This is a genomic window from Nodosilinea sp. AN01ver1, assembly GCF_050565655.1.
Lineage (GTDB): Bacteria > Cyanobacteriota > Cyanobacteriia > Phormidesmidales > Phormidesmidaceae > Nodosilinea.
The window spans coordinates 57,672-171,847 of sequence record NZ_JBNXVS010000005.1 but is presented as its reverse complement, the minus strand read 5'-3'; the positions used below and the strand labels follow the sequence as shown (position 1 = coordinate 171,847).

Genomic DNA, 114,176 nt, shown 5'->3' with positions numbered 1-114,176 from the left:
TTCGCAGCGGTTCCCCATACCCAGCCCGCAGCCACTTGTTCGTCACAATGTACGACAACACCCCATTGGGCCGCAAAATCTTCAGCCCCTTCTCATAGAAATACACATACAAATCGGCCACGCCATCGTAGGCCGCATAGTGCGCTTGCAGGTAGGGCTTAAACGGTGTCAGCAGCTCTTGCCGCACATAGGGCGGGTTGCCAATCACCACATCAAACCCACCATCGGCAAACACCTCCGCAAACTCCGTTTCCCAATCAAACGCACGCGGGGCGATCGCCGGGTCAGCCACAATCGAGTTGCCCACCTTAATGTTGTCATCCAGGTAGGTGAGCTGCCTGCCCCGCTCTGCGGTCTTTAGCCACAGCGACAGCTTGGTAATCTCCACCGACTCCGGCGACAGGTCTACCCCATACAGGTTTTGGTTCAAAATCGTTTTCGTCAAGTCAAACAGGCTGCGCTGGCCCACAAACTCCCCCGTATCGTCGGCGGTTTTGAGGGCGGCAAGCTGCTCATTCACCCGCTCATACTCACTATTCAAATAGTCAAAGGCGGCAATCAAAAACGCCCCTGACCCGCAAGCCGGGTCAATCACGCGGGTTTTGACCAGCACCTCGTCGCGGTAGCGCTCCCAAAACTGTATTTCGGCGGCGCGGCGCTGGCGTACCGCATTGGCGCGAATCTGGTCGATGCCAATTTCCTGCCAGAGGGCTTTTTCCTTACGCTCCAGATAGCCCCCCAATGCCACCGCCACAATGTATTGGGTAATAAACGCCGGGGTGTAGTAAACCCCCTGGGTTTTGCGTTGCCCACGCCTTTGGTCATAGGCTTCCCCCGCCGACAGTGCCCGCAGTTCTTCTAGGTCGCTGACCGACTGCTCAAAGATGTGGCCCAAAATGTTGACCGACACCTCCGAGTCAAAGTCGTAGCGGGCCAGTTTTTTAAGCTGAGTGCAGAGAATGTCTGACACCTGAAGCTGGTCGTCGAGTAGCGAGTCGTGCTTAAACAATCCGCCGTTGTAGCCCGGTATAGACAGCGCCGGGTTGCCCTGATCCACGGCGCGAAACACGGCCTTGTAGTTTTCCCAGATGGGGCGAGGGTTGTACGGGTCTTGGTGGTCGTGGGCCTGCTGAATGGTTTCCTTGGGCAGCAGGTCTTTGTCTTCGCAAAAGGCGATAAACAGCACCCGATCCAGCGTTTTCTGAGCTTTTTCGATCAGGGCAACGTCGCGATCGGGGAAATCGGCGGGGCCAGTGGCGCGAAAGTGGGTGGCCAGGTTGATCCGCACCTGCTTGTACTCGGCATAGAGGATTTTAGTGATTTCGACCTCGGCCTTATCAGACTCGACCAAGAGTTGGTCGATGACGGATCGCGCCTTCGGGTCAGCGCTGGGGGGCAAAAAGTTTTGCCGACACAGCACAAAGTAAAACAGCCGAAACTGCGCCAGGTCTTCAAGATCCTTCAGCCTAAAGACTTCGTAATAGGCCGGGGTTTTGCTGGTCTGGTATAGCCGAATCTCGCGATAGTTTGACACCAGCACCCAGCGGCAGTCGGCGGTGTAGTTGGCGTAGCGCCAGCCCTGGTCAACGGCAGACTCTTTGCGGCCTGGGGCAGCGCGATCCAAATCATTCTTGGCTCCCTTTAGCTCAATGGGGGCAATCACCCGGCCCTCTAGCTTTTTGCCGCCCTTGGCGTTGGTGACGGCGTTAAAAAAGCCCAGCGCCCCGTCGGCAGAGCCGCCGCCATCAGAAATTGTTTGCTCGGCGTGCAGCTCCCACTGCTGGCCTGCGCCGCCAATTACCGAGCGATAGCCCAGCGCATCTTGAAACACATCTCGCAGAAAGTCGCCGTGCAGCGAGGTTTCTTTTACCGCGTCAAGGGTGCCGCTCTCTAGCGCCTGCACCCACTGCAAAAGCTTTTGGTGGCGATCGCCAATGTCAGTGGGGAACAAAAAACCTTTAAGTGCCTGATTTAAGCTCTTTTCCTGAAATAGGCGGTGGTGGCTGGGCTGAGGCATGCCAAGAGACCAGGGGAGACAGCCTAAGGGTAGCGCTTATATTGCCTCAGCAGGCAGGCTATTCTGTTCTTTTAGCCTATGTTTACAGTCGCTGAGCGCTACCCTCTACCTCTTTAGTTTTGAACCTGGTCGCCAATGGTCAAGCACCAGAAGCAACTATCGAAGACTATCCCTACTTAGAGCCTGACGACATTCAGCGATCGCTTCAGTATGCTGTCTGGCTGGCCTCCGATCGCATCTATTGGGCTGCGGGTGCCTAGAATTAGGGAAAACTTGATAGACATCTCAGCAGGTATCGATTTTGACTTGATTTGAGAGTCTGAATGCGGTACGTTACTGAGCTATGGCTGCGTGCGTGCAGTCTGATCTTCCCAAAAATTTGGTCAAACGCCGCTGGAAGGTGCTTGCAACACCAACCAGCAGCTAACCCCGTCGACTGTCTTACCCAGTCTTGGAGGCTAAGGTTGATCATACCTGGCCGCCCTGAACTGCACATGTCTGGGGCGGCCAAGTTTTTGGGTTTCTTCCCCGTCGTTTCACCGGAAAGGAACCCGATTATGTTGTGTCTTACCCGCCAAGATCCCCCAGTTCTTCAAGAACTCGGGGATTCAAATCCCCTGCGCCTTACCACTCCCAGCGCCCAGCCGGGGCGCGAGCGATTGCGCCATCTGGTGATCGGCTCACCCGAGGGCGTGCGAGGGGCGATTCACCACCTGCACCTGCTGAACTACGCCGAACAGCGCGAGTGGAGCCGACTGGTAACCATCCCCAACTCCGGGATTTTGATTACCCCAGACCAGGGCGAGGTGTTGAGCTACCTGCTGCGCTACCGCCAGCTAAATTAGCCGCCAGTTAAATCCCTAGCTCCTGTAGGTTGGGTGAAACAATGTGGAACCCAATAGCAATCAGCTTTGTTGGGTTCTGCTGTCGCGCCACCCAACCTACAAATTTGGGATTGACAGACCACCGATGAGATCAACTCCGCGATTGGGCTGCGCCTTCGGCTCCCTTTTGGGCCGGAGTATTGCGATCGTCGGCCTTGGTGCCTGCCCCCGAGAGGCCGCTGTCGTCACCGCTGTAGTACTGCCAGACCCAGTCTTCGACTTCGGGCATGTCTTTGCCGTGGGTGGTGACAAAGTGCTTGTGCTCGATCAGCTTGTCGCGAATGGTTTGTTTGACGTAGGCCCCCAATTTTTTCAGCTTGGGCACGCGGTTAATCACATCCTGGGCCAGGTTAAAGCGGTCTAGCTCGTTGAGCACCACCATGTCGAAGGGGGTAGTGGTGGTGCCCTCTTCTTTGTAGCCGCGCACGTGGAAGTTGGCGTGGTTGGTGCGCCGGTAGGTGAGCCGGTGAATCAGCCAGGGATAGCCGTGAAAGGCGAAGATAACGGGTTTGTCGGCAGTGAAAATTGAGTCAAAATCCCAGTCGGAGAGGCCGTGGGGGTGCTCGCTCTCGGGTTGTAGGGTCATCAGGTCGACCACATTCACCACCCGAATTTTGAGGTCAGCAAACTGCGATCGCAGAAAGTCCACCGCCGCCAGGGTCTCCAGGGTGGGCACATCGCCCGCGCAGGCCATCACCACATCGGGTTCACCGCCCTTGTCGTTGCTGGCCCACTCCCAAATGCCGACCCCGGCGGTGCAGTGCTTGATGGCGCTCTCCATGTCGAGCCACTGTAACTCGGGCTGTTTGCCCGCAATAATTACATTCACGTACTGACGGCTGCGCAGGCAGTGGTCGGCCACCGAGAGCAGCGTGTTGGCATCGGGCGGCAGGTACACCCGCACCACCTTGGCCTTTTTGTTGGTCACCACGTCGATAAAGCCGGGATCCTGGTGGCTAAAGCCGTTGTGGTCTTGCCGCCACACGTGGGAGGTGAGCAGGTAGTTGAGCGAGGCGATGGGCCGCCGCCAGGGAATGTCGATGCAGGTTTCTAGCCACTTGGCGTGCTGGTTAAACATCGAATCGACGATGTGAATAAACGCCTCGTAGCAGGAGAAAAAGCCGTGGCGACCCGTGAGCAAATAGCCCTCCAGCCAGCCCTGACACATGTGCTCGCTCAGCACCTCCATCACCCGCCCGGTGGGGGCAACGTGGTCGTCGGTGGGCAAAATTTCGGCGGTGGAGACGCGATCGGTGACCTCCAGCAGCGCGTTCAGCCGGTTGGAGTTGTTCTCGTCGGGGCTCATCACCCGAAAGTTGCGGCTCTCTAAGTTGCGCTGCATCACGTCGCGCAAAAACTGGCCCAGCACGCGGGTCGACTCGGCCATTTCGGTGCCGGGGTGGCTCACCTCCACGGCATAGTCGCGAAAGTTGGGCAGGTGCAGGTCGCGCAGCAGCCGTCCGCCGTTGGTGTGGGGGTTTGCGCCCATGCGTCTGTCGCCCGTGGGGGCCAGCGCCGCCAGCTCGGGCACCAGCCGCCCGGCGTCGTCAAAGCGCTCTTCGGGCTGGTAGCTCTTCATCCAGCGCTCTAGCAGCCCAATGTGGTCGGGGTTGCTGGCCATTTCTGAGAAGGGCACCTGGTGCGATCGCCAGTAGTCCTCGGTCTTTTTGCCGTCTACCGACTCTGGCCCAGTCCAGCCCTTGGGCGATCGCAGAATGATCATCGGGTACAGGGGCCGCTGCTGAAACCCGTGCACCTGGGCCTCGCGCTGAATTTGCTTGATGTCGGCGATCGCTCTATCCATCGTGCTCGCCATCAGCTGATGCATCGCCTCTGGATCAGACCCCTCCACAAAGTAGGGCTGGTAGCCGTAGCCAATAAACAGGCTTTCGAGCTGCTCGTGGGGCAGCCGGGCCAGCACCGTGGGGTTGGCAATCTTGTAGCCATTCAGATGCAAAATCGGCAGCACCACCCCATCGCGGGCCGGGTTGAGAAACTTATTCGAGTGCCAGCTGGTGGCCAGAGGTCCGGTTTCGGCCTCGCCATCGCCCACCACGCAGGCCACAATCAGGTCGGGGTTGTCGAAGGCGGCCCCGTAGGCGTGCACCAGGGCATAGCCCAGTTCGCCCCCCTCGTGAATTGAGCCAGGTGTTTCGGGGGCGGCGTGGCTGGGAATGCCGCCCGGAAACGAAAACTGCTTGAACAGTTGTTTCATCCCCTCGGCGTCTTGAGCAATGTTGGGGTAAAGCTCGCTATAGGTGCCTTCTAAGTAGGTGTTGGCCACCATGCCCGGCCCGCCGTGCCCCGGCCCGGCGATGTAAATCATGTTCAAATCCTGAGCTTTGATCACCCGGTTCAGGTGAGCGTAGATGAAGTTTAGCCCCGGCGTGGTGCCCCAGTGGCCCAGCAGTCGGGGCTTAATGTGCTCTAGCTTCAGCGGTTCGCGCAGCAGCGGGTTGTCGAGCAGGTAGATCTGGCCCACCGAGAGGTAGTTCGCCGCGCACCAGTAGGCGTGCAGGTTTTGAAGCTGTTCGGCACTCAGGGGCTGTTGCTTGCTGGGCGTGGCTGCGATCATGGTCGGTATCCTCGGTTAGCTACAGGGGGACGGCTAGTTTTGGCTGGCGGGCAGATGGCTCCACCGCTGCGATCGGCCAGGGCGGTTGCTCACAAGGTACAAAGCTAAATGCCTGCCTTCCTCCTACCAATGGCAGTGTTGTGAGCCAAAGGTCTCTGTTACTCGATAGAGTTATGCCGGGGTTTGCCCGATTTTCGGGTCAGTGCTACATCGAATAAACGCTATCTTGCCGCGACTCCGCTATGAAAATGCTGGCCCCAGACTATGAGATACGCTCGGCTCGGCTCGAAGAGTTGCCCCAGCTGGCGGCGATCGAGCAGGCTGCCGCCAGTTTGTTTACGGGCACCCCCTACGCGTTTCTGGTCGAGGCCGCGCCCCTGCCCTACGCGGTGGTGCTAGAGCGGTTTCGGGCCGGACAGGTATGGGTGGCGATCGCCAGTCCGTCTGCCGTTGTCGGCTATGTGGTCACTAAACCCGTTGAGCACACCCTGTACCTACAGCAAATTGATGTTGACCCCGCCCACGGACGCAGAGGTATTGGCTCTGCGCTGATCGGCGCGGTCAGCGAATGGGCAAACCAGCAGGGCTATTCGGCACTGTCGCTATCGACCTTCCGCTCCATTCCCTGGAACGCACCTTTTTACGCCAGACTGGGGTTTCAGCCCCTCGATGAGGCCGAGCTGTCGGCAGGCTTTCAGCAGATTCGCTGTCAGGAGGCCGAAGCAGGCCTACCGATCGCCGAGCGAGTCATTATGCTGTGCCATAAGCTGCCGATTGAAGTTAGAAATCGCAACAATACGTAAATACCTGCACCGGAATTATTCGCCAGCCCAACGACAAGAACCCAATGATAAAATCAGGGCAGAAAGTCACGCTAAAACGCTCAAATTAGACCCGTTGAGCGCTTTATTCTAAAGGTTGTGTTAAGGTTCTTGAGCTGGGTTTGTGGTAACTCTTCTTGGGGCTTTTGAGCGGGCGATCGCATTTTCTACCCATGGATAGATACTTTAATTGTTTTGAAAAAAGCAGCGACTAGCTACACCCTTCAGCGGCTCATTCATGAGGGGGCACACACCAGGGTTTACGCTGGCGTGCTGCTAAATCAGCAGCCCGTTATCGTGAAGCAGCTCAGAGCCGACTACCCATCGCTCGAAGACATTACTCGGCTCAGGCACGAGTTTAAGATTTTAGCCAGCTTAGATCATCCCGGTATTATCAAGCCGATCGGGCTTGAGGCCCATCAAAATGGACTGGCGCTGGTTTTAGAAGACTTTGGCGGTATCGCCCTCAAAGACTATTTAGGCCAACAACCTCTGGCGATCGCTGAGTTTCTGGAGATTGCGCTTCAGCTGGTCGATGCTCTGATTAGCCTGCACCAAAACCGAATTGTTCATAAAGATATCAATCCTCAAAATATTGTGATTCGGCCTCAGAGCAGGCGGGTCAAAATCATCGATTTCAGCATTGCCTCTCGCCTGTCCCAAGAAAGCTCAGCGGCCAGTAACCCCACCCTGCTCGAAGGCACGCTGGCCTATCTGTCGCCCGAGCAAACCGGCCGCATGAATCGCGCGATCGACTACCGCAGCGACTTCTACTCCCTGGGCGTCACCTTTTACGAAATGCTGACCGGGCAGCTGCCCTTTCAATCCACTGACCCGCTGGAGCTGGTGCACAGCCATATGGCCAAAACGCCCGTGGCTCCCGATCAAGTCAAGGCCGACCTGCCGCTGCCCCTAGCCGATGTGGTGATGAAACTATTGGCCAAAACCGCTGAAGATCGCTACCAGAGCGCGTCTGGCCTCAGAGCCGACCTGAGCATTTGCCAAACCCAGCTTGAGGAAACCGGAACTATCACTGGCTTTCCCGTCGGTCAGCTCGACTGCTTTAGCCAGTTTCTAATTCCGCAGACGCTCTACGGGCGAGAAATCGAAGTCGCCACGCTGCTGACGGCCTTTGAGCAGGTGAGCGCTGGGGCTACCGAACTCATGCTGGTCAGCGGCTACTCTGGCATTGGCAAAACCTCGCTGGTGAATGAGGTTCACAAGCCCATTTCGCGGCAGCGGGGGTACTTTATTAGCGGCAAGTTTGACCAGTTCAAGCGCAACGTGCCCTACGCCTCGCTGGCCCAGGCTTTTCAAGACTTGATGCGGCAGCTGCTGACCGAAAGCAATGACCGGATTGCGAGCTGGAAGGCGAAACTGCTGCAGGCGCTAGGCCCAAACGGCAAAATCATTGTCGATGTGGTCCCCGAGCTGGAGCGGATTATTGGCCCGCAGCCCGACGTTGCTGAGCTGGGGCCATCGGAGTCGCAAAACCGCTTCAACCGCGTCTTTCAGCAGTTTATTCGGGTGTTTAGCCAGCCTGAGCACCCCCTGGTTATTTTTCTCGATGACCTGCAGTGGGCCGATTTGCCGTCGCTGAAGCTGATTGAGCGGCTGGTGACTAACCCCGAAAGCGCCTACCTGCTGCTGCTGGGCGCTTACCGCGACAACGAGGTCAGCCTCACCCACCCGCTGATGCACAGCCTGGAGCAAATTCAGGCGGCCGGGGCGATCGCCCGCAAGCTGGTGCTGCAACCGCTTGATCTGCCCCAGGTCAACCAGCTGGTGGCCGACACGCTGCACACCAGCCAGGCCCAGCCCCTGGCCGAGCTGGTCTTTCGCAAAACCCAGGGCAACCCGTTCTTTCTCACCCAGCTGCTGAAGTCGCTGCACCAGGATCAGCGGCTCTGGTTCGATTTTGACCAGGGCCAGTGGCGGTGGGATATGGCGGTTTTGCAGGGCATCGCCATCACCGAAAACGTGGTTGACCTGATGGTGAGCCAGATTCAAAAGCTGTCGGCCCAGACCCAGCGGGTCTTAAAGCTGGCGGCCTGCATTGGCGACAAGTTTGCCCTCGACGTGCTGGCCATTGTCAGCGAGGCCTCCCAAGCCGAAACCGCTGCCGATCTCTGGGAGGCCCTGCAGGCCGACTTTGTGGTGCCCCTCAACCAGCGCTACAAAATTCCGCTGGCGCTCGATGCCGAGGCTCGGGCGATTGAACCCTTAGAGGCGCTGTTGCCCGCTGGCCCAGAGCTGCCGATCGCCTACCGATTTTTGCACGACCGGGTGCAGCAGGCGGCCTACTCGCTGATTCCTGAGTCGCAGCGGCAGCAAACCCACCTCAAAATTGGCCAGCTGCTGCTGCAAAATACCTCGCCCGAGGAGCGCCAAGACAATGTTTTTGCCATTGTCAACCAGCTCAACTACGGGGCCGATTTGCTCACTACAGAAGCCGAGATCTACCAGCTGGCCGAACTCAACCGCGTGGCGGGCCAAAAAGCTAAAGCCGCCGCCGCCTACGACTCGGCCCTGCGCTACCTGCGCGCAGGCCTAGATCTGCTGCCCGCCGCCAGCTGGCAGCAGCAGTACAACCTCACCCTAGCCCTGCACGAAGCCGCCGCCGAGGCGGCCTACCTGAACGGCGACTTTGAGCAAATGGAGGCCTGGACGGCGCTGGCCCTGGAGCGGGTGCGATCGCCCATTCACACCATGAAGGTCTACGAGGTCAAAATTCAGGCCTGTATGGCCCAGGTGAAACAGCTCGAAGCGGTCAAGATTGGGCTAGAGGCCCTGGCGCGGCTGGGGGTGACGATCCCCGAGTCGCCCAGTGGAGCCGACATTCAGCAGGCCCTGGCCCAAACCGCCGCGGCCCTGGCGGGTCAGAGCCCCGCCGACCTGCTGAATCTGCCGCCGATGACCGACTCTGAGAAGCTGGCCGCCGTGCGCATGCTTACCAGCCTGGGGTCGCCCTGCTACCAGGCGGCCCCGCACCTGTTTCCGCTGGTGATCGGCAAGCAGGTCAACCTCACGGTCGCCTACGGCAGCTCGCCCTTTGCCGCCTACGGCTACGTGTGCTACGGCGTCATTCTCAACGGCATTTTGCAGGATAGCGAGGCGGCCTACCAGTTTGGCAACCTGGCGCTTCAGGTGGTGGAGCGGTTTAACGCGGTAGAACTGAAGGCCAGCGTGTGCTTCGTGGGCGGAGCCTGTACGCTGCACGGCAAGGTGCACGTGCGCGAAACGCTGCCCCGGCTGTGGGATGGCTACCAGAGCGGCCTCGAAAACGGTCAGTTTGAATACGGCGGCTACGCAGCAATTCAGCACTGCCACCACGCCTACCTGATGGGGCAAGACCTGACCCAGCTGGCCTCTGAGATGGCCGCCATCAGCGAGACCCTGGCCCAGCTCAAGCAGGACAACACCCTGGGCTGGAATCAGATTGTGCAGCAGGCGGTGCTGAACCTGATCGGCTCACCTGAAAATGCCAGCGAATACCCCTACCGCCTCCAGGGCGAGGCCTACCGGGAAACCGAGGCCCTGCCCCTGCTCCAGGCCGGCAACGATCGCACCGGGCTGCACTACCTCTACCTCAACAAGCTGATCCTCAGCTACCTGTTTGGCCAGTACGAGCAGGCCCTGGCCGATGCCGCCGAGGCCGAGCAGTATTTAGACGGGGTGAAGGCGTTTTTGGTGGTGCCCGTCTTCTATTTCTACGATTCCCTGGCCCAGCTGGCTCAGCCGCCCGATCGGCTAGAAGCGGCGCTCAGCAAAGTCGAGCACAACCAGACCCAGCTGCGGCGGTGGGCCGACCACGCCCCGATGAACTTTCAGCATAAATATCTGCTGGTGGAGGCCGAGAAAGCGCGGCGGCTGAGCCAGCCCTGGCAGGCGATGGAGCACTACGATCGCGCTATTGCCGCCGCCCGCGAGCAGGGCTACAGCCACGAGGCTGCCCTGGCCAACGAGCGCGCCGCCGAGTTTTATCTGGGGCAGGGGCGCGATCGGGTGGCGCAGGTGTATCTCACCGAGGCCTACTACGGCTACCTGCGCTGGGGGGCGATCGCCAAAGCCAACCAGCTGATGGGCCGCTATCCGCAGCTACTGAGCCAGACTGCGGAACGGGAGGCGATCGCACCAGAGCCCGCGCGGATTACCAACACCAGCACGACCAGCGGCTTGCAGGGCTTTGATCTCGCCACCGTGATGAAGGCGTCGCAGGCACTTTCCAAAGAAATTGTGCTGAGCGACCTGCTCACCACGCTGATGCAGATCGTGCTTGAAAACGCCGGGGCCGAAACTGGTCTGCTGCTGCTAGAGACAGCCGGGCAGCTGGTGATTAAAGCCTCGGGCCAGGTGGGCGAGGGGGCGATCGCCGTTCACCAGAGCGATCCCGATGACAGCGCCGATTCCACGACCCCGGCCCTGCCCCTGTCGGTGGTCAACTACGTGGCCCGCACCCGAGCCGCCCTGGTGCTCAACGACGCCCACGAAGAAGACCTGTTTGCCAGCGACCCCTACGTGCGGGCGCGGCAGCCTAAGTCGGTGCTGTGTGCCCCCATTTTGCACCAGGGCAAGCTGACCGGCATGCTCTATCTGGAGAACAACCTCACCACCGGAGCCTTTACGCCAGACCGGCTGGAAATTTTGCAGCTGCTGGCGGGCCAGGCCGCGATTTCGATCGAAAACGCCCGCCTCTATGCCGATTTAGAAGAGGCCAACCGCACCCTGGAGGCCAACGTCGCCGCCCGCACCCTGGAGCTGCAGCAAAACAACATTCACCTCCAGCAGGAAATTCAGGAGCGGCAGCGGGCCGAAGCGGCGGCCACGGTAGCCAGCCGGGCCAAGAGCGAGTTTTTGGCCAACATGAGCCACGAGCTGCGCACGCCGCTGAACGGCATTTTGGGCTACAGCCAGCTGCTCAAGCGACAGCAGAGCCTCACCGAGCAGCAGCAGACCGGGCTGAATGTGATTCACCAGTGCGGCGAGTACCTGCTGACGCTGATCAACGACGTGCTCGATCTCTCTAAAATCGAAGCGCGCAAAATGGAGCTGCACCCCAACCGATTTCACCTGCCCCATTTTCTTGGCAGCGTGCTGGAGATCTGCCGCATTCGGGCCAGCCAAAAGCACATTCTGCTCAACTACGAGGTGCTCTCGGTTCTGCCCCAGTACGTCGAGGCCGATGAAAAGCGGCTGCAGCAGGTGCTGCTCAACCTGCTGGGCAACGCGATCAAGTTTACCGAGGCGGGCGGCGTGACGCTGACGGTGGGGGCGGCCCACCGCTGGCCGACCGAGGGCGATGCTGGCGACTTGAAGGGGCAAAACCAGCCGGGCGATCGCGCGATCGCAGGCTCCCCTGATGTTCAACGGCTGCGCTTTCAAATTGAAGACACGGGTATTGGCATCGCCCCTGAGCAGCTGGAGCAGATCTTTGACCCGTTTCACTGCGCCCTTGAGCCTCAACGCCGCAGCGAGGGCACCGGGCTGGGGTTATCTATCAGCCGCCAGCTCGTTCAGCTGATGGGCAGCGACATTCACGTTGTCAGCCGGGTGGGCCAGGGCAGCCGGTTCTGGTTTGACCTCTCCCTGCGGGTGTCTCAGCCGAGTGATCGGCTGGGGGCGGAGGTGCCGCGAGCGATCGCAGGCTACCGGGGCGACCCGCGCACCATTCTGGTCGTGGACGACAAAGACTACAACCGGGCCGTGCTAATTAATATCTTGATGCCCCTGGGCTTTAAAGTTCTGGAAGCGGCCGACGGCCAGGCCGGGCTAGAGCAGGCCCGGCAACACCAGCCCGACGCGGTGCTGGTCGATCTGGTCATGCCGCGAATGGATGGCTTTGAGATGACCCGCCGCCTGCGGCAGAGCCCCGAGCTACAGGCGATGGTGGTTATTGCGGTGTCGGCCAGCGTGCGATCGCTAGACCAGCGCCTGAGCCAGCTCGCCCAGTGCGACGCATTTTTGCCCAAGCCCGTGCAGGAGACGGCTCTGCTCCAGATGCTTCAGACCCACCTGAAGCTAGATTGGCTCTACGCCCCCGCTGGCTTGGATACCCCGCCTATCCCCGAGCCCGCCTCTGCTGCTGCCGCCCTGCCGATCGCGGCCATTCCGCCTGCCTCAGACCTCACTGCCCTGCTCGATCTGGCCCAGCGGGGCGACCTCAAGGGCGTGGTCGCCTACACCCAGCAGCTGGAGGCGCTCAACCCGCAGTGGACTCCCTTTGCCGCTCAGCTGAGGCAGCTGGCCGTAGGCTATAAGGGAAGACAGGCGATCGCATTGATCAAACGCTATCAGTCACCGACATGAGCGAGGATACCGCTAGCACCGCGACAATTCTGGTCGTCGACGACACCCCCACCAACCTGGAGGTGCTGTTCGACTTTTTGAGCAACGCCGGGTTCAAGGTGCTGTTTGCCGAGGATGGGGAAAGCGCCCTTGAAAAGGCGCACTATGCCGCGCCCGATCTGATTCTGCTCGACATTTTGATGCCGGGGATGGACGGGTTTGAAACCTGTCGTCGCCTTAAGGCCAGCCCGTTGACCGCCGCGATTCCGGTGATTTTTCTGACCGCCCTCACCGATACGTCCGATAAGGTCAAGGGGTTTGCCCTGGGGGCGGTCGATTTTATTACCAAACCGCTGCAGTACGAGGAAGTGCTGGCCCGAGTCAAGACCCACCTGCGTCTGCAGGCGCTGACCCAGCAGCTGCAAGACCAAAACGCCCGCCTGGAGCGCGAAGTGCAGGAGCGCACCCAGGCCGAAGCCGCCCTGCGGCAGCAAAATCAGCGATCGCAGCTGCTGGCGGGCGTCTCCCTCAAAATTCGCCAGTCTTTGCAGATCAGCGACATTTTGCAAACCTCAGTCACCGAGGTCAAAGCCATTCTCCAGGCCGATCGGGTGCTGATCTACCGCCTCTGGCCCGACGGTACCGGCAGCGGCGTGGCCGAAGCGGTGCAGCCTGGGCTGCCAGAGGTGATGGGGGTCGTCTTCCCCCAGGAGGTGTTCCCGCCCGAGTCTAGGGAGCAGTACCGCCAGGGCCGCATTCGCCTGCTGGCCGACGTCAACCAGGATGAGCAGGTAGCCGACTGCCTGGTCGATTTTCTGCGGCAGTTTTGGGTACAGGCCAAGCTGGTGGTGCCAATTATCACCCAGGGCGACCTGTGGGGATTGCTGATTGCCCACCAGTGCTCAGCCCCGCGCCAGTGGACCACCTTTGAGCGGGATCTGCTCCAGCAGCTCGCCAACCAAGTGGCGATCGCGCTCACCCAGGCCCAGCTGCTCGAACAAGAGGTGCTCCAGCGCCAGGAGCTGGCTCGCTCCAACGACGAACTGCAAAAATTTGCCTACGTCGCCTCCCACGACCTCCAGGAGCCGCTGCGCATGGTCACCAGCTACCTGCAGCTCATAGAGCGCCGCTACAAGGGTCAGCTCGATGCCGACGCCGACGATTTTATTCAGTTTGCCGTCGACGGTGCCCTGCGCATGCGAACGCTAATCAACGACCTGCTCACCTACTCCCGCGTGGGCACCCAGGGGAGGGCCTTTGAGCTGACTAGCAGCACCCAGGCGGTCGAGCGGGCGATCGCCAATCTCAAAGTCGCGATCGACGAAAGCGAGGCCACCGTTACCTATGGCGAGCTGCCCCCGGTGGAGGCCGACCCCACCCAGCTCACCCAGCTCTTTCAAAACCTGATCAGCAACGGCATCAAGTTTCGCCGCGCAGCACCGGCCCGCGTTGCCATCGAAGCCAGTCAAAAGGAGGATGCATGGCTGTTTTCTGTCCAAGATAATGGCATCGGCATTGCCCCCCAATATGCTGACCAAATCTTCGTGATTTTTCAACGGTTAAACAACCGAACCATCTACCCAGGGACAGGAATAGGGCTGGCCGTTTGCAAAAAAATTGTTGAGCGCCACGGTGGTAAGATCTGGGTGCAGTCTAAACCAAATCAGGGATCAACCTTCTACTTCACAATTCCAGCGGGGGGCATGAGCTGATGGTGATGGTTAATTCCGTTCTTGAGTCCCTGAATCCAATCGAAATTTTGCTGGTCGAAGACAATCCTGGCGACATTCGGCTCACCCAGGAAGTGCTAAAAGAAGGTCAAATTTCCAATCACCTAAATGTGGTAGACGACGGCGAAAAGGCGATCGCCTTTTTGACCCATTCTGCCCCCTACAGTCAGGCACCCAACCCACAGCTGGTCTTGCTAGACCTCAATCTGCCGCGCCGCAGCGGATTGGACGTGCTCAAAACGATTAAAACCAATGAGACGCTCAAGCACATTCCGGTGATTGTGTTTACCAGCTCCCGTGCCGAAGAAGATATCATGAGCGCCTACAGCCTCCACGCCAACTGCTATATCACCAAACCAATTGACCTAGAGCACTTTACCAGAAGCATCAAATCGATTGAAGATTTTTGGCTATCTATGGTCGAGTTACCCTCGGAGTAAGCCATGGATTCCCAAGCTCCCATCCGCGTGCTGCTAATTGAAGATAATCCCGGCGACAGGCGTCTGCTACAGGAACTGCTGCGAGAGACTATCTCGGTTCACATTCAGCTTCACCACGCCGACAGCCTGAGCCAGGGGATACAGCAGCTCAAAGAAACCCCCTTCGACATCGTGTTGTTGGACCTGTTTTTGCCCGACAGTCAGGGGTTTGCCACCTTTGAGCAGCTGCATCAGCAGGAGCGCAACGTGCCCATTGTGGTGACTACCGGGTTAAACGACGAAACGCTGGCGCTCAACGCGGTTCAGGCCGGAGCTCAAGACTACCTGGTCAAAGGCCAAATTACCGGCGAGCTGCTGGTGCGTTCGATTCGCTATGCGATCGAACGCAAGCGGGCTGAGCAAAAAATTCGGGAACAGGCAGCGCTGCTCGACATCGCTACAGACGCTATTCTCGTTCGCGATGTGCAAAATCAAATTTTGTTTTGGAACAAGGGCGCAGAGCGGCTGTACGGATGGACGAGTGCAGAAGCTTTAGGCCAAAAAACGACCGATTTGCTGTACACCCTAGACGATTTAGATCGTGTTCAGCCAGCTCAGCAGCAGCTCATGCTGGAAAACGAGTGGCAGGGCGAACTCAATCAGGTGACTAAAACCGGCCAAAAAATTATGGTCGAAAGCCGCTGGTCTCTAGTGCGTGACGACGACGACCAGCCCCAGTTTATTCTGATTGTCAGCACCGATATCACGGCCAAAAAACAGCTCGAAGCCCAATTTTTTCGCGCCCAGCGGATGGAGAGTATTGGCACCTTGGCTAGCGGCATTGCCCACGATCTGAACAATATTTTGACTCCGGTGCTCACCACCGCTCAGCTTTTGCAGATGAAGCCCAGCAATTTAGATGAACGCAGTTTGCACATGCTGCAGGTGCTAGAGACAAACGCCAGGCGGGGAGCTGAAATTATCAAACAGGTGCTGTCCTTTGCCCGTGGCGCGGAGGGCAACGACACCGTTCTTCAGGTCGGGCATTTAATTCGAGAAATTCAGCAAATTATTCGAGAAACTTTTCCCAAGTCGATCGAGTTAGAGGTAGATGTTCCTGGCGAACTGTGGACTATTTCGGGCAACCCAACCCAAATTCACCAGGTGCTAATGAATTTGTGCGTCAACGCCCGCGATGCCATGCCCCAGGGTGGAAAGCTCGAAATCACAGCGGAAAATTTGACCCTAGACGAAAACTACGTGCGCACCAATCTAGATGCCAGGGTGGGCAAATATATTGCCATTACCGTAGCCGATACCGGCTGCGGCATTGCGCCCGAACTGCTCGATCGCATTTTTGAGCCTTTTTTTACCAGCAAAGACATTGGCAGCGGCACCGGGCTGGGGCTATCAACTGCTTTAGGTATTATTAAAAGCCATCGCGGGTTTATCACCGTGATGAGTTCGCCAGAATCTAGCGCAGCAGCATCTGGCGTGTCAGAAAGGGGAACCCAATTCAAAATTTTTCTGCCCGCCGTGGTGGCCACCCATCGCTCCGACATCGGCCCTTCAGAAGCCCTGGTTGGCAATCAAGAGCTGATTTTGGTCGTGGATGATGAAGCCCCCGTTTGCGAGGTCACCAAAGCGTCTCTAGAAGCCTACAACTACCGTGTTTTAACCGCCTGCGATGGCCTCGATGCGATCGCCCTCTACGCCCAGCACCAAAACGACATTCAGCTGGTCATTCTGGACATGATGATGCCGTCCTTAGACGGGGCGACCACGTTTCGAGTGCTGCAAAAGATCAATCCTCAGGTGCAGGCGATCGCCGTCAGCGGGCTGCCCTATCACAACGCCAAACTGACCTCCGTGGCCTCCCTTAAAATTCAAGGCTTTTTGGCCAAGCCCTACACCATCGAAGAACTGGTTAAAGTCGTGCACACCGCCCTGCAAACGGAGTCCTAACGACCCGCCGACCCGCTCCCTTCGACTCCGCTCAGGGAGCGGACCACTACTCACCTACCCGTCCACGCACCCGCTCCCCTACCCCGGCACCGTCAGCGCCCGCCCATTATCCCTCGGCTGAATGCTTAAGATATACGGCACTGCCGCCTTGACCCAGGCTGCGATCGGGGTATAGGCAGCGGCATCGTCGCCGTAGCAGGTTTCCAGCATAGCGGTGTGAATGATGCCAGGGTTGAGGGCCACCGCCGCCATCCCCGGCGGCAGGTCCTGCGATAGGGCCTGGGTCAGCCCTTCAACGCCCCACTTAGTCGCGCAGTAGGGGGCCACCCCTGGCGAGGTCGATCGCCCCCAGCCCGAGCTAAAGTTGACAAAAATTCCCGATCGCTGCTCGACCATAGGCGGGGCAAAGTGACGAATCACATTGCAGGTGCCGCTGAGGTTGACGGCAATAACGGCGTCGCACTCGGCGGCGGGCACGGCCCACAGGGGGGCGGGGTGGTTGACCAGTCCGGCATTGTTGAGCACCAGGTCGGGCAGGCCGTTGGCGGCAATAGCGGCCTTAGCCCAGGCCGCCACCGCCGCGTCGTCGCGAACATCGACAGCGCTGAACTGGTGAGGACTGGGGTACTGGGCCGCTAGCTCAGCCACCGCCTCGGCGCGGCGGGCGCAGCCTGAGACCCGATGGCCCTCGGCCACAAAGCCGTCGACCATCGCCCGGCCCAGCCCCTGGCTCACCCCAGTAATAACGATGTGTTTGCCCATAGCGATCCAAAATTAGCAAAGCGATTGCGTTCAGCCCTGGTGAACTGGCCCAGCGGCCAGACGCTAGGCTGAGCATGCCTTAATCTGGCCGGGGGCGCAAGGGGTGGCCGGGCATCCCTGTAGCCAGGCATCCATGGCAGGATAGGATGAACCATTGGTCTGGGCAGGTTAGCCGCTATGACAACCAAAACCGTCAATCCCTGGACTCTCAGGCTGCGGCGAGTGCCGGTAGTGCTGCTGCTCTGTACGGCCCTGCTGGGGCTGTGGGGCCGGAGTTTGCCCGGTCCTAGCAGTGTTCTGTGCGATCGCGCCGCCCCTGGACAGGTTTACTGTCAGGCGATTCGGTCTCAGCCCTGGGCCTGGCTGCCCCGTGACCAGGGGTTCGCCCTGCAAGATTTTGCCATGGCCTCAGAGCTATGCGACAACACGCCGCGCGGCGGGGTGCGCTTTTGCCACCGCCTGACGCTGCTGGGGACGGGGCGGCAGCTTACCCTGCCTGAGGTGCGCACGCCCCTGTCTGCCACCGCCCTGAGCGAGCAGCTGCATCGGTTTATGGCCGGTGAGGGCAGCCCCCAGCTGGTTTGGTCGGGCGATCGCCCCATGTTTCCGTGGCGAACCCTGGCGATCGCCCTGCTGCTGGTAGCCGCCACCTGGGCCCTGTGGGACGTGCGCTGGCCCCCTCTGCCGCCTTCGCCCCTGGCCCTAGACGGAGCCAAGGGTGAAACCATGACTACCAAAGATTAACCCGGTCTCGCCAGCGCAGCCCCGTCACGATGGGCTAGAGCAGTGCTTTGACTATGTGTCAATATTATATTGACAAAAACGTTACAAAACAAAATTTTCTCGCTCTGTTTCCCCCAGGTTTTCCCCAGGTCTGCCTAGGTTTTCCCCAGGCTTTCCCCAGGCTTTGACGGTGCACTGGGGCTGGGCCGCGCTCTGTGGAAAACGATACTACGGCCCCAGGCGATCGCACGATGTCAGGCGATCGCGCCCCGCGCCCTAACGGAACCGCCAAAACTCCCATGCCGTCGTGGGCACCCTCAGCGACTAGCCTAAACGCGCCCCTAAAGCAAGATTGACAGCATCCGGAGAGTTCGGCAGAATGATGCGACTGGCACAGCCAAGACCCCTGCTCTACGGCTTCTAAGACCTAACCTCAGGTCAGTTGTTGGCATAGATTTTAGGGGGCTGGCTGGGCCGCTGGCAATGGTCGGCCCCAGGGTTTTGGCCCTCAAGTTTCGGTTCTAACGTTTCTACAAATTTACTCTGCACAAGCATCGCGCCGTGGTGGGCAGGAGCAGCTGGCTCCCCCGCCGGTTTTCTGCGGGCCGTGGCGACTCAAGCCGTTCACAACGCTTGCTCCGGCGACCTTAGCCCGCTTCACAGGTGCATTTATACTACCCCGTTTCAGCCTCCAGGCTCCCCGGTCCGCATCCCCTCAAAACAAGGCAGCGCCCTATGACTCTCGACGTGACCACCCCCAAAGTTTGCCTCATGGCCGAAGTGCCCGAAGAACTTTACGAAGCGCTACAGGTTTATCTAGACAGCAACCCCGCCTGGAGCCAGCACCGAGTCTTCTGCGCGGCCCTGTCGCTGTTTTTAATGCAAAATGTCAGCGGGCCGCGATCGGCTGCTAAGGGCCATCGCGACGTCAACCGCATATACCTCGACGCTCTGTTCGACTACACACCCTAGCCGCTGGTTTAATCAACCCAGCCAATGTCGGCATCGGTCAACATGGGGTTGGGTTGACCCTTCTGAATGGCATAGTCAGGCACGCCCCGGTGGTAGGCAGGTTTGTTGGCCTTAGGCTCCACCGGGCGACGGGGCAAAACATCGACCCCAGAAATGCGGTGGGGTGCTGGGGCTGCCGCTTCGGTCAGCTTCAAAATCGTTTTTTTCGCTTCGTCTAGCTCAGCCTGGGTTTTGGCCAGAGCGTCGGCCTTTGCCTTCGCGGTCGTTTCGGCCTGATCGAGGCTGTCTTTAAGCTCAAACAGTCTGCCCTGCTGGGTTTCCAGGTCTTTTTGCAGCCCGGCAACGGTTTTTTCCAGCTGGGCTTTGTCTTTTTGGGCCGCCGCCAGATCTTTTTGGCTGGCCGCGAGGTCTTTCTCTAGAGCGCTCAGGCGATCGGTCATATTGTCTGGGGCCGAGGGCTGAGGTGCGATCGCCGCTGCGGGCTGGTCTGGGGCTACCTCAGCTTCAGCGATCGGCTCGGGCTTTGGCTCAGATTTTGGCTCAGATTTTGATGCGGACTTCGACTTAGCCTCTGGTTTGGCCGTCGCCTTAGTGCGGCGACTGGTGGCCGTACGCCGGGCCGAAGAGGCGCGGCGGCTGGGCTTGGCAGCGGCCTCAGCCTCCGGAACGGCGGCATCTGAGACATCAGCCTTATTCACTTCTTCTTTGAGGAGGTCGGAGAGGCGTTTTTTAGTCATGGCTGGTTCCAGTCTCGCTGTAGTTCTTCGGCAACTCGGCAGTAGTCAGAACGCGCCTCCTGGTTGTTTTTACCGCGCCACTTGAGAATGGGCAGACCTTCTAGGGCCGCCCGCTCGTGAGCTTTATAGGCGCGAATAAACGCGTTACAGGCCGGAATTTTCAGCTCCAGCAGGGTGTTCTGAGCTTCAATGGCTTCGCCGACGCTGCGGGAATCCACCTTCGTCAACAATACTCGATGCGATACCCCGCTGGGCGCTACCGCTTCATTCACTGTAGTAATCAAAACGGCTAAATCCATCGGTGCGGGAGGCGTTGGCAGCAGCAAATAGTTAGCCGATGGAATCACCGCAGCCAAAATTGCCGAACCCAAGGCTGGCGGCGTGTCAACAATAATCAAACTGTGGTCATGCTCCTGGCCGAGTCGGGCCAGTCGGGCCGGGTTCGTTTGAGCCTTGACCTCAAAGCCCAAATCGGTCGGGCTGCGCCCCGTCCACCACAGAGCCGACCCCTGGGGATCAGCATCGACCAGCAGCACCGAGTGGGTTTCAGCAAACACCGCCGCCAGGTTAACAGCGGTGGTGGTTTTGCCCACGCCGCCCTTGCCGTTAAACACCGCTAGCACAATCGGGCGAGCCAAAGTCACATCTCCCAGAAACGGTTAGCAGGGCTAGACAGCCGCGCCATTCTCACTTGAACGGCTCTCGCCAACGCCCCAACCTACGGAATAGTACTCCAAGGCCGCGCCAATGACATCATTAAAATCCCCCCAGTTTTTTCTCCCCTCATCCCCTCAGCCCTGCCCCTTGCCCCCTACCCCCCTGATAAAATACAAGCCATGGCAAACCCTACCCCATCCGACGCATCAAAACCGTCCGCCCAGCATCCCAAGGGGTGGTTTCGCCGATCTGCCCAGCGGCGCATTTTAACCGCGCCCTTGCCTGACCCGATCGCCGAAAATATCGACGCCATTATTGCCATTCACCGCCAGGAGTCTGAGGATGTCGCGGCGGCGGAGCGGGTGCTAGAGGTAGTGGCATCGTGGTTTAGTCGGCCCACGTTTTTGTATCTGCTGCTGGGGGGCCTGGGGCTCTGGCTGGCTGGCGACTGGCTCAACCACACCGGCCTGCTGCCGATCGCTCTGCCCACGTTCACCTGGGCCGAGCAGGGGCTAGACGCCGCTGCGCTGCTGATTTCGACCGGGGTGCTGATTCGCCAAAACCGGCAGGAGAGCTTTGCTGAACAGCGCACCCAGCTGATGCTACAGCTCAGCCTGCTGTCTGAGAAAAAAATTGCCAAAATTATTGCGCTGCTAGAAGAACTGCGCGAAGACCTGCCGAATATGGAGCAGCGCTACGACCCCGAGGCCGCGATTATGCAGCAGTCAGCCGACCCCCTGACCGTACTGGAGGCGCTGAAAGAAACGTTGGAAACCGAAATAACGGCGGAAACTGACTAGGGGCTGCGGTCAGTCCGGTTAGCGCAGCAGCTGCTTGACGGTGCTGATCATGTCGGCGGGGCGGAAGGGCTTGGTAATGTAGGCATCGGCCCCCTGCTTCATGCCCCAGTAGCGGTCAAACTCTTCGGCCTTGCTGGAGCAAATAATGACGGGAATATTCTGAGTGGCGGCACTGTTTTTGATCCAGCGGCAGAGCTCGTAGCCGTTCATGTTGGGCATGACAATGTCGAGTACCACCAGGTCGGGCGGGGTAGCCTGGATCATTTCCTGGGCTTCGACGCCGTCTTTGGCTTCTACTACCGTTAGGCCAGCTTTGAGCAACAGCCCGGCAATCATTTCTCGCAGGGTTGAGCTGTCATCGACAATTAGCACTGTACTCATTCTGATGCCTCGCTGACGGTAAGCAGACCGCCCATTGCTCCGTAGCTATTATGGCCAATTTGCGCAGACTCTAACACTTTTTAAAAACTATAGTGTGGGTCGGGTCTCTGTAGCAGTAGTGAACCAGCAACTCGACCACAGGGAAGGCTGTTTCGGCTGCGTTTTTAATTGCGTTTTCAATCGCGATCGCTGTGCCTAAAGCGCTATTTTGGCGCAGCTCAACTAAGGCGGCGCTGGCTCTGGGCTATCGCAGCGAGAATTTGCGTACGGCCAGTAGACTGCCCATCAGCCCTACGAGGGTACCTAACCCCAGCAGCGCCGCCGGCAGCAAAATCAGCTGCTGGGGAGTCAGCCTCAGCCCCTGCACCACAAACTGAATAAAATCGGCCTGCTGGGTCGCCAGCTCGGTCAAAAAGCGCTGCACGGCAAACAATAGCCCCCAGGCTACCGCTGCCCCCGCCAGACCAAAGGCGGCCCCCTGCAAAATAAACGGCAGGTAAATCCAGATGCGGGTGGCTCCCACCAGCTGCATCACCTCAATTTCGCGGCGGCGGGCCAGCACAATCAGGCGAATGGTGGTGGTAATGACGGCGGTAGCGGTGAGCGTCAAAATGGTAATCACAAACAGACTCGCCCACTTGAGACCGTCGTTGAGCTGGGCCAGGCGGGTGACGGCTTCATCGACGTAGCGCACTTCGTCAATGCCGTCGAGGGCCTGAAGCTGAGACGCGATCGCCGGTACCGATTCCGAATTTTTGGCCTTGACCTTGAGCTCATCGACCAGGGGATTGCCCTTCAGCTGGTCCGTGGCCCCAGCAATATCTGACAGACCCAGGTCGGCGACCAGATCGGCCCAGGCCGATTCTTTTGTCACCGGGGTAACCGCTACCACATCGGGAAACGCTTCGACCACAGGCTTGAGGTCGCTGGCCTGAAAACCGCTTTGCAGGTAGGCCGACACCTCTAGCTGGCTGCCAAACTGGTTGAGCAGCCGCTCCAGCTGCCAGGTTGACTGTAGGCTGATGCCAAACAAAAACAGCAGCACGGTAATGGTGCTAATCGCCGCCCAATTCATCCAGCCGCCGCGCCGCAGCCCCAGCAGGGTTTCGCGCAGCAGGTAGTCAAACTTGGTCAACAGCTTAAACATAGACACCCTTGCCTGGGTAAGTTGAGCCGATAGTAGCAGATATGGGGGTTAGTGCTGATCCGAAACGCTAACCCTGGCGCTTAAGGAATGCTAACCCTGGCGCTAACCGCAGCATGGTACAAACTATGCTCAGATCAGGTCAATGTCAAGGGGATGTTTTGTTTCGCAACTTTTGCTTTGCGACTTTTGTTTCGTAACTTACAGAGCTTCTGTAAGCTAGCCTAGAGCTGACCTTGGCCTGCCCTGGATTGCTGTGGGGGCGACGGGATAGCTGTCCTGGTTATCCACAGTCAGGCATTCTGCCCATACCCCAGGCGCTAGATTTAATTGAACCCTCGACCAGTCAGGTTCCCAGGGTCAAAACAGCTGACCAGGACCAGGAAACGTTACCGATGGCAGAATTCGCTGGTTCACCCGATCGCCAGGCCGTGATTGACTACGCCCTCAAGCTGGGGTTCGATCTAGTCGGCATTGTCGCCCTAGACGAGTCGCCCAGCGACATGGAAACAACGGCGGTGGAGCGCCTGCAGCGCTGGCTAGACCAGGGCTACCAGGCCGATATGGGCTGGATGGATAACCCCAAGCGCCAGGACATTCGCCAGGTGCTGCCGGGGGCGCGATCGCTCGTCTGCGTCGCCCTCAACTACTACACGCCCCATCGCCACTCCCCCGACCCCGACCACGGCAAAATTTCCCGCTACGCCTGGGGGCGCGACTACCACCGCATTCTGCAAAAGCGGCTTAAGCCCCTGGCTGACTGGATTACCGCCACTGGCCACGGCGCTCGCTACTACGCCGATACTGGCCCCGTGCAGGACAAGGCCTGGGCGCAGCAGGCGGGCCTGGGCTGGGTGGCCAAAAACGGCAACCTGATCACCCGCCAGTACGGCTCCTGGGTATTTTTGGGTGAGCTAGTCACCACCCTGAACCTGACTCCAGATTCGCCTCACACCGCCCACTGCGGCACCTGCACCCGCTGCCTGGAGGCCTGCCCCACCGGGGCTATTACCCGGCCCTACGTGGTCGATGCCAACCGCTGCATTGCCTACCACACCATCGAAAACCGGGCCGAAACGCTGCCGGAAAGCGTGGCCCCCCACCTGAATAACTGGGTGGCAGGCTGCGACATCTGCCAGGATGTCTGCCCCTGGAACCAGAGGTTTGCCCAGCCCACCAGCATCGATGACTTTCAGCCCTATCCCGAGAATTTGGCCCCAAAACTAGCTGATTTAGCTACCCTATCAGAAGCCGAGTGGGATCAGCGGTTTCGGGCTTCGGCCCTGCGACGCATCAAACCGGCCATGTGGCGGCGCAATGCCCAGGCCGTTCAGCAGAACCACCGCTGCTGACGGTCTCGGTCCGCAATCGACGTACACTCTATATATTTGCTGTCCAACCTACCGATTCTGCTGTGCTAAAACGCCTCTTTCTTCTGCCGCTGCTGACCCTTTGTGGACTGCTGGGCACCACCCTGCCCGGCCGTACCCAGGCGCTCACGCCCTACGTGCTGCCCCTCGACTACGACTTGATGACTGAGCAGGGGCTGTTTTTAGCCAACGAAGCCCAACAGCTGGCCGAGTTTCAGCAGTATGGGCGGGCTTTGGCCCTGGCTCAGCTGGCGGCCCAGCTGGCCCCCAACGACGGTCAGGTGTTAGCGCTGCTGGGCGGTCTCTACCTGCAAAACAACGAGGTCGACAAGGCGCTGCCGCTGCTCGATCGCGCCCAGAGGCTGCTGCCCGACAACCCACGGGTGCTGTTTGCCCTGGGCTCGGCCTACCTACAGCAAGATGACCCCCAGCGCGCCGCCAGCTATCTAGAACAGGGGCTAGCGCTCGAACCCGACAACCCCAGCGCCCTATTTGACCTGGGCAATGCCTACTTTAAGCTCGACCAGTACCCCCAGGCGATCGCGACCTTTGAGCGATCGGTAGCCGCTGAGCCTGAGTTTTGGCCCTCGGTCAACAACATTGGCCTGGTGCTCTACGAGCAGGGCGACGCGCAAAAGGCGGTGGAGTACTGGCAGTCGAGCCTAGAGCTAGCCGCCAACGAGCCCGAACCCAAGCTGGCGATCGCCGTTGCCCTGCACGCCCAAGAAAACTGCGGCGTGCCCGTAATCAGAGCCGCCAATGCCGCCTGTCAAGAAGCCCTGCGCCTGGGCACCGAAGCCCTGGAGCAGGACAGTCGCTACGCCGACATCGAGTTTTTGCGGACCAACCTCTGGGGCGACAAGCTGCTCGATTCGACCACCGCGTTCTTTGAGATTCCCGATATTAAGACTCTGTTGAGTGAGCTGTAGCTTCGGCTCCGCTCAGCTACCGGTGGCTGAGCGCAGTCGAAGCCCGGTGGCTGAGCGCAGTCGAAGCCCCAACAATCAATAGCGCTGGGGCACAAAAAATTGCTCATTTATGGGCGATCGCACGTAGTCGTCTGGGGCACTGCGGCGCGGCGGCAGCTCTAGCGGCTCGGGCGTCATATCGATATAGTCGATCTTGCTGAGAATGTGGCTGATGCAGTTGAGCCGGGCTCGCTTTTTGTCGTCGGCTTCGACTGTAAACCAGGGCGCTTCGGGAATGTTGGTGTGGATGAACATGGCGTCTTTGGCCTGGGAATACTCGACCCAGCGATCGCGCGATTCCAGATCCATCGGGCTGAGCTTCCAGCGCCGGGCCGGGTCAGTAATCCGCGACTGAAACCGCCGCTCCTGCTCCTCGTCGCTGACCGAAAACCAGTACTTCAGCAAAAGTATCCCAGAGCGCACCAGCATGCGCTCAAATTCAGGGCAGGTCTGCATAAACTCGCCGTACTGCTCGTCGGTGCAAAAGCCCATCACCCGCTCCACGCCCGCTCGGTTGTACCAGCTGCGGTCGAAGCAGACAATCTCGCCAGCGGCGGGCAGGTGGGCCACGTAGCGCTGAAAGTACCACTCGGTTTTTTCGCGATCGCTCGGTGTCCCTAGCGCCACCACCCGGCAGCCCCGCGGATTGAGCGGCTCGGTAATGCGCTTAATGGTGCCGCCCTTACCCGCCGCGTCGCGCCCCTCAAACAAAATGACGATGCGGGTGCCGGTGTGCTTAACCCAGTACTGCATTTTGACCAGCTCTACCTGTAGGCGCGCCAGCTCCTTTTCATAAAATTTACTGGTCAGTTTAGAGCTGCCTTCGGCCTCAGACAGGTAGTGAAAAACAGGCGGCTCCAAAGGCTTAGACCGCACTTTTTTGAGCGGCTTTGTTTTGGTCTTCTTTTTGGCGCTTTTTTTCCCTGACTTTTGCGGCAGTTCTAAAGAATCGCCATTCGCCCCAGAATTAGCCTTGCCACTGCGTTTGCCCATAGCCACATGCTTAAAGTTGACGCTGCTGCCCTAGACCGCCGTTCTAAGCCCACTGGGACAGTTGTAACGCATGGTAGCTGTCGAAGCGGTATGGCAACTGGATCAGCATCAAATATTCAGACCTCGCTCACGCTAGCCATCCCCCTAGAGCTGAACCACCTCCAGCCGAGAGGTGGCCAGGCGATCCATCCACGCGGCCAAAAATTCGTGGTTGGCGGCCTGTTCTGCGGCCTGGGTCGTATCGGCGGGGTGAGGCAGCAGCCCCTGTAGCGAAGCGCTGGTGACGCAGAACATCGATTTTTGGAAGCTCTGGCAGATCTTGACCCGCACATCGTCGAGGCCGCGCCCCTGCGACTCGTAGAAAGCGGTCAGGTAGTCGGGCAGAAAGTGGCGCATGTCCTGCATCAGCAGGGTGGGGGGAATACCGGCCCCGCCAATCGGTAAGGGGTCGGCGTAGAGGGCACCGTAGTCAAAGCGGCCCTGGTCAACCGAAATCTGGTTGGCCTGGGCGTTGTAGGAAACCGTACCTAAAAACGGCGTGCCCCGAAAGAAGACGGCCTCCACGTAGGGCACAGCCACATCCATTAAGAAGGTTAGCCCCGCCGACTTGGGCAGCAGGTCGTAGGGCTTACCGCCAATCTCGACGGCGTAGGTGATGGGGTTAGCGGCGGCGGCGACCAGTCCGGCCTTGATAAAAGCCACCACTTCAGGAATCGTTGTCACCCGGCCCGCGTCGTAGGCATCCGACAGGTCGATAAACAGGTCGCTCATCACCCGCCAAAACTGGCCCAGGGCGCTGTAGTAGGCGAGCTGGCGCACCTGCTCGGGCAAAAAGTCAGGAAAGAGGCCGTGCAGCCCTCGCATAGCCGGGTTGGATTTGATTTTGGCCGCGATCGCCGCCCCGCACCGCTGCAAAAAATCGTCGCTGTCGAGGTAGGTATCCATCTGGCCACCGCCGTGCCAGAGCATGGTTTTCATGCAGTACTCGGCATACTCAAAGTTGATGCGATCGTGCCACCAGTGGCGCAGCAGCCTGGGCAGCGTAACCTGGCCGTTAAAGTACTTAAAGAACGGAAACAGCACCAAAAACTGATGGTCGGCAATGTAAATCAGGTTTTTAGAGTAGGCGTCGAGCACGACCCCGTAGCTTTTGAGAATGCCGACCACCTCCAGCACGTTGGTTTCAGAGTCGGGCAGCAGGGCCTCGGCCCCAAGCAGCTTTTGAATGAAGGGCTCTAGGGGGTGGGCAGCGGTAGCCAGAGGTAGGGTTTTGGTCATGGCAGGGAGACCTGGGCGTTAGGGAGCAACGGGGACAGAGGCCGTCGGCAGAGGCATAGTCAGGGCCGGGGCGACCAAGGCAGGATTGGGCAGAGTGTCCGCCAAGGTGGCGGGCGGTTGAGCCGGGGCCGACCGGGTTCTAGCCTGCACAAACTCCTGGTAGGGCTGGTGCAGTACCAGGGTGATGTGTTCGCTCCAGCGGGAGAGCCAGCTGGGCTGCAGGCCAAAGGCCACAATCAGAGCGGCCAGGCCCAGGGCGGGAACGCGATCGCGCCAGCTGACCTGGGGCAGCACCAGATCGATCTGGGGCATATCGGTCGGGGGGGCGATCGCCAGGCGGCCAAAGAAGGCCCGGTTGACCAGCAGCAAAAAGTACACCGCCGTCAGGCCTGAGCCCACCATACAGAGCAGCGTCTGCACCGGAAAGATCAAAAAGCTGCCCCGAAACACCAAAAATTCTGAAATAAAGCCCACCATACCGGGAATCCCAGCGCTGGCCATCACCCCCAGGATCATCATCGATCCGACAAAGGGCAGACCCCGCTCGGGGTTGAGCAGGCCGCGCAGTACCGTCAGGTCGCGGGTGCCGGTGGTTTTGTACACGACCCCCACCAGCAAAAACAGCAGCGCCGAAATCAGCCCGTGGCTAATCATTTGAAACACGGTCGCCACAATGCTCAGCGGGGTTGAGGCGGCGGCCGCCAGCAGCACGTAGCCCATGTGGCCAATCGAGCTGTAGGCCACCATTTTTTTCATGTCGGTTTGGGCGATCGCCGCCAGCGACCCGTAGAGCACGCTGACGACGGCCCAGGTCGCCATCCAGGGGGCCAGGGCCATCCAGGCATCGGGCAGCAGCCCCAGGCCAAACCGCACGACGCCGTAGGTGCCCAGCTTTAGCAGCACCCCCGCCAGCAGGACCGAAACCGGGGTCGAGGCCTCTACGTGGGCGTCGGGCAGCCAGGTGTGAAACGGAAACAGCGGCACCTTAATGCCAAAACCCACCAGCAGCGCGACCAGCAGCGTCACCTGCTGAGCCAGGGGCAGGGCGGCGGCCAGGCCGCTGTCGTAGTCAAAGCTGGTGTTGCCCGACAGCCACACCAGGCCCAAAAACGCGCCCAAAATCAGCACCCCCGACAGGGCGGTGTAGATCAAAAACTTGGTGGCCGCATAGCCGCGTCGCGCCCCGCCCCAGATCGCAATCAGCAGGTACAGCGGAATCAGCTCTAGCTCATAGAAAATAAAGAACAGCAGCAGGTTAGCGGCCAAAAATGCCCCCGCTACAGCGCTGTTAATCACCAGCAGCAGAATGTAATAGAGCCGCACCCGGTGCAGCTTCGGATCGCTGATGTAGATGGCCACCAGGCCCAGCAGGCTGTTTACCACCAGCAGCGGCAGCGACAGGCCGTCGAGACCGAGGCGGTAGCTTAACCCCAGCGGCTCTACCCAGGGCAGCAGTTCCTCAAACTGAAAGCCCGGTGTTGCCAGCTCAAACCGGGTTGCTAGCAGCCCCACCCAGCCCAGGGTAAACGCCAGGGAAGCGCCGCTGATCAGCTTGGCGGTCTTCGACTCCAGCGGGCCGGGCCACAGGCACAGCACCAGGGCACCCACCAGCGGAATTAAAATTAGCATGCTTAGCATGGCCAACGGTTACCAAAGCGTCCAGGTCATAAAAATTCCGAGCAGTCCTACCCCCGTAATAATGGTCAGCAGGTAGAGCTGCGACTGTCCAGAGGCGCTGTATTTAAGCCCCTCACCGCCAAACAAAGAGGCCAGACCGACGCCGTTTACCAGTCCATCAACGACGTACTGGTCAAACCAGTTGCTCAACCGGGCCAGACTTGCCACCGCGGCCACTACCGTTTTTTCGTACAGCCGCTCGGTGTAGAAATCGTAGGCCAGCAGGTCTTGGGCAATGCGCAGGGGGCGATTCAGCGATCGCGCCAGCGACTTCGACAGCGACACCCTGGTTCCGGCGGCTACCCCTACCCACCCCGATACCAGCATCAGGGCTGTAACCGGCGGGTTGATATATTCCCAGGGGGGCAGCAGCGCCAGCTTACCCATGATCACGGGCACCAAGAGCGTTACCACGGTCAGCGCCACCATGGGCACCGCCATCGGCCAGGGCACCTCCGGGGCGCGCCGAGTCTTGGGTTGGGCATGGCCCAAAAACACCAGGCGAAAGACCCGAGTCAGATTGAGGGCGGTGAGACCATTGACGACAAAAAATACGCCCGCCAGCAGCGGGTAGTCGCCGCTGAGAAAGTCGGCCCCCATCCGCAGGCCCCAAAAGCAGCCCAGGGGCAGCACCCCCACCATCCCCAGTGCACCGGTCACGTAGGCGAGTGTTGTCGCGGGCATTTTGCGCCCCAGACCGCCCAGCTCGGTCAGATTCTGGCAGTTGGTCGTGGTAATGATGGACCCCACCGCCATGAAGATCAGCGCCTTGGCCACGGCATGGGTGAGCAGCAGCGTAAACGCCACCCCAGGCCACTCGGTCCCCACTGCGATAAACACCAGCCCCAGGTAGGCGCTGGTGGAGTAAGAGAAGGTGCGCTTGAGGTCAATCTGAGCCAGCGCCACCAGGGAGGCCCCGATCGCGGTTATCGTACCGAGCACAACCAGGGTGCCTAGGGCCACGGGCGACAGAACCACAATCGGCTGCAGCCGAATCAGCACGTAGGCCCCGCAGGTGACCACCACTGAGTTTCTCAAAATAGAGGCAGGGTTGGGGCCTTCCATGGCCTCATCGAGCCACAGGTGCAGCGGAAACTGAGCACATTTGCCAATCGGGCCAGCAATTAACGCCAGCCCCAGCAGAGTCGCCATTGCCGGCGAAAGCCCCTCCACCTTGACCCATTCGTACAGGTCGTTGAAGTTGAGGCTGCCCGCCAGCGAGGCCAAAACCACCACCCCCATCAGCAGCAGCACGTCGCCAATGCGCTTGGTCAAAAACGCGTCGCGGGCGGCGGTGACAACCAGGGGCTGGGCATACCAAAAGCCCACCAGCAGGTAGGTAGACAGCGTTAGCATCTCCAGCAGCGAGTAGGAGACAAACAGCGACCCACTCAGCACCAGCCCGCTCATGGCCGCCTCAAAAAAGCCCATCAGGCCGTAGAACCGGGCCAGGGCCCAGTCTTTTTCCAGGTAGCCCAGCGCAAAGACCTGGGCCAGCAGGCTCAGCCCTGTAATTAACTCCAGGGCACCCAGGTTGAGCACCGAAATATCGAGAGCCAGGGTGAGGTGTAAATCGGCGAAATCAAACCACGGAAACAGCAGCTCCTGAGGCCCCTGATTCCAAATACCTCGAAAGGCCAACAGCCCGTGGCTAAAAGCCAGCAGGGTCATGGCGATGTTCAGGTAGACCGCTGGGCGGGGACCCGTACGGCGAACCAAACCCGTCGACCAGGGCAGCGACAGCAAAGCTCCCATCAGGCCGTAGACGGGCAGCAGCCAGCTGGTTTCTACAAAAAACTGGGCCATTCCAACGCTCTCTGACAACACCTCACCCTTTGCACCAGCGGCGCTATTGACCTGCTCTACCTCGGGGGTTACTCCAAGCTGAGACCAGCCCTTTGACCCAATCAAGCTGCAGAAACAACGTGAGGGCGATCGCCCCCCAGCCGCACTACCGCAACCGTTCCCTGCCGTTGTCGCAAAATTTTCTCACCAGAACCGTCTGCGACAACGACCCCATGACTGGGCTGAGTTTTCTAGCTTGGCAGCGGCGAAAACACCGCCGATTGAGCCTCCAGGCCGCTATGGCAACACTTTGTTTGATATTCTACCTGATTCCCAATCGGCCTCTTTGTCCAAAATCGGCGAGTTCTGAACCAATCTATAAAAAATGCTTAACGTCAGCGATCGCTGATCAAAACCCAACTTTAGAGGCCAACGAGTCGAATAAGCCAGCCCGACGAGCCCGAGCGAGAGTGAGTAAGCACTCTCTTCTTGTTGTGGATTGATTGCATTAGAAAAAGCTTTGCGTCATAAGTTTTAATAATACTCAACATTAGCAACAATCATTGAGGCTTATATTGCAAAAGTGACTACGGACACCTATGCTTAATCTGTCATCAAGAATTTTTGGGCAATCCAGCGTTTTTGCTTTCCAGAGGCGATTCCCGGTTTTTTATTTTTCGGGAGCTGTTTTTCCATGCCCGGATAACGGGTGAGACGTGCTAGGTAAACCCAGGGTTGTCTAAAAATATATAAGGAGATCTCGACTATGCCAATTGCTGTTGGAATGATTGAAACGCTCGGTTTTCCGGCGGTAGTAGAAGCGGCTGACGCCATGGTAAAAGCGGCCCGGGTCACTCTGGTGGGCTATGAGAAAATCGGCAGCGGTCGCGTCACGGTAATCGTGCGGGGCGATGTGTCTGAGGTGCAGGCCTCGGTATCGGCAGGAATTGAGTCTGCCAAACGCGTCAACGGTGGCGAAGTGCTGTCTACCCACATCATTGCTCGTCCCCACGAAAACCTCGAATTTGTGCTGCCCATTCGCTACACCGAAGCAGTCGAGCAGTTTAGAACCTAGGCTCCAAAGCACTTCTTCTGGGTTTCAGGTTCGCGGTCTAAACGATATTTAGGTGTGCCCCAGTCCCTGTAGCTACAGCTGTAGCTGTAAGCGGCAGGTCTGTCTCGGCATGCCACTAGGCGTCTCTAATCTCTAAAAAAAGGATACAAAAAGAATGGCAATTGCTGTTGGCATGGTTGAAACGCTGGGCTTTCCCGCTGTGGTAGAAGCAGCTGACGCGATGGTAAAAGCGGCCCGCGTTACCCTGGTAGGCTACGAAAAAATCGGCAGCGGTCGCGTTACCGTCATTATTCGCGGCGACGTGTCTGAGGTTCAGGCCTCGGTTGCGGCTGGCATTGAGAACGTCAAGCGGGTTAACGGTGGTCAGGTGCTTTCCACCCACATCATCGCCCGTCCCCACGAAAACCTTGAGTTTGTGCTGCCCATTCGCTACACCGAAGCGGTAGAGCAATTTAGAGAGAGCGTCAGCGGTATCCGCCCCTACGGCAGATAGGTCGCTATGCTCTTGGCTAAGGTTCGCGGCACGGTAGTCAGCACCTGTAAAGAGCCCAGCTTGAGTGGCGCTAAGTTTTTGCTAGTGCAGCTCATTAGCGAAACGGGCGATTTGCTGCCCGACTATACCGTTGCCGCCGATGTGGTGGGGGCCGGGCCTGGCGAATGGGTACTGATTACCCAGGGTAGCGGGGCCCGCCAGCATCACGGCTACGAAAATCGTCCGGTGGATGCGGCGGTAATTGCCATTGTTGATACCGTTAGTCTCGACAGCGGTAACCTCTACAACAAGCGGGATGATTTTAGCTAAACGCACGTGGGGCATTACTTAGGGCACAACTCAAGGCGCTCTCTGTAGTCCAGGCCAGGTTGGTCTGTCGGGATGGTGGTTAGACTAGCTCTTTGACGGCTTCGATCGCGCCTTCGGGGCTCGGTCGTTCAAGGGTTCTTTTGGAGGATGTGTAGCAATGGCGATCCGCACACCAGCGGCATCTCCGACCCAGACAGCGCGGGCATCTCGGATTCACCCCTTGGCCCAGGTACATGGGCAGGTGATGGTAGATCCAGGGGCTATGCTGGCGGCAGGGGTAACGGTGCAGGCCGACCCCAACGCCACGGTGCGCCTCGGCTCGGCCAGCGTTTTGCAGGAGGGCACCACAGTCTACGGTCGTACCCAGGGGCGAGTGCTGGGCGACGATCGCGTGTCTTACGCAGTCTGGGTGGGCGATCGCGCCTTTCTGGCCTACAAAGTCCTGGTGCAGAGCCCGGTCTACATCGGCCCCGACTGCTTCATTGGCTTTCGCTCAACGCTATACAACGCCCGCCTGGGGGCTGGCTGCGTCGTGATGATGCACGCCCTGGTGCAGGATGTGGCCGTGCCGCCGGGTAAACTGGTGCCCTCCGGGTCGGTGATTACTCAGCAGCATCAAGCCGATAGCTTACCCGATGTTGGCCCTGCCGATCGGGCTCTGGTTAACGAGCTTTCAGAGACGTCGGGCTTTGCACCCCCGACCGAATGGCGTGAGTCCACTGACTCCGCTTCCTCCTACCGCACAGCAGACTCAAACGAACGTGATGGATTTGGCACTATGACTTCTCAACTGCTACCCCCCGACGTTGTCCAGCGGGCCCGTCAATATCTGGCCCAGGGCTTGACCATTGGTACCGAGCACGCCGACTCTCGCCGCTACCGCAGCGGCGTTTGGCAGACCTGCAGCCCCATTCAATCCAACCGAGAGTCTGAGGTGATGGCTGCCCTAGAAGCCTGCCTGTCTCAGCACTCCGGTGAGTACGTGCGCATGTTTGGTATCGATCCCAGGGCCAAGCAGCGGGTTGCCCCCATCACCATCCAGCGGGCCGACGGTAAGCCCGTGGCGGTTAGCGGCAGTAGTTCGGTAGCAGCGCCCTCCAGTCATGGAGCCTATCGTCCGGCTCCGGCTGCATCATCGTCGTCCAGCGGTCCTCTGTCGGCAGAGGTGGTGCAGCAGGTGCGCCAGTACCTCAGCCAGGGATACCGCATCGGCACCGAGCACGCCGATGCGCGCCGCTACAGCAGCAACGTGTGGCAAACCTGCTCCCCCATTCAGTCTTCCCGCGAAGGCGAAGTGTTTGGGGCGCTGGAGCGCTGCCTGGCCGAGCACTCTGGCGAGTACGTGCGTCTGTTTGGCATCGATCCCCAGGCCAAGCGCCGCATTGCTCCCATCACCATTCAGCGCCCCGATGGCAGGCCGGTCAGCGGAGGTGCGCCGTCCGCCAGTTCCTCTAGCGTCGGCTATGCTTCGTCTAGCTCTAACGGCAGTTCTGGCAAAGCCTCAGGCGATGTGGCGCAGCAGGTGCGCCAGTGGCTCAACCAGGGGTTTCACGTGGGGGCCGAGCACGCCGATGCCCGCCGCTACAAGAGCAACGTGTGGCAGTCTTGCACCCCCATTGGCAGCACCCGCGAGGGTGACGTCATGGCCGCGATCAATACCTGTATCGCTGAGCACCCCAATGAGTACGTGCGAGTCTTTGGCATTGATCCCAAAGCTAAGCGCCGCGTGTCTGCCGTGACCGTCCAGCGTCCGGGCTCTAAGGCTTCGTCTGGTGGGGCTTCTGGGGCGTCCTATTCGGCTCCGGCATCTAGCCCGACAGCGAGCAATGGCTCAGCCCCAATGGGCGGCCTCTCCCAAGATTTGGTGCAGCAGGTCAACCAGCTGGTTGACCAGGGCTATCGGCTCAGCCTAGAGCACGCTGACGTGCGCCGCTACCGCAGTGGAGCCTGGCAAACCGCCGGTGCCCTAGAGGGCAACCGAACCTCAGATGTGCTAGCCGCCTTAGAGTCTCAGCTGCGCAATCACTCGGGTCAGTATGTGCGCTTGATTGGCATTGACCCCAAGGTGAAAAAGCGCGTGCTTGAGGCGACTATCCAGCGCCCTTGACGTTAGCGCGTCTAGTACCCCACAACGCCCATAAGGTAAAGATCGTTGACCGTGGTAGTACCCGCCCAGGCCAGTAACCCGTCTACCAACGGCCATATCCAAGGGAATGTGGATTTGGCACCGGGGGTAGCTGTGGCCCCCGGTGTACTGCTGGGGGCAGCACCGGGTTGTCGTTTGGTCGTTTCGGCGGGGGTCTGCCTGGGGGCCGATGTAGTGGTGCAGGCCCGCCAGGGAGATTTGGTTCTGGAACCTGGAGTGAGCCTGGGCAGCGGTGTGCTAATTGTTGGCCACGGCTCCGTTGGCCAGCACACTTGCATTGGCTCCAACAGCACAGTCATTAACCCTAACCTGGGAGCTTCTCAGGTGGTGGCACCCGGCTCGCTAGTGGGTGATCCAAGTCAACCCGTTCCGAATCAGGCCCAGTCTTCCAGTGGTGGGTTCGTCGTTGGCGCGGCTTCTTCAGCAGAAAATCGCGCCCCTGTCGCCGCTGGAAGGGCTGAATACAATTCAAGCAGCGGTAGTCAGCCTGCCATCACCCAGGATGAGAGTACTCAATACGGTGGCTCCAACGGCAACACCGCTAACGGCAATACCGCCAACGGCAACATCGCCAACGGCAGCCGCCTAAACGGGTCCTCGGTCTACGGCAAAGCCCAGGTTAATCATCTCCTATCCACCCTATTTCCCCATCGTCAGGCGCTTAATGGCGCTACCTCAGAAGACAAGCCGTAGAATGGAGAAGCAGACACCCCTGTGCAGAGGCACCCTATGCAACCCGACGGCAAACTAGCCTTGCCCCTTGACCTCAAGTCTGGTGCGCCCAAACGGCTGACCCTGGCAACGCCCGCTCCCAGGCCGACGGAAGCTCAGCGGCGCGACAAGTATCGTGGGGCCGCCTTGGGGATGGTGTCGACGGAGAGTTTTCCGGCGGTGGTGGGCACTGCCGACGCCATGCTCAAAGCTGCCGATGTGCTGCTGGTGGGCTATGAGAAAACCGGCGGCGGACACTGTACCGCCATTGTGAGAGGCGGCGTTGCCGACGTGCGCATGGCTGTCGAGGCTGGCGTCGAAACGGCTCAGGAGTTTGGCCAGTTTGTCTCGTCTTCCCTAATCCCGCGCCCCTTGCCGAACCTGGAGGCGGTGCTGCCCATTTGCGCTCGCTGGGATGAGCTGCGCAGTGAGGCCGGAGGCAAACTGGGCAGTCAGGCTATTGGTCTGCTCGAAACGCGGGGCTTCCCGGCCATGGTGGGAGCCGCCGACGCAATGACCAAGAGCGCCGACGTACAGCTGATGTCCCATGAGGCGATTGGCGAGGGGCTCTGCACGATCTTAATTCGGGGGTCGCTGCCCAACGTGGCGATCGCGATCGAGGCCGGCATGCACGAGGCCGAGCGCATTGGTGAACTCCATGCCGTCATGGTCATTCCTCGCCCCCTCGACGACCTGGTCGAGTCGCTGCCCGTCATGGAGATGGAGCAGGAGCAGCCCGAGCCCCTGCGCATCCCTCTCAACCTGGAAGTCAAGCAGGAAGAGGTCGAAGCCGAGCCGGTGTTGATCGAAGCAGCGGCAGAAGAGGCCGAACCCCTATCTCTAGAACTAACGTTGGAAGATCGCGAGCTAGCCGACGAGGAACTTTAGGCAATCAAGGGAGGGTTAGCTTTAGGAACATATCGCCATTGGCTTTTCCGGACATTATGATCAGCCTTGATCGATTCTTGATTTGAGCAGAAATTCTATGTCTTGGACATCTGCACCCAGCGACGTTTTAAATAGGGCTTGCCGAAAAAATATCCAAAGCTAAGCCGACAGGGTGATTCAGCGTGGTTGAGAGCTGGTAAAGTGCAAGGAAAATGGTGCATTGCCGCTGAAATTCTTGGACGCAGAGCCCGATGTACCGCCAATCGAGCCCAGGACAACTGAGTTTTGAGAACTTCTACTTGCCGTTTGGGGGACAGCTGTCGGGGACGAATCGCTGGGTGAACCTGAGTTCGACAGTTAAAAAGCGGCTTGTGGCAGGACTCTAAGCTCATTATCTGGGATACCCAACGAGGGTTTATCGGGGTGGTAGGCGTAGGCGATCAGGCCCGAGACCAGGTTGACGAATAAGTTGAAGGGACTGTGCGGTGGCGCGAATGCTCGATCTGGCAGAGGTTTTTGAGCTGGTCATTGACCGTCTCGATAATCGGACGCTTGCGCAGCAGAATTTTGTCGAGCAGCGGCATCAGGGCGTTTTTCATGTTCTTGCGCCGTTTGGTCATCAGCTCTAGGCCACGCTCAAAAAGCGACTCAAAGAGGGCTTGCGAAATATACCCTCGATCTCCAAACAGTTTTCCAATCAGGTCTTGGGTCATTTCGGGAACCGGCTTGCGGTTGTCGGTATTGCCCGGCGTCAGAGACACCGCCAGCAACTCGCCGTAGTCGTTGATGATGAGGTGCAGCTTGAAGCCGAAGTACCACCCCACCGACGATTTGCCCCAACCGGCCAAGCCCTTAAATGTCTTGTGAGCCTTGGCCCGCTTGAGGTGACAGACGGCTAGCGAGGTGGAAGCGATGAAACTGATGCCGGTGACCTCACCAAAACAGCACGTGTTTAGAAAGCTCACTAAGGCCATAAAGCTCCAAGGCATCAGCTCTACGAACCGTCCGTAGCTGACCAAATTGGGGAAGGCGTCCCGCCAGTCAGCCAGGACTTTTTGCTTGTAAAAATCCTTGAAGGTTCGGTAGCCCGACCCAGGGAAGGCGATGACGATGGTCATCACCTCGCTGATGCTCAACCGGGACTGATAGCCTTTAGGCTGGCCATCACACGGCAATCGGCGGACAGCTCGTTTACAGAGCCGCTCAAACTCGCGGTAGAAGTCGTCGACGTCGCAGAAGATTTGGGTCAGGTCGAGGCGCGCTAGACTCAAAGACATGGCTGAGGTGCTTAGAATTCAACACTTTGAGCGTAACCCTCAGCCTTTCTTTCAGCACTTCGCTCGTTGTCGAACTCAGGTTGGCTCAGAATTCGAGGCTGCAAGCACCTCGCCGACGTGATTGAAGGCGTTCCGTTCAAAGATGGATACCGGGCTGATGACAATACCGATGTGACCCAGATGCAGGATGCCGCCTAGCTGCTAGCCATACACCAGATTTGACAATATCTCCGTAAGACTTTGCCATCCACGGCTAAGGTTTCACCGGCTAATGGTCCTATGCCAAAGAACTGAGCTGAGGCCGCTGAATACTGCTCATAGTCCAGCTTCAGCAGCACCCGGCGAATCGTGCTGTAGGAGGGAAGACGGCTTTTGGGCGGGTTGAAGAGCGCAATTAGGTCACGACGGTAGCACTTGAGCCAGTCATCAATCGCCAGAAACCCTCGCTTGCCCGCCGTCACTGCCAGGGTAAACAGCGCCAGGCAGAGAGCCGTGTGATGCCGCTTTCCAGAGGCTTTACGCACATCCGGCAGGTTAGCGAAGGCTGCCAGGATCTCGATTCTCTCAGGCTGCGCCCCAAAGCTAGGCTGCGGGGCAACAGCAGGGGATTGAGGAGGGAGATCCATAAGCTTTAGGGAAAAGGTGAATTAGCCTGAAACTTTAGCATCTTCAGCCTTCCTTGAGAATGAAATGGCCCTGGCTTAGACAGCGTTCTGACAAACCCCTCAGCACTAGCTGGGGGGGTGTTTTGCGGGGCTATAGCCCGAATGAGCAGCTAATCCTGAATCCGCCTGGGCTACACCCGGTTGGGCTGGGCAAACACCATTTGCCCCTGCGCAAACGGCCTGTTTTGAACCGGGGTTATATAATTCGGATTTGGTAAAGCGGGCTCAGGTATTAGACGCAAGGAAATGGTTTGAGCAAACCTGAGGTTATCCCTTATCCCTATACCCGTCATACACCGTTCATCGGGATAGTTCTCGATGACGTGTTTTACCCCTAAAGACTGAGCAGACATAAAGTCTTTCTTTGGGTAGAGAGACAGAACTGATAAGGAGCCTGAATCTTAGTAGAACAGACTTAAATTCTAAGTCCAAATCCGTTCGCAACCCCTGCAGCCAGGTCCCCAGAGACCTGGCTCTCTCTATGTTAGGCAGTACTATGGCGCTTTTCCTGGTAGAACCTGTTTCTGAAACGCTGCAAGAGCCAATCACAACCTTTGTGCTGCTGCTGGCGATCGTGCTAGTCACGCCGCCCGTGTTTGAGCGCTTTCGGCTGCCGGGCCTGGTTGGGCTGATCATGGCCGGGGTGTTGTTTGGCGGCAGCGGGTTGGGGTGGCTCAACCCCGACTCCGACATCATGTCGCTGTTCTCAGAGATTGGCAAAATCTACCTCATGTTTGTGGCCGGGCTCGAAATCGACATGGCCCTGTTTCAGCGCACCCGCGATCGCTCCCTGGCCTTCGGCCTGATGACGTTTGCCATTCCCCTGGTGGGCGGCATCGCGATCGGGCTGCTGTTTAACTTTGGCTGGCTGGCGGCGGTGCTGATTGGCTCGCTGCTGGCGTCTCACACCCTGCTGGCCTACCCCATCGTGCAGCGGTTGGGCATCGTGGGCAACGAGGCGGTGACGGTCACCGTGGGGGCGACCATCTTTACCGATATTGGGTCGCTGCTGGTGCTGGCTATTTGTCTAGGGGTGAACCAGGGCGATTTTTCGGCGCTCAAGCTGGCGACCCTGCTGGGCTCGCTGGCCCTCTACACGATCGCCGTGCTGGTGGGCCTCAAACAGCTCAGCAAGCTGTTCTTTCGCAAAACCGGCAAAGACGAGGGCAACCAGTTCTTGTTTGTCATGCTGTCTGTGTTTCTCTGCGCGCTGGGGGCCCAGCTGATTGGGGTCGAAAACATCATTGGGGCTTTTTTGGCCGGGCTCGCCATCAACAGCGTGATTGGCGACGGCCCGGTGAAGGAAAAAACAGAATTTTTAGGCAGCGTTCTGTTTATTCCGATGTTTTTTGTCGCTATGGGGCTGCTGCTCGACCTGCAGGCCTTTGGGGATATTTTGCGATCGTTTGAGCTACCGCTGATTGTCGTCGGTATGCTGCTGCTGACCAAGGGGCTGGCCTCCTTTGGGGCTCGATTGCTCTACGGCTACAGCTGGGCCGAAACCCTGACCATGTGGTCGTTATCGATTCCGCAGGTGGCGGCGACGCTGGCGGCGGCGCTGGTGGGCTACGAAGCCGAGATTATTAATTCGGAGGTGTTTAACAGCGTCATTTTGCTGATGCTGGTGACGGCCATTTTGGGGCCGCTGGTCACCGCCCGCTCGGGCAGACAGCTGATCGAAGACGACACTCTGATCGAAACCGAAGTGCTCGACTGGCTGCCCCCGCCGAGCGACATTCCCGAGTCGTTTACGGTGGTGGTGCCGGTCTACAACCCCGACACCGAGCAGCGGCTGATTGAGCTGGCCGCCGCCGTGGCCCGCTACGAAAACGGGCGCGTGATTCCGCTGGCGGTGGCGCTGGCCCAGCCCCAAATGGATTCGCCGCAGCTGGCCCGCGCGATCGCCCACAGCCGCCAGCGACTGGAGGCCGCCCGGTCGATTAGCGCCACCCTGGAGGCGGAGATTGCCCCCCGCCTCAGAATTGAGTACAACGTAGCCCAGGCTATCTCCCACGTCAGTCGCGAGGAGAATGCCAACCTGATTGTGCTGGGTATGAGTACGCGATCGCGCCTGGGGGGTCGGCTGTTCAGCAACATTCAAGACAACATTCTCTGGTCGGCCCACTGCCCAGTAGTGGTCGCCCGCCTGCTGGAGTCGCCTACCAACTGCAAGAATATTTTGCTGCCCATTGAGAACCTATCCCCGGCGGCCCTGCGCACCCTGCGGTTTGCCCAGGTGCTCGCCAGCCGCAGCCAGGCCAAAATTACGCTGCTGCATGTGCACAGTCCGCGAGCCTCAGAGCTACAGCGCAACCGCCTGACCAAACAGCTAGAGCTGCTGGTCAAGCGACTGCCAACCACCGAGGTTGAAATCGAGATTCGCCTCGTGGCCGGAGACAATGTGGTATCTACCATTGTCAAAACGGCGTCGCAGTACGATTTGGTCATGCTGCGCCTGCAGCGTCGTCGAGTTGGCAACGGACTTACCGTTGGGGCCAGCACCACGCCCCTGGTCGATCAGCTGGCTGGCTCGGTCATTCTGGTTGGTGAGCCCCACCCGCAGCGCAGTGATCGCCCCATTCGCCGCGATCGCAACCCCTTTAAGCTGCAACCCAAACCCACCGCTGATTAGGGCGGCTACCCTGAGCGCCGTTCAAACGAGATTATTGTCACGCTAAACCTTTGGCTAATCTCCCCTGAGTCAAAAGCGCGAGGATTTTTTCAGCTGTAGGGTGGGCACTGCCCACCTTATCTTTGCTGCGATATCTCATCCTATTTTCTGCGTGATCCACATCACTTGTGTTGCCGATGCAAAACACTCATTTTTCTTAGGAAAACAAAGGCGCTGGGCTGTTTCTTTTAATAGAGCAGCAGAGAGACAACGACAAAACTTCCTCGCTGCTTTTCTTATTTCACCTACTAATAAACTACCAGGAGCCCCCTATGAAACTTTCTTTTCTCGGCAAAACCTACACCGCTAGCACTCCCGCGATTGCTGCTACCGAAACCCAGGAGGCCGTTACTTTTCTCGGTCGTTCTTCTCAGGTTAAGCAGTTTAATGTTATCCAGCGACAGCAGCCTACCGAAGAACTAAACTTCATGGGTCGTCGCTACACTCGCTAGGTCTTCTAGCTCCGATCAAGTCCACAAGCGGTACGCCCTCGTGCCGCTTGTGGCCGTTTAAGTGAAACGGCGTGTGAACAGGGCGTTGTGGCTTCTGCAAAATTTACCGGCATTGCGCTGAGGTGCTGATGTAGCCATTGATGTTGCTAATGCCGCTATGACCACCGCTTAATTGGGTTGCGGACGAGGCTAATGGCAATTGATTGACTCAATCCATCAGGCAAAAATTGTCGGCTAAAACTCTAGCTGGTCTCGGTACAGCCCCTTGATCAGGTTGTCGAGCTGCTCGTCGGGGCAGCAGTCGATCAGAATGTAGAAGGCCTCTAGCAGTTTGGCAGCGCTGTCGCCCATCAGTGGGCTAAGACCCCACACATCGTGCACCCAGTCTTGTGGATCGGTGGCGTCAAAAATCATTCGCTCTAGCAGCTGCTTGGCCTCGGCTTTAGAAATAGACATGAAGTTGATAGAGAGTAACGAACCTGGCCTATCTTATCGCGCTAGGTCAGTCAGGTGGGGTCAGCGGTGCGATACCCTGTAGGCAACCCTACGGCCACGACCTATGCTGGATCTACAGCAGTTTTACGATGCCTGCGACCCCACCCAGCCGCTGCGGGGCAAGCGCTACTACATTGATTTTTCGACCGTGCGCGGCGGCGACATTGTGCAGGAGCTAGAGCGCAAGATCGCCCGCCTGGCCCGCAATCGCCCCACTACCCAGCTGTTTACCGGCCACATTGGCTGCGGCAAATCGACGGAGCTGTTTCGCCTGCAGGATCGGTTGACCCAGCGCAGCTGCGAGGTGGTTTATTTCGAGTCGGACCGCGATTTAGAGATGGCCGATGTCGAAATTTCGGACATTTTGCTCAGCATCGCCCACAACATCAGTGAGCACCTCGACAAAATTGGTATTGTCACCAAACCGACCTACCTGCAAGGCCTGTTTCAAAACCTGGCCGATACCCTGCGTACGCCGATGGAAATCTCTGACGTGAGCTTTTCAGCAGGAATTGCCAGCATTACCGCCTCGGCTAAGCAAAGCCCCGATATGCGCAGCCAGCTGCGGCAGTACCTGGAGCCACGCACCCGCAGCATCATCACCGCCATTAACGACGAGCTGCTGGTGCCGGCCAACAATCGCCTTCAGCAGCAGGGCAAGAACCGGCTGGTGGTGATTATGGACAACCTCGATCGCATCGACAGCGCCCTGCGCTCCCAGGGGCGGCTGCAGTCGGAGTATATCTTTGTCGATCGCGGCGAACAGCTGAAGCAGCTCGACTGCCACCTGGTCTACACCATTCCGCTGGAGCTAATGTTTTCCAACGACCTGGTGCGGCTGTCGAATCGGTTTGGCACCAACCCGATGGTGCTGCCCATGGTGCCGGTGCGCGATCGCCAGGGCAACTCCGACGAAGCGGGCATGGCCCTGCTGCGGCAGATGGTGCTGATTCGCGCCTTTCCTGAGCTAAACGTGAACCAGCGGATTGATGCGGTGGGCGAAGTCTTTGACGAGATGGCCACCCTCGATCGCCTCTGCCAGGTCAGCGGCGGTCACATGCGCAACCTGATCCGGCTGCTGGACGGCTGTCTGCGGAAGCAAGACCCGCCCTTTTTGCGCACTACTCTAGAGGCGGTAATTCGCAATGAGCGCGACAGCCTGGTGGGCCTAGTCAGCGACCACGAGTGGGATCTGCTGCTGCAGGCAGTCTCGCGCCGAGACGTGCAGGGCGACGAAGACTACAACATTTTGGTGCGCAGCCTGTTTTTGTACGAGTACCGCGACGCCCAGGGCCGCTGGTTTGGCCTCAACCCGCTGCTGGCCGAGACCGATCGCTACCGCAGCTGGCTGGCCCAGCAGCCTCGGCCATGAGCAGTGTCGCCCCCAGCAGCGCCAGCACCGCCGAAATTTTGGCCCACAACCAGGCCTCCCTGGCGGAACTACAGCGAGCCATTACCCTGCGGCCCAACCGCTTTTCGCTGGTGCTGGCCCGGTGCAACTACTCGCGCCTGCAGCGATTGGTGGTTGACTATTTGCAAACCGCTGCCCCGGTAGCTGCCCCCGTAATTGAGCGATCGCTGCCCGCCCAGATGACGACCCTGCTGCAGGCGCTGACTGCCGAGCCCTTGGGCGATCCACCCTTTGCCCTGATGGTGACCGGGCTAGAGCAGGTGCAAAACGTTGCGGCGGTGTTTAAGGCCGCCAACCTGGGCCGCAACGCCTTTCCCAAGGCGCTGCCGTTTCCGGTGGTGCTGTGGGTGAGCGATCGCACCCTGGCCAGCCTCACCCGCCACGCCCCCGACTTTAAGAGCTTTGCGGCCGCCCCTATCCCTTTTGAGTATCCGCCCGGCGAGCTCATTTACGCGCTGCACGCCAACGCCAACGCTCTGTTTGCCACCATGCTCACCCTGGGAGATGACAGCCCCCACCACACCGGGGCCTTTGAGTATCAGCCGGGGTCAGCCCTGCGCACCGAGCTAGAGTTTGCCGTAGCCGACATCGCCCAGACCCAGGCCAGCCTGGGTGACGAACTCAAAGCCAGCCTCGATTTTCTCAAGGGCCGCGACGCCCTGGGCCGCAGCGACCTCGATGTTGCCCGCTACCACTTTGAGCAAAGCCTGACCTACTGGCAAAAAGCGACCCACGCCCCAGCTCTCCCGTTCGACTCCGCTCACGGCAAGCCGTTCGACTCCGCTCACGGCAAGCCCACCGCTTCATCCTCCCATCTCCTCACCCCGCCACCCCCCGCCCCGCGCCAAAAACAAGCCGTTCTGCTCTTCTACCTGGGAGTCACCTGCCGCAGCCAGGCGGTACTGCAGCGGGTCGTGTACGATCGCATGCTGCACAAGGCTGAAGGCTACTTTTCTGCCTGTTTGCGCATTTTTCGCGACTTGCAGCAGCCCGAGCTGGTGGGTAAGTTTATTCACGCCCTGGCTGAGGTGCAGCAAAAGCTGGGGGCCTGGGCCGCCCTGGCCCGCACCGCTGAAGAGGGGCTCACCCTACACCGCCAGGACCCCGTGCGCCTGGCCCGTGACCACGGCTATCTGGCCGAGGTGGCTCTGGCCCAGGGCGATGCGGCCACGGCCCAGGTTCAGGCTGAGCGGGCGTTGCACATTTTGGCGATCGCGGGGGCGATCGAGGCCGGCGTGGTCACGACTGAGGGGCCATCCCCCGATGGTTTACCCGACGAGTTGCCCAACGAGTTGCCCAATGATCTAACCGCCGCCGCCGCCGAGCTGGCGGTGGCCAACCAGTATCAGCGGGGCTGGTATTTCTATTTACTGGGGCGCGTCCACATTGCCCAGGGCCAGCCCCAGACCGCCATTGCCCTGCTCGAAGACGCCTGCAACAACACTGACCCCAAAACCGATCTGACCCTCTACCGCAGCATTCTGCAAACTCTGCAACGGCAGTACTACCAGCAAAAAGACTATCGGGCCGCCTTTGGGGTCACCCTCAAGCAGCGCCGGGTCGATACCCAGTTTCGGCTGCGGGCCTTTATTGGGGCGGGCGAAATTCAGCCCCAGCAGTACCCCCTGGCCACCCCGGAGCGATGGTCAACGACCGGCCTCTGGCCATCGCCCCAGCTCCTCCTGGCCACCGAAATTCAGGCCTCTGGCCGCCAGGTCGATGTCGAAGCCCTCACCTACCGACTAGAGCAGGCCCGCTACCCGCTGATTATCATCCACGGGCCGTCGGGGGTGGGCAAAAGCTCCATTCTCTACGCGGGGCTGATGCCCGCCCTGGCTAAGTCGTTTCCGGAGGGGCGATCGACACTGCCGGTGCTGGTCAAGAGCTACCGCGACTGGCCCGACGAGGTCAACCAGGCCCTGGCCCGCGCCCTGCAGCAGCAGAGCGATAGCGACGGCATTCCCCCCGCTGCTCCCATCGACCCAGACGACCTGATTACGCGCCTGAAAAATTTGACCGAACAAAGCTATCGACAAATTGTGCTGATTTTTGATCAGTTTGAAGAATTTTTTGTCGAAGCCGTGGAGCTGTTTCAGCGGCGCGACTTCTACGCCTTTTTGCGCGACTGTTTGAATACTCCCTACCTGAAGGTGGTGCTGGCCCTGCGGGAAGACTACCTGCACTACCTGCTCGAAATCGAGCGCGGCTTTGACCTCGACATCATCAACAACGACATTCTCAGCCGCGACTACCGCTACTATTTGGGCAACTTTAAGGCCACCGACGCCAAGTTTTTAATTCGTCGCCTCACCGACGACGCCCACTTTTACCTCGAAACCGCCCTGATCGATCGCCTGGTGGCCGACTTGACCAACGCGATCGATGAGGTGCGACCAATTGAGCTGCAGGTGGTGGGGGCGCAGCTACAGCGTCAGGAGATCAACACCCTGGCTGAATACCTGGCCCTGGGCAACCACCCCAAAGAAACGCTGGTGCAAAACTTTTTGGGCACCGTTGTGCGCGACTGCGGCCCCGAAAATGCCGACTTAGCTCGTCTGGTGCTCTACCTGCTGACCGACATCGATCGCGAAGGCCGCCCCTACCGCCCCCAAAAAAGCCGCGAAGACCTGGAAGAAGAACTCGACCTGCGCGGAGCCAGCTACCAAGAAGAGCAGATGAACCTGGTGCTCGATATTTTAGTGGGGTCGGGCCTGGTATTTTTGCTGCCCGATATTCCTATCGATCGCTACCAGCTGGTGCACGACTATCTGGTCAGCTACGCCCGCCAAGAGGCCCCAGCCCACCTGCTAGAGAAACGACCCCGCCGCCGAGGGGCCGAGGGCGATCTTTCTGCCTAGTACGTTGTCAGCTTTAATTGGTAGGTTGGGTGGAGCGCCAGCGTAACCCAACAAAAGCTTGCTGCTGTTGGGTTTTCTCCTCTGGAGACGCTTTGCAAACACTTTGTTGCACCCAACCTACGCGAACTGAACTATTGTTCTAAGCTACCGCCGCGGCGGCCAGGTAACCCATTGCTTCGAGCTTGGCAATCACCTGGGCCACGCTCTCTTCGACGGTTTGCTGGTCGGTGTGGCAGTGTACTTCGGGGTTGAGGGGGGCTTCGTAGGGGTCGTCAATGCCGGTAAAGCCTTTAATTTCGCCCGCCCGAGCTTTCTTGTAGAGGCCTTTAACGTCGCGGTCTTCGCAGACAGTGAGGGGGGCATCGACAAAGACTTCGACAAAGTCATCAATGCGATCGCGCACCTGATCGCGCGCCTCGCGGTAGGGCGAAATGGCCGACACCAGCACGATCACGCCATTGCGGGTCAGCAGGTGCGAGACAAAGCCAATGCGGCGAATGTTTTCATCTCGGTCTTCTTTGCTAAAGCCCAGGCCCTTGGTTAGGTTGGTGCGCACGATGTCGCCGTCGAGCACTTCTAGCTGGCAGCCCCGCTGACGCAGTTCGGCCTCCAGGGCGCGAGCAATAGTCGACTTACCCGACCCGCTCAACCCCGTAAACCAGATCGTTACCCCACGCTGCGCTGTAGCCATTAAACCAACTCCGTAACTGCTCTATAACTGCTCTATAAATTAAACCACTTACTGGTCGCCTACCTTGGCCGTCAGCTTTTTCTGCCCTTTGCGGCTGCCAAACAGGTGGGCATAGATATAGGTGAACTCACCCCCCAAAAAGAAAATTTGGCTGGTGAGGTAAATCCACAGCATCAGCACCATCACCCCGCCGACTACGCCGTAGGAGCGAAACTGGCTGCCCAGACTAATCACGCTATTGCTGATCAGCTGCTGCAAAATGAGCCACAGCACGGCGGTCAGCAGCGACCCCAGCCACACATCTCGCCAGGCAACGCGGGTGCTGGGCAGCGTTTTGTAAAGGACCATCACCACCAGTGTCAGGGTCACGAACGAAATGCCCAGCCGCAGCCACGACAGCAGCTGCACCTGGTCGATACCAATCACCACCACCCACTGATTGACGCCTTCTAAGATCTTGGTGGCGGTATCGATCGCAATGTTGGAGATCAGCGACACAAAAATGAGGCTAGTTGCCCCCATCACCAGCAAAAACGCCAGAAACCGCCGCCACAAAAAGATAAACGCCACTTCTCCCACGCCGTCGAAGCGATGGTGGCGAGGCTTGGTGTGCCAAATTTTGTCAAAGGAGCGGCTGAGCGCCCCAAAAAAACCGCTGGAGGTAAACAGCAGTATGCAAAAACCGACAATGCTGGCGCTGGTGCTGCCGGTATGAAACTGAATTAGCGTCGTCTGTACGATCGGAAAAGCGTCGGGAGGCAGGGTCTCCTGGGCAAAAATGAGCACAGCATTGTAGGCGACGGTGTTGGGGCCAATTAAAAAGCCGACGATACTCAGCGACACCAAAATCATCGGAAACATCGAGAACAAGGCGTAATAGGCAAGGGCAGCCCCCATCTCCAGGCAGTCGTCCTGCTGCCATTTCATCAGGGTGCGACCAATCAGCTTAGTCCACGCCGACTGACCCACTCGATACTTAAAGAAATCGAGCATAGCCGCGTTGTTAATCCATTGGTGTGCCAGTGCCCATGCGCGTCGCCAATGTCCAAACCGCGCCAGTTGTTTCCTCATTCTATCGACCCTGTTCGCTCGTTAGAGTGTCGTGCCAGCTACCTACATTGGCATAAAACACAAAAAGTAGAGCACCAGAGGGAAAATTCACCTTGCCTTAGGGCGATCGCCCCTTTCACCAGGGCTTTACCGTCTAAATTCTCCCTGAGACCCTATACATACCATCTTGCTGACAACCCCACGGTTATCAGCAGACATCTAGGCCAGTTTGTCATCCTGCGCTAGCGGCTAGCTGAGGCGAGTATTCGAGCGCTAAGCGGCTCAATACCAGGGCGCTGTATCGAGCCGCTCTCAGTGCGCAGGTGTCCTAATAATAACGACAGGTCCTATCGCGGTGGTTTTGCCCTCCGGCTCGCTCGATGTCAGCCGCCCCGACCTCGCTGCTATTCGCCCTCAGTTGACCGAAACTCTAACGCCAACCTCTTCCCGCTTGGTGGCGGGGGCAACCAGGTGGGGGGCAATCGGCTGCAGGGGGGCCACCGTCGTTTCGGTCGTGGTGCTCTGGGCTACCTCAGCCGCATCCATTTGATCGCAGAGAGCCTTGGAAAGGGCTAGCGCGCCGTAGATACCCCCCAGGTAGAGCAGCACATCAAACCCACCAAAGTACAGATGGAACATGAGATCAACCCTCCTGGCTGCTTACGGTTATTGCCGATACTACCGCATCCTTTAGCGGCCTCCAAGGAGCAAATGTTCTCCCCCGGCGGGTCACCCGAGCGCTGTTTCAGCTCGCGCTTGGATAGCACTCGACGTTGGCAAGGGCCGCGATCGCCCTCTATGTAACGGTTTGCAAGCAATGGTGGGCAAACCGTTAAAAACTATCGACGCGGATGATCCCCAAGGCTAGGGTTGTGGTTGTTTTATCGGGCCTCTGGCCACATGCGATGACCGTTCAACCTCGATCTTCTCAACCGCGACCTTCTGCCGCCAACATCATTCTCACCAATATCGAAACTGTGCCTGGCAAAACCATTACGCAGCACCTGGGCTTGGTGCAGGGCAGTTCGGTGCGGGCTAAGCACCTGGGCCGCGATATTGCCGCCAGCCTCAAAAATATTGTCGGCGGCGAGCTCAAGGGCTACACCGAACTGCTGCAAGAGGCCCGCGAAGAAGCCACCAGCCGCATGGTGCAGGACGCCCAAAAGCGCGGTGCCAACGCCATTGTCAATGTGCGCTTTGCCACCTCATCGCTGACCCAGGGCGCAGCAGAACTGTTTGCCTACGGGACCGCTGTGCGGGTGGAGTAGCTATGGATGGATTAGTTATTTTTGCGATTCTGCTGGGGGTTGGCTACTTTTTTGGCGCTCGAGCCGAGCAGCAGCACCTGCGCCTTTTGCAGCACCGCGAGCAGGCCATCAAAGGGCTGGTGCTCAGTACGGCGGGGGCCAAGACCACGGTGCCCAATGCTCGGCAGGCAGAGCTATTTGTGGGCAGCGTGGTGATCTCGTCTGACTTTTTTAAGACCTTTGTGGCAGGGCTGCTGAAGCTGTTTGGCGGGCGGATCACGGTCTACGAAAGCCTGCTCGAACGCGGTCGCCGCGAGGCCCTGCTGCGGATGGAAGAGTCTGCCCTGGCCTGGGGAGCCGAACGGGTCGTCAATATCCGCATTCAGACCGCTGAGCTGAGCGGCAACAACGGCAATGGGGTGGTGGCCTTAGAGGTGATTGCCTACGGCACGGGGGTGCGCTAGCCCATCTCCACTGCGGCAACCAGGCCAAAGACGATAAACAGAACCCCGCCGACGATCGTGAGCCAGCGCTCTGAGATGCGCCCGGCGATCAGCTTGCCGCAGGCGACCGCGATCGCCGCACAGATCGCGTGCCCCAGGGTGGCCCCCAGCACCACCCCCACCGGATGGTTGGCCGCCGCCAGGGCAATGGTGGCAAACTGGGTGCGATCGCCCCACTCGGCCACAAAGGTAAGGCTAAAGGCTTCGATCAGCACCGTTTTGACCGTCCATTTTTTCACCCCAACCTCGCGCTCTTCGACCGCCTCCAGGGCCTCGGCCTGCTCGTCGGCCAGATCTCCTGGCCCGGCCATGCGGCTAGCATCGTAGAGCAGCTTGAGCCCAAAGCCTAAAAACAGCGCCACCGTTAGCCCCTGCACGTAGCGCTCAGGAAAAATGGTGACGACCTGACCAATCGCCACCGACAAAACGGTCATCACAAACAGCGCGGCGGTGACCCCCGCAAATACCCAGCGACGGGGGTGACGGGTGGCTAAGATAACGCCAATAAAAAAGGTTTTATCGCCTAGTTCAGACAGGGTAATTAGCAGTAGACCAGCGGTAAAGCCTGTTAGTGGGTTCATGCTCCTCTCCAGTGGTACAGAAACTGAGTGGGCATGATGGATACTTAAAAAGACCCCACCAAGCCCACGTCTGCTGTGGACTTAGTGAAGGTCTCGCTTGCGAATGGCCGCTTTTTTGCCTCAAAAAGCGCGGATTCACCACCTGAACCAGGCTCATCGCCAGTATGTTGACTCAGGTGATCAGGCTCAAAAGCCTAAAGCTACTCCCCTTCAATGGTTAACATAATACCACTGTTTCAGCATCAAACCGTCAGCAGAATTACAGACCTTCTGAATAGAAAGGCTGACGTAAATTCATTTTCTATTCATTTTTGAAACTGCTTTTTGAGAATTGATAAGTATCGAAGTCAGGTGGTTTATAGCGGTTCTCAATGAGGTGGGGTACACCATTGCTGAGTTCTAAATCCCCTTAATGGGGACAGGTTTCGCGTAGGGGCATCGCATGCAATGCCCCTACCAGAGGGTTCCGCCTGTTAACGTGTCCTAACTAAATCGGCTAGCTCCAAATGTCGCCGGGCCAGTCGGCGATCGCGGTGGTTGACTGCACCCGGTGCATGCCCGCCTCGGCAAAGCGCTGGTAGGTTTCCTCGGCCTGGTAAGTAAAATCGACCACCCCAGGCACGACCACCGGGGAGGCGCAGTCGTCGAGCAGGTAGACCTTTTGGGCCAGGGCCGGGTCGGTGGCCTGAATGTCGCTGAGCAGGTCGGCTACCGTCCAGGCGACGCAGTGGCTCTTGGCCTGGCCAGCGATAACGACGGCGTCAAACTCTAGCAGGGTTTGAATCAAGGGGGTGTTTTTCTGGGCGATCGCGCCTCCCCGCCCATCGTCCATTACCTCGGGGCTGAGCACCGAGTAGTTTTCGGTCAGGGGGTTGCTGCCTTTCAGCTCAAAGCGGGTCTGGCTCTGGCGGGCGATGGTGTGAAAGAAGCAGGCTTCTTCGATCGCGGGTACCAGGGCGTGGCCAATGCCGCCCAGCATAGAGTGGTAGGGCCAGATGGTGAGGGGATATTTGCCTCGGTCGTCGAGGGTTTTGGTGTAGTGCAGGGCGTACTCTTGCAGGTCGCGGGGGGCGTCGAGGTTGGCGGCGACGGCTGGGTTGACGCTCCACTTGCCCTGCACCACATCGTCGTAGTGAATCAGGGTCATCGGCGGCGGATTGTTGCCCTCGGCATCGACCCAGAAGTAGGGGTGAAACACCTGCATGGCCTGGTGGGTGTCGAGGGTGGCGGTAATGCTGGTGATCTGCCCCAGGTTGCGGTAGATAAACTCGCCCAGGCGGCGGTTGTCGTCGACGGCCCCCTGGCCCGATCGCCCGCCTACAAATAGCTCAAAGCCCGGCAGGCAGAAGGTGTTTTGCACATCGATCAACAGCAGGCAGAGGCGGCGGCGGTCGTCGCTGGCGGGGGCAATGCCGTGGGTGGCGGCCCAGGCTTTGGCGTCGGTGGCCCGCTGCTGGTAGGGCACGGGCCAGATTTCGCCGACCTTGGCGGGGTCAAAGAAGGATGGAATGGGCAGGGTCTGCGTCATAGCGGTTTGGGGAAAAGAGGGCGATCGCTGTCTGATCCGAAATCGGGTTTGGTAAGCCCTGATTCAGTATCAGGCACCCCGTAGGGGCGTTGCATGCAACGCCCCCACAGGCCCATTTTATTGGCGATCGCCCTACGATCGCATCCCCCGCCTGCGGGTCATCACGGCGACATATTCGCCGCTGCGCCCGGTGGGGATGGGGTCTGACCAGGCGACGCGATCGCTGTAGCCCAGTGCCACGAGTTGGCCTATGGCATCGGTGATTGCGCCGTAGTCGCCCAGCAGAATGTGCCGCAGGGTTTCCTGGCGGTAGGTGGGTAGGGTGAAGGGTACGGGGGACTCATCCCCCGAGGTGGGTTCTAAAAACATACGGGTCTCCGTTTTCGCTAAAGAAAACGGGGAACGAGTCTAGCTGTCCCCATTGCAGGTAATACGACGCTAGAGCCTAGAATGATTCCAGGTTATCGCCAGCTTACCGGGTTAAGTTGGGATGACTCAGGAGAAGAGCGGAGGTGCGAACTCCTCTCTTCTCCGCCTAAAATCATTCCCCGCAGTTTTAATCTGCCAGAAGCAGGGCAAAAGTACAACCGTATGGGCTACTTTGCAGTTCAGGGTTTGCTGACGGCGGGCAAACTCTAGAGAACCTTCGGCCAAGCTCGCATGTGGGAGATGCGTGCTTGTAGAACTGATTACGATTGATGACTCAGCTCTTAACCCTTGGCTTAGCAGACCAATGATGACTTACTGGATATGAGGACTTACCGGATAACACCTCAACCCAAGGACTTCTCCAGCACATTTGATGGGTAATAACCCTCAATGCCCGGAGTTGATTGCCAAAAATGTTGGAGAACACCTAGGCGTTAAGGGCTTATCAAGCAAAAATGATATTTAATTCTTTAAGATCCAGGCATTATCTAGTGAATCTGCCAGATAATTCTGAAGGATAGGGGTCTTATCCAGCGGCTCTAATACTTAATATGTAGTTAGACCGCTAGGCTTTCTGTGGAAGCGCAACCAGGAGATTGTCTGCCAGATATCAGCACCAAGTTTCCGTAGAGTTACGAGTGAGAAATTATTTTGAAATCATCGATGGAGGAATCGTGAAGGGGCATGGGTTGAAGGTTGTTTTTGGCAAAGCCATATATTAAAGAATCATGGGTAAGACAACGCCGGATAAAGATACAAAAGCTCTATTGTTTGCTGCGATTTTTCTGGTTATCAGCATTTTGGTAATTGCTATTCTAAAATACATACTTGTAAATGTTGATGGAGCAACAGTAATAGCGTTTTTGCTCGCTCCAATCATAATATATGCTCTTGTATCAGAACGATTATCAGAATTTACTGGTCCAGGCGGATGGGGAGCCAAATTTCTAAAAGAAGCTACTGAAATAGTAGATCCTAGTCAGACAGAAATAGGTTTATCAATGTTATTAATGGAGGTAATCCCTAAAGGGCTTCCACAGGATTTGAGAGAAAGAATCAGCAGGATAAGAGATGGCCGACCAATAGTTATGACAATGACTTTAGGAAGGGAAGGATTTTATCAAGTTGGTGCTGTTAGACAAGTAATTGAAGCTTTATCCCAGTTCCGCAACTTTAAATTTGTAATCTTTCTGAACAAGGACAACCAATTTGTTGGCTTTATGCCTTCTTGGGCTCTAAATGCAATGCTTAAGAGTGATCGAGGAGATGCTAAAAACTTTATTGAAGACATTAATAATGGCTGTTTTGATAGAGTGAAAGAAAGGCTGGGAGTTATTACTGAACTAGTCTACAAAAATGAAACCAATGCTCAAGCTCTTGAGAAAATGGAAAGACTTAACCTTGAAGCACTTGTAGTTTTGGATGAGCAGACAAATGAAGTAATCGGGGTGGTCGAGCGAGATCGGCTCTTGAGCAGGATGATGTTAGCATTAGCAAACAGTCTCAAACACTAAAATGGTGGCAGTACAAACGGTTTAACAACCCACCTGGAGCGGACTATTAAGTGATCTCATTAATATTGTAAAGTTTACTTTCAGCCGCTCAACCGGAACCGGAACGTTAGACCGTCAGATGCGCCAACCTTTACTTTAAAAGGTGTTAGCTTATGTCACTTGATAGGAGCAAGCCACCAATTTTTGGTGAAATACATTTTGAATTATCAATTGTTCCTGTGTCACAGCAAGCAAATTCTGCTGCAAAAAATGTAGTAACAAATGAAATTCGCTCCATTACTCGGTCGTTGGAATATATTCTGACTGGTGATATCAAGATAGAGATTGAGTGGTTGATTCATGAACGGTTACGCTATGAATCCGACCAAGCACCTGATGTCGATAACATAATTAAACCTTTGTTAGATGGCTTTTGTGGTCCAGAGGGTTTGCTAATAGATGACTGCCAAGTTCAATCTGTTTCCTGCTATTGGATTGATTGGGCAAGGGAAGATCAGCAGATTGTTGTGAGAGTAAGTTATATGCCTGATGATTGGCTCAAGAAGAAGAATCTATTTTTTGTCCAATACCCTAAAGGCTTATGTTTCCCTGTTAATGGAGATTTGCCGCATGAGGCAATAAGCCGAATACTGAATAGAGTTGAGGCAATGCTGGCTGATCGAGAAGAGTTGCAACAGCTTTCAAACGATTACTACTTTTCTAAAAACCTTTTGCCAATTCAAAGATTTTTTCATCGGACTCGCGTAAACGGCTTTTCTGTTGTCAAGATTGACGAGATGCGGGGTCGGTTAAATGATACTGTCTAGTAACCCTGGTGCAGCGGATTTTACAAAGCCTCTTACTGTGTAGAAAAGTCTTGGGAACAGCTGTGCCAGGAACGTTAGGCCTGCAGTCTTGTGAGAGGAAGTTTTTTCTCTCAAACAGTTTTAAGGCGAAGTTTGAAATGAGATTTTCCTTGCGACGACTTGAGAAAGAACACGCACTACCAATTCTTCGTTGGCGTTACCTTCCCCCGTATGACATTTATAACTTTGATATCGATACTATTCAAGAAGACTTGTGTTATCTAATTGACCTCAAAAATGCCTTTTATGCAATCTTAAATGTGTACGAAGAACTTGAGGGCTATTGCTCTTTTGGAGCAGATGGCCAAGTGCCAGGCGGAGACTACAGCACTGAAGCCCTCGACATTGGCATGGGAATGTGACCAGACTTAGTTGGTCAGGGACAGGGCAAGCATTATGCTCAAGCCGTAGTGAAGTACGGAGCCAACCAATATAGGGCACAGAAGTGCCGGGTAACGATCGCAAAATTCAACAAGCGGGCGCAACGAGTTTGGGAGCAAGTAGGATTTGAGCAGATCGGGAAGTTTGTCAAAACCGGTACTGAGAAAGAATTTGTAATTATGATTTATGAAGCCTAGATCAATTTAAGAACCAGTATTAGTCGCCGGATATTGATCAAACCGCTGCATTAAATCGAGTAACTCTGCTTGAGTCGGTTCTCGTCCGTCTTTGGTCAGTTCAGCCAGTCCCTCAAAATACTGCTCCCGTGAATCTGCTGGGCAGAACAGAATTAGCAGTGTTGCTGGTGTTTGTCCAGCATTAGAGAATCCGTGCGGTGTATTTTCCGGTACGAGAATGAAGGCTTTCGGTTCGGCAACAATGCGGCGATCGCCCAAAACAAGTTCAACATTGCCTTCCACCACATAAAACGCTTCGGTCAATTCTTTGTGAATGTGAGGGCTAGCGCCATCCGTTCCAGGTTCCATCACAAACTCAAACAGACCAAAGTGGCCGTGGGTTTCTTGGCCTGTTGCTTTGAAGGTGCAAGTACTGGTGCGGATTTGTACTGTTTGCCCTTCACCCGGTTGCAAAATCAAAGGAAGTGACATAATTGCTCCTAAATGAGTGATTAGGAATTACTCAAGCTGCTGTAGGTTGGGTTAGCGTTAGCGTAACCCAACAAAACCGTTACTGGTGTGGGTTTTCTCCTCTGTAGACGCTAGCCCCAAAGGGGTGGCTTCGCCAACGCGAACGCTTCGCTCAACACCAACTTACCGCAGAACTTTTGTCAGTCAATCAGGTAGCAAAGCTAAAACAAAAGGGGGGCGATCGCGCGATCGCCCCCCTTTCACACATTAACTGGCTAGACCGTTAGCCCAGCAGCGCCTTAGCCTTGCTCACCACGTTCTCCACGGTGAAGCCAAACTTCTCCATCACCAGGCCGCCGGGGGCAGAGGCCCCAAAGCGGTCAACGCCAATCACGTCGCCTTCGGCACCCACGTAGCGGCACCAGCCCATGGTGATACCTGCCTCTACCGCCAGCCGCTTGGTCACCGCCTTGGGCAGCACCGACTCCTGGTAGGCAGCATCCTGGGCGTCAAACAGTTCCCAGGAGGGCATCGAAACCACCCGCACCTGGGTACCCGCAGACCGCAGTTCCTTAGCCGCATCGACGCAGAGGCTAACCTCGCTGCCGGTGCCGATTAAAATCAGGTCGGGGGTGCCATCGCAGTCGTCAACAATGTACGCACCCTTAGCCACCCCTTCGATCGAAGAGCCGGGCAGGTTGGGCAGGTTTTGACGGCTAAAGGCCATCAGCGTCGGGGTCTTGCGGTGCTCGACGGCGATCTTGTAGGCCCCGGAGGTTTCGGTGCCGTCGGCGGGGCGAATCACGATCAGGTTGGGGATGGCCCGCAGGGAGGCGATAGTTTCCACCGGCTGGTGGGTGGGGCCGTCTTCGCCCAGACCAATGGAGTCGTGGGTCATCACGTAGATCACGCCCGCCTGGGAGAGGGCCGACAGGCGAATCGCCGCCCGCATGTAGTCGGCAAACACCAGGAAGGTAGCGCAGTAGGGAATCAGGCCCGAGTTGTGCAGGGCGATGCCGTTGCAGATCGCACCCATGCCGTGCTCGCGGACGCCGAAGCGCAGGTTGCGGTTTTCGTAAGCCCCCTTCTGGAAGCTGCCGGAGATCTTCAGCTCGGTCAGGTTCGAGTGGGTGAGGTCGGCGGAGCCGCCAATCAGCTCGGGGATGGCTGGGGCCAGCGCGTTGAGGGTAACCTCAGAGTTTTTGCGGGTGGCCAGGGCCTTGTCTTCGGGGGTGTAGGTGGGCAGCGCGTCGGCCCAGCCCTCGGGCAGCTTACCCGCCAGCATGCGCTCGAACTCGGCGGCTTCAGCGGCGTACTTGCTGCGGTAGGTAGCCAGGGTTTCTTCCCACTCGGCTTCGAGGCTAGCGCCGCGCTCGATCGCTTTGCGCATGTGGCTGAGGGCGTCTTCGGGTACTTCAAAGTCGCCATGGCTCCAGCCCAGGTTTTCGCGGGTGAGCTTGATCTCGTCGCCGCCCAGGGCCGCACCGTGGACGCCGGCAGTATTTTGCTTGTTGGGCGAACCGTAGCCGATGGTGGTGGTGACTTTGATCATCGAGGGGCGATCGGTGACGGCCTTGGCGGCTTCGATCGCTTTGGCGATCGCGTCCAGATCGGTGTTGCCGTTCTCCACGTGCTGCACGTGCCAGCCGTAGGCCTCAAAGCGCTTGGCCACATCTTCGGTAAACGAGATATCGGTCGAGCCGTCGATGGAGATATGGTTGTCGTCGTACAGGGCAATCAGCTTGCCCAGGCCCAGGTGACCACCCAGGGAGCAGGCCTCGCCTGAGACCCCTTCCATGTTGCAGCCATCGCCCAAAATGACGTAGGTGTAGTGGTCAACCAGGGTGCAGTCGGGCTTGTTGAACTTGGCCGCCAGGTGCGCTTCGGCCATGGCCAGACCCACGGCGTTGGCAATGCCCTGACCCAGGGGCCCGGTGGTGACTTCCACACCGGGGGTTTCAAAGTTCTCGGGGTGGCCGGGGGTGCGAGCGCCCCACTGGCGGAACTGCTTGAGGTCGTCCAGCGTCACACTGTCGTAGCCGGTCAGATACAGCAGAGCGTACTGCAGCATGCAGCCGTGGCCCGCCGACAGCACAAAGCGATCGCGGTTAAACCAGTAGGGGTTTTTGGGGTTAAACCGCATGAACTTATCCCACAGCACGTAGGCCATGGGGGCAGCGCCCATCGGCAGACCGGGGTGGCCAGATTTGGCCTTTTCCACCGCATCAATTGCTAAGAAGCGAATGGAATTAATACAGAGTTCTTCCAGGGATTGGGTTGCAACAGCCATAGGTTCAACAGCTTAACGACGGGTTTTCGGAGCAGCACGCAGCATTAGGGGTAGCCCAGGGGCTAACACGGTCACCGGCCTGAATAAATCAAGACCACACACAAGACACCACACATATTGCCTTGCCTTTCAGCAGACCCCGCAACCAGACGATTGTCAATACCCCCTGGTTAGGCAAGGCACAACGCTCGGGTGCCTAAGGGCAATTTTCTGGGGCAAGCCTTAGGTTATTATACCTATCAACTTGTCTGATTCGTAGCGTTAGCTACGGTATTTCTTGAACACCAGCGTAACGTTGTGGCCGCCAAAACCGAAGGAATTGGAGATGGCCACTTCGATAGGCATAGGGCGGCTCTGGTTGGGAACGTAGTCGAGGTCGCAGCCCACATCGGGGTCGTGCAGGTTGATCGTCGGTGGGGCCACATCGTTGGCGATCGCCAGACAGGTCGCCACCCCTTCAATACCCCCAGAGCCGCCCAGCAGGTGCCCGGTCATCGACTTGGTGGAACTCACCGCCACCTTGTAGGCCGCTTCGCCCAGGGCGGTTTTAATCGCCTGGGTTTCGGTGGGGTCGTTAGCGCCAGTGCTGGTGCCGTGGGCGTTGATATAGCTAATCTTGCTCGGCGACACCCCGGCATCCTTGAGGGCCAGCTGAATGCAGCGGGCCGCCCCTTCGCCACCGGGCACAGGGGCCGTCATGTGGTAGGCGTCGCAGGTCATGCCGTAGCCGACAATCTCAGCGTAGATGGTCGCTCCCCGGCTGAGGGCGTGCTGCAGCTCTTCGAGAATGAGAATGCCGCAGCCCTCGCCAATCACAAAGCCGTCGCGGGTTTTATCAAAGGGGCGGCTGGCGGTGGTGGGGTCGTCGTTGCGGGTGGAGAGGGCGCGGGCCGAGGCAAACCCCGCCAGCGACAGGGGGGTCACCGCCGCCTCGGTGCCGCCGCAGATCATCGCCTGGGCGTAGCCGTTTTGAATCAGCCGAAAAGCGTCGCCGATCGCGTTAGACCCGGCGGCACAGGCGGTGACAGGGCAGGTGCTCGGCCCCTTAGCGCCCGTGTGAATGGCGGTCAGCCCCGCCGCCATATTGGCGATCATCATCGGAATCATGAAGGGGCTACAGCGGCTGGGGCCACGGGTGAGGTAAATTTCCTGCTGGTCTTCGAGCACCTTGAGGCCGCCAATGCCGGAGCCAATGCAGGTGCCAATTTGCTCGGCGTTGAGGTCGGTAATGCTCAGCCCAGAGTGAGCCAGAGCGCGCTGACCCGCAATCACCGCAAACTGGGAGAAGCGATCCATGCGCTTGACTTCTTTTTTGTCCAAAAATTCGCCTGGGTCAAACCCCTTGACTTCGCCAGCAATTTGCGACGCGTGCTGAGACGGGTCGAACAGGGTGATGCGATCGGTGCCGCTACGCCCGGCCACCAGCCCTGCCCAGTACTCGTCTAGACTATTGCCAATGGGGGTAATGGCATCCATGCCAGTTACCACAACGCGCTTTGAGTCAGAGTTTGCCATAGCCAAAAATGGGGTAAAACCAGGGAAATTTTATAAAGGGGTTGGCCGTGGGGTAGATCAGAGTTTGGGGCATCAGATTTAGGGCTGTGAACTGGCCTTGTCCCCTAAACCTGACCCCCTATTCCTCAAAACCTGACCCTATCCGTTGGCTGAGCCTGAGATGGCGACCTAGGCGGCTGCTTTTTCTTCGATGAAATTAACGGCATCCTGCACGGTAGCAATGCCCTCTGCCGCTTCGTCGGGAATTTCAATCCCGAATTCTTCTTCCAGGGCCATAACCAGCTCTACGGTATCGAGAGAATCAGCGCCCAGGTCGTTGGCAAAGCTAGCCTCGGGTTTAACGTCAGCCTCTTCAACCCCTAGCTGCTCGCTGACAATCTTTTTGACCTTTTCAAAAGTCTCTGCGCTCATAGTTCTCCAACGCCTCTTTGTACAGATTAATCGACAACAAAAAACCTTATCATCCTGCGACCCCATCGAGACGAAGATCTGACGTTAAGCCCCAGCATAAGGCCGCCCAATTTTGAGCATTTCTCCATAGTATCGGAAAAAAGTATCCGCAAAGGAACCCTACCAGAACTCTGTTGCCCGGTAGCCCAGTTCTTCTAGCATGACCCGCAGCAGGGGCAGGCTGAGGCCAATGACGTTGGTGTGGCAGCCCTCGATTTTTTCGATGAACATGCCGCCTTTGCCGTCGATTGAGAACGCTCCGGCGCAGGCCAATGGCTCGCCTGAATCGACGTAGGCTGCGATCGCGGCGTTGTCTATATCGGCAAAGTAGACGCGCGTTACGGCACTGCGCACCAGGGTAATGCCGCTGGGGGCGACCAGGGCATGGCCGGTGTGAATTTCGCCGATATTGCCCCGCATCGACTGCCAGCGGGCGATCGCATCTTCCCTATTCTCAGGCTTGCCGTAGATTTTGCCCTGAAAGGCCATCACCGAGTCGCAGCCCAGCACCAGCGCGCTGGGAAACTGAGGCGCGACCGACTCGGCTTTGCAGCGGGCCAGGGTGGCCACGTAGCTGGGCGGAGCCGTAAGCGCGACCTGGTCTTCGTCAAAGTTGCTGGGGCAGACAAAGGGGTGAATGCCCGCTCCCACCAGCAGCAGGCGGCGACCCTTAGAGGCTGAGGCAAGCACGAACTGGGGTCGGGGAGAGGTCGGCATGGCTGAGGTTGACTACGAACAAAGAACGCCCTGTCTAAAAATGCTCGCGGCTAAGGCACCGGGTGCTTTGCGAGGACTATCAGTTGACCTTCAACCAGCCCAAAGCACCCGGTGCCTGAATCACCTGGCTAGGACACCTTAAAGGAAGCCACCGACTGCTTCATCATGTCTTTGACCTTCTCCCAGCGGCCCTCGTCGGTGGAGGCATTGAAGGTGTAGAGTTTGCCCCGTCGCACAATGGCGCTGGCCAGGTTGTGGCGCGGCCCGGCGGGCAGGTCGGCCAGGTATTCGAGAATGTAGTAGGTCTTGTCGTCGGGGGTGCTGATCCGCTGGGCGCTGAGCAGATCAACGGTGCTTTCGTCGCCTGACAGGGCGCTAAAGCTCTTGGAGAGCTTATAGCCGACTTCGGTGGGGGTGCCGAGGTCGTCGAGGTCTTTGCCCTCGGGCACCTCGCTGACCACCACGCTGACGTTTTCGGTCTCGTGGATGATGTCGTGGAACACCACGTCGGCGGCACCGGGCACGTTGACCTCAACCCAGCCGGTAGGGTACATGAACTCGTAGCCCGAGTACTGGTCGGCGTAGGCCTGCAGCCCGCCACCGCCGCTCACGCAGCCCTGGAGGGTAACAGCAAAAACAATTAAAAGCACTGTGGCCAGCCGCTTCAGCATGGGTCGACGTCCTTGGATCACGATCAGCAATAATTGTTAATTGTCTCACACGGCTGCTCAAGCCTGCTTCTGAAAAAACAGCAGATGCTGCTCGGGCAGGCTGTCGTCGGTCTTGAGCCAGTTCAGACCCACGGCGGCCATTTCGCGGCGCACCTGGGCTACGCTCATCTTATGCAGGCGCTTGATCATCACCAGCGGATTTTCGGCCCGGTACTCGGCCAGCACGACCCGTCCGCCGGGCTTGAGCGCCGCTACCACACCCTGCATCATCTCGCGGGGGTAGGCAAACTCGTGGTAGGCATCGACCATCAGCGCCAGATCGATGGAGTTGGGGGCCAGGTTGGGATTGTCGATCTGGCCGAGAATAGGCTCTACGTTTGCGATCCCTTTGGCTTCGAGTTCCTGCTGCAGCAGGGCCAGCATTTCGGGCTGAATATCGACGGCCAGCACCTTGCCCTGGGGCACCAGGGGGGCGATGCGGCGGGCAAAGTAGCCGGTGCCAGCGCCAATATCGGCCACGACATTGGTGGGGGCAAGATCGAGGGATGCGATCGCCACCTGGGGTCGTTCTTGCAGGGCTCGACTGGGGCGATCGAGCCAGCCTGCTCCCTGGTGGCCCATGGTTTGGGCGATTTCGCGGCCCAGATACACGCGGCCAATGCCGTCGGGGCTGGGGGCAACGGTTTGATAGTCAGGCCTTGTATCAGGGCTAGCCTGTAGGGCCGGGGCACCACAGGCAGTTAGACCCCAGAGGACGGCAACTAGGGCCAGGTAGCGTAGAGCAGAGGCGATTCTGGGACGGATACTCGTTCCGAGTCGGTTCCCAAACGCGTCGCGAATCGTAGCCCAGGCTTGGGGCTGGCTATGGGGCAATGCAGTGGGACGAGTCATAGGGCAGTGGCGAAAATCAGGCTTCTACTGGAGCAGGGGTGGCCGGTTCTAGCTGGGTGATCAGGGCCAGGTTGACCTGGTCCTCGGCAGGCTGGCTCAGTTCGGCGCGCACGTTGGGACCAAAGAACGATTCGATTTTGGCTTTTTTCTCTACCCAGGTCGAAAAGGATACCGTGGTCGAATCAAACTCCAGCACCAGGGCATAGCTGCCATCCATTTCTGTCTCGTGGAGACCGCTGAGTTCAGGGCACTCCTGCCCCGACGGGCTCAGGCCCAGCTTTTGCAGGGCGACATCCAGGTGGGCTTCCTGGCCGTAGCGGTAGCGGGTGACATCCTGGCGCACCTGGTTTTGGGTGGGAGTGGCCTGCTCTTCGCGCAGCTTGAGGACATCTGGGGAGGTGGGCTGGGTATAGGGCGCAGGCTCTAGCTCTGCCGCCCGCAGCGCCAGCCCGCCCAGCAGCACGGGAATGCCGTAGAAAAACCCGACCAGGTTAAGCGTGGAGTTGTCCTGAAAGTAGGCGACAAAGCCAATGATGGTCAGGACACCCCCTACCGCCAGCAGCACCAAGCTCAAATTTAATCGCCCCAGCATACGGTCCTCACGTTAGAAAAGCTTACATGTCTAATCATGCCGCCTTGTGGGTGAGAAAGGTAGGGTAGGGCGGAGGATGGGTGAGGTGAGGAGGGTGAGGTAGGTGGAGAGGGTGAGGAGGTGAGAAGGGTGAGGTAGGTGGGGAGGGTGAGGAGGTGAGGAGGATGAGGTAGGTGGGGAGGGTGAGGAGGTGAGGAGGGTAGAGAAGAAAAGAAGTTCAAAGTTCAAAGTTTTTCCGGCGGAGGTAATGCGTTTAGGCCAAGCCAACCCGCAGACACAATTTTGAATTCTCAACTTTGTTCGCGCAGCGTCTCCAGAGAAGAGACTTCGCATCCCCTCATCCCCTCATCCCCTCATCCCCTCATCCCCTCATCCCCTCATCCCCTCATCCCCTCATCCCCTCATCCCCTCATCCCCTCATCCCCTCATCCCCTCACCTTCCCTACTCTGCGGGACGCCGCTATCGCTTGTACAACCCATTCATCCATCCACCCACCTACTCCCATTCCCGGCCCAGCTCAATCTCCCCCGCCCAGCGCTCTAGCGTAATGCCCACGGTTTGCTCTAGCTGAGCGACGGTGTTGAGGAAGGCGATGCGGGCGGCGAGTTCGTTCGTTTGGGCATTCACCAGCGATTCTTCCTGGTTGATCAGCTGAAACAGGTTGACTCCACCGCGCCCGAGGCGAAACTGGGCCTGGTCGGCTTCGAGCTGGCGACGGGCGTTGAGGGTGGCTCGCTCGGCGGCCTCTACCTGAAGCAGGCTAGCTCGGGCCTCGTTGAACCCGGCCACAACATCGTTGCGAATTTGGTCTTGCAGCTGGGCCAGGGTATTGTCCTGCTGCTGCAGAGCAATGTCGCTGGCGACGCGGTTAGTTTCGGGGGCGGGGTCGCCAAAGGTGCGCGTGGCGACTAGCCCAACGGCGCTGCGATCGCTGTCCCCCAGGGTGCCGTCGGCCACAGCATTGAGCTGCCAGCGCAGGTTGTCTTGGGCCAGCAGCAGGTCTAGCTCCTGCTGCTGCCGCTGGAGCTGGGCCTGGCGGTAGTCAGAGCGCTGGGCCAGGGCCTGCGCCACCAATTCTTCCGACTTGTAGGTGCCGACCTGGGCCGCAGCGGCAGTAAAAAGCTGGGCGATCGCATCTACCGAAGCCACAAAGCGCAGGTCGGCATCGGTACCGATCAGGTTGAGCAGGGCGCTGTTGGCCTGGTCGAGCTGGTTGCGGGCATCGACCAGGTTGCGCTGGGCATCGGCGAGCGATCGCTCGGGGTCAAACAGGTCGATGGGGGCACGCCGTCCGGCCTCGACCAGGGCCTGCAAAATTTCTAGCTGCTGCTGGCGGCGCTCCAGGGCCTGGGCCTGAATCTCCACCTGGGCCTGGGCGTTGATCAGGTCGTTGTAGCGAAAAATGGCGGTGGTCAGGGTATCGATCAGGGTGCTGCGCAGGGCCAGCTGGTTGCGGGTTTCGCCCAGGCGGGCCTGGTTGAGCGGGGCCTCGTTGACGGCCCGACCAAAGCCCCGCAGCAGCGGCTGACTGACTCGAAACTGCAGCGCCTGACCGTCCTCGAAGGGTGTCAGGCCTACCTCAAATCGGGTGCCCAAAGGAGTGGTGAGGGTGGTATCGAGACGCACCTCCTGGTCAAGGTCGGTGCGATCGCCCCCCAGCAGCACCGACCCTAAGGTTTCATCGATGATTTCCTCACCACCAAACTGGCTTCGAGCCGCATCGGCCCGAATGGTGGGGGTGAAGCGAGGGCTGAAGGTCTGCTCGGCGGCAGCGAGCTGCTGCCGTTGCACAATTCGCTCTAGCGCCTGGTTGCGCAGCTCGCGATTGCCCTCCAGGGTGAGATTGAGCAGCTCGGGCAGCGTCAGGGTAACAGTGTCTGAATCGGTAGTCACACCACCGTTTGGAACAGCAGGTTCTGCCCCTGCCGCAGGTTCTGCCAGCGGCAGCGATTCTGCAAATGCTGGCAAGGAGAGGGTAACTAGCCCCAGGGTAAACCCCATCCCCAGCCCCCCACAGATCAGAACCGTCATGATTCTCATGCTTTCAACCATAAAGCACTACTCTCTGGAAGCGAATGTCTTGATTATGCTGGCTTTCTTCCTTGGGGAGACGCAACGCGAACGACTGCGCTCAGCCAGCGGGCTTCGACTGCGCTCAGCCAGCGGGCTCGACTCGCTCGGCCCTACTCCCCTCGCAGCGCCTGCACCACGTCGATCTGCGTTACCCGCAGGGCGGGCAAGAAACTCGCCCCCACCCCCACCCCAAAGGCCGCCCCCATCGACAGAGCTGCATCGCGCCAGTTGAACTCGTAGGGAGCCTCAAAAATAGTGGTGGTAGCGGCCTTGGTCAGCAGGTGTACGGTGCCGACCGCCGTGGTGCCGCCGATCAGGCTGAGCAAAGCGGCTTCGGCAATAAACTGGGCCATGATTTCGAGATCGGTGGCCCCGATCGCACGGCGCAGACCAATTTCGCGCGTGCGCTCCATGATCGCGGCGATGGTGATATTGGCGATGCCGACGCCGCCAATCACCAGGGCCAGCAGGCCCACCGCCTTGAGCACGCGAATGGAGGCTCGCTGGCGCTGTTCTTCCTCGTAGAGGTCTTCGACGTTGCCGCCAATGTAGGTTTCGTAGCCAGGAAACATCTGCTGTAGCTGGGCTTCAACGGCGTCGCGGGTGGTGGCAAAGTCGTCGAGATTTTGCAGGGCAATTTGAATTTGCCCCCCAAAGCGAAAGCGCCCCTGTAGCAGATCGCCGTAGGGTTCGGGCACCCAGAGACTGCCGGTGGGTTCGCCGTCTTCGCTGCCGTAGAGGTCTTTGTTTTCGATTAGGCCGACGACGGTGAAGCGAGTACCGTTGATAAAAATACCTTCCCCCAGGGGCGGAGCCTGCTGAAAGAGCTGCTGCGCCAGCACGGTGTCGATTACAGTAACGGGACGAAAAGCATCGAAGTCTTCGCGGTCAAAAAAACGGCCTGCCAGCACCTGTCGCCCGGTGGTGCGCTGGTAGTTTTCTGACACGCTAAAGGCGTCAAGGCTGTCGGTCACGGTGCCCTGGTACTGCACCTCTGACCCCCAGAGCTGGGTGACGCGACTAATGCTGAGAATGCCGGGTACCGCCTGCTGAATTTCGGCGATCGCGGTTTCGTCAAACTCAACCGGGGGGCGATCGCGCCCGTAGACAAAGGGCGTGATGTTGGGGTTATCCCTGGCCTCTAACCGCTCTTGCAGCACTCGGTTAGCGATCGTGTCGATATTGAGGGTGGCGTTGACGGCGGCCACGCCCATGAAAATGCCCAGGGCGGTGAGGCCAGAGCGCACCCAGTTGCCGGTCACATCCCGCAGGGTGGTGAGGGTGAGATCGAGGGGGGAGAGGGGCATGGGGAGGGGGGGGGGTGAGTGGGTGAGTGGGAGTTGGTCGGTCCCTGAGCGGAGTCGAAGGGAGCGGAGTCGAAGGGAGCGGAGTCGAAGGGAGCGGAGTCGAAGGGAGCGGAGTCGTTTGTCCTGTGGACAGGCTTCGCCAACGCGATAGCGTCTCCCGTAGGGAGAAAGGGAGGGCGTTAGGGGGAGGGACGATCGCCGCTTTGGGATGAACCGGGGGAGGAGGTTTCGACGGTCATGCCTTCGACTAGGGGCTGATCGGGTGGGGCGTTGAGAATGACGGTGTCGGTCTCCTCTAGCCCGGAGAGAATTTCGACGGCTTCCAGGGTGTCGAGGCCGGTGGTGATGGGGCGCTTTTGGGCGCGGCCCTCGCCATCGACTACCCACACGAAGGCTTCGCCACCGTTCTGCTGAATGGCGTTAGTGGGCAGGGCAAGGGCGTTTTCGCGCTGTACCAGAATGACTTCGACGCTGACCGCGCTGCCCGGAATTAGCACGCCGCTGGGGCGATCGAGCCGGGCTACGGCCTTGACCATGGCCTGGGAGCCGCCGCCGCCGTCCTCGCTGTCTGTAATGGCCTGGGGGGCAATGCTGATGACTCGTCCGGCGTAGCTGGCGGCGCTGGGGCCAATGACGCTGACCCGCACGGGCATGTTGACCGATACTTTATTGGCGTCGAGGGTCATCAGGTCGAACAGCACTACCTCCTGGGCGGGGTCGCCGACGGTGAGCAGGTTGCCCTCGCTCTGCACGCCGTCGCCGGGCTGCACGTCGATGTTGAGCACTACGGCGTCGAAGGGGGCGACGATCGCATTGTCGGCAATGCGGGCGCGCAGGTTGGCCAGGGTAGCCTGGTTTTGGCGAATTTCTAGCTCTGACTGCTGCAGGTCAACTTCGGCTCCGCGCAGCTCTGACTGGGCGGTTTCGAGATCGTTGCGATCGCCGTCATAGTCGTCTTCTGAAATAAACCCCTGCTCTAGCAGCGACTGCGACTCGCTCAGGCGCTCCTGGGCTCGCTGCACCGTGCGCTGGCGGTCCTGGCGCACCTCGCGCTGGCGCTGGCGCTGCAATTGCAGAATTTCGGTTTCAATTTGAGCTTCGTCGAGCTGCTGCTCTAGGGCGCGATCGCGCAGCCGCAGCAGCACCGTACCCCGCGCCACCCGCTGCCGTTCCTGCACCAGCACCGACTCTACGGTCACATCGCCGGGAGCCTTGAGGGTTTGCTGGTTGCCCAGGCTGATTACCCCCGAGGCATCGACGCGGTTTTCGAGGGTGTCGCGGCTGGGGTTGCCGGTGGCGACCACCACTGGCTCAACGCTGCGGCGCTGCCAGGTGCGGTAGCCCCACCAGCCGCCCAGGCCCAGCACCAGCACCAGGCCCGAGGCGACAATCCACTTCAGCCCGGTGCGCTGCTTGGTAGCTGGGCCGTCGCTGTAAAGATCGTCGTCAAAAAGGCCAGGGCTGAGCGGTTTAGCGGCTATATTGCTCTGCTCTGCACGGGTTTGCCCCCAATTGGCCTGACCCGAATTGGCCTGATTTAACGGCTGCTCCACTGCTGGGTCAGAGGAGGCCAGTTCGGATGGAACGGTAGAGGCATCGGGGTGAGGGTCGGGCAGCACGGGGCACCATTTAAACAAGTCGTTTCGTCGCCATCCCGCCACCTCGCACCTACAGCGGTGTCAGGTGCCCCAGTTCGGCGGGGCTGAGGTGAGCGTGGGTGACCTGGCCATCGCTCATCATAATAATCCGCTGGCTGTGGCTGGCCACCTCGTGGGAGTGGGTCACCATGACGATGGTAATACCCCGCTGGTGCAGGGCCTGAAAAATGCTCAACACCTCCGCTGCCGACTGCGAATCGAGTGCGCCAGTGGGTTCGTCGGCCAGCAGCAGCACCGGCTGGTTGACAATGGCGCGGGCAATGGCAACCCGCTGCTGCTGGCCGCCCGACAGCTGGGATGGGCGCTTGTCCATGCGGTTGGCCAGGCCCATGTGGGTGAGGGCGGCCTCGGCCCGCCGCCGCCGCACCGCTCGCCTCACCCCGGCGTACATCATGGGCAAAATTACGTTTTCGAGCGCGGTGAGGTTGGGCAGCAGCTCGTAGCGCTGAAAGACAAAGCCCAGCTTGCGGTTGCGCAGCCGGGTGAGCCGGGTTTTGCCCACCGTTGAAACGTCGGTGCCATCGAGCCAGTAGCGCCCGCTGGTGGGGCGATCGAGGCAGCCGATGATATTCATCAGCGTCGATTTGCCCGAGCCCGACTGGCCCATAATGGCGCAGTATTCGCCGGGCTGAATGGTGAGGTTGATGCGATCGCAGGCCCGCACCGCCGCCTCGCCCATGCCAAACACCCGCGACACGTTCTCCATTGCGATCGCCGCTGGCTGTGGCCCAGAGGATCTGTTCATCATGAGAAACGGCCCTTCCTACCCCTCGGGGGCAGCGGGGCCGACAATTTCGCGCACACGGTAGATCGGGCGCTGCTGCGACTCGTGGTAGGTGCGCATCAGCAGCTCGGCCAGCAGGCCAAAGCTAAACAGCTGAATGCCCGCCAGCAGTAGCACCACCGCCAGCACCAGCAGGGGGCGATCGCCAATATCCTGGTCGGCCAAAAACTTGACCAGGGTGAGGTACAGGCCCAGGGCAATACCCGCCGCCATCGAGGCCAGCCCCAGACTGCCAAAGATGTGCATGGGCCGGGTAAGAAACTTTTTCATGAAGTAGACGGTCAGCATGTCCATCACCACTCGCAGGGTGCGGCCCAGGCCGTACTTGCTGGTGCCAAAGCGGCGGGCGTGGTGGGTGACTGGCATTTCGGTAATGCGCGCCCCTTCAATAAAGGCTAGGGCGGGCAAAAAGCGGTGCAGCTCGCCGTACAGGTTGAGGTCGTGAATCACCTCAGCCCGGTAGGCCTTCAGCGAGCAGCCGTAGTCGTGCAGCGCCACGCCGGTTACGCCTGCAATCAGCCAGTTGGCAATCTTAGACGGAATCAGCCGGGTCAGGGTGTTGTCCTGGCGGTCTTTGCGCCAGCCGCTGACCAGGTCATAGCCCTCGTCAAGGCGGTCGACTAGGCGAGGAATGTCGGCGGGGTCGTTTTGCAGGTCGCCGTCGAGGGTGACTACAGTGCCGCCGCGAGCGTACTTAAACCCGGCGGCCATGGCGGCGGTTTGACCGTAGTTGCGGCGCAGCAGCACCGCCACCAGGTGGGGATACTGCTGGGTTAGCTCGCGCAGGCGATCGCTGGAGCCGTCGGTGGAGCCATCGTCAACGCCAATGATTTCGTAGGTTCGCTCCATGCCGTCGAGCACCTGGGCGATCGCCGCCACCAGCGCAGGCAAACTTTCGTACTCGTTGTAGATTGGCACCACCACCGAGATGGCTACCGGGGCAACAGCCCCCGATTCAGGGAAGGCAAGAATGGGGCGAGCAGCAGGGGTCATAACAGCGGTAAATGGCGGGGCAGATCACCGAAATACGCCAGATGCCCCTTGAGTTTAGCCGAAAGCCCATCGTGGCGCGCACTCACCAGCTACTGTTTCGGCGCTTTCGGCTGGTAGCTCACCATCACTCGACCCGCCCGCCGCCGCTGGCCGTAGTAAGCGGCACTGACCGGGTCGCTGAGATCGCTCAGCGAATCGAGGCCGATGCCGTTGCGGCCCTGGTCAATGCCCGAGCTGTGGATGTACTGGCCATTTCCCAGGTACAGGGCGACGTGCTTGGTGCGCTCTGGGGTGCCAAAGAAGATTAAATCGCCCGGTTCTAGCTCGCCCCAGCCAATCGGTTGAGTAAAGGCTTCCTGCTGGTACGAGTCGCGGGGCAGGCGAATGCCCACGGAGGCAAAGGCCGCCTGCATCAGGCCCGAGCAGTCGTAGTTGGGGCCAACGGTGCCGCCCCACAGGTAGGTGTTGGGGGTGGCCATAGCCGTATGCGTAAAGGCGATCACCTCGCTCAGACGCGCTTCAATCGCCGCGCGATCTAAAACCGGGGGCTGGTAGGGGCGATCGGCAGGCCTGAGATCATGGCCATCGGCAGCGCTAATCCAGCCCGGATAGTCGTCTTCGCAGAGCACAACAGCCAGAGATCCCTGACCCGGTTCTTCAGCCAGCCGCAGATGCCGACCCCCTGCCGCCTGGGTCACCAACCCCTCTAACTCGGCGGTTTTATACAGATTTAGCCCCCGACCACAGACATATTCTTGCCCCCAGGACAGTGCCAAGGCCTCTATCACTCCCATCTACTCACCCACCCATCCACCCATCGACCTCATTCCTTCGCGCCTTCTGGCTTGCCGCCGGTATTGCGCACGTTAATCACTTTTTTGAGCACGTTAAACCAGAAGGTTGACCCCATGGAAATGGCAAATCCGCTGACCAGCCAGCCTATCAGCCGACGCGGAATCAGAGGAATTGGCCACGACTCTTCAGCATCGAGCTGTTGCTGCACCACCGTCTCGCTGTAGCCCAGGGGAAAGGGAATTTCGTCGAGGGCCTGGTTGACGGCATCCTGCACCTGCTCTAGCTCTTGGCCAAAGTCACCGGGTGAATCGGCCACCAGCTGGTCCGCGGTTTGGGTGATCGAGTTGCGCAAAATGGGGTCTACGGCTAGGCGGGTGGCAATGTGAAACGAGTCGGCGTTGATGGAGACGGCGGTGGCAATGCCAATCAGCAGGGCGACGGCCTTGGCGTTGCGCTTGTAAACCCCGGTGGCTCGCTCCATGCCGCGATCGAACCACTTTTCAATCTCGTGGCCAAACAGGGCCACGTCGTCGCGGGCGGCATCGGCGGTGACTTCAACCTTGCGGGCGATCGCGGCCAGGCTGCTGCGCAGAGCCGGGGTAATGGGGGCCTGCGCCAGCCGCTCGAGCAGCGCTCGGGCCTCGGGATTGCCCCCCTGGGCCAGGCGGGTTAGCTCGCTGTAGACGGGGCTGGTGCTGTCAAAAATGTCGAGCAGCTGAGCCACGCTGGGGCGCAGCTTGTTGAGCAGGGCCGCTCTTTCCACGGGGGTACTGGCTAAACCGCGCTGGATATACTCCAGGCGGCGCAAAAAGGTTTCGGTGAGGGGATGGTTTTCGGGCAAAATGTCTTCGGCCATCAGGCCAAAGTCTTCGAGTCGGTTGACCACGCGATCGAGGCTTTCGGGCAGCGAGACAATACCCGCTTTAAAGTCATCGACAATTTGCCGCACCCCCGTCTCCAGCTGCTGTAGCTCGGCATTGAGCAAAAACTCGTTGCCGGTGCTGGCCTTCAGGTCGCTGAGAATGTTGCTGACCGGGGCCAGCACGCGATCGCGGGCAAAGCCGTAGATGCGATCGTTGGCCAGCACCTGCCAGAGGTTGCCCAGCTGCATGCGCTCCAGCAGGCTGTTGGCAAACGCCTCGGGGGGGATATAGGAGGGGCCGCTGGTTTTGCCAGCCCCGAATACATTGCGCTGGCCAGTCAACGTGCGGTAGATGCGGCCAATCAGGTGAGAAATACGGCGGAACGATCGCGCGATCGACCCCTTCGCCTCCTGATTCAGGCTGCGAATCCAAGGGCTTTCATAGAGGGCATCGGCCAGTTCCTGGGCGGCGGCTTCTTTCTCGCGCTCGTTACCCGCTAGCAGCACCTCAATTGACTGCTTTAAGTGCTCAGCTCGCCACTGCAAAAGGGTACCGATGATCTCTTGAGTCTCGCTGGCCAGCAAGCTCAACACAAAAAAGATAAAGACCAGCCCCAGAGCAATGTCTAAAACTATAGGAAAGTTCATAGACTACCGCACAATTCTTTATTTTCCAAAACTTGGTTTATTTGGTATCAAGCGTTCGACAAATGCTTTGCGTCAATAGTCCTCAAAAGTAGCTGTTTGCCCCTTTGCAGACTTGTAGTGCAGCGAAAAAGGCTCTAGCTAGTGACTAGAGAACATCAAAAATAGGCGAGCCAACCTCATAGAGACTTGGTTCGCCCATTGTACTCAAGTGACCCCAAAACGGATCACCCTGCCCAAAAGCCCGGCTGGTTTTCTTGCTTCCCGGCCGATTTATTCGTCGTCATCTTCGAGCAAAGTACCGCTTTCACCCAACTGCTTCAGCCGAATGTGCTTGCGGCCCAGAGTAATTTCAAACTCGTCGCCGGGCCGCAGCCCCATTTGCTTGGTGTAGGTGGACCCAATCAAGAGGTTGCCGTTTGACTGCACGGTGATGCGAAAGCTGGCGCTGCGGCCGCCCCGTCCGTTGCCGTTTTGGCTGCTGTCCAGCTGGATGCCCTCAGCTTCAATCAGCGCGTTCAGAAATTTCATCATGTTGACCCGGGGACTGCCCGATTTGGTCAAGGTGTAATACCCACAGGCTTTTGCCTTGTCTTCTTTGCTCAGATCATCCAGGTCTTTAACCTTTTGCAATAGCTCTTTGCCGACCAGTGGTTGTACTTGAGTTGCGTTAGCCATTAACTCTATTCTCGTTCACAACGGTTTTCAGACATTTTTGAGCAGGGGTAGTAAAACTGTATCCGCCCAGCCTCACCTCAATGACAACACGCAAAATCATACTACAGTGAAATAATTTTTGCATGCTATTTTTTGACCTCTTAACGTTTTCTCCTCCGAGGTTAAAATAACTGCCCTTTTGCCCTACTTAAAACTACTAAAAATGCTGGCTAACTAGCTCTTTTAACCTGCCGCTCAGCGAGATTAGGCCGCTGCCTCAAGAGCCGCCCCGGGCTCAAGGCGACCCCTAACTTGCACCCCGATAGGGATGGACTAGCCTATTTAGCCCCTGCCGCGATTCGCGAAGCGTATAGCCTACGGCATCCCAGAAACGGGAACCGACTCGAAACGAGTATCCGTCCCGGAATTGACCGCTGGAACCGTTTTGCTCCCCAGAAGCGCTGCCAATTGGTGCCACACCAGCGTCATCAAAGGCTAACTTTTTGGCCAGCGCCGAGGCGGTTTGAAACGTCGTGCCATTGGTCGTAACGGTCGAAATTTGCCTAAAACCCCCTATCCTGCAGGAAGCTGTCTGCGCTTGTGAAACGGAGTTTCGACCTGCCCTTAACTCTTTTTGAAAGGCGGCAGGAGGGGCCAGGAATTACCCGCTACAACGGCAGAACGTCCTTAAAACAATGCTTAAATCTAGCCTATGAAGCTCACCACTCGCGGCCACTACAGCGTCAAAGCCCTGCTCGACCTGACCCTGCACCCCTCTCGGCGGCCCGTTTCGGTGAACACCATTGCCGATCGCCAGGGCCTGCCGCCGCCCTACCTAGAAAAACTGTTAATCGACCTGCGGCGGGCCGGTATTGTCGAGTCGGTGCGAGGCCCCCATGGCGGCTATCGCCTGGCCAAGCCCGCTGACCAAATTTTTTTGGGCCAAATTTTAGAGGCGGTGGGTGAACAGGTAGACCCCCTACCTCGCCACAGCCCCCAGGCCGATCAGGCCGAAGACTGGGTCACCTTTGCCGTCTGGAACCGGCTCTCGCAAAAACTCAAAGAAGCCCTCTATAGTATTTCCCTGGAAGATCTGTACTTCGATGCCCGCAGTTGGCAGGCGGCCCAGGGGGATGATGTCAGTTTTGTGGTTTAACCTGCTGGCGGACGGTCGGGCCGTGGCGGTGGTACTGGCCGCTGTTCTCGATCGCGTGGTTGGCGACCCCTGGGGCTGGCCTCACCCGGTTCAGGCGATTGGCCAGGTGATTAGCTGGGGGACGAAGGGTGTTTTGCGCCTCAAGGTATCCCCTGTGGGGGAGCGATCGCTGGGCGTTGGGCTGGGGCTGGGCGTGATACTCGGCAGTGGCCTGGTGGGGTGGGGCCTGGTGCGCCTGAGCGGAATGATTCATCCTGTCGTTGGCATGGGGTGCACCGTTGTGCTCTTGGCGAGCTGTTTTGCCGGACGCAGCCTGCGGCGAGCGGCAGAGGACGTCCTGGTGCCCCTGACGACTGGCGATATCCCCACGGCACGAGAACGTTTGGCTCTCTACGTCGGTCGCGACACCGAAAACCTGGACGAGCCAGAGATTTTGCGGGCGGTGTTCGAAACCGTCAGCGAGAATGCCACCGATGGGGTACTGGCCCCGCTGTTCTATGCCCTGGTAGGGGCGTTTTTGCCCTGGGGCAGCGTGCCGGTGGCTCTGGCCTACAAAGCCGCCAGCACCCTCGACTCGATGGTGGGCTACCGAGAAGCGCCCTACACCTATGTCGGCTGGTTTAGCGCCCGGCTTGAGGATGGTCTCACCTGGCTGCCCTGCCGCCTGACGGTGCTTACCATTGCCCTGCTGTCGGGGCGACCTCGCCCAGTACTGCGCCTCTGCCGCCGCGATGCCCCCGCCGACCCCAGCCCCAACGCAGGCTGGAGCGAGTGCGCCTACGCCGCCGCCCTGGGGGTGCAGCTAGGGGGGCGAAACGTATATAGAGGCCAGGTCAAAGAGAAGCCGCTGCTGGGGGATGCCACAGTGCCGATTACGGGCGATCGCATCCTTGCCGCCCTGGCCCTCACCCGCCGCGCCGCCCTCCTCTGGCTGGCCCTGGGAGTCACCCTTCTAGTCCTACGGGCCTGGCTACAACTCCGCTCTACCAGCGTTATTTGACCCAAATTGAGTCGAGCTAATCCTGACACCAAGTGGCGCTGATGGAATGCTGGCAGGCATTGCCCGACCCACGGTACTGTTGCGTAGGTTTATAGGCTGCATCAGGTCAGAAGCCGGATACCGAAAGCGGTGCATTGCGGCTCAAGGTCAGCATTTGTGAGTGGTTGCGTAGGTTACAGGCCGCGAATGCACCCTACACCCCTCATCCACCCTCCTACTCATCCACCCATCTACGCACCCACTCCCCTACTCCCCGTCCCCTCGCCCGGTGCGCTCAAAGCCCAGCTCAATCAGCGCATCGACCAGTTCCGCAAAGCTGACGCCGCTGGCCTCCCACATCATGGGGTACATGCTGGTGGCGGTGAACCCCGGCAGCGTGTTGATTTCGTTGATCAAGATTTCGTCCGTCGCTTCGACGTAGAAAAAGTCCACCCGCGCAATGCCAGCGGCATCCACCGCCTGAAACGCCGTTACCGCCATGTCTCGAATGCGCAGGGCGACGTCCTCTGGCACCTGGGCCGGAATAGTGTGCTGCGACTGACCGCTGGTGTATTTGGTGTCGTAGTCGTAGAAGTCGCTCTGGAAGGTGATTTCGCCTGGCACCGAGGCCCTGGGATTGCCGTTGCCCAGAATGGCGCACTCGACCTCACGGGCCACGACCCCGGTTTCGACGATGATGCGGCGATCGTAGCTGGCGGCGCTGTCGAGGGCGGCTTCGAGTTCTTTGCGCGTGGTGGCCTTGGCAATGCCCACCGAGGAGCCCAGGTTGGCGGGTTTGACAAAGCAGGGGTAGCCCAGCTCAGCCTCAATGCGATCGCACAGCTTCGGAAAAATGCAGGGGTTCGACCACACCTCCTCTCGGCTCACCGCCAGGTACTTGACCTGGGGCAGCCCGGCCTGGGCAAAGGCCGTTTTCATGGCAATTTTATCCATGCCCACCGCTGAACCCAGCACGCCAGACCCCACGTAGGGCTGCTGCATGAGGGTAAACAGCCCCTGCACGGTGCCGTCTTCGCCGTTGGGGCCGTGCAGCACCGGAAACCAGATATCGATTGTATCGACCTGCTCAAACTGGGGCAGCCGCAGCCGGGGCGTGGCCGCTGAAGCCGTCTCCTGGGGCGGCACGCCAGCGGCCAGCACCGCCGCCGCCTCGGGGCCTGCCTGCCACCGGCCATCTTTGCCAATGTAGACCGGCAGCACGGTGTACTTGTCGGCGTTGGTGCCGCTGGCCAGGGCGCGGGCGATCGCCTGCGCCGATCGAATCGATACCTCGTGCTCGCCCGAACAGCCGCCAAACACCAGCCCTACCGTTACTGTCGACCCCGTTGCTGTCACCATAAAAATTCCGCCTTCGCGCCAATTGCGGATAGGGTATCACAGGAGCGATCGCGCCCCGCAAAACTCAGAGATGGGCAAAAAAAAGCCCTGAGATCCCTCCAGGTATCTCAAGGCTTAACAATCAGGGTGCATCTACCTCTCCTTACTACGCTGGTCGCCAGACCCGTCCGGACGGTTGGCCAAAGTTTTTTGCCCCAGGGGGTGGCCTAAACCGTCGTGGCCGATATGGACTCGCCTGAAACGCTGAGTTCTAGCAAGTTGCCGTCGGGGTCGCGAATGTAGATCGAACCCAGCGGCCCGGTTGCCCCGGTGCGCGGTACTGGCCCCGCCACAATGGGAACCCCCAACGCTTCCAGGTGGGCGATAGCCGCCGCCAGAGGAGACGTGATTAAAAAACACAAATCTGCTGAACCTGCCCCAGGAGCTTGGGCATGGGGGGCAAACGGGCTCTCGACGGGGTGCAGATTGATTTTTTGCTGCCCGTAGCGCAGGGCGACGCGGCCAGCCCCAAAGGTCACCACCTCCATGCCCAGCACCGTCTGGTAAAACTCGCAGGTGCGAGCAATATCGGCAACGGTCAGCACGAGATGGTCGAGGACGAGCACTTCAATCATGGCTTTGGAGAATCAGGCTGAGGGGCGCGGGGCCTATTCTAGGGCTCATTTACAGGGTAGTGGAGCGCACTGGTAAGCCCGGGGAGCGACCAGATGAATCTTGACCAGACTGACCAGATTTAACCTCGATAGTATTTAAATCAATCTGGGGCTGCGGCCAATCGGTCATCACAGTGCATAATGCCATTGATACACGGTGTGGCAGAGTGAGCGGTGAAGTACTTTTTTCTTTCTGACGGTTGGATAACGGGCCGGGTGTGGGAGTTTGGCGGCCTGTGGAACGAGCTGGGCTGGCAGCGTAAGCCCCACATGGTTCGGCTCAACCTGTCGATTCAGGAGCAGGGCGAAACGCTCTGGCTGTACCAGGTAGAAGAGACGGTGCTGATGGTTGAGGTCAAGCCTGAGAGCACCACTAGCGAACCAATCGGGCAGGTGGTGCTAAAGCGTTTGATCACCGCTGAGCAGGTGATCGAGCGGCTCTGTGCTACCGAGGCCGCGCCCCGGCCAGGCTTTCACCCCAAGTCAGACTTTTAGTTGACGCTCTCGTCAGCCCAGGGGCAGGGTCAGCCATTGCTCTAAATAAGGATTGCTAAACACCGGCTCAATCTGGTGCCCCAATCCTCCTAGACTGATAGTGGCAGGGCGCACAACCTTGGCCCTGAGGGCTGCAACCGGCGCTTGGGGCCAGCTTACACACTACGCTTACACACTACACTTACGCACGAGGACATAGGGCGTTGGCGGTTTTAGCAATTGTGCTGCTGCTGGTGGCAGCTTACCTACTGGGGTCAATTCCGACGGGCTATCTGGTGGCCCGCTGGATGAAAGGTATCGATATTCGCCAGTACGGATCGGGGGGCACGGGGGCCACCAACGTGCTGAGAACGGTGGGCAAAGGGGCCGCGATCGCGGTGCTCGTCATCGACCTGCTGAAGGGGCTGCTGGCGGTGCGGCTGGCGATCGCGCTCTGGCCTGAGATTTCTGCGCTGGCTGCCCAGGGAGCTTTAGCGGCCCAGTGGCAGCCCTGGGTGACCATGCTGGCCGGGCTAATTGCCCTGGTGGGCCACAGCAAATCGGTGTGGATTAACTTTACCGGCGGCAAATCGGCGGCCTCGGGGCTGGGCGTTTTGCTGGGGCTGGCCTGGCCTGTGGCTCTGGGGGCCGCGATCGCCTTTGGCCTGACCCTGGCTCTCAGCCGCATTGTCTCGCTGGGGTCAATTGCGGCCGCGATCGCCGCTGCTGTGCTCATGGTTGTGACCGGCCAGCCACTGCCCTACATCGTCCTGGGGGGGCTGGGGGCGACCTACGTCATTTTGCGCCACCGGGGCAATATCGACCGCCTGCTGGCCGGTACCGAACCCCGCCTGGGGCAGCAGCCCTCTAACCACGGCGGCTAGAGCCATCACCCCCCCAAAAAAGAGACACAAAGAAACCCAGGGCCGCAGCCCTGGGTTTTGGCAGGAGTCGGGATTTTGCCAGGTAAGGGAGGTAGCTAGATGGCTTTAGCACCTCTCTAGAGGCATTGACTAGAGAGCCAGGTCGGGGGGCAGAATGACCTGATCAATGCCGTGGATGATGCCGTTGCTGGCCTGAATATCGGGCTCAACGACCATGGCTTCGTTAACCATGACATCGCCGCTAGCTTCGTCTACTTCCAGCGTCAGGGGAGTACCGGCGACGGTGGGCACTTCTCCAGAGGTGGCCTCAGCGGCGGTTACTTCTTCTTCTATCACGTGGTAGGTCAGCACCTGCCGCAGCAGCTCCTGATTTTCGGGCAGCAGCAGCTCGTCGAGAGTGCCTTCAGGGAGAGCTTCAAAGGCTTCGTTAGTCGGCGCAAATACCGTAATCGGGCCTTCGGCAGACAGAGCTTCGGTTAGATCGGCGGCCTCAATCGCCTGGGCCAGAGTGCTGAATTCCTCGGAGCTAGCCGCCACATCAACCACGGTATCTTCACCGGCAGCGGTGGAGTAATCGGTGGCAGGCTCTTCGGTCGCCATGGGTTCTTCAGGAACAGTCTCGGCGGTGGGGTCAGCAGTTTCTGCGCCACAGGCTGCTAGCAGCGCGGCAGCACCAACACTCGCAAAACCAGCCAGCCAGCGCTTAGCTTGAGAGGAACGCTTAATAGCCATGTAATAAGTCCTTACACTCGAAACGGTATAAAAAACATGCATGCGAAGTCAGCGCATGAACACGCTTCAGAGAACTTAACAATGCGTCAGGTATTCCTCCTCCATCTGAGGAGTGAAAGTTTTGTTCCCAAAACGCAAAAATATCTGTCCTACGGTTGACCACGCCCCCGGTCTCACGGCTCTGGATCGGCCTAACCCTCCTGAACAGGAGCATCAGAGCTGGAGTCGTCGGTATCGAGACGCTGCTGGCGCTGGGCGGTTAGGGCCAGCAAAATTTGCTGGTGGCGATCGCGGGTAATGGGGTAGCGGTAGCAAAACCACAGCCCCACCCCCAGCAGCAGGGCGGGCAGCGGGCCAATCAGCAGCCGAATGGCGGTGAGCGCCGCCTCGGGCTGAGCCTCGGCGGTGGCCAGATACCCCGTGGCGCTCAAAATTTGCCCCGAGATAAACAGCGCCAGGGCCAGGCCCAGCTTCTGTAAAAACACCAGGGCGCTAAAGTACAGCCCCTCTCGCCGCAGGCCCGTGTTGAGTTCGTCCAGGTCAATCACATCGGGCAGCATGGCAAAGGGCACCATATATAGCGTGGCCACCCCAATTCCGGCCAAAATTCCCAGGGTGTACATCCACACCACCTGGCCCGGCTGCACCGTAGCCAGACCGCCCAGGGCGATCGCCGCCAGCGGTGCCCCCAGCAAAAATACCGTGCGCTTGCCGGTGCGCTTGGCCACCCAGTCCCAGCCCCAGAGCATGGCGATCGCGGTACCCTGAACCGCCAGCGCCATCTGGGCAAAGTGGGTGGCGGGCAGCCCCATCCAGGCCCCGACAAAGTAGGGCAGCATGGCGGCGGTCACCTGCACGCTCATCCAGCCGCACAGGTAGAGGCCCAAAATTTGTCGAAAGGCCCGGTTGCTAAACACGCTGCGCAGCTGGGGCAGCAGGGCCGGGGCTTTAGCGGCGGTCGTCAGGCGCGGTCGCCCCCGCTGCACCTGCCAGTAGCGGCGGTAGGTGCCCGCCACGCAGAGGCCAATAATGACCACCGCCAGGCTCGCTGACAGCGCCCCCAAAATAAAAAACTGACGGGCCGGGTCGGCCACCCGCCCAAAAACTACCTGGGCCATCAGCAGGGCCGCAATGCTGCCGCCAATGCTAAAGGCCGCTTTCATACCGATCAAGTCGGTGCGTTCGTCGTAATCGTCGGCTAGCTCCGCCGCCAGGGCGGTGTAGGGCAGCTGCACCGCCGTAAAGGCCGCGAAGGCAAAAATCGACAGCACAATGTAGTAGGCAAACACCCCCATCTGAGTCGGGAACGGCGGCACCGTCCACAGCAGCACCGAACAGATCGCCAGGGGAATTACGCCGCCCAGCATCCAGGGATAGCGGCGACCCAGGGGCGATACCGTGCGATCGCTCAGCCAGCCAATCAGCGGGTCGTTAATGGCGTCCCACACCCGGCCAAACAGCAGCACCGCCCCCGCCAGCGCCGGGCTCAGCCCCGCCACGGTGGTAAAAAAATACAGCACAAAAAACGCCGACAGGCTGGCGGGCACCGCTGCCGCTAGCTCGCCTACGCCGTAAAACACTTTCACCGAGACAGGCAGAGGCGGCAGCTTACGCAACGGTATCAGGCTCCAGGGCATCAGGGGTTTATCATGCCACAGGTTTACCCTCGGTTGGCGGTGTTGGCCGCCAGGCCAAGCTCAGGCAGACGGCGGGCATCGCGATAAGATAGCGTCGGCCCCGTTTGCAGAGTATCCGTTTGCAGAGTAACTAAGCACCATGACCACCAAGACGGCGATCGCAGCCACCGTGCTGCTGCTGGCGGCGGGCCTAACCGCCTGCGACGGGCAAATCGGCTCCACAGAGCAGTCTGCCGCCGACACCTCAGCCCCCCTCAATGCTTCGGCAGACGGGCCGCCGCCGCCGCCCGACGGAGCCTTTTTAGCGCAGATGTCGCCGACCCAGACCAGCCAGCTTAGCAGTTTGGGCGTAGATGTGGTGGTGCCGGGCCAGGTGCCGCCGTCGTTTTCGATTGTCGAAATGCGGGTTGACCAGAGCGAAGCTGGCCCTGGCTATCTAGTGGTTTACCAAAGCGATAGCGGCCAGTGCTTTGCCGTGGAGTTTGCCGCCACGGGCGTCGGCGACATGCCTGCTACCGAAAGCCGTTTGCCGATTCAGCCGCCGCTGTTTGGCGATCGCGGCTACGGCCTCAACTACGGCCCCTTCACCGACGCGCAACTCAGCGCCGAGTTTCCTGAGTCCAACCTCTTCACCGACTGGTTGATGGGCAGTTCCGGGGCCTATCGGCTAATTGGGGCCACCTATATTGGCGATCTGTTTGAGGATCTACAGGATTGCGAAGATGTTGCCCCCGAGGAGGCCGTGGCCCTGGCGGAATCGCTGACGGTGCTGACGGGTGACCCGATGGGAGAGCCGGTGGGGGATTCGCCTTGAAGGAGTGGGCGCGGGGATGGGTGGGTGCGGGGATGGGTGGACGGTCCCTGAGCGGAGTCGAAGGGGGGCGTGGATGGGTGGGTGCGTGGATGGGTGCGTGGGTGGGAGTGGAGTTTGGTGAGGTGACTACTCCAGTTCCGGTAACATGCGACAATAAGTCTTAACAAATGGCACTCATAGATTAGGACCTTTGGCATGGCCGAGATTCAATTTTCCCGTGGTATTGCAGAACCCGTCATTCCCGATGTGCGCCTCACCCGCGCTAAGGATGGCTCAGACGGTACGGCTACCTTCTACTTTGACCACCCCCAGGCGCTCTCTCAGAACGAGGGGGTGGAGATTACCGGCATGTACCTGGTCGATGAAGAGGGCGAGATGACGAGCCGCGACGTCAACGGCAAGTTTGTCAACGGCGAACCAGCGGGCATTGAGGCCACCTACGTGATGAAGAGCGAAGCCGAGTGGGATCGCTTTATGCGGTTTATGAACCGCTACGCCGAGCAAAACGGTCTGGGCTTTACCAAGAGCTAATTTTCAAGCTATGGTCCATCCCCAGGCCCACTCCCAGACGCTGTCGCGGCCCGTGGGCTGCGCTGTGATTACGGTGAGCGATACCCGCACCGTCGAGACCGATCGCAGCGGGCAGATTATTCAAACCCTGCTGGCTGAGGCGGGCCATCGGGTGCACGACTACCGGATTGTGCCCGACGAGCCCAATCGCATAGGCCCCCTCTGTCAAACCCTGGCCCAGGGGCCTGAGGTAGACAGCATCATTCTCACGGGCGGCACGGGCATTGCCCCGCGCGACACTACCTACGATGCGATCGCCGCCCTGCTGGAGAAAACCCTGCCCGGCTTTGGCGAGATCTTTCGCCAGCTCAGCTTTCAGGAGGTTGGCTCGCGGGCGATCGCGTCTCGCGCCGTGGCTGGGGTCTACCAATCGACGCTGATATTCTCGCTGCCGGGGTCGAGCAACGCCGTTACCCTGGCGATGAAGGCGCTGATTTTGCCTGAGCTACCCCACCTGGTCAGCCAAATGCAGGGCTGACCAGGTGGGGGCAGGCGAAAAACGGGTGTCTCTTTGAGTCAATCCACCCTTTGTTCTTCGCAACTTCGTTCTTCCCAGTGCAGTCTTTTCCTATGGCCTCAGCTGCTTCGTCCCAGTGGGCGCGCCTGCTCAAAAACCAGGGCGTTTGGGTGGGGTCATTTACCCAGATCTCTCCGGCGGGGCACGTTCAGCAAGACACGCCCTCGGAGGTGGCGCTGATGCCACTTAACGAGGGCAACACTATGCGCCAGACCATTCGCAAACGCCCTGCCGATCAGCCGCCGAGCGAAACGGTGCTGGAGTACAGTTCCCTGGGGCGGGGGGTGCTGTTTTGCGAAACCGGGGCGTTTTCGCAGGGGGCAATTCAGCGCAGCCCGGTGAGCGAGTTTGGGGCTGAGCTGGGGTTAATTCACGATGCTGAGCGGCTGCGCGTCGCCTTAATCTTTCCTAAGCAGCCCAGCCTGGGCAGCCTGACCCTGATTCGAGAACATCTGGCAGAAACCGATCCGACGCCCCGCCCCGAGCTGAGGGTGGAGCAGCTGGTCGGCACCTGGGTTGGCGAAGCGGAAACGGTGTTTCCCGACCTGCAGCCGCCGCAGACGATGGCGACTCGGCTAGAAATTCGGCAGGCCGGGCCGGAAACGGTGAGCCAAACCCTCAACTTTGGCCAAGGCCCTGCCATTCAGTCCCAGGGGCAGGTAGTTGGCTCCACCCTGCGGTTTGAGCAGGGCAGCCAGCCAGTTACCGTGCTCTGCCTATCGGGGGGAGCCTCGGCCAGTTTTCCGACCGCAATTCAGCCAGGGCAGCCGTTCTTTTTGGAGGCGGGTTGGCTGATTGGTCCCACCCTGCGGCAGCGGCTAATTCGCACCTACAATGCCCAGGGCACCTGGGTAAGCCTGACTCTGGTCACTGAGCGCAAGCTATAGCGAAGGGGATGGGGAGGTTCAAAATTCTCAATTTTGAACCTCCCCATCCCCCCATCCATCATCTCTCCATCACCCGATAGCCGATGTCGCGGCGGTAGACCATGTTCTCGAAGCAGATTTTGTCAACTGCTTCGTAGGCGTTGGCGATCGCCGCCTCGAAGGTGTCGCCCAGCCCCGTTACCCCCAGCACGCGCCCGCCATCGGCCACAATGCTGTCGCCCTTGCGGCGGGTTCCAGCGTGGAACACCAGCGCTCCGGTGGCGGCGGCTTCCTCAAAGCCGAAGATCTCCATGCCCTTGGGGTAGCTGCCGGGGTAGCCCTCGGCAGCTACTACTACGCAGGCGGCGGCACCCGGTTTCCACCGCAGTTCTAGGGCATCGAGTCGTCCTTCAATGCAGGCCAACATCACCTCGTCCAGGGGCGTTTCGAGCAGGGGCAGCACCGCCTGGGTCTCAGGGTCGCCAAAGCGGCAGTTAAACTCCACCACCCTGGGATCGCCCGCGGGGGTAATCATCAGCCCGGCGTAGAGCACGCCGCGATAGTCAATGCCCCGACGGCGCAGGGTGGCGATCGCAGGCTCTAGCACCTCGCTCTGCACCCGCGCCATGATCGCGGGCGTCACCACTGGCGTAGGTGCATAGGCCCCCATACCGCCGGTATTTGGCCCCGTGTCGCCCTCGCCAATGGCTTTGTGGTCCTGGGCGGGCACCAGGGGGCGAATGGTTTGCCCGTCGGTAACGGCCAGCACCGAGGCCTCCTGCCCGGTCATAAATTCTTCGATGACGACCTGACGGCCCGCGTTGCCAAAGCGACCGCTAAAGACATCGCTGACCGCCTGGTTCGCTTCTGCTAGGGTTTGCGCTACGGCAACGCCTTTGCCCGCCGCCAGCCCGTCGGCCTTCACCACGATGGGGGCACCCTCCTGCTTCAGGTAGGCTAGAGCCGCCGCTTCGTCGGTAAAAACCTCGGCCCTGGCGGTGGGAATGCCAGCCTCCACCATCAGCGCCTTGGCCCAGGCTTTGCTGGCCTCAATTTGGGCTCCGGCCTGGACCGGGCCAAACACCTTGAGCCCCTGCTTTTGCAGGTAGTCGGTAATGCCCTCTGCCAGGGGCTGCTCGGGGCCAACCACCACCAGCTCCAGATTGTTGACCAGGGCAAAGCGAGCGATGCCATCGAAGGCGTCGAGGTTCATGGCCAGGTTGCGGCAGTGGGGTAGGGTGGCGGTGCCGCCGTTGCCGGGCACGCAGACCACTTCGGTAATGCGGGGCGATTGCAGCAGCGACCAGGCCAGGGTATGTTCACGGCCACCGTTGCCGACCACAAGAGCTTTCACAGGCAGTTTTCCAAAAAATGCGCCCTTCATTTTCCCATGTTGCCAGCTAAAACCACAGCTAAATTGCTGAAGTTTGTAAAGGCTACATGTTGGCCGCCGCTGCCCGTCACCAAAGGGTGAAGATGCGGCCTGGCCGGTGGAGGCTTGCGGTGGGCAGGACGGCAGGAGCGTGACCCGCGCGGCGCTGGTTGAGCTACCAAACCTCAAGGCCAAAGGTCTCGCTGGAGGGCAGGGCGGCAATCTGTCGGGGGAGGGTCACGGTAAATGTGGTGCCCCGGCCTGGCTCGCTGCTGACGGCGATCGCGCCGCCCATGACCGTGACCAGGGAATGCACGATCGCCAGCCCCAGGCCCGTGCCGGGGCGCTGGCGGCGAATGGTTTGGTCGACCTGGCGAAAGGCTTCAAAAATGTGGGGCAGCTGCTCCTTGGCAATGCCAATGCCGGTATCCTCGATGGTGACGGTGATGTCGCTAGGCCCGCTCTCGGTAACGCTGACCCCCACCTGGCCGCGATCGGTAAACTTAATCGCGTTTGAAACCAAGTTGACCAGCACCTGGCGCAGGCGATGCTCGTCGTTGATGACGATGGGATCGCTGAGGCTGAGGTCGCTTTTGAGCGTTAGGGTCTTGCCGTCGGCCAGCGATCGCAGATCCGATAGCGTCGACTCGACTAGCCCGTGCAGGTCAATGGCGGTGGGGGTCAGCGTCAGCCGCTGGGCCTCTAGCTTCGACAGGTCGAGAATGTCGTTGACCAGGCTGAGCAGATTTTTGCCGTTGGTAAAAATGCGCTTGACCATCTCGGCCTGGTGGGCAGTGAGCGGCCCTTTCGACTGGCTGTCGAGAATCTGCGAGAAGCCCAAGATGGCGTTTAGGGGGGTGCGCAGCTCGTGGGACATGGTGGCCAAAAATTCTGACTTCACCCGGTAGGCTTCGATCAGCTTGAAGTTTTGATCTTCAATGTAGCGGCGCTGATCTTCTAGCTCTTCGTTTTGCTTAGTGAGCAGAACGTTGGTTTGCTGCAGCTGGGCCAGGGCTGAGGCCTCTCGCTGTTCGGCCTCGTAGACTCGCAGGGCATTGCGCAACAGCAGCGCCAGACGGTCGGGAGACACCCGCGTTTTGATTAGGTAATCGCTGGCCCCCGCCTTCATTAGATCGACGGCGATTTGCTCGTCGCCCTGGCCGGTCAGCACCACCAGCGGAATGGTTACGCCCTCGGCACGCCACTGCCGAATCAGCGATAGCCCGTCCTGTTCGGGCAGGCGGTAGTCTAAAAAAACGCAGTCGTAGGAGTCGTGGTTGAGGTGGGCGATCGCCTCCTCGGCGTTGTTGACCTCGGTCACCTTCACCGCCAGATCAGCGCGGTCTAGGGCTCGGCAAATGGCCATGCGATCGACGGCATCATCATCTACCAGCAAAATATCCAGCACTTTACCCATTCGTGTAGCCCCTGTTCCCCCGGCCCACGGCGGCTGCCAATGGGCCTGTTTAGGGAATTTCACACAGTGCCCAGTACTGGTTAAGCGACGCCATCACCTCTGCAAACGTAGCAAAAGTCACTGGCTTTAAGATATACCCTGCCACATTTAAACGGTAGGCTTCTAGCCTGTCCTGGTCGGCGTCAGAGGTGGTCAATATCACCACGGGGGTCGATCGCAGCGAGGCATCCTGGCGCAGCTCCTGCAAAAACTCTAGCCCGTTCATCATCGGCATGTTGATATCGAGCAGTACCAGCCGCCGATGCCCCGGTACCGATGGCGGCTCAGAGTCACTGCCGCGCAGCATCGAAAGCGCGTCTAACCCGTTGTTGGCAATGTAGAGAGGGTTATCGATCTGGTTGCGCTTGAAGGCCCGCTGTACATTCATCACGTCTACTTCGTCATCTTCGACTAGCAAGACGTTGACGGTGCGTTTTGGCATAACGTGATCCTGTGACAACAGTGGAGGCTAGGCCAACTCAGCGTACCAGTCCACAATCGCTAGCGCCAGATCGCCGCGATCGACGGCACCGACAAAAGCCGCAGATGCCATTCAGGCGAAATGCACCTGGGTAGGCTAACGCGATCGCTCACGGCCTTCCAGAATGGGTTAACACCGCGATCGGACAGCAGCTAGCGATCAGGCTAATCTGTGAATCCCAACCGGCCTCCTCCAGAGTTAATTGTAGAAAGCCGATCTGGGCTTTCTATCTGCCCAAGGGATGAACCTCTGCGGCGGGGCGAAACTCTTTGAGCTGGGGCATTTGGGCCGTTAGCGCCTGGGGGTGAACCCCGGCTCGATGGGCCGCCAGCAGCCCCACCGCTTCCAGGTAAGACCCCACCCGCACTACAGCTATACCCAGGGCCTCTGGGCTCACCGCCAGAGCGGTGGTGTTGGCTTCAACGGCGATCGCCAGCGCTCGGCGGCTCAGGTTCAGCAGGGCGCTGCCGCCGCAGGCGCTGGCCGGCACCACAATGGCATCGACCTGGTCGGCCCATAGAGTGGGGCTAGAGGTCGGGCTAGACCCGCCCCCAAAATCGCTCAATCGGGGGCCAACCACAAACTGCGGAGCCCGGCTCAGCCCGGCCAGCACGCAGGGTAAAAAGGTATAGCCAATTTCTTCGGCTGCCGACTTGGGCGAAATAGAAGTATCCAACGGCAGCGGACTGAGGGCCGGGGCGTGGGCGCAGGGCAATCTCAGGGTGCGCACCACCAGGTGGCTAATTACCGCCTCGGCCCCGGCCAGCGGATCGACTCCGTGCCCCTGGCGGTAGTCTTGCAGGGCATCGGCATCGGTGTCGTCAGGAAAGCGGGCTACTACGGCGATCGCCTCTGCCCCAGCTGCGCGCGATCGCTCCGCCGCCCGCAGCAGACTATCGGGCCGCCCAATGGTGCCCCAGGTGGCCCCCGACTCGGCGCGGCGCAGCTCTACCGCCAGGGGCGCATCGGTGACCACGTAGTCGGTCAAATCCAGCCCCAAAGTCGCTCGCGCCGCGTCTGCCGCCTGCAGGTGTCGCCAACGCAGGTCAGCTTCAATCGCGGCGTCGAGCACCAGGCCAATACGGTTGCGGTGTACCGGGCGCAGCCCCCAGCGCCCCGCCGCAAACTGGTCTAGCCCATAGCCCTCAACATAGTGGGCATTGGGCAAGGGCCAGTAGAGCTGCGCCCCATTCATCACGTTGGGGTGGGTAATCAGGGTGTCGACCACCGAGGCGATCGCCCGCGCCACCGGCAGCGCATCTCCGGCGTAGCCCCCCACCGCCGCGCCAATGCCGGTCGGCACCACCAGTACCGCAGTATAGGGACGACTAGTCGCAGCTTGGGCAGGTACAGCTTGAGTCATAGCCGTTAGGGATGCGAAAGAGTTGTCACCACGGCCTCTACCGTGGCGGTTTGGGCAGCAGGATTAACCTGGGTGATGGCCCAGCGCAGAGGTTCACCCCGCTCAGCCAGGGCCGCTTCAATGGCGCTGACCAGATCCCCGCCTGTCTTCTCTAGGCTGACATCAATGGTAATGAAGTGAGTGGCTAACGCCATCGGTGAACTAATCCTGTCGAAACCCCATTTAGCCGAGGTAGGGTGGGCTGCCCACCACTGAATACCGCAAGAGTGCAGCGATCTGGCCTGACTAAACCAATAGATCTAGATTGTTGCCCTACCTCGCCTTTCCCAAAAGCTAATGGTGGGCAGTGCCCACCCTACAAATCTACAGATCTGCGAATTAGCCCTGGCCGAACTGCTTTTGGTAGACGATGTCTTCTTTCTCGGTCTCCAACTTGATGTCGGAGCGGGGGTAGGCCACGCACAGCAGCGCGTATCCCTCAGCCTGCAACTCGGTACTCACCCCCATGCCGTCGCTCTGCTCGACCTCCCCCTCCGTCACCAGCGCCGCGCAGGTGGTACACACCCCTGCCCCACAGGAGGTCGGCAGATCTAGCCCCGCCGCCTGGGCCGCATCCAGAATGGTTTGGTCTTCGGGTACGGTGAGGGTCTGAGTGGTGCCCTGATGATGAATTTCGACGGTGTAGCTAGTGGCCATAGTAGGTTGAGCGGAGTTTAGAGAATTGATTGTATAGAGACAGTAACCCGTTCAGTTCAAATTGAGCGCTCCTACTGGCAACGCTCAACGACCTGGAGTTGATTTACTACAGTTCAAATCTCAACCTATCATCTCAGCGGGTCATCCCATCGGGAAGGTGCGGTCAAATTCTTCCAGCAGGTCGTCCATTTCTTCGAGCGCCTGGTTGACATCAATGCGCAGGGTGCCCAGGTCCGGCTGCTCCAGCAGCTGAATCAGCGCCTCCCGCTTAGAGCGAATTGTGGCGATGCGATCGCGAATCATTTGCAGTTCCATAGCGTTCCCTAAAGCCCATCATCGACAGCATAAACAACTTTGCCCTTCGGCGCACCCTTGCTAGCGAAGAGACTGAGGACTCGGGGATTTAGGATTTTAGATTTTGGATTTTAGATTTTGGATTTCTCATCTCCACTCTGCAAAAAGCTGCTCCACGCATCCACACGCCCCCTTCGACTTCGCTCAGGGACCGTCCACCTATCCACGCCCCTTTCTCCCTGCGGGAGACGCTAACGCGAACGACTCCGCTCAGGGACCGTCCACCTATCCACGACCCCCATTCGACTCCGCTCAGGGACCATCCACGCACCCCTACACCTCCTCCTCCCTCTGTGTCCCCCAAAACCTGCCCCTGGGCAGACGGTTTAGCAGTCAATTTCAGTAAATATGCTTAGGTATAGAGTTCCCCCTACCCGCCATGCTGGATGTCATCAGTTCGACCGTTAGACCTCTGCTGCTTGATGATCAGGTGCTAGAAGCGGCCTACAGGCTCTATATGACGGCTCCCCACTCCTCAACGCCTGCCATTAGCCTGAAGCGCCTGTCCGATTTGACCGGCAAGTCGCCGCTGCGGTGCCGCAACGCCATCGTGGAAGCCAACGGACTGGGCCGTTTCCCCGACTGTGAGCTGCACCCCTAGGGGTTTACCAGGCCAAAAGTAATTGGTTAAGGGGACGGTTTGGGTGCGCGGGGTGCGCGGTTCAAGTCCTTCCGTGAACCGCACGCCGCACGCCGCACACCCAATCAACGTAGATATAGCCGCCGCCAGATCGTTAGGCTAGAAAAGCCTGAAGGGCTACACTTTGGGTTAGCGTCATACCCACTGTTCTGCCCCTTACTGTTGCTAGTCTAATGCTGCAAAAACGCCTGGAGCCGTTGCTGAGCCGCAAGCGGGTTGCCATCGTTGAGGCATGCGTCATTGGACTGGTGTCGGGGCTGGCGGCGGTGCTGCTCAAGCAGGGGGTTGAGCGGCTGGCCCTGTGGCGCACCTCAAGTGAGCTGCCGCTGGGGCTGGTGCTGCCTGCGATCGGGTTATTTGGCGGCTGGCTGTCGGGCTTTTTAGTCGAGCGGCTTGCTCCCGAGGCGTCGGGCAGCGGCATTCCCCAGGTGAAGGCGGCTCTGGGCTTTGCCAAAATTCCCCTAAACCTGCGGGTGGCGCTGGTCAAGCTGTGCAGCACGCTGCTGGCGCTGGGGTCGGGGCTGTCGCTGGGGCGGCAGGGGCCAACGGTGCAGATTGGGGCGGCGCTGGCGGCCCAGCTCAGCCGTTGGGTACCGACCTCACCGGAGTATCGACGGCAGCTGATTTCGGCGGGGGCGGCGGCGGGCCTGGCGGCGGGGTTTAATGCTCCCATCGCCGGGGTGTTGTTTGTGGTCGAGGAGCTGCTGCAGGATTTTTCAGACCTTACCCTGGGCAGCGCTATTTTGGCCTCGTTTATTGGGGCGGTGGTGTCGCGGCTGCTGGGCGGTCAGGGGCTAAACCTGGCGATGGACTCTCGACCGATTAGCCTGTCGGTACACGACCTGCCCTTTTTGATGATTCTGGGGCTGGCGGCGGGTCTGCTGGGGTCGCTGTTTCGCAGCGGTATTTTTGGCAGTCTGGCCCTTTTTCGCCAGTTTAAGGGGCTGGGGCTGCCGGGACGCATTGGCCTGGCGGGGCTGGTGACGGGCCTGGTGGGGATGCTGTTGCCAGTGGCGGCGGTCGATAACACGGGCCTACAGGAGTTTTTCGTCACCGGGTCGGCGGGCTGGCAGCTGGTTGCGATCGCCTTTGTGGTCAAGTTTTTGCTCACCCTGCTGGCCTACGGCTCGGGGGCAGCAGGGGGCATTTTTGCGCCGTCGCTGGTGCTGGGGGCGGCGCTGGGCTGCCTGGTCAATTTTTTGGCCCAGGGGGTCTACAGCGGCTTTGGGGCCTGGCCCCTGCCCGAGGCGCTGGCCAGCCCTACCACCTACGCCCTGACCGGAATGGGGGCGTTTTTTAGTGCGGTGACGGGGGTACCCATCACCGCCATCGTGATCGTCTTTGAGATGACCGCCAACTTTAACCTGGTGCTGCCCCTGATGATTGGCTCGGGAATCGCCTACCTGATTTCTGACCGCGCCAACAACGGCTCTATTTATAACCGCCTGCTGGCCATGCAGGGCATTCACCTGGAGCCAGTGCCCCAGGCCAACAACCCCTGGGCCCACCTCAAGGCCGCCGACCTGATGCAGCGCCGGGTCGAAACCCTCTCTAGCCAGATGACTCTGCCTGAGGTGGTGCAGGCCTTTTCGCGATCGCACCACCGGGGCTTTCCCGTGCTCGACGAGGGGCGGTTGGTGGGCATCGTCACCCAGAGCGACCTCGGCGAAACCGCAGCTCAGGGGCTCGACCAGTACCTCACCCTGGCCGACATCATGACCCCCCACCCGGTAACGGTCGCGCCCAACGCCACCCTGCCCCGAGTGCTGCACCTGCTCAATCGGCTCAAGCTCAGCCGCCTGCCCGTCACCGAGGGCAACAAGCTGGTGGGCATTATCACCCGCGCCGATATTATTCGAGCCGAGTCTGATCAGGTCAGCGGCGAACTGCCCGAACTTGGCCCCCAGGCCGAACCCTCCTACGTGGTGCTGCAGCAGCGCGCCCCCGCCACTGGCCAGGGCCGTCTGCTGGTGCCGCTGGCTGACCCTCGCACTGCGCCCGATTTGATCAAGATTGCGGCGGCGATCGCCCACGGTCTGCACTACGAGCTAGAGTGCGTCCATGTGGTATCAGTACCCCGCAGCGTTGCCCCCGCCGAGGCCAAAGTCGATTTGCACAAAGTCGAGCCCCTGCGTCAGTTAGCTATGTCCTACGCCGCCAACAGCGGTCTGTCGGTGCATTTTCAAGTGCGAGCCGCCCATGAAATTGGCCGCACCCTGCTGGAGGTGATCAAACATCGCCACATCGACCTGGTGTTAATGGGCTGGCACCACCCCACCCTCACCCCGGGCCGCGTAATCAGCGGCGTGGTCGATACCCTCATTCGCCAGGCCCCCTGCCAGGTGGTGGTAGTGCGCCCCGGCCGCAACCTCACCTTCGATCGCTGGCTGATCCCCACCGCAGGTGGCCCCAATGCCCAGAGCGCTCAAAAGCTGCTGCCGGGCCTGCTCACCCTAGGTCACGCCCCCGAAATCCAGCTCTGCACCATCTGCCACCCCGAAAAAGGCGAATGTCTAACCCTCCAGCACCTGTCTGAAATGGCCGATGGGCTAGAGGAAACCCTGCACCGTCCGGTTTACACCCAGGTGCTCACTCACCCCTCGGTATCTGCAGCGGTTATCGATATGGCGCGCCTGTGCCGCACCGACGCCATTTTGCTGGGGGCCTCGCGCGAAAACCTGCTCAGCCAGGTGATCAAGGGCAATGTGCCTTTAGAAATTGCTCAGCAGACCGAGGTCACTGTGATTCTGTTGCGCCAGGTAGAAACCTGAAGAAATAGAGGCGAGCGGCCCTGAAGTCGATCCTTTTTTAAAGCTCAGGTAAATTACAAAAATTTGGGAATCTATCAGCTGTCTCAATACATCTATAGGTATGTCTAAAGCGGAAGACACTTAAAAGACATATCAATTTGCTTTACGAGTGGCTTCCAGCAACATCTGCCGAGTTTGTGCGTTCCTGCACTGCTGAGTTGGCTTTTTGGTTAGCCAGGAGTGAGGCATATCGAGCCGTTTAGGACGCTAAGTGTAAGGTTACTCCCAGGTGCACTACCGACTGTTGTATCGAGAGCAAGCCTTTGCTCTTGGCCCTACTAGGGTCAGTATCCATTCATACACACGAGGTAGATACAAATTATGAGTTTGAAAGCTTTTGGTCTCGGCCTAAGTGCCGCCGCTGCCTTTTCGGCTGTTGTGGTTCTTGAGGCTCCTGTACAGGCCGCAACAATTGCTGGGGCAAACCTGAGCTTTGGTAGCTCTGCCAAACTGTCTAACGTTGGTGTCGGTAACATTGCCACACTGGATTTTATTGACAGTAGTTCTGCGTTTGGAACTCCGGGTGGTACCGCGACTATCCTCAGCAATTCGCCCTTTGGCTCCCTCTTTAGCACTTTCTCCATCGGAGACTTAGCTTTGGAGAGGACGACGGCTTCCTCGTGGTCACTCAGCGGTGGTTCGATTACTTGGCTCAGCGGGCTAGCTGACGGTATAGGGTTCACCCTCGAAACCTTTAACCTCACCCGCAACCCATCTGGTAGCTTTGAGGCTACAGTCGCTGGATTCTTTACCCCTTCGGGCTTGAACGGAGACGGTAGCTTCACAGCCCAAGGCAACTTGGCGTTTAGGCAGGGGTCTTCCTTCTCTGCTGACATCACCGCTGTGCCAACTCCGGCGCTGCTGCCTGGATTAGTGGGTTTAGGGGTTGCAGCCCTGCGCAAGCGCAGCAGCGAAGACGAGTCTGAGCAAGCTTAAGCAGGTACCCAATACCCATAGCTTAGCTGATTGATAAGCAGGCTTTGTGAAGAGCCCTAGTACCGAGTACTGGGGCTTTTTTGCTTCCAAGGGGCCTTTGGACAGCTTGAATGGTTTGCTGGCCGGTTTTTGCGGTCGATTTGCCCAAGCTAGGGGTTTGATGGATGGGCCGCATTGAGCTTAAAGCTATGGTGAAATGGGCTAGCTGTCATTGGCGCTACACAACTCGGTGTATACACTTAGACCAGCCAATTAATTCAGGGTTCACATCCTTATAAAACTCAGGGTTCCCCTAGGGGATAGTCATCGTATCTACCAAGGTGCATAGAAGATAGGTCGTTTCTACGAACTGTGGTCTGCCATTGTATGGCTTGCTCTTCTGTACATACCAATCAATTAATAGGTAGGTTCAACATGATGAATTTTAGATCTGTCGGCTTAGGCGTTGCTGCCGTTTCTGTAATTACTGGTGGGGCTGCCATGGTATCTGCCCCGGCCTACGCCCTGACTGTTGCCGATATCGCTGAGCAAACGCTCAGCTTTACGGGTTTTGCTCAGTTCAATAGTGCCACTGGAGCGTTGACGTTCACCAATCCAGGTACTATTCCAGCTGGCGCTGATGGAGTCTTTGGCCCTGCAAATACCCAGATAACTGTGGGGAACCTCAACCTGACTTCCACTGGTGTCAACACTTGGAACCTGGCTAACCCTGTGGACAACTGGTTGACGGGGCTGGAGGATGGCCTGACCTTTAGCCTGACCTCCTTTGACCTAACTCGGGTTATGCTTGGGGGGCCTCTACCTCCAGGAAGCCCCAGCAGCTTTTTTGTAGCTGGTATTCAGGGTGTCTTTCAACCTCTTGGGCTGGATGGCAGCGGCTCATTTAGTGCTCAGGGTAGTCTTCGGATTGACGGCTCATCGTACTCTGCGGACATCACCGCCGCTCCAATTCCCACACCCGCGCTGCTGCCGGGTCTGCTGGGGCTGGGTGTTGCGGCGCTGCGCAAGCGCAACGGCGAAGAGGACGCTGAGCAAGCCTAGGCGTTTATTAGTGCTTGCCTAGATTCACAAAGCGGCCCTGGTGTTAAATGCCAGGGCTATTTTTTGTCCATAAGCAAAGATACTTTTTTAGCCCTGAAGTCAGGATTAGTAGAACGCTTGGAAGAGAGCAAATCTAGGCATTGGAAAAACGGGTGGCTTGAGGCTTCGATTTCCCAACTTTTCTTTTGCAAAAGGGAACTTTGAACAGGCTCAGGCTCCTTTTGAAAAAGGAGGCAGGGAGAACCCCTAATCCATTGATATATCTATGATTATTTTCTTATAGCGCTGATCATTGTTCTTAGGATAAAAGCCACTGCTATCGACTAAAGCTGGGTCAACGCACTGGCACATTAACCGTCGTCCTAAGCTGACACAAATTGCTGACACAAATTATCCTAACCGTTCTGGCAGTGGCTATTATCCTTAAAAAAAGGACTGCGATCGCAGTCCCTCAGTCTCCTGTGGTTTTGGTTAGCTCTACACCGGCAGCAGCGATGGTTTAGAGGTAGCCTCTTTGGCAATCAAGCCCACTAACGGAATCTTGGCAATCCAGAGTTTTTCTAGCGTTTGCTCAAGCTGGACTGATTTAACGGTACCCAGGTGCGATACGAGCACCAGTCCGCTGGTCTCTGCTGATAACAGGGCGGCGTCGGCGTACTCAGCAAACGGCGGCGAGTCGTAGATAATTAAGTCAAAGTAAGACTCAGTTTTAGCAATAAACTGCGCCATCTTAGTTGACGACAGGAGCCGTGCTGGATCGATCTTTGTGGTGCCCGTAGTTAAAACAAATAGATTGGGCTCGGTAGGCGATCGCTTAATCACATTCTTGAGATCGAGTTCGCCTGCCAAAATATTGCCAAAGCCCTGGTCGTTGGGCAGTTCTAAAAAGTTGTGCAGATGTGGAAAACGCAGATCGGCGTCAATGAGCAGTACCCGGTTACCCAGTTCGGCGGCGGCCCAGGCCAGATAGGCCGCCGTTGTTGAGTCAGCCAGTTGGTTGTCGGCTGAGCTAATCACCAGCGATCGCAGCGGATGTTCGGCATCGAGCCGCTGTAGATTGGCCACCAGCGATCGAAACGCCTCTCGATAAGCAAAGATATCCTCCTTGAGGACGTCGCTGTTTTTGGGTCTTTTGCCGTTGCCGTTGCTGCTGTGCATGGGGTCGGCATTAGGCTGGTATAGCCCCAGCAGATACTGCTCGTCGTAGCCGCGCTCAACCGCAATATTGTTGGGAATTAAGCCTAGAATAGGCACCGGAGTAACCCGCTTGAGATCTTTGGGGGTATAGAGAACATCCCGCTGGGTTTCTAGTAGAAAAGCTAACCCAGATCCCACCAGTAGCCCCAGCAAAAAGCCCAATATAAGACTGTTTTGCAGGTTGGCCACCTGAGTCGAGACGCTGGTAGGGTTGATCAACTCCCAGGGCAACTCTCGCTGAGCCGCCTCAACCTGAAGGTTTTCTCGCCTCACCAGTAGCTCGCTAAGACTATTGTTAGCCAGCGTCAGATCCCGCTCTAAATCCGTAAACTGGCGGGTGATTTCAGCTAGCTCATTGACATCTATATCTAACGACGCCAGGGTTTCAGAGAGGGCGGACTCGCGAGCAGCCAGCAGATCGATGCGGCCCATCAGTTCTGCCTGGGCGACTTCTCCTTCGCGGGCCAGCAGATTCAATAGATTCTGTCGCTGCTCCTGCAAGACCTGCATATTAGGGCTACTGTCTAGGTAAAGGGTTGACTCAGCGGCAATACGGCTATCTAAGGAGAGCAGATTCTCTACCAGGGCACCGTAGCGACTGCTATTGCTTAGAGCAGGTGATGCCGCCGTATCTTGGGGACGCTGGGTCAACGCCCGTTGCAGATCCTCAAGGAGAGCTATATTTTCCTCTAGTTCGATGAGTGTATCTTGGTACTGCTTTTCAAAGCTGCTAATTTGGCTAGAAATGTTGCCCCCTTGGGAGCCTGGGTCGATTAGGTTATAGGTCTGTCGCAAATTTTGCAACTCGGCCTGTAAGCTATCGACCCGCCGTTCCGCCTCAGGAATTTTATCGTTTAAAAAATCTAGGCCTAGCTGAAGATCTTGCTTACGAGACTCCAACCCGTAATCTAAAAATGTCTGCGCCAACAAATTAGTGATGTACTCAACATCTCGCTCAGAGCCGCCGTTGTAGGTTGTTCTAAAAATCCTTGAGTTTTTAGCAAGCTGAGTGTTTACTCCGCTTCTTAGACGGTTAAAACACTGACTGTTCAGGACTTCATCACTAGCTTCTGTCTGACCTGGCGGTATACAGCCAATCATGCCCTTGGCCCGCAGGTCATCGACTACGGGCTGAAGCACGCTGGGGCTGGTTAAAATTCTGATTCTATCGGCCAGTGGCAGCTCAGTTTCTTTACGGTTAATGGGCACATCTGATAGAGCAGAAATTACTTCCGTTTCAGCGCTGAGGGGCTGTACTAGAATCTCAAAGCCAGCGGAGTAGGTGGGTGGGCTTAGATAAGCTCTCACCCCTGCTGCTGCGGTCACCACTGCGGTTACACCGGCAATCAGCAACGCCCGCCGCCTGAGCATAGAGAGCAAACTACCAAAATCTAATCCTCCCTCTTGTAGGGGTTCTACCGCTGGGCTGGATGGTGGTAGAAGAGACGGCTGAAGAGTTTGAGCTTTCATCCCTGATTCCTAAAATTAAGTATTGGTGTGAGTTTGGGTGACCAGGCGTGTGCGTCGGTTACGGGCTCAGTTGAGCCGATTGAGTTGAGCTAACTCGTCAATTAAATAAGTTTAGGAATCGGAAGGGTGATCCTAAAATAAACAGCAGGTTAGCAATTGGGTTGGTGATGCTGCCGAGGGTATCTGAGAAGTCTGCTAACCCCGATGTGCCCACAATAATAATGTCGTTGTTCTGCAAAATAGGGTTGTTTTCGTTATTGATGCCCTGAGTAAAGTCAACGGAGATTTCGCGTTGGGTAACGCTACCGTCGGGGTTGAGTCTAACTAAACCAACAACGTCTTCTCGGGCTCTGTTGGTAAACCCACCGGCAGCCAAAATGCCTTGGTTGAGTGGGGTACTGGGAGGAACACTGACTAATCCTCGGTTGCGTACTTCACCAACCACATTGACGCGAATGGAGTCGGGTGACAAACTGGCTTCTGCCAGACGAGTGGCTTCACCGGGATCAATCTCTCCGGTAGCTGTGGGAATGAAGACCGTATCGCCTTCTTGCAGAATGGCATTTTGCCGCAGATTACCCCCCTGGAGCACTTCCCACAGATCGACCTTAAACACATCCTGGTTGCCGCTGCGGGTGGTGCGCCGCACCTCGACTTGACGAATATTGGCCTGGGGTTTGATGCCTCCAGCCACCTGAATGGCATCGGTGACTGTTGTCGGACTGCCAGCAAAACCTTGCTCGCCACCGGGTACCCCAGCGCTGCCCGTACGGGTAGACCCGCCCCGTAATAGGTAGGGGCCAGGGCGAAATACTTCGCCCACCACGGCTACGCTGACCGGCTGAGACCCGTCAGCCGCTAGGTTAGAGGCGGCAATCAGAGGACCTTCATCTAGCGGCACCAGGGTGGAGGGGATATAGATACTGTCGCCATCGCGCAGGTTCAGGTTTTGATTGGTGTCTCCAGCGTTGAGAAGTTGCCAGAGGTTGGTGGTCAGCAACTGGGTACGGCCATTTTGCTGCCGCCGAATCTGTACGTTGCGCAGGTCAGCACTTTGGGTGACGCCGCCCGCCATCTCAAATAGCTGGGTTAGCTTGGGGTAATTGGCTGCATCCATAGCGTAGGAGCCGGGCCGATTGATTTCTCCGGCAACCGTTATTTCGACCGGGCGGCGGGTCAGCACGTTGAGGGTGACAATCGGGCGGCGCAGGGTTTGGGCGTATCGGTTAGAAATGAGAGCTGTGGCCTGCTCAACGGTCAACCCCTCTACTACGACTGGCCCAATTAGGGCTAGGTTGAGAGTGCCATCGACTTGAACGTCGTACTCGCCGCTGTAGTCAGCCAGTTGAAAAAGCGTGACTCGGACGCGATCGCCCGCCCCCAGCGTATAGGGCTCATTGGCTGCGGGGGCCGAAAGGCGAGGAGCCGGTGCTGCTGGCTGCCTCGACTGCACTGGCTCGGCCAGAGGTACAGAGGGTAAACTGCCCCCCGGCATGCGCTGAGCCTGGGATTTACTGGGATACAGGCCGTCGATGCCAATGAACAGTAGTCCTGCTGCCAGAGCTAAGCTTAGACGGTGTTTCAGCGATTTAGACATGAATAGACTCCACTTCTCTAGTAAATGGCCCTGCGTCTATCTACTATCCGTGGGTCTCGCCGTGAATCCGAACGGTTTTTAAGGGAACCTGTAATTTTCCTGATCCTTTCACACAACTTTTGTATATAGTGACTAGTTGCCAAGATAAGTTGAAGCAGAATGCGTAATTTCACTGGTCAAGCAAAAGTGTGCCACGTTAAGTTATGTACGTGCTACTGTTTAACGGTGCATTCCCGCTAACCGCCTTTGCCATCCCCTCCAGTTATGGTCTGAGGCACGGTCATCTACGCTTACAGGTTTGGGGTAAACGGTTGGAATAGTTAGCTGAAAACTATTTTCAGGGCATCTGTTCAACTTAGCCCTATCAACCTGAAGCCTTGGTTTGTTTCCCGTAGAGAGTACTTAGCTAGCCCTATGGTTAATAACTTAAGAACTTTGGTTGGACTAAGCATCTCGTCACCGCTATCTTTGGCAGGCTGATTGTTGCCAGTCAAACCTATATTGTTTACTTAAACAATGAACTTTTTTAGACAACGTGCGTCATTGGTGTTTTATCAGGGCCATAGCTTAGTTAAGTCCTGGTCTGAACATTTATCCGATATAGCTACTTAAGGTTTCACTGACAAATCCTACCGGGGCGTCTACCGCAGATTGTCCTTTAAGCTCCTTAGGATCATGTCAATCTCTAAAAATCTCGTTAGTGAGTCCGTAATTGGGTTTTCGATTGCCACTAACCCCTTTGCAGAGCAAATTGATCTAATTATGCATTGGGGACAGCAGCGGCTAAGTCGAGTTGTGTGCGTAGCCAATGTACATATGCTGATGGAAGCCCGCTGGAATGACACGTTTGCCAAGGTTTTAAACCACGCAGATTTGTTGACCCCAGACGGCATGCCCCTGGTGTGGACCTTAAATTTGCTGCGTAAAAGCACCCACGATCGCGTGGCGGGTATGTACATTTTGCAGGAAGTTTGTGAGCGGGCTTCTGAGACAGGGTTGCCAGTTTATTTCCTGGGCACCGACGATGTAACCCTCGATAAAATGCGGCAGCGGCTAGAGCAAGAGTATCCAAACCTTACTATTGCAGGCATGGAGCCTCTGCCCTTTCGCCCGCTAACGCCAGAAGAAGATGCCCAGGTGGTGCAGACGATTAACCGTAGCGGGGCTGGCATTGTATTTATTGCCCTGGGCTGCCCTAAACAGGAAATTTGGATGTATCAGCATCGCTCTAAAATTAAGGCGGCGATGGTGGGTATTGGCGGCGTATTTCCGATCTATGCCGGCATTAAAAAACATGCCCCGACCTGGGTACAGGAGTCGGGCTTAGAGTGGCTCTATCGGCTTATTCAAGAGCCAGGCCGACTGTGGCAGCGATACTTTAAAACTATTCCTCCCTTTGTTTATCTGTCAATAAAGCAGGTCGTAGTTACGCGAGTACACCGTCGTATTCATCGTATGTTGCGGGCTTTTTAGACCGGGTTGAACAGTAAAATAGACGTGGTTGCCCCAGCTCTGCTGTAGAGGTGGGGCAACATCTGTTGGAATAAGAAAAGACTGTATAGATGTCGTGACATTCTGCCTGAATCGCTCTTAATCGCTAAGATTTGTCCTGATTTTCAGGTTTTTTCTAGAAACTGAATTTAGAGCCGTATCTACCCTCAATACTGACTATGACTCAGCCCCGATCGCGCAATCGAAATCGGTCTAAACGACGGAGCATTCTGTGTCCTCACCACGGCAACTATCTCGACAGCGTTAGCCAAAAGTATCCGCTGTTTGCCACCAAGCCTGAGCATTTACAACAGCATGGGCTCAGCCGCCGGGCCGCCTTAACCCTCGTTGCTAGCTTTGGCACGGTACCGCTGCAGGGGGAATGGCTAGAAGCCTTTTGGTGCGATCGCTGCCAGGCCACCCAGTGGTACCACGTTCGCAAGACCGGAGCTAACCAGTACAGCCTAAGTATGGTGCCAGAGACGCTGTGGATGCAGGCCACCGGAGTCATTTTGGCCACGGGCAACCCAACCGTGGGCGAGTTTACCCGTCGTCAGGCGCGGCAAACCCGGTATGGCGGGGTGAAGGATTTTGGCCGCATTGGGTAGGGGATGTGTGGATGGTAAATAGGTGGATGGGAATGAATGAATTCAAAATTTTGAACTTTGAATTTTGCATTTTCCCCTATTCACCCTCCTCACTGATCTCACCCTTTCTTCTATCGTTGTTCACTTACATCTAAAAGCCCTATGACTAATTCAAAGAAAGCCCTAATTACTGGCATTACCGGCCAGGATGGTTCTTACCTAAGCGAGCTGTTATTAGAAAAAGGCTACGAGGTACACGGTATTGTGCGACGCACCTCGACCATTAACACCGATCGCATTGACCACCTCTACGAAGACCCCCATAGCACCACCGCCCGGTTGTTTTTGCACTACGGCGATCTCACCGACGGTACTACCCTGCGCCGCATTCTCGAAGAGGTAAAGCCCACCGAAATTTACAACCTGGGGGCACAGTCGCACGTGCGGGTGAGCTTTGACTCGCCCGAGTACACTGTCGATGCAGTGGGCATGGGCACCCTGCGGCTGCTGGAGGCCATTCGCGACTACCGCCAGCGCACCGGCATTGACGTGCGCTACTACCAGGCAGGCTCGTCTGAAATGTACGGCAAAGTGCAGCATGTGCCCCAGAGCGAAACCACCCCGTTTTATCCCCGCAGCCCCTACGCCTGTGCCAAGGTCTATGCCCACTGGCAAACCCTCAACTATCGCGAGTCGTACGGCATGTTTGCCTGCAACGGTATTTTGTTTAACCACGAGTCGCCCCGGCGCGGCGAAACCTTTGTCACCCGCAAAATTACTCGCGCCGTGGCCCGTATTGTGGCGGGGCAGCAGAGCAAGATCTACATGGGCAACCTGGATGCCAAGCGCGACTGGGGCTACGCCAAAGACTACGTGCAGGCCATGTGGCTAATGCTGCAGCAGGACACACCCGACGACTACGTAGTGGCCACGGGCGAGACTCACGAAGTGCGCGAATTTTTGGAGCTAGCCTTCGGCCATGTCAACCTCAACTGGCAAGACTATGTGGCCTTCGACGAGCGCTACCTGCGCCCTGCTGAGGTTGAACTGCTCATCGGCGACCCCAGCAAAGCCAAGGCCAAGCTCGGCTGGGAGCCGACCGTCACCTTTGAGGAGTTGGTACACCTGATGGTCGAAGCTGACCTGCAAGCTCTGGGCCTAGTGACGCTCAACGGCAGTGCAGCCACCAGCGTGCTCGACCGGGCTACCCTGCGGGCGGGCGGGGGTGAAAGTTTGATGGTGGGGTAGGTTAAAGCCCTTTTTGGTGCGTCATTGCTCTGTATGGCGCACCAGCCAACATTAAACCCTTTGTTGATCTATAGACCCAAGGGCTGAGGAACGTGTTTTCGCCCTTAGTCAAAGGACCTGTTTTGGTATTGGAGCACGACGTTTCGATCGCAGAAAGGCTCAGAAACTGAGGATCTAAACATGGCTCGCCTTAACGCAACCCTTTCTCGCCTCAGCGGCGGAAATACTGGGGTTTTTGTAACTCTACTGATTATCGCCGCCCTGATCACGTTAATTCGGTTGTTTGGCCCGCTTCAGATCAGCTGGGATTTAAGCATTCAGCTCGATGCGGCCCATCGCCTAGCCCAAGGCCTGGGGTTGACAAATGCCTTTTCTCCACAACTCGACCTCAGCCTGCCTCCTATTTCAGAACCATTGATCCACTTTCCGCCTGGCCTCTCACTGCTGGTGGCGGCTTTACTGTGGCTGGGTATGCCGATGGCGATCGCCCTTAAAACTATCTACAGCCTTACTGTTTTCATTGGTTGGGTAGCCTGGGCTGTGATTGCCTCTCGGTGCCTGCTAAACCCCATCAAAGTTGGGATGCAATCTATTCCATTAAACCTGGTAATCGCGGCAATTCTGCCTCTGGTTTATACCCCTTCATGGACTATTCAAGGCACAGATATTTTTCTGTGGGCGGGCACCCCCGTTGTTATCCTGCTGCTGCTCTATACGCTAAGAAGCCGCTTTTGCCTGGCCGCTACGGCGTTGTTAGGGCTGACGATCGGTCTGCTGCTAGCTTTTCGCTACGCTAGTGGCTTTTTGTTGATATCGACTTTTTTAGCGATCGTCTATCAATTTTTTCCCAGGGTAAAATCAATGCCTATCTCGGGCTGTATTTTTGTTGCCTCCACTAGCCTTGTTGTGTTCCCGATCTTTTTATTCAACAGCGAGGCCAAAGCTCAGCTAGATGCAGGTTCTTTAGATAGCCTGCTGTATGACCATGGCGCAAAGTATCTAGATGAGAGTGCTAGTCAGTGGCTCCTTAACTCCGTCGATGCAATTTTTTCGAGTTTTTCTAGCCTGTATTTCTTGACCGGCATCGATCCGCGCAGAATTCAAGATTTTTTGGCAATAAATTCAACTCTAAACATCTTCGTTGGATTGGCTTTCTTGCTGCTTTTTATATCGCTTCCCGTAGTTTTGTTGCAGTACAAAAGAGCCTGCATAAATCAAGGTAGGTCAGAGAAGTCCGAGCTAGAGATTTCCCTGTTGCTCTCGAATCTGCTGATCTCATTCATTCTATTTTCGTCCGCGACCGCCTTTGTGGTGGCCTATAGTCTGCTTGAGCAAGAGAGATATTACTACCCGCTCAAGACCTGCCTGATTTTAATTGCCTATAGGCTATTGACGCTGCCTCAGTTTTTTCCGTTGTACAAACAGATGGCGAAGGGGCTTGTGCTTACCTTTGTGCTGTTTAATCTGTTGATCGCCCCGGCCTACTACCTCGCCGACTATGGGGCCAAGTCTTTGATGGTGCTACCTTTTGGGCTAGAGCCCAGCATAAGCTTCAATATTCCTTACCCCAGTAATTCAATATTGTCTGAAAGCGAGGAGGCCTTGAATTTATTGGTCGAGTTGAGGAATCAAAACCCTAAGGCTTTATTTTTTTCTCAAAGTTACCCTAAGTACATGAATTACTTTAGCCCAGGAAATTCTATAGATATTCGACGCATTCCTGACGAAGAATTTTGGGAGGAAGCTTACCTGAGCCAACCTGCCAGAGTATTTTGGGTAACTGATGACGCAGATTGTCCTTTAATTTGCTATTCTCACGGATTTTTTAACTCTGATAGTGATAAAAAGACGATCTCTGAATTCGAGTCTTTGCCCAACCTTAAAACAGTCTTTGTTAGCTCAACTGATCAGACCAAAATAATGCTCACAGACCTGCCGGCAGGGTATACGTTTGCCAATAGCTAAGTATAGGGTGGCCAGTTCGCTTACCAGTGTCGTGGAACATGTTGCGGCATGATCGTATCTGAAAGACTGTCAGCCTCATGTATTGCTGGGTTGAACGGGTGCATTTTGCGGAGCGATAGCGCATCTGAGGGTCGTAGAGACTATCTACCAGTCAGTATTTGATCTACGCACAATTCTAACCTTTGGCAGATTTATGTTTTCTCTCTTGCGTTCATTCTTTCGGGCCGAGGCGGTTGACCTTCAAGTCGATCTAGCTATTCCAGAAAGCGTTGGTTCGTGGTCTACCCATCCTGCGGCAACGTCATGGCTTAAGCGATGTCTAGATATTGTAGGGAGCCTGCTGGGGATGCTGGTGCTGCTGATCTTACTGCTGCCCATTGCGATCGCCATCAAGTTTGACAACCCCGGCCCAGTTTTTTACTCTCAAATTCGCTGTGGGTATCGTGGGTGCCCCTTTCGCATTTGGAAATTTCGCTCAATGGTGTCTAATGCTGATGAGCTACAACACCTGGTCGAAAATCAGGCCCAGGGCTTAATTTTCAAGAACGAGAATGATCCTCGCATTACGCGGGTGGGTCGTTTTTTGCGGCGCACTAGCCTAGACGAGTTTCCGCAGTTTTGGAATGTGCTGAAGGGGGACATGAGCCTGGTGGGTACGCGCCCCCCCACAGTGGCCGAGGTCCGACAGTACGAGGCTCACCACTGGCAGCGGCTGAATGTTAAGCCAGGGCTAACGGGTAAGTGGCAGGCCCAGGGGCGATCGCACGTCAAAGACTTTGAGGCCATTGTCAAAATGGATCTGGATTATCAGGCCCAGTGGTCTTTGAGGCATGATATGGCTTTGATTTGGCAAACAATTGGTTCAGTGGTGTTAAGCCGAGGTGCCTATTAGGGTAAAACAATAGTTTCGGCAAACGGGTAAGTATTAGGTGCAGGTTAAATTCGTTTTAAGCCTGCAAAATTTAGATTTAGGGTAAATTTATTCTCTGAAAGATACAGCAGAAGGGTGTGAATGAGGATGACAATGCTTAGCATTTCAAAAGTTTCCTCAAATAACACGCTAATAGCCGTATTAATTTCAGCCTGCGTCAAAACAGATTCTATCATTTCTAACCCAATAGCTCCACCCAGAAAGACGAGAGCTGCTAAAGAAAACCGAAATGAATATCGCAAAGGCAAGCGTCTTAGGAAAGGGAAATATAAAAATCCAACGATTATGACAATAGGAATGTAGGCAAGATACCAGACATAGTAGAAAACGCCTTCTCCTCGACCTATCGCCATTTCCATAAATACGCCAACAATACCCTCATGGATTTTTGCGGCTTCATCTACACTCATCAGCACTAGCCCAGCGGCAAGTCCGAGCCAGTGATAGTTTACTCGGCCTCTCTGACTGAATTCATAGGCAGAAATTATTCCACATAGGGCTCCAGCAAATAGTAAGTTGAGGGCCGAGATGTAAGTGGGTAAGTTAGATTCCTGGCTCATGCTGAAGAATAAGAAAACTCCAACGTATGGCGTGTTGGTAATGTCAAACAAAAAAGACAAAGTATGGACAACAATATGGCCTACTGCACATAGGGCTACAGTAGCTCCTAAAAATAAGGCGATTTGAGGCAGATTAACGGCTACCTCTACGGGGCGGCTGAAGGTTTTTTGCATTGCTCACGTGTGGTAAGGGTCTCGATAGAGCACACTGTGTTGCGATCGCACTAGTTCTAGAACCAAACTACTATTTGTTCCTGATGCTGAGTGATAAAGACGGCTTTCTTTACCTTCCTTTTACCTTTGCTTAACTGTCTGTCTAGGCATTGCTCTGAAACTGTTGGAATAATCTCATCCGGATATTTTTAATACTTTGATATATATCAACAGGTGTTTACCTCTTTAAGGTTGTCCAACATTTACTGGGGAGAAGTACTAGACTTTAAACCCATAATCAACACAAAAATCCAGTCGCCCAACCAGGAGCGACTGGATTTTTGTGTTGTTGCTTGGAACTGTTACTTAAGTTTGGCGGCAGCAGTCAAACAGGTTCGTAGCACTCCTGGCTAGAGCGGTACAAATGTGTAGTATTTTGGCGGATGCTTCAAAGCGTTTGCTTGTTACTGTGCTCTACTAAATCTTTCCCAGTTAAGAATTTTTGGTTGAAGATTAAGTCCGTACTGCGTTCATGCAAACGAAAATCTATTCTAATTTAGAAACAGCACTTTAAGAAGCGTTTGACGAAATTTCCTTGGAAGTTCTCAAAAACTGGTTCACTCATTGCTACTACCGTACCTTATGAGACTGAGAAGGGCTTTATGACAACAAATTACCTGTGCAAAGGTAACACAGCCTGCTAGGAGCGGGCAGTTCCCACAGGTTGAACCGTCCAACCCTCGACTTGGTAAGCGTCATCGACGCCGACGGTAAATCTAAGGGGCTCAATCAGTCCTCGGGTGGCCCCGGTGGCTCGGTTCGCAAAGCGCTCGGCATCGGCCACATTGGTCAAGGTATTGTTTTGAACCGTTGCCCGGTAGCTGGCATCGTTGCGCATGAGCGGGCGGGGGGTGGGGCCTGTAATCTCGAAGATGTTGTCTCGAATCACGATGGTGTCAAAATTGGTATTGGGGTTAAAGCCAAACAGCCCCTGGGTTTGCTCGCCGCCCTCGGCTTTGACAACATTGTTATAGAACCGAAATCGGTTATAGACACCGTCGGTCCAGAAAATGCCCCGACCCGGATTTTTAATGAGGTTATTGTGAAAATTGGTTGGCCCTGCCGCTGGTTCGTCGCTAAAGTTAGAAATTAAATTGCCGTTGTTCTGGCTGGGGTCGAAGTCAAACAGGTTGTGGTCAATCTCAGCCGAGTTGCGTGCCCACTCTAGGGCGTAGGATCGTCTTAGCCAGTTGTGGTGAATGTGGTAAGAGGTCTTATTGCGCAGCACCGGTCCGCCGCCAAACTTAGGAATAGAGATAACGCCATCAAAACGATTGTGGTCGATCTCAATGCCAGTTTCGTTTTCAAACGGAAACTCAAAGGAAAAGTTGACCTGCACATCATTGTGGTGAAATCGGTTTGACTCTCCCCCTTGGCCTTTAAAGCCGTAAAAGTTGCGATCTAAATGGTCAGATTTTTGAATTCGGTTATTCCAAAACTCTGAGTTACGCGTGTAGCTGGTGAACAGCGCTCCCCCGGTCCACTCCACCTCGCCGCCAGCGTCGATAAACTGGCAGTCGTGAACCTTGAGACGGTTCATGCGAAAGGTGCGCACGCCGCTCCACTGAAAATCCTTGATGCGCAGGTTGCTCAGTTCTACACCATTGGCATTGTCGGCATAGATGGCACCGTGCAGGGCAGGGCCGCTCAGGGTCAAGTTGGCAATACGAACGTTATTGGTTTTGATCAGCTTTAGCAGGTAGGCCTGGGGGTTTTCTTGCTGGGGTAGCCCAGCAAGATCGGGTGTCCAGCCGGGTGCAGCTTGAATCACCGTTGCCCCTGGCCCCGCGCCAACCAGCGCCATATCGCGTTTTAACTCAAGCGGAGCAGACAGCTCGTAGGTGCCCGGTGGCAGACTGATCGTGTCGCCGGGGGAGCCATTGGCCACCGCCTCGGCTAGGTCGATCGGGTTGGCGGGCCGACCAAAGGCGATCGCTAACAGCAGCGCCGCCAGGGCCAGCAGCAGGGTAGCCAGTCGCAGTAGGGAACGTGTCATAAAAAAATGAGTTAACAACGGCGGGGCAGCAAAACCAAACGCCACGACACTGTGGCTCAGCTTTAGTACCGCCCCAACTACAAAAACGGCAAGGCTGGGCCACAATCCGGACTCTGAAGCTGAAAGGTTAAGCCGTTGTATGACTCAAGGCCGCTATTAGTGGCTCCGGCTCGATGTTGTGAGCTTGAGCGCGTAACCAAAGGTCGAGATGTAAAGCAGTAGCGTGTGGATGAGGATAACCACCGCCAGCATTTCTAGGGTTTCTTCAAAAAACACACTCAGGCCCACGCTTCGGTTGGTTATATTTCGGCCTGTCGAAAATAGAAAAGCTTCGACCATTTCCATGCCAACCGCCCCAGACAAAAAGACTGCCCCAGCCAATATAAAACGTGACGAAAAAAGTAATGGGAGCCGTTTTAGAAAAGGAATATAGATAATTCCTATAGAAGCCACTATAGGAATATATATCAGATACCATGTATAGTAAAAAATGCCTTCGCCCCGGCCTAGGAAGTGTGCAGAAAGAGGTCCAACAATGCCGTCATGAATTCGAGCTGCTTCGTCTAAACTCATGCCAAGAAGCAGCATACATAGCCCCAGCCAGTGCCAGGGAGTGCGCTTTTTTAGCTTGGCTTCGTGATAAAAAATTAATCCACACAGGCTACCGGCAAATAGCAGATTTAGAGCCGAAATGTATGAAGGTAAATTACCTTCATCACGCATGTTAAAAAAACGGAATACTCCCATCAATGGGAAGCTTTCGATGTCAAAATACTGTGCTAATGAATGAACAACAATGTGCCCTATCCCTGACATCGCTACGGCACCTAATAAGAATAAACCGATTTTATTCGGGCTGAGAGCTACCTCTGCATAGTGATTTAAGGCTTTTTGCATGATTGTTAAAAGTTGTAGGCATTTTTGCAAAAGAATTTGCGGATCGATTGTCCGCAAACGATTGGGCAGAGTGCATCTTCGTTTGTAGTTTTTATCTCGGTTCCCCAACTACAGAAAGGATCTGAGGAATGTAGCTAGCTTTCGAGCAGCATGCAAACTTGATAACTGTGAGATGGACTCAACCCTGCACCTTGCTCTTGTTCTTTGCGGAGCAACAGCAAGGGTTGTATTTACCTTCTCTTTACCTCGCTTTAACCTTAGATCCGGAAGATACTGCAATTTTTTTGGCTAATGGCAGCTCTACGGGGCTGGTAGGCTGGCGATCGCTGGCCTATCTCTTAACCAACGTTTCCCTGGGCACACTTGGGCAGGACTAGCAAAGCGCGATCGCTAGGTAATAGGCCACAAACTTTGCGATCAGGACGTTTTTGAGATTTTGATACAGATTTCACCAAACGTTGAACCGTAATTGATGGGGTTGGTTGAGGGCGAATGTTTCCGGAGTGGGCGACTTAGTCTTGTAAAGGAAAATAACAACCTAAGCCACTCCTATGCAAAGGGCCTTCGACGGTCGTTAAGATCTCAGGCTCTTTGCCCTGTTCCTGAATGCCGCCAGGCGATCGGGCAGACTACAGGATAGGTGTGTCTATGGGCAACTACCATTAAAGCGCTCTATAGTAAGAGCGACAGCAGTTTTACTGTATGGATACTCGTTCTATTGGAAGCAGTTTTTTGAGTGTTGAAGCATTTAGTTGAATGGTTCAAGCGCTGCTTATGCAAACACGTTAAGCAGGGTCGAGGTTAACTTTGGCCACAGCTATAAATATAGAGATGGCTAGCAGTCTGCGGCGCTCCGAGCGCAATTGGCCCTAGCGTAAAGTGACAATGATGGCTTAAGGGCTGCTAAGCTCACAGTCTACTAATCGTGATAGTTGTTTCAAGGGCGATGGCTGACTCAGGCCGTCGCCTTTGTTTTAGGAAAACCCTCCCTATGAAGTTAAAGCTACCTACCTTCGTTCGCAATCTGGTTAAAGCTACCGACTTTTGGAAAGACAACCAGCTTATTTTGCGCGAGTTCAGGCATTTCCGCTGGATTGCCATCGCGGCAGTTTGCTTTGCTCTGGTTGCCGCTGCCTTTGAAGGGTTGACTGTAGGCTTTATTGCCGCATTTTTGCAGGGGTTGACCAACCCCGAAGAACCGGCCCTGCGCACCGGGCTGGCCTGGTTTGACCAGGTCGTGCTAGCCACCGAGGCTTCCGCTGCTGAGCGCATCTATCGGCTATCGGGGCTGCTGCTGGTAGGGGTATGGCTGCGGGCCGTCTTTGACTACCTGGGTAACATTTACGCCAAACGCACGGCACTCAGCCTGGTTGACTGCCTGCGCCGCCGGGTTTTCGACCAGTTTGCCAGTTTTCAGCTCAGCTACTTTGCCACCTCTAGCCCCGGTTCGTTGATTAGCACCCTGCGAGGAGAAATCAACCAGGTGCAGGCGGCCTTTAACGTGCTGTCTACCTTTGTGGTGATGGGGTCTAAGGTGCTGGCTTACCTGGCAGCCATGCTGCTGCTGTCGTGGCAGCTATTTTTGACCTCGGTGTTTGTGTTTGGGCTGATGTCGGTGGGGTTGACCTCACTCACCCGTCGGGTGCGCGAGGCTAGTTTCGAGGTGCCCAAAGCCAATAAAGCCTTTACTAATAGTGCCCTGTCGTTTATCAACGGCATTCGCACAGTGCATGCTTCGGGCACTCAGGAGTTTGAGCGCAAGCGCTACTACGCAGCTACTCGCAAGGTTCACGATTCGCAGCTAGGGGTCATTCGGCTGTCTAGTCTGGTACAGCCCTTAATCGAGGGGTTGGGCGCTACGCTGCTGGTGGGTATGGTAGTGGTCTCGTATGGGTTGCTCATTTCTACTGGGCGGCTCAAGGCGGCAGAACTGCTGACGTTTTTGTTTGTGCTCATTCGCACTACGCCGCTGGTTTCAGCCTTAAACAATGCTCGGGTTGGGTTTATTGCTTCCCAGGGGGCGCTGAGCGCAGTTAATGAACTGCTGCGCCGCGACGACAAGCCCTACTTTATTGATGGTACGGTGTCGTTGACCGAGTTTAAGCAATCAATCAATTTTGAAGCGGTTGATTTTGCCTACAACCCCGATGAGCCAGTGCTACACGACATTACCTTATCGATTAAGCGGGGTGAAACAACAGCTTTGGTTGGGTCATCGGGGGCAGGCAAAACGACTCTGGCCGATCTGCTGCCCCGGTTTTATGACCCCAGCCAGGGTCGCATTTTGATTGATGGAATTGACCTGCGCGATCTCAAAATCAACACCCTGCGCCAAAAGATGGCGATTGTGAGCCAGGACACGTTTATTTTTAACACCACGGTACGCAACAACATTACTTATGGGGTAGAAAATGCTACCGAAGCTGACATGCTAGAGGCGGCTAGAATGGCCAATGCCCTAGATTTTGTCTACGACCTACCCGAGGGGTTTGACACAGTACTGGGCGAACGGGGTGTACGGCTCTCGGGTGGACAGCGCCAGCGAATTGCGATCGCCCGTGCTCTGCTCAAAAATCCTGAAATATTGATCCTAGATGAGGCCACCAGCGCTCTAGATTCGGTAACGGAGCGGTTAATTCAAGAGTCGCTAGAAAAGCTGGCCAAGGGCCGCACGGTTATCGCCATTGCCCACCGCCTTTCAACTATTGCCAACGCCCATAAGGTAGTAGTAATGGAAAAGGGAAGGATTGTTGAACAAGGTGAATATGATGCCCTTCTAAAAAAGAAAGGAAAACTTTGGAAATATCACCAAATGCAATATCAAGGAGAAATTGCAAACAGATGCTAGCAAACTCTTCCTGAAAATTGCTTGAAGGTTCTAGAAAAAGAATCTTTGGTTTTTACCCAGTTCACAGTCAATACTTAGGGAATTATTTATTATGTCAGATTCTACCGTTAAGCCTATATTTATAGTTGGATGCCCTCGCTCTGGAACGACATTAACAAGAAGTATTTTGGATGCTCACCCAAATATAGCTTGCGGCCCAGAAACAGCATTTTTGAAGGATCTTCAAAGAATTGTAACTGGCCATTGGTCAAGAATTGAAAAATATGGCTTTGAAAAAGAGTATTGGAATAACAAGATAGCAGATTTCTTTTCAACTTTTAAGTCAGAATACGCCCAGTCTCAAAATAAATCAAGATGGGCAGATAAAACTCCTAAATATTTGTATAACTTGGAGTTCATATACTCACTTTTTCCTAGCATGCAAATTGTGCATGTTGTTCGAGATGGGCATGACGTGGTTTTGTCTCATCTTGATAGATGGGGCTATAAAAGAGCGATAGATGCTACAAACGATTGGCCAAGCTGCATAAAAAGCGCTAGAAAATTTGGCAAGACCTTGAGTTCTGACCAATACTTTGAAATTCGGTATGAAGATTTAGTAGCGGACCCAGAAAATAGCTTAAAAACGCTGTTTGACTATCTGAATGAACCTTGGAGTCCGGAAATTCTTGATAAGGCAGGGTATTCGAGTGAGATTACTGAACGTCGAAGAAAAGAGGGTGATGAAAAGTCATTAATTTATAAATCTCGTGTTGGAGTTGGGAAAAAGAAGTTGGATCCAATCCTGACTGCTTTGCTTAACATGAGAGCAGGAGACCTAATTCGAGAGTTAGGTTACTAAAAAATTAATGAAAATTCTAGCCACATGAATACCTGCTTTTATCCTAAATTTGTCTCTGTTAACCCCTATCAACTCAATCTGGCCGATGCCCTAGCTAAATTCGATATTATTTCAGAGGGCATAGAGGGCAAGCGAGTTTATTTGCCGCAAGAGATTGCGAAGCGCAAGGCTGAACTGTTGCACATTCACTGGCTGCACGAGTTTTACAGTGAATCTTCTACCCTTAAAGCCTTTCGCCCTTTGCTTAAATATGTGCTGGGGCTAGCTATCGTTAAGCTGCGTGGGGTAAAAGTCGTTTGGACGGCTCACAATATCAAAGACCACGACAACCGAGAGCCACTACTCGATCGCATTTGCACTCTGGTCACTGTGGTTCTAGCCAATGCCATTATCGTTCACTCAGAGGCAGCGAAAAAGGAACTGGTTGCACAGTTTCCTTTCAATATCTCTCGTCGAGTCTACGTTATTCCCCATGCCAACTACATCGGGCAGTATAAAAACTCGGTGTCGCGCCAGCAAGCGCGCCAGCGGCTCAACATTCCAGAGACTAAGTTTGTCTTTTTGTTTTTAGGTTTAATTCGACCCTATAAAGGCGTCACTGAACTAATTGACGCTTTTGAAAAACTTGACCCCAGCCAGGCCCATCTAGTTATTGCTGGTAAGTCAAAGGACAAAGAACTGCTACAAGCTCTTCAGCACAGGGCAGAGGCTAACCCTGCGATTGATTTGTTTTCAGAATTTGTGCCCGATGACGATGTTCAGGTGTATATGAATGCCGCCGATGTAGCGGTATTTCCCTACCGCAAAATACTGACATCGGGAGCCGTCATGCTAGCGATGTCGTTTGGTCGGGCCTGCCTAGCACCTAAAAAAGACTGCATTACTGAAGTGCTGACTGAGCAGGGCGGCTTTTTGTACGAGCCAGCACAACAGGATGGCCTAATTGCCGCCCTACAGTTGGCCCTTGAGCAGCGAGATACTATCCCTGCTAAGGGGGAGCACAATTACAACATGGCTCAAGCCTGGGACTGGGACGATGTTGCCAAGCAGACGGTGAACGTTTACCGGGCCTGTTTTGGAGCGTAGGCTGATATGACCCATTTATTTGTCTCAGTCATTATCCCTGTGTATAACGACGGCGAGCGATTGCGCACCTGCTTGAGCTTGCTAGACGATCAAACCTATCCCAAATCGGCCTATGAGGTTGTGGTGGTAGACAACAACTCCACCGAAGACCTGAAGGAGATTGTCACCTCATTTACTCAGGCGCGGTATGCCTTTGAGGCCAACCCTGGCTCCTACAATGCTCGCAATACAGGCATTGCTCTGGCAAGGGGCGACATTTTGGCCTTTACAGACTCAGACTGCTCTCCATCCAGTGACTGGATCGAAAAAGGCGTCGCTCAAATGCTCAAATACGGAGGCTGTGGCCTGGTGGCGGGTCGGATTAAATTTTCGTTTAAAGATCCCCAAAGCCCTACTCCGGCTGAACTTTACGACAGTCTTCACTTTTTACAGCAAGAAAAGTACGTTAAGTCGTTTCACTTTGGGGTGACGGCTAACCTGTTCACAACCCCTGCTATCTTTGAGTCCGTGGGGCTGTTTAACCCAGAGCTAAAGTCGGGGGGCGATCGCGAATGGGGCCAGCGTGTATATGCCGCTGGTTATGAGCAGATCTACGCAGAAGATGTTGAAATATCCCACCCAGCTCGGGCAGAGCTAAAAGAGCTAAGCCAGAAATTGTGCCGTGTTTATGAGGGTGAGTTTTATATTAAAAACAAGTTGAGGCTATCGCCGCTCAGGTTCCTTAACGAAACCTTGCTAGATCTCAAAC

The 114,176-nt window shown here is 57.4% G+C and carries 103 protein-coding genes and 1 pseudogene (2 of these 104 cut by a window edge); 51 read left to right on the top strand and 53 right to left on the bottom strand.

Features of this window, described 5'->3' with window-relative positions:
- On the bottom strand, positions 1-2,017 hold the 5' portion of the coding sequence (locus tag ACQ4N7_RS07000; protein ID WP_430710896.1) for an Eco57I restriction-modification methylase domain-containing protein. The gene continues 1,343 nt to the left of window position 1, outside the view; 2,017 of the gene's 3,360 nt are visible here — the first part of the coding sequence; it begins with the start codon at positions 2,015-2,017; its stop codon lies beyond the left edge, outside the window.
- Between the two features lie 119 nt (positions 2,018-2,136).
- On the opposite strand from ACQ4N7_RS07000, the gene ACQ4N7_RS06995 reads away from it, so the two are divergent.
- Together ACQ4N7_RS06995 and ACQ4N7_RS06990 are read left to right on the top strand one after the other, a co-directional pair.
- Positions 2,137-2,277, top strand: a complete 141-nt coding sequence (locus ACQ4N7_RS06995) for a DUF433 domain-containing protein (protein ID WP_430710895.1) — start codon at positions 2,137-2,139, stop codon at positions 2,275-2,277.
- A 297-nt stretch (positions 2,278-2,574) separates the two neighbouring features.
- Positions 2,575-2,862 carry a hypothetical protein gene (locus ACQ4N7_RS06990; RefSeq protein ID WP_430710894.1) on the top strand — a complete coding sequence of 96 codons (288 nt, stop codon included), beginning with the start codon at positions 2,575-2,577 and terminating at the stop codon, positions 2,860-2,862.
- A gap of 130 nt (positions 2,863-2,992) precedes the next feature.
- On the opposite strand, the gene ACQ4N7_RS06985 is transcribed toward ACQ4N7_RS06990, so the two are convergent.
- Complete coding sequence (locus ACQ4N7_RS06985; protein ID WP_430710893.1) at positions 2,993-5,476, bottom strand: phosphoketolase family protein; 2,484 nt, start codon at positions 5,474-5,476, stop codon at positions 2,993-2,995.
- A 242-nt stretch (positions 5,477-5,718) separates the two neighbouring features.
- On the opposite strand from ACQ4N7_RS06985, the gene ACQ4N7_RS06980 reads away from it, so the two are divergent.
- From ACQ4N7_RS06980 to ACQ4N7_RS06960, 5 genes are all read left to right on the top strand, one after another.
- Positions 5,719-6,279: a GNAT family N-acetyltransferase gene (locus ACQ4N7_RS06980; RefSeq protein WP_430710892.1), complete on the top strand. Its 561-nt coding sequence runs from the start codon at positions 5,719-5,721 to the stop codon at positions 6,277-6,279.
- 213 nt (positions 6,280-6,492) lie between these two features.
- Complete coding sequence (locus ACQ4N7_RS06975) at positions 6,493-12,603, top strand: AAA family ATPase (protein ID WP_430710891.1); 6,111 nt, start codon at positions 6,493-6,495, stop codon at positions 12,601-12,603.
- Positions 12,600-14,294 carry a response regulator gene (locus ACQ4N7_RS06970; protein WP_430710890.1) on the top strand — a complete coding sequence of 565 codons (1,695 nt, stop codon included), beginning with the start codon at positions 12,600-12,602 and terminating at the stop codon, positions 14,292-14,294. Before ACQ4N7_RS06975 ends, ACQ4N7_RS06970 begins: the two co-directional genes overlap by 4 nt.
- Positions 14,295-14,299: 5 nt before the next feature.
- Positions 14,300-14,752: a response regulator gene (locus ACQ4N7_RS06965; RefSeq protein WP_430710889.1), complete on the top strand. Its 453-nt coding sequence runs from the start codon at positions 14,300-14,302 to the stop codon at positions 14,750-14,752.
- Positions 14,753-14,755: 3 nt separating this feature from the next.
- Positions 14,756-16,696: a response regulator gene (locus ACQ4N7_RS06960; RefSeq protein WP_430710888.1), complete on the top strand. Its 1,941-nt coding sequence runs from the start codon at positions 14,756-14,758 to the stop codon at positions 16,694-16,696.
- Positions 16,697-16,774: 78 nt separating this feature from the next.
- Here the strand turns inward: ACQ4N7_RS06960 and ACQ4N7_RS06955 are convergent, their stop codons facing one another.
- The gene (locus ACQ4N7_RS06955; RefSeq protein ID WP_430710887.1) at positions 16,775-17,458 is read right to left on the bottom strand and encodes an SDR family oxidoreductase; all 684 of its coding nucleotides are present in this window, start codon (positions 17,456-17,458) and stop codon (positions 16,775-16,777) included.
- Positions 17,459-17,635: 177 nt separating this feature from the next.
- Between ACQ4N7_RS06955 and ACQ4N7_RS06950 the strand changes: the two genes are divergently transcribed.
- From ACQ4N7_RS06950 to ACQ4N7_RS06940, 3 genes are all read left to right on the top strand, one after another.
- Entirely contained in the window at positions 17,636-18,202 is a 567-nt protein-coding gene (locus tag ACQ4N7_RS06950; protein WP_430710886.1) for a hypothetical protein, read from the top strand.
- A 194-nt stretch (positions 18,203-18,396) separates the two neighbouring features.
- The gene (locus tag ACQ4N7_RS06945; RefSeq protein ID WP_430710885.1) at positions 18,397-18,537 is read left to right on the top strand and encodes a hypothetical protein; all 141 of its coding nucleotides are present in this window, start codon (positions 18,397-18,399) and stop codon (positions 18,535-18,537) included.
- Between the two features lie 379 nt (positions 18,538-18,916).
- Positions 18,917-19,153 (top strand): DUF2811 domain-containing protein, encoded by a 237-nt coding sequence (locus tag ACQ4N7_RS06940; RefSeq protein WP_430710884.1) that lies wholly within the window; start codon positions 18,917-18,919, stop codon positions 19,151-19,153.
- 8 nt (positions 19,154-19,161) lie between these two features.
- On the opposite strand, the gene ACQ4N7_RS06935 is transcribed toward ACQ4N7_RS06940, so the two are convergent.
- Both ACQ4N7_RS06935 and ACQ4N7_RS06930 read right to left on the bottom strand, forming a co-directional pair.
- Complete coding sequence (locus ACQ4N7_RS06935) at positions 19,162-19,890, bottom strand: hypothetical protein (protein ID WP_430710883.1); 729 nt, start codon at positions 19,888-19,890, stop codon at positions 19,162-19,164.
- Entirely contained in the window at positions 19,887-20,528 is a 642-nt protein-coding gene (locus tag ACQ4N7_RS06930) for a ParA family protein (protein WP_430710882.1), read from the bottom strand. Before ACQ4N7_RS06930 ends, ACQ4N7_RS06935 begins: the two co-directional genes overlap by 4 nt.
- A 198-nt stretch (positions 20,529-20,726) precedes the next feature.
- Between ACQ4N7_RS06930 and ACQ4N7_RS06925 the strand changes: the two genes are divergently transcribed.
- A complete protein-coding gene (locus ACQ4N7_RS06925; protein WP_430710881.1) occupies positions 20,727-21,347 on the top strand; it encodes a DUF1003 domain-containing protein in 621 nt (206 codons plus the stop codon).
- 18 nt (positions 21,348-21,365) lie between these two features.
- Here the strand turns inward: ACQ4N7_RS06925 and ACQ4N7_RS06920 are convergent, their stop codons facing one another.
- Both ACQ4N7_RS06920 and ACQ4N7_RS06915 read right to left on the bottom strand, forming a co-directional pair.
- Positions 21,366-21,728 (bottom strand): response regulator transcription factor, encoded by a 363-nt coding sequence (locus ACQ4N7_RS06920; protein WP_430710880.1) that lies wholly within the window; start codon positions 21,726-21,728, stop codon positions 21,366-21,368.
- Between the two features lie 244 nt (positions 21,729-21,972).
- The gene (locus tag ACQ4N7_RS06915) at positions 21,973-22,875 is read right to left on the bottom strand and encodes a cell division protein FtsX (protein ID WP_430710879.1); all 903 of its coding nucleotides are present in this window, start codon (positions 22,873-22,875) and stop codon (positions 21,973-21,975) included.
- 392 nt (positions 22,876-23,267) lie between these two features.
- Between ACQ4N7_RS06915 and queG the strand changes: the two genes are divergently transcribed.
- Together queG and ACQ4N7_RS06905 are read left to right on the top strand one after the other, a co-directional pair.
- A complete protein-coding gene (queG, locus tag ACQ4N7_RS06910) occupies positions 23,268-24,224 on the top strand; it encodes a tRNA epoxyqueuosine(34) reductase QueG (protein ID WP_430710878.1) in 957 nt (318 codons plus the stop codon).
- Between the two features lie 62 nt (positions 24,225-24,286).
- Positions 24,287-25,171 carry a tetratricopeptide repeat protein gene (locus ACQ4N7_RS06905; protein WP_430710877.1) on the top strand — a complete coding sequence of 295 codons (885 nt, stop codon included), beginning with the start codon at positions 24,287-24,289 and terminating at the stop codon, positions 25,169-25,171.
- A gap of 75 nt (positions 25,172-25,246) precedes the next feature.
- Here ACQ4N7_RS06905 and ppk2 read toward each other — a convergent pair whose 3' ends face one another.
- The 4 genes from ppk2 to ACQ4N7_RS06885 form a co-directional block, all read right to left on the bottom strand.
- Positions 25,247-26,203, bottom strand: a complete 957-nt coding sequence (gene ppk2, locus ACQ4N7_RS06900; protein WP_430710876.1) for a polyphosphate kinase 2 — start codon at positions 26,201-26,203, stop codon at positions 25,247-25,249.
- A gap of 144 nt (positions 26,204-26,347) precedes the next feature.
- A complete protein-coding gene (locus ACQ4N7_RS06895; protein ID WP_430710875.1) occupies positions 26,348-27,481 on the bottom strand; it encodes a CO2 hydration protein in 1,134 nt (377 codons plus the stop codon).
- Positions 27,482-27,499: 18 nt separating this feature from the next.
- Complete coding sequence (locus ACQ4N7_RS06890) at positions 27,500-29,119, bottom strand: NADH-quinone oxidoreductase subunit M (protein ID WP_430710874.1); 1,620 nt, start codon at positions 29,117-29,119, stop codon at positions 27,500-27,502.
- Between the two features lie 9 nt (positions 29,120-29,128).
- Complete coding sequence (locus ACQ4N7_RS06885) at positions 29,129-30,964, bottom strand: NAD(P)H-quinone oxidoreductase subunit F (protein ID WP_430710873.1); 1,836 nt, start codon at positions 30,962-30,964, stop codon at positions 29,129-29,131.
- 745 nt (positions 30,965-31,709) lie between these two features.
- On the opposite strand from ACQ4N7_RS06885, the gene ACQ4N7_RS06880 reads away from it, so the two are divergent.
- The 6 genes from ACQ4N7_RS06880 to ACQ4N7_RS06855 all read left to right on the top strand — a co-directional run bounded on the left by ACQ4N7_RS06880 (position 31,710) and on the right by ACQ4N7_RS06855 (position 36,565).
- Complete coding sequence (locus tag ACQ4N7_RS06880; protein WP_035985107.1) at positions 31,710-32,018, top strand: carbon dioxide-concentrating mechanism protein CcmK; 309 nt, start codon at positions 31,710-31,712, stop codon at positions 32,016-32,018.
- A 154-nt stretch (positions 32,019-32,172) separates the two neighbouring features.
- The gene (locus ACQ4N7_RS06875) at positions 32,173-32,511 is read left to right on the top strand and encodes a carbon dioxide-concentrating mechanism protein CcmK (RefSeq protein ID WP_017296879.1); all 339 of its coding nucleotides are present in this window, start codon (positions 32,173-32,175) and stop codon (positions 32,509-32,511) included.
- A 6-nt stretch (positions 32,512-32,517) separates the two neighbouring features.
- Positions 32,518-32,820 (top strand): EutN/CcmL family microcompartment protein, encoded by a 303-nt coding sequence (locus ACQ4N7_RS06870; RefSeq protein WP_017296878.1) that lies wholly within the window; start codon positions 32,518-32,520, stop codon positions 32,818-32,820.
- Positions 32,821-32,977: 157 nt separating this feature from the next.
- Entirely contained in the window at positions 32,978-34,927 is a 1,950-nt protein-coding gene (locus tag ACQ4N7_RS06865; protein WP_430710872.1) for a ribulose bisphosphate carboxylase small subunit, read from the top strand.
- A 45-nt stretch (positions 34,928-34,972) separates the two neighbouring features.
- Entirely contained in the window at positions 34,973-35,659 is a 687-nt protein-coding gene (locus ACQ4N7_RS06860) for a hypothetical protein (protein ID WP_430710871.1), read from the top strand.
- Positions 35,660-35,695: 36 nt separating this feature from the next.
- A complete protein-coding gene (locus ACQ4N7_RS06855; protein ID WP_430710870.1) occupies positions 35,696-36,565 on the top strand; it encodes a BMC domain-containing protein in 870 nt (289 codons plus the stop codon).
- A gap of 357 nt (positions 36,566-36,922) precedes the next feature.
- Here the strand turns inward: ACQ4N7_RS06855 and ACQ4N7_RS06850 are convergent.
- A pseudogene (locus ACQ4N7_RS06850) lies at positions 36,923-37,842 on the bottom strand (IS982 family transposase).
- A 66-nt stretch (positions 37,843-37,908) separates the two neighbouring features.
- Between ACQ4N7_RS06850 and ACQ4N7_RS06845 the strand changes: the two are divergent.
- Positions 37,909-38,040, top strand: a complete 132-nt coding sequence (locus tag ACQ4N7_RS06845; protein WP_430710922.1) for a hypothetical protein — start codon at positions 37,909-37,911, stop codon at positions 38,038-38,040.
- Here the strand turns inward: ACQ4N7_RS06845 and ACQ4N7_RS06840 are convergent.
- Positions 38,037-38,468: a transposase family protein gene (locus tag ACQ4N7_RS06840; protein ID WP_430710869.1), complete on the bottom strand. Its 432-nt coding sequence runs from the start codon at positions 38,466-38,468 to the stop codon at positions 38,037-38,039. The two genes, ACQ4N7_RS06845 and ACQ4N7_RS06840, sit on opposite strands and share 4 nt — an antisense overlap.
- Before the next feature lie 535 nt (positions 38,469-39,003).
- On the opposite strand from ACQ4N7_RS06840, the gene ACQ4N7_RS06835 reads away from it, so the two are divergent.
- Positions 39,004-41,139 (top strand): cation:proton antiporter, encoded by a 2,136-nt coding sequence (locus ACQ4N7_RS06835; protein ID WP_430710868.1) that lies wholly within the window; start codon positions 39,004-39,006, stop codon positions 41,137-41,139.
- A gap of 311 nt (positions 41,140-41,450) precedes the next feature.
- Positions 41,451-41,630, top strand: a complete 180-nt coding sequence (locus ACQ4N7_RS06830) for a DUF4278 domain-containing protein (protein WP_430710867.1) — start codon at positions 41,451-41,453, stop codon at positions 41,628-41,630.
- Positions 41,631-41,864: 234 nt separating this feature from the next.
- Here ACQ4N7_RS06830 and ACQ4N7_RS06825 read toward each other — a convergent pair whose 3' ends face one another.
- Positions 41,865-42,086: a hypothetical protein gene (locus ACQ4N7_RS06825; RefSeq protein ID WP_430710866.1), complete on the bottom strand. Its 222-nt coding sequence runs from the start codon at positions 42,084-42,086 to the stop codon at positions 41,865-41,867.
- 103 nt (positions 42,087-42,189) lie between these two features.
- Between ACQ4N7_RS06825 and ACQ4N7_RS06820 the strand changes: the two genes are divergently transcribed.
- Positions 42,190-43,497, top strand: coding sequence for an ATP-binding protein (locus ACQ4N7_RS06820; protein WP_430710865.1), 1,308 nt, complete (start codon positions 42,190-42,192; stop codon positions 43,495-43,497).
- A complete protein-coding gene (locus tag ACQ4N7_RS06815) occupies positions 43,494-46,394 on the top strand; it encodes an ATP-binding protein (RefSeq protein ID WP_430710864.1) in 2,901 nt (966 codons plus the stop codon). The genes ACQ4N7_RS06820 and ACQ4N7_RS06815 overlap by 4 nt, the downstream gene beginning before the upstream one ends.
- 139 nt (positions 46,395-46,533) lie before the next feature.
- On the opposite strand, the gene cysC is transcribed toward ACQ4N7_RS06815, so the two are convergent.
- The 3 genes from cysC to ACQ4N7_RS06800 all read right to left on the bottom strand — a co-directional run bounded on the left by cysC (position 46,534) and on the right by ACQ4N7_RS06800 (position 48,774).
- Positions 46,534-47,085 carry an adenylyl-sulfate kinase gene (cysC, locus tag ACQ4N7_RS06810; RefSeq protein WP_430710863.1) on the bottom strand — a complete coding sequence of 184 codons (552 nt, stop codon included), beginning with the start codon at positions 47,083-47,085 and terminating at the stop codon, positions 46,534-46,536.
- 48 nt (positions 47,086-47,133) lie between these two features.
- Positions 47,134-48,078 carry a YihY/virulence factor BrkB family protein gene (locus ACQ4N7_RS06805; RefSeq protein ID WP_430710862.1) on the bottom strand — a complete coding sequence of 315 codons (945 nt, stop codon included), beginning with the start codon at positions 48,076-48,078 and terminating at the stop codon, positions 47,134-47,136.
- A 471-nt stretch (positions 48,079-48,549) separates the two neighbouring features.
- Positions 48,550-48,774, bottom strand: a complete 225-nt coding sequence (locus ACQ4N7_RS06800) for a hypothetical protein (protein ID WP_430710861.1) — start codon at positions 48,772-48,774, stop codon at positions 48,550-48,552.
- Between the two features lie 266 nt (positions 48,775-49,040).
- On the opposite strand from ACQ4N7_RS06800, the gene ACQ4N7_RS06795 reads away from it, so the two are divergent.
- Together ACQ4N7_RS06795 and ACQ4N7_RS06790 are read left to right on the top strand one after the other, a co-directional pair.
- Entirely contained in the window at positions 49,041-49,403 is a 363-nt protein-coding gene (locus tag ACQ4N7_RS06795; protein WP_430710860.1) for a YbjQ family protein, read from the top strand.
- 2 nt (positions 49,404-49,405) lie between these two features.
- The gene (locus ACQ4N7_RS06790; protein ID WP_430710859.1) at positions 49,406-49,846 is read left to right on the top strand and encodes a YbjQ family protein; all 441 of its coding nucleotides are present in this window, start codon (positions 49,406-49,408) and stop codon (positions 49,844-49,846) included.
- Here ACQ4N7_RS06790 and ACQ4N7_RS06785 read toward each other — a convergent pair.
- The 3 genes from ACQ4N7_RS06785 to ACQ4N7_RS06775 all read right to left on the bottom strand — a co-directional run bounded on the left by ACQ4N7_RS06785 (position 49,843) and on the right by ACQ4N7_RS06775 (position 52,363).
- The gene (locus tag ACQ4N7_RS06785) at positions 49,843-50,466 is read right to left on the bottom strand and encodes a TMEM165/GDT1 family protein (protein WP_430710858.1); all 624 of its coding nucleotides are present in this window, start codon (positions 50,464-50,466) and stop codon (positions 49,843-49,845) included. The two genes, ACQ4N7_RS06790 and ACQ4N7_RS06785, sit on opposite strands and share 4 nt — an antisense overlap.
- 496 nt (positions 50,467-50,962) lie before the next feature.
- Complete coding sequence (locus tag ACQ4N7_RS06780; RefSeq protein ID WP_430710857.1) at positions 50,963-51,994, bottom strand: isochorismatase; 1,032 nt, start codon at positions 51,992-51,994, stop codon at positions 50,963-50,965.
- A 132-nt stretch (positions 51,995-52,126) separates the two neighbouring features.
- Positions 52,127-52,363, bottom strand: coding sequence for a hypothetical protein (locus tag ACQ4N7_RS06775; RefSeq protein ID WP_430710856.1), 237 nt, complete (start codon positions 52,361-52,363; stop codon positions 52,127-52,129).
- 81 nt (positions 52,364-52,444) lie between these two features.
- On the opposite strand from ACQ4N7_RS06775, the gene ACQ4N7_RS06770 reads away from it, so the two are divergent.
- The 4 genes from ACQ4N7_RS06770 to ACQ4N7_RS06755 all read left to right on the top strand — a co-directional run bounded on the left by ACQ4N7_RS06770 (position 52,445) and on the right by ACQ4N7_RS06755 (position 55,144).
- Entirely contained in the window at positions 52,445-52,633 is a 189-nt protein-coding gene (locus tag ACQ4N7_RS06770) for a hypothetical protein (protein ID WP_430710855.1), read from the top strand.
- 518 nt (positions 52,634-53,151) lie between these two features.
- Positions 53,152-53,937: a CBS domain-containing protein gene (locus ACQ4N7_RS06765; protein ID WP_430710854.1), complete on the top strand. Its 786-nt coding sequence runs from the start codon at positions 53,152-53,154 to the stop codon at positions 53,935-53,937.
- Between the two features lie 152 nt (positions 53,938-54,089).
- Positions 54,090-54,743, top strand: a complete 654-nt coding sequence (locus tag ACQ4N7_RS06760) for a RusA family crossover junction endodeoxyribonuclease (RefSeq protein ID WP_430710853.1) — start codon at positions 54,090-54,092, stop codon at positions 54,741-54,743.
- A 50-nt stretch (positions 54,744-54,793) separates the two neighbouring features.
- On the top strand, positions 54,794-55,144 hold the full coding sequence (locus tag ACQ4N7_RS06755) for a hypothetical protein (RefSeq protein WP_430710852.1): 351 nt from the start codon (positions 54,794-54,796) through the stop codon (positions 55,142-55,144).
- Positions 55,145-55,366: 222 nt separating this feature from the next.
- Here ACQ4N7_RS06755 and ACQ4N7_RS06750 read toward each other — a convergent pair whose 3' ends face one another.
- From ACQ4N7_RS06750 to ACQ4N7_RS06675, 16 genes are all read right to left on the bottom strand, one after another.
- The gene (locus ACQ4N7_RS06750) at positions 55,367-55,831 is read right to left on the bottom strand and encodes a cupin domain-containing protein (protein WP_430710851.1); all 465 of its coding nucleotides are present in this window, start codon (positions 55,829-55,831) and stop codon (positions 55,367-55,369) included.
- A 262-nt stretch (positions 55,832-56,093) separates the two neighbouring features.
- The gene (tkt, locus tag ACQ4N7_RS06745; protein WP_430710850.1) at positions 56,094-58,100 is read right to left on the bottom strand and encodes a transketolase; all 2,007 of its coding nucleotides are present in this window, start codon (positions 58,098-58,100) and stop codon (positions 56,094-56,096) included.
- Positions 58,101-58,361: 261 nt separating this feature from the next.
- Complete coding sequence (gene fabF, locus ACQ4N7_RS06740; protein ID WP_430710849.1) at positions 58,362-59,615, bottom strand: beta-ketoacyl-ACP synthase II; 1,254 nt, start codon at positions 59,613-59,615, stop codon at positions 58,362-58,364.
- A gap of 168 nt (positions 59,616-59,783) precedes the next feature.
- Positions 59,784-60,026: an acyl carrier protein gene (gene acpP, locus ACQ4N7_RS06735; RefSeq protein ID WP_106867565.1), complete on the bottom strand. Its 243-nt coding sequence runs from the start codon at positions 60,024-60,026 to the stop codon at positions 59,784-59,786.
- Between the two features lie 159 nt (positions 60,027-60,185).
- Positions 60,186-60,782 (bottom strand): Maf family protein, encoded by a 597-nt coding sequence (locus tag ACQ4N7_RS06730; RefSeq protein ID WP_430710848.1) that lies wholly within the window; start codon positions 60,780-60,782, stop codon positions 60,186-60,188.
- 128 nt (positions 60,783-60,910) lie between these two features.
- Positions 60,911-61,453: a photosystem II reaction center PsbP gene (gene psbP / locus ACQ4N7_RS06725; RefSeq protein WP_430710847.1), complete on the bottom strand. Its 543-nt coding sequence runs from the start codon at positions 61,451-61,453 to the stop codon at positions 60,911-60,913.
- Positions 61,454-61,510: 57 nt separating this feature from the next.
- Positions 61,511-62,344, bottom strand: coding sequence for a class I SAM-dependent methyltransferase (locus ACQ4N7_RS06720; protein WP_430710846.1), 834 nt, complete (start codon positions 62,342-62,344; stop codon positions 61,511-61,513).
- A 16-nt stretch (positions 62,345-62,360) separates the two neighbouring features.
- A complete protein-coding gene (locus ACQ4N7_RS06715; RefSeq protein ID WP_430710845.1) occupies positions 62,361-62,936 on the bottom strand; it encodes a DUF2854 domain-containing protein in 576 nt (191 codons plus the stop codon).
- A 496-nt stretch (positions 62,937-63,432) separates the two neighbouring features.
- Positions 63,433-64,968 carry a TolC family protein gene (locus ACQ4N7_RS06710; protein ID WP_430710844.1) on the bottom strand — a complete coding sequence of 512 codons (1,536 nt, stop codon included), beginning with the start codon at positions 64,966-64,968 and terminating at the stop codon, positions 63,433-63,435.
- A gap of 152 nt (positions 64,969-65,120) precedes the next feature.
- On the bottom strand, positions 65,121-66,317 hold the full coding sequence (locus ACQ4N7_RS06705) for an ABC transporter permease (protein WP_430710843.1): 1,197 nt from the start codon (positions 66,315-66,317) through the stop codon (positions 65,121-65,123).
- A 179-nt stretch (positions 66,318-66,496) separates the two neighbouring features.
- Positions 66,497-67,936 (bottom strand): efflux RND transporter periplasmic adaptor subunit, encoded by a 1,440-nt coding sequence (locus ACQ4N7_RS06700; RefSeq protein WP_430710842.1) that lies wholly within the window; start codon positions 67,934-67,936, stop codon positions 66,497-66,499.
- Between the two features lie 49 nt (positions 67,937-67,985).
- Positions 67,986-68,720 carry an ABC transporter ATP-binding protein gene (locus ACQ4N7_RS06695; RefSeq protein WP_430710841.1) on the bottom strand — a complete coding sequence of 245 codons (735 nt, stop codon included), beginning with the start codon at positions 68,718-68,720 and terminating at the stop codon, positions 67,986-67,988.
- Positions 68,721-68,738: 18 nt separating this feature from the next.
- Complete coding sequence (locus ACQ4N7_RS06690) at positions 68,739-69,752, bottom strand: glycosyltransferase family 2 protein (protein ID WP_430710840.1); 1,014 nt, start codon at positions 69,750-69,752, stop codon at positions 68,739-68,741.
- 89 nt (positions 69,753-69,841) lie between these two features.
- The gene (locus ACQ4N7_RS06685; protein WP_430710839.1) at positions 69,842-70,546 is read right to left on the bottom strand and encodes a C40 family peptidase; all 705 of its coding nucleotides are present in this window, start codon (positions 70,544-70,546) and stop codon (positions 69,842-69,844) included.
- Between the two features lie 29 nt (positions 70,547-70,575).
- Positions 70,576-72,057, bottom strand: coding sequence for a hypothetical protein (locus ACQ4N7_RS06680; RefSeq protein WP_430710838.1), 1,482 nt, complete (start codon positions 72,055-72,057; stop codon positions 70,576-70,578).
- 270 nt (positions 72,058-72,327) lie between these two features.
- Positions 72,328-72,732, bottom strand: a complete 405-nt coding sequence (locus ACQ4N7_RS06675) for an AbrB family transcriptional regulator (RefSeq protein ID WP_430710837.1) — start codon at positions 72,730-72,732, stop codon at positions 72,328-72,330.
- 691 nt (positions 72,733-73,423) lie between these two features.
- Between ACQ4N7_RS06675 and ACQ4N7_RS06670 the strand changes: the two genes are divergently transcribed.
- On the top strand, positions 73,424-73,867 hold the full coding sequence (locus ACQ4N7_RS06670; protein ID WP_430710836.1) for an RrF2 family transcriptional regulator: 444 nt from the start codon (positions 73,424-73,426) through the stop codon (positions 73,865-73,867).
- Complete coding sequence (gene cbiB, locus ACQ4N7_RS06665) at positions 73,848-74,867, top strand: adenosylcobinamide-phosphate synthase CbiB (RefSeq protein WP_430710835.1); 1,020 nt, start codon at positions 73,848-73,850, stop codon at positions 74,865-74,867. The genes ACQ4N7_RS06670 and cbiB overlap by 20 nt, the downstream gene beginning before the upstream one ends.
- A gap of 246 nt (positions 74,868-75,113) precedes the next feature.
- Here the strand turns inward: cbiB and ACQ4N7_RS06660 are convergent, their stop codons facing one another.
- Together ACQ4N7_RS06660 and ACQ4N7_RS06655 are read right to left on the bottom strand one after the other, a co-directional pair.
- The gene (locus ACQ4N7_RS06660) at positions 75,114-76,205 is read right to left on the bottom strand and encodes a D-alanine--D-alanine ligase family protein (RefSeq protein ID WP_430710834.1); all 1,092 of its coding nucleotides are present in this window, start codon (positions 76,203-76,205) and stop codon (positions 75,114-75,116) included.
- Between the two features lie 206 nt (positions 76,206-76,411).
- Complete coding sequence (locus tag ACQ4N7_RS06655; protein ID WP_430710833.1) at positions 76,412-76,819, bottom strand: VOC family protein; 408 nt, start codon at positions 76,817-76,819, stop codon at positions 76,412-76,414.
- Positions 76,820-77,032: 213 nt separating this feature from the next.
- Here ACQ4N7_RS06655 and ACQ4N7_RS06650 point away from each other — a divergent pair, with 213 nt between their 5' ends.
- Together ACQ4N7_RS06650 and plsY are read left to right on the top strand one after the other, a co-directional pair.
- Positions 77,033-77,353 (top strand): hypothetical protein, encoded by a 321-nt coding sequence (locus ACQ4N7_RS06650; RefSeq protein ID WP_430710832.1) that lies wholly within the window; start codon positions 77,033-77,035, stop codon positions 77,351-77,353.
- A 203-nt stretch (positions 77,354-77,556) separates the two neighbouring features.
- On the top strand, positions 77,557-78,216 hold the full coding sequence (gene plsY / locus ACQ4N7_RS06645; protein ID WP_430710831.1) for a glycerol-3-phosphate 1-O-acyltransferase PlsY: 660 nt from the start codon (positions 77,557-77,559) through the stop codon (positions 78,214-78,216).
- A gap of 129 nt (positions 78,217-78,345) precedes the next feature.
- Here plsY and ACQ4N7_RS06640 read toward each other — a convergent pair whose 3' ends face one another.
- Together ACQ4N7_RS06640 and ACQ4N7_RS06635 are read right to left on the bottom strand one after the other, a co-directional pair.
- A complete protein-coding gene (locus ACQ4N7_RS06640) occupies positions 78,346-78,948 on the bottom strand; it encodes a fasciclin domain-containing protein (protein WP_430710830.1) in 603 nt (200 codons plus the stop codon).
- Between the two features lie 191 nt (positions 78,949-79,139).
- A complete protein-coding gene (locus tag ACQ4N7_RS06635) occupies positions 79,140-80,585 on the bottom strand; it encodes an MFS transporter (RefSeq protein WP_430710829.1) in 1,446 nt (481 codons plus the stop codon).
- A gap of 139 nt (positions 80,586-80,724) precedes the next feature.
- Here ACQ4N7_RS06635 and ACQ4N7_RS06630 point away from each other — a divergent pair, with 139 nt between their 5' ends.
- The 4 genes from ACQ4N7_RS06630 (at position 80,725) to ACQ4N7_RS06615 (ending at position 83,373) form a co-directional block, all read left to right on the top strand.
- Positions 80,725-81,399: a hypothetical protein gene (locus tag ACQ4N7_RS06630; protein WP_430710828.1), complete on the top strand. Its 675-nt coding sequence runs from the start codon at positions 80,725-80,727 to the stop codon at positions 81,397-81,399.
- A 195-nt stretch (positions 81,400-81,594) separates the two neighbouring features.
- Positions 81,595-81,930 (top strand): photosystem II reaction center protein Psb28, encoded by a 336-nt coding sequence (psb28, locus tag ACQ4N7_RS06625; RefSeq protein WP_430710827.1) that lies wholly within the window; start codon positions 81,595-81,597, stop codon positions 81,928-81,930.
- A gap of 10 nt (positions 81,931-81,940) precedes the next feature.
- The gene (locus tag ACQ4N7_RS06620) at positions 81,941-82,447 is read left to right on the top strand and encodes a MogA/MoaB family molybdenum cofactor biosynthesis protein (RefSeq protein WP_430710826.1); all 507 of its coding nucleotides are present in this window, start codon (positions 81,941-81,943) and stop codon (positions 82,445-82,447) included.
- 92 nt (positions 82,448-82,539) lie between these two features.
- Positions 82,540-83,373, top strand: a complete 834-nt coding sequence (locus ACQ4N7_RS06615) for a DUF3598 family protein (protein ID WP_430710825.1) — start codon at positions 82,540-82,542, stop codon at positions 83,371-83,373.
- 58 nt (positions 83,374-83,431) lie between these two features.
- On the opposite strand, the gene purD is transcribed toward ACQ4N7_RS06615, so the two are convergent.
- The 7 genes from purD to ACQ4N7_RS06580 form a co-directional block, all read right to left on the bottom strand.
- Positions 83,432-84,706: a phosphoribosylamine--glycine ligase gene (purD, locus tag ACQ4N7_RS06610; protein WP_430710824.1), complete on the bottom strand. Its 1,275-nt coding sequence runs from the start codon at positions 84,704-84,706 to the stop codon at positions 83,432-83,434.
- Between the two features lie 193 nt (positions 84,707-84,899).
- Positions 84,900-86,141: an ATP-binding protein gene (locus tag ACQ4N7_RS06605; RefSeq protein WP_430710823.1), complete on the bottom strand. Its 1,242-nt coding sequence runs from the start codon at positions 86,139-86,141 to the stop codon at positions 84,900-84,902.
- A 49-nt stretch (positions 86,142-86,190) separates the two neighbouring features.
- A complete protein-coding gene (locus tag ACQ4N7_RS06600; protein WP_430710822.1) occupies positions 86,191-86,622 on the bottom strand; it encodes a response regulator in 432 nt (143 codons plus the stop codon).
- 265 nt (positions 86,623-86,887) lie between these two features.
- Entirely contained in the window at positions 86,888-88,024 is a 1,137-nt protein-coding gene (locus ACQ4N7_RS06595) for a DUF3326 domain-containing protein (protein WP_430710821.1), read from the bottom strand.
- A gap of 5 nt (positions 88,025-88,029) precedes the next feature.
- Positions 88,030-88,218: a hypothetical protein gene (locus tag ACQ4N7_RS06590; RefSeq protein WP_430710820.1), complete on the bottom strand. Its 189-nt coding sequence runs from the start codon at positions 88,216-88,218 to the stop codon at positions 88,030-88,032.
- A gap of 184 nt (positions 88,219-88,402) precedes the next feature.
- Positions 88,403-88,720 carry a 2Fe-2S iron-sulfur cluster-binding protein gene (locus ACQ4N7_RS06585; RefSeq protein ID WP_430710819.1) on the bottom strand — a complete coding sequence of 106 codons (318 nt, stop codon included), beginning with the start codon at positions 88,718-88,720 and terminating at the stop codon, positions 88,403-88,405.
- A 141-nt stretch (positions 88,721-88,861) separates the two neighbouring features.
- A complete protein-coding gene (locus tag ACQ4N7_RS06580; RefSeq protein WP_430710818.1) occupies positions 88,862-89,035 on the bottom strand; it encodes a hypothetical protein in 174 nt (57 codons plus the stop codon).
- Positions 89,036-89,453: 418 nt separating this feature from the next.
- Between ACQ4N7_RS06580 and ACQ4N7_RS06575 the strand changes: the two genes are divergently transcribed.
- Both ACQ4N7_RS06575 and ACQ4N7_RS06570 read left to right on the top strand, forming a co-directional pair.
- Entirely contained in the window at positions 89,454-89,675 is a 222-nt protein-coding gene (locus tag ACQ4N7_RS06575) for a hypothetical protein (protein WP_430710817.1), read from the top strand.
- Positions 89,676-89,887: 212 nt separating this feature from the next.
- Positions 89,888-92,485, top strand: a complete 2,598-nt coding sequence (locus ACQ4N7_RS06570; RefSeq protein ID WP_430710816.1) for a chloride channel protein — start codon at positions 89,888-89,890, stop codon at positions 92,483-92,485.
- A gap of 323 nt (positions 92,486-92,808) precedes the next feature.
- On the opposite strand, the gene ACQ4N7_RS06565 is transcribed toward ACQ4N7_RS06570, so the two are convergent.
- A complete protein-coding gene (locus ACQ4N7_RS06565) occupies positions 92,809-93,360 on the bottom strand; it encodes a hypothetical protein (RefSeq protein ID WP_430710815.1) in 552 nt (183 codons plus the stop codon).
- A 7-nt stretch (positions 93,361-93,367) separates the two neighbouring features.
- Here ACQ4N7_RS06565 and ACQ4N7_RS06560 point away from each other — a divergent pair, with 7 nt between their 5' ends.
- Together ACQ4N7_RS06560 and ACQ4N7_RS06555 are read left to right on the top strand one after the other, a co-directional pair.
- A complete protein-coding gene (locus ACQ4N7_RS06560; RefSeq protein WP_430710814.1) occupies positions 93,368-93,460 on the top strand; it encodes a PTPA-CTERM sorting domain-containing protein in 93 nt (30 codons plus the stop codon).
- A 480-nt stretch (positions 93,461-93,940) separates the two neighbouring features.
- Positions 93,941-94,501, top strand: coding sequence for a PTPA-CTERM sorting domain-containing protein (locus ACQ4N7_RS06555; RefSeq protein ID WP_430710813.1), 561 nt, complete (start codon positions 93,941-93,943; stop codon positions 94,499-94,501).
- Positions 94,502-94,978: 477 nt separating this feature from the next.
- On the opposite strand, the gene ACQ4N7_RS06550 is transcribed toward ACQ4N7_RS06555, so the two are convergent.
- Together ACQ4N7_RS06550 and ACQ4N7_RS06545 are read right to left on the bottom strand one after the other, a co-directional pair.
- On the bottom strand, positions 94,979-97,168 hold the full coding sequence (locus ACQ4N7_RS06550; protein ID WP_430710812.1) for a GumC family protein: 2,190 nt from the start codon (positions 97,166-97,168) through the stop codon (positions 94,979-94,981).
- Between the two features lie 97 nt (positions 97,169-97,265).
- Positions 97,266-98,765: an SLBB domain-containing protein gene (locus ACQ4N7_RS06545; RefSeq protein ID WP_430710811.1), complete on the bottom strand. Its 1,500-nt coding sequence runs from the start codon at positions 98,763-98,765 to the stop codon at positions 97,266-97,268.
- A gap of 675 nt (positions 98,766-99,440) precedes the next feature.
- Here ACQ4N7_RS06545 and ACQ4N7_RS06540 point away from each other — a divergent pair.
- From ACQ4N7_RS06540 to ACQ4N7_RS06520, 5 genes are all read left to right on the top strand, one after another.
- Positions 99,441-100,238, top strand: a complete 798-nt coding sequence (locus ACQ4N7_RS06540; protein WP_430710810.1) for a WecB/TagA/CpsF family glycosyltransferase — start codon at positions 99,441-99,443, stop codon at positions 100,236-100,238.
- A 197-nt stretch (positions 100,239-100,435) separates the two neighbouring features.
- Complete coding sequence (locus ACQ4N7_RS06535) at positions 100,436-100,864, top strand: hypothetical protein (protein WP_430710809.1); 429 nt, start codon at positions 100,436-100,438, stop codon at positions 100,862-100,864.
- 141 nt (positions 100,865-101,005) lie between these two features.
- Entirely contained in the window at positions 101,006-102,091 is a 1,086-nt protein-coding gene (gmd, locus tag ACQ4N7_RS06530) for a GDP-mannose 4,6-dehydratase (protein WP_430710808.1), read from the top strand.
- Positions 102,092-102,271: 180 nt separating this feature from the next.
- The gene (locus ACQ4N7_RS06525) at positions 102,272-104,056 is read left to right on the top strand and encodes a hypothetical protein (RefSeq protein ID WP_430710807.1); all 1,785 of its coding nucleotides are present in this window, start codon (positions 102,272-102,274) and stop codon (positions 104,054-104,056) included.
- A gap of 193 nt (positions 104,057-104,249) precedes the next feature.
- A complete protein-coding gene (locus tag ACQ4N7_RS06520) occupies positions 104,250-104,948 on the top strand; it encodes a sugar transferase (RefSeq protein ID WP_430710806.1) in 699 nt (232 codons plus the stop codon).
- A 44-nt stretch (positions 104,949-104,992) separates the two neighbouring features.
- On the opposite strand, the gene ACQ4N7_RS06515 is transcribed toward ACQ4N7_RS06520, so the two are convergent.
- The 3 genes from ACQ4N7_RS06515 to ACQ4N7_RS06505 all read right to left on the bottom strand — a co-directional run bounded on the left by ACQ4N7_RS06515 (position 104,993) and on the right by ACQ4N7_RS06505 (position 108,653).
- The gene (locus tag ACQ4N7_RS06515) at positions 104,993-105,721 is read right to left on the bottom strand and encodes a hypothetical protein (protein WP_430710805.1); all 729 of its coding nucleotides are present in this window, start codon (positions 105,719-105,721) and stop codon (positions 104,993-104,995) included.
- A 679-nt stretch (positions 105,722-106,400) separates the two neighbouring features.
- Positions 106,401-107,756, bottom strand: coding sequence for a right-handed parallel beta-helix repeat-containing protein (locus ACQ4N7_RS06510; protein ID WP_430710804.1), 1,356 nt, complete (start codon positions 107,754-107,756; stop codon positions 106,401-106,403).
- Positions 107,757-107,912: 156 nt separating this feature from the next.
- The gene (locus ACQ4N7_RS06505) at positions 107,913-108,653 is read right to left on the bottom strand and encodes a hypothetical protein (protein WP_430710803.1); all 741 of its coding nucleotides are present in this window, start codon (positions 108,651-108,653) and stop codon (positions 107,913-107,915) included.
- Between the two features lie 991 nt (positions 108,654-109,644).
- On the opposite strand from ACQ4N7_RS06505, the gene hepA reads away from it, so the two are divergent.
- The 4 genes from hepA to ACQ4N7_RS06485 all read left to right on the top strand — a co-directional run.
- A complete protein-coding gene (hepA, locus tag ACQ4N7_RS06500) occupies positions 109,645-111,501 on the top strand; it encodes a heterocyst formation ABC transporter subunit HepA (protein ID WP_430710802.1) in 1,857 nt (618 codons plus the stop codon).
- Positions 111,502-111,592: 91 nt separating this feature from the next.
- On the top strand, positions 111,593-112,342 hold the full coding sequence (locus ACQ4N7_RS06495; RefSeq protein ID WP_430710801.1) for a sulfotransferase family protein: 750 nt from the start codon (positions 111,593-111,595) through the stop codon (positions 112,340-112,342).
- A gap of 24 nt (positions 112,343-112,366) precedes the next feature.
- A complete protein-coding gene (locus ACQ4N7_RS06490) occupies positions 112,367-113,428 on the top strand; it encodes a glycosyltransferase family 4 protein (RefSeq protein WP_430710800.1) in 1,062 nt (353 codons plus the stop codon).
- Between the two features lie 6 nt (positions 113,429-113,434).
- On the top strand, positions 113,435-114,176 hold the 5' portion of the coding sequence (locus ACQ4N7_RS06485; protein ID WP_430710799.1) for a glycosyltransferase. 143 nt of this gene lie beyond the right edge of the window; 742 of the gene's 885 nt are visible here — the first part of the coding sequence; the start codon lies at positions 113,435-113,437; the stop codon falls past the right edge of the window.

Coding starts and splice junctions, on each gene's coding strand:
- ACQ4N7_RS06990 (WP_430710894.1), top strand. CDS start 2,575: ATGTTGTGTCTTACCCGCCAAGATCCCCCAGTTCTTCAAGAACTCGGG.
- ACQ4N7_RS06985 (WP_430710893.1), bottom strand. CDS start 5,476: ATGATCGCAGCCACGCCCAGCAAGCAACAGCCCCTGAGTGCCGAACAG.
- ACQ4N7_RS06980 (WP_430710892.1), top strand. CDS start 5,719: ATGAAAATGCTGGCCCCAGACTATGAGATACGCTCGGCTCGGCTCGAA.
- ACQ4N7_RS06970 (WP_430710890.1), top strand. CDS start 12,600: ATGAGCGAGGATACCGCTAGCACCGCGACAATTCTGGTCGTCGACGAC.
- ACQ4N7_RS06965 (WP_430710889.1), top strand. CDS start 14,300: ATGGTTAATTCCGTTCTTGAGTCCCTGAATCCAATCGAAATTTTGCTG.
- ACQ4N7_RS06960 (WP_430710888.1), top strand. CDS start 14,756: ATGGATTCCCAAGCTCCCATCCGCGTGCTGCTAATTGAAGATAATCCC.
- ACQ4N7_RS06955 (WP_430710887.1), bottom strand. CDS start 17,458: ATGGGCAAACACATCGTTATTACTGGGGTGAGCCAGGGGCTGGGCCGG.
- ACQ4N7_RS06950 (WP_430710886.1), top strand. CDS start 17,636: ATGACAACCAAAACCGTCAATCCCTGGACTCTCAGGCTGCGGCGAGTG.
- ACQ4N7_RS06940 (WP_430710884.1), top strand. CDS start 18,917: ATGACTCTCGACGTGACCACCCCCAAAGTTTGCCTCATGGCCGAAGTG.
- ACQ4N7_RS06935 (WP_430710883.1), bottom strand. CDS start 19,890: ATGACTAAAAAACGCCTCTCCGACCTCCTCAAAGAAGAAGTGAATAAG.
- ACQ4N7_RS06925 (WP_430710881.1), top strand. CDS start 20,727: ATGGCAAACCCTACCCCATCCGACGCATCAAAACCGTCCGCCCAGCAT.
- ACQ4N7_RS06920 (WP_430710880.1), bottom strand. CDS start 21,728: ATGAGTACAGTGCTAATTGTCGATGACAGCTCAACCCTGCGAGAAATG.
- ACQ4N7_RS06915 (WP_430710879.1), bottom strand. CDS start 22,875: ATGTTTAAGCTGTTGACCAAGTTTGACTACCTGCTGCGCGAAACCCTG.
- queG (WP_430710878.1), top strand. CDS start 23,268: ATGGCAGAATTCGCTGGTTCACCCGATCGCCAGGCCGTGATTGACTAC.
- ppk2 (WP_430710876.1), bottom strand. CDS start 26,203: ATGGGCAAACGCAGTGGCAAGGCTAATTCTGGGGCGAATGGCGATTCT.
- ACQ4N7_RS06895 (WP_430710875.1), bottom strand. CDS start 27,481: ATGACCAAAACCCTACCTCTGGCTACCGCTGCCCACCCCCTAGAGCCC.
- ACQ4N7_RS06890 (WP_430710874.1), bottom strand. CDS start 29,119: ATGCTAAGCATGCTAATTTTAATTCCGCTGGTGGGTGCCCTGGTGCTG.
- ACQ4N7_RS06885 (WP_430710873.1), bottom strand. CDS start 30,964: ATGGCCCAGTTTTTTGTAGAAACCAGCTGGCTGCTGCCCGTCTACGGC.
- ACQ4N7_RS06880 (WP_035985107.1), top strand. CDS start 31,710: ATGCCAATTGCTGTTGGAATGATTGAAACGCTCGGTTTTCCGGCGGTA.
- ACQ4N7_RS06875 (WP_017296879.1), top strand. CDS start 32,173: ATGGCAATTGCTGTTGGCATGGTTGAAACGCTGGGCTTTCCCGCTGTG.
- ACQ4N7_RS06870 (WP_017296878.1), top strand. CDS start 32,518: ATGCTCTTGGCTAAGGTTCGCGGCACGGTAGTCAGCACCTGTAAAGAG.
- ACQ4N7_RS06865 (WP_430710872.1), top strand. CDS start 32,978: ATGGCGATCCGCACACCAGCGGCATCTCCGACCCAGACAGCGCGGGCA.
- ACQ4N7_RS06855 (WP_430710870.1), top strand. CDS start 35,696: ATGCAACCCGACGGCAAACTAGCCTTGCCCCTTGACCTCAAGTCTGGT.
- ACQ4N7_RS06840 (WP_430710869.1), bottom strand. CDS start 38,468: ATGGATCTCCCTCCTCAATCCCCTGCTGTTGCCCCGCAGCCTAGCTTT.
- ACQ4N7_RS06835 (WP_430710868.1), top strand. CDS start 39,004: ATGGCGCTTTTCCTGGTAGAACCTGTTTCTGAAACGCTGCAAGAGCCA.
- ACQ4N7_RS06830 (WP_430710867.1), top strand. CDS start 41,451: ATGAAACTTTCTTTTCTCGGCAAAACCTACACCGCTAGCACTCCCGCG.
- ACQ4N7_RS06825 (WP_430710866.1), bottom strand. CDS start 42,086: ATGTCTATTTCTAAAGCCGAGGCCAAGCAGCTGCTAGAGCGAATGATT.
- ACQ4N7_RS06820 (WP_430710865.1), top strand. CDS start 42,190: ATGCTGGATCTACAGCAGTTTTACGATGCCTGCGACCCCACCCAGCCG.
- ACQ4N7_RS06815 (WP_430710864.1), top strand. CDS start 43,494: ATGAGCAGTGTCGCCCCCAGCAGCGCCAGCACCGCCGAAATTTTGGCC.
- cysC (WP_430710863.1), bottom strand. CDS start 47,085: ATGGCTACAGCGCAGCGTGGGGTAACGATCTGGTTTACGGGGTTGAGC.
- ACQ4N7_RS06805 (WP_430710862.1), bottom strand. CDS start 48,078: ATGCTCGATTTCTTTAAGTATCGAGTGGGTCAGTCGGCGTGGACTAAG.
- ACQ4N7_RS06800 (WP_430710861.1), bottom strand. CDS start 48,774: ATGTTCCATCTGTACTTTGGTGGGTTTGATGTGCTGCTCTACCTGGGG.
- ACQ4N7_RS06795 (WP_430710860.1), top strand. CDS start 49,041: ATGACCGTTCAACCTCGATCTTCTCAACCGCGACCTTCTGCCGCCAAC.
- ACQ4N7_RS06790 (WP_430710859.1), top strand. CDS start 49,406: ATGGATGGATTAGTTATTTTTGCGATTCTGCTGGGGGTTGGCTACTTT.
- ACQ4N7_RS06785 (WP_430710858.1), bottom strand. CDS start 50,466: ATGAACCCACTAACAGGCTTTACCGCTGGTCTACTGCTAATTACCCTG.
- ACQ4N7_RS06780 (WP_430710857.1), bottom strand. CDS start 51,994: ATGACGCAGACCCTGCCCATTCCATCCTTCTTTGACCCCGCCAAGGTC.
- ACQ4N7_RS06775 (WP_430710856.1), bottom strand. CDS start 52,363: ATGTTTTTAGAACCCACCTCGGGGGATGAGTCCCCCGTACCCTTCACC.
- ACQ4N7_RS06770 (WP_430710855.1), top strand. CDS start 52,445: ATGATTCCAGGTTATCGCCAGCTTACCGGGTTAAGTTGGGATGACTCA.
- ACQ4N7_RS06765 (WP_430710854.1), top strand. CDS start 53,152: ATGGGTAAGACAACGCCGGATAAAGATACAAAAGCTCTATTGTTTGCT.
- ACQ4N7_RS06760 (WP_430710853.1), top strand. CDS start 54,090: ATGTCACTTGATAGGAGCAAGCCACCAATTTTTGGTGAAATACATTTT.
- ACQ4N7_RS06750 (WP_430710851.1), bottom strand. CDS start 55,831: ATGTCACTTCCTTTGATTTTGCAACCGGGTGAAGGGCAAACAGTACAA.
- tkt (WP_430710850.1), bottom strand. CDS start 58,100: ATGGCTGTTGCAACCCAATCCCTGGAAGAACTCTGTATTAATTCCATT.
- fabF (WP_430710849.1), bottom strand. CDS start 59,615: ATGGCAAACTCTGACTCAAAGCGCGTTGTGGTAACTGGCATGGATGCC.
- acpP (WP_106867565.1), bottom strand. CDS start 60,026: ATGAGCGCAGAGACTTTTGAAAAGGTCAAAAAGATTGTCAGCGAGCAG.
- ACQ4N7_RS06730 (WP_430710848.1), bottom strand. CDS start 60,782: ATGCCGACCTCTCCCCGACCCCAGTTCGTGCTTGCCTCAGCCTCTAAG.
- psbP (WP_430710847.1), bottom strand. CDS start 61,453: ATGCTGAAGCGGCTGGCCACAGTGCTTTTAATTGTTTTTGCTGTTACC.
- ACQ4N7_RS06720 (WP_430710846.1), bottom strand. CDS start 62,344: ATGACTCGTCCCACTGCATTGCCCCATAGCCAGCCCCAAGCCTGGGCT.
- ACQ4N7_RS06715 (WP_430710845.1), bottom strand. CDS start 62,936: ATGCTGGGGCGATTAAATTTGAGCTTGGTGCTGCTGGCGGTAGGGGGT.
- ACQ4N7_RS06710 (WP_430710844.1), bottom strand. CDS start 64,968: ATGACGGTTCTGATCTGTGGGGGGCTGGGGATGGGGTTTACCCTGGGG.
- ACQ4N7_RS06705 (WP_430710843.1), bottom strand. CDS start 66,317: ATGCCCCTCTCCCCCCTCGATCTCACCCTCACCACCCTGCGGGATGTG.
- ACQ4N7_RS06695 (WP_430710841.1), bottom strand. CDS start 68,720: ATGAACAGATCCTCTGGGCCACAGCCAGCGGCGATCGCAATGGAGAAC.
- ACQ4N7_RS06690 (WP_430710840.1), bottom strand. CDS start 69,752: ATGACCCCTGCTGCTCGCCCCATTCTTGCCTTCCCTGAATCGGGGGCT.
- ACQ4N7_RS06685 (WP_430710839.1), bottom strand. CDS start 70,546: ATGGGAGTGATAGAGGCCTTGGCACTGTCCTGGGGGCAAGAATATGTC.
- ACQ4N7_RS06680 (WP_430710838.1), bottom strand. CDS start 72,057: ATGAACTTTCCTATAGTTTTAGACATTGCTCTGGGGCTGGTCTTTATC.
- ACQ4N7_RS06675 (WP_430710837.1), bottom strand. CDS start 72,732: ATGGCTAACGCAACTCAAGTACAACCACTGGTCGGCAAAGAGCTATTG.
- ACQ4N7_RS06670 (WP_430710836.1), top strand. CDS start 73,424: ATGAAGCTCACCACTCGCGGCCACTACAGCGTCAAAGCCCTGCTCGAC.
- cbiB (WP_430710835.1), top strand. CDS start 73,848: ATGTCAGTTTTGTGGTTTAACCTGCTGGCGGACGGTCGGGCCGTGGCG.
- ACQ4N7_RS06660 (WP_430710834.1), bottom strand. CDS start 76,205: ATGGTGACAGCAACGGGGTCGACAGTAACGGTAGGGCTGGTGTTTGGC.
- ACQ4N7_RS06655 (WP_430710833.1), bottom strand. CDS start 76,819: ATGATTGAAGTGCTCGTCCTCGACCATCTCGTGCTGACCGTTGCCGAT.
- ACQ4N7_RS06640 (WP_430710830.1), bottom strand. CDS start 78,948: ATGGCTATTAAGCGTTCCTCTCAAGCTAAGCGCTGGCTGGCTGGTTTT.
- ACQ4N7_RS06635 (WP_430710829.1), bottom strand. CDS start 80,585: ATGCCCTGGAGCCTGATACCGTTGCGTAAGCTGCCGCCTCTGCCTGTC.
- ACQ4N7_RS06630 (WP_430710828.1), top strand. CDS start 80,725: ATGACCACCAAGACGGCGATCGCAGCCACCGTGCTGCTGCTGGCGGCG.
- psb28 (WP_430710827.1), top strand. CDS start 81,595: ATGGCCGAGATTCAATTTTCCCGTGGTATTGCAGAACCCGTCATTCCC.
- ACQ4N7_RS06620 (WP_430710826.1), top strand. CDS start 81,941: ATGGTCCATCCCCAGGCCCACTCCCAGACGCTGTCGCGGCCCGTGGGC.
- ACQ4N7_RS06615 (WP_430710825.1), top strand. CDS start 82,540: ATGGCCTCAGCTGCTTCGTCCCAGTGGGCGCGCCTGCTCAAAAACCAG.
- ACQ4N7_RS06605 (WP_430710823.1), bottom strand. CDS start 86,141: ATGGGTAAAGTGCTGGATATTTTGCTGGTAGATGATGATGCCGTCGAT.
- ACQ4N7_RS06600 (WP_430710822.1), bottom strand. CDS start 86,622: ATGCCAAAACGCACCGTCAACGTCTTGCTAGTCGAAGATGACGAAGTA.
- ACQ4N7_RS06595 (WP_430710821.1), bottom strand. CDS start 88,024: ATGACTCAAGCTGTACCTGCCCAAGCTGCGACTAGTCGTCCCTATACT.
- ACQ4N7_RS06590 (WP_430710820.1), bottom strand. CDS start 88,218: ATGGCGTTAGCCACTCACTTCATTACCATTGATGTCAGCCTAGAGAAG.
- ACQ4N7_RS06585 (WP_430710819.1), bottom strand. CDS start 88,720: ATGGCCACTAGCTACACCGTCGAAATTCATCATCAGGGCACCACTCAG.
- ACQ4N7_RS06580 (WP_430710818.1), bottom strand. CDS start 89,035: ATGGAACTGCAAATGATTCGCGATCGCATCGCCACAATTCGCTCTAAG.
- ACQ4N7_RS06575 (WP_430710817.1), top strand. CDS start 89,454: ATGCTGGATGTCATCAGTTCGACCGTTAGACCTCTGCTGCTTGATGAT.
- ACQ4N7_RS06570 (WP_430710816.1), top strand. CDS start 89,888: ATGCTGCAAAAACGCCTGGAGCCGTTGCTGAGCCGCAAGCGGGTTGCC.
- ACQ4N7_RS06565 (WP_430710815.1), bottom strand. CDS start 93,360: ATGTCAGCAGAGAAGGAAGACCCCTGCCTAAACGCCAAGTTGCCTTGG.
- ACQ4N7_RS06555 (WP_430710813.1), top strand. CDS start 93,941: ATGGTATCTGCCCCGGCCTACGCCCTGACTGTTGCCGATATCGCTGAG.
- ACQ4N7_RS06550 (WP_430710812.1), bottom strand. CDS start 97,168: ATGAAAGCTCAAACTCTTCAGCCGTCTCTTCTACCACCATCCAGCCCA.
- ACQ4N7_RS06545 (WP_430710811.1), bottom strand. CDS start 98,765: ATGTCTAAATCGCTGAAACACCGTCTAAGCTTAGCTCTGGCAGCAGGA.
- ACQ4N7_RS06540 (WP_430710810.1), top strand. CDS start 99,441: ATGTCAATCTCTAAAAATCTCGTTAGTGAGTCCGTAATTGGGTTTTCG.
- ACQ4N7_RS06535 (WP_430710809.1), top strand. CDS start 100,436: ATGACTCAGCCCCGATCGCGCAATCGAAATCGGTCTAAACGACGGAGC.
- gmd (WP_430710808.1), top strand. CDS start 101,006: ATGACTAATTCAAAGAAAGCCCTAATTACTGGCATTACCGGCCAGGAT.
- ACQ4N7_RS06525 (WP_430710807.1), top strand. CDS start 102,272: ATGGCTCGCCTTAACGCAACCCTTTCTCGCCTCAGCGGCGGAAATACT.
- ACQ4N7_RS06520 (WP_430710806.1), top strand. CDS start 104,250: ATGTTTTCTCTCTTGCGTTCATTCTTTCGGGCCGAGGCGGTTGACCTT.
- ACQ4N7_RS06515 (WP_430710805.1), bottom strand. CDS start 105,721: ATGCAAAAAACCTTCAGCCGCCCCGTAGAGGTAGCCGTTAATCTGCCT.
- ACQ4N7_RS06510 (WP_430710804.1), bottom strand. CDS start 107,756: ATGACACGTTCCCTACTGCGACTGGCTACCCTGCTGCTGGCCCTGGCG.
- ACQ4N7_RS06505 (WP_430710803.1), bottom strand. CDS start 108,653: ATGCAAAAAGCCTTAAATCACTATGCAGAGGTAGCTCTCAGCCCGAAT.
- hepA (WP_430710802.1), top strand. CDS start 109,645: ATGAAGTTAAAGCTACCTACCTTCGTTCGCAATCTGGTTAAAGCTACC.
- ACQ4N7_RS06495 (WP_430710801.1), top strand. CDS start 111,593: ATGTCAGATTCTACCGTTAAGCCTATATTTATAGTTGGATGCCCTCGC.
- ACQ4N7_RS06490 (WP_430710800.1), top strand. CDS start 112,367: ATGAATACCTGCTTTTATCCTAAATTTGTCTCTGTTAACCCCTATCAA.